We start from the raw sequence: 115,090 nt of genomic DNA on the forward strand, positions 1-115,090 counted from the left end.
CTTGCGGTCGATCGCCTTGGTCAGTTCGACACAAAGTTTGGCGAACTCGTCCCACGTGGTCGCGGCCCCCGGCGGATTGAGCCCGGCCTGCTTGAAGGCTTCCGTGTCATAGAACAATGCGAACGCGTTGAGCGACAGCGGCATGCCCGCCACCTTGCCGTCAACGGTTCCAAGCTCCAGCACACCCGGCGCGAGCTTGTCGGTGCGAATGGACTTGCCGAGGAAATCGTTGAGCGGAAGCGTGGTGTTACGGCGCGCATAGTCGGCAAATCGGCCAGGCTCGAGCTGGAAAATATCAGGGGCATTGCCGCCAACAAGCATCGTCGTCAGTTTCGACCAATAGTCGTTGCCGCCGACTTCGCCGTTGATCTTGACATCCGGATTGGCGGCTTCAAACAGCCGGGCGACGCCAAGGGTGCGCTCGGCGCGCGCAGGCGTGCCCCACCAGTAGAGCCGCATCGTGGCGCTGTCGGCAAATGCGGTCCGCAGCGGAAGCTGCGAAAATGCAGCCGCTCCGCCGAGCAGCAGGCCGTTGCGTAGAAGTTCGCGTCGATTGATCATGAATTCCTCCCTTTGGTTCCGTTTTTGCCTGAGCCTAGTCGGCAAGCCTGCGCCCTTCGGCGTCGAAGAGATGGCAATGTTCCGGCGCGATGCTGACGCTCAGCGTTTCGCCCGTGCCAAGCAGTGTCTGGCCTTCCATGGCGACGATGAGCGCCTGCTTGTCGGGCAGACGCCCATAGACGATGGTCTGGCCGCCGAGATGCTCGATATGGGTGATCGTCAATGTCCCCAGATGGATGCCGCCCGCGCTGTTGGCCCTGATATGCTCCGGGCGAACGCCAAGACTGAGGGTCGCCCCGATCTCGGCTCTCTCGACCAGCGGCACCGCGACATCGGCACCGGCAAGACCGATGACAACACCGTCGTCGCGGCGCCCCACCACGGAAACATCCAGGAAATTCATCTTGGGCGAACCGATGAAGCCGGCGACAAAGCGGTTGACCGGCCTGTTGTAGATTTCGAGCGGCGTTCCCTGCTGCTCGATCCGGCCGGCGCGTAGCACGACGATCCGGTCAGCCAGTGTCATGGCTTCGACCTGGTCATGGGTGACGTAGATCATCGTGGCGCCGATATCGGCGTGGAGCTTTGCAATCTCGACACGGGTCTGCACGCGAAGCTCGGCATCCAAGTTGGACAAGGGTTCGTCGAACAGGAAGATTTTCGGATCACGCACGATGGCGCGGCCGATGGCGACGCGTTGACGCTGGCCGCCCGACAGCTGCTTTGGCTTGCGTTCGAGCAGCTGCGTGATCTGCAGGATTTCGGCGGCCTTGCGCACCCGCTGATCGATCTCGGGCTTTGGCATGCGCATGGTTTCAAGGCCGAACGACATGTTCTTGTAGACACTCATATGCGGATAGAGGGCATAGGACTGAAAGACCATGGCGATGCCGCGCTCGGAGGCTGCCTTCTCATTCATCCTGGCGCCGCCAATCGCCAGCTCGCCGCCGGAGATGGGCTCCAGCCCGGCAATCATGCGCAAGAGCGTGGACTTGCCGCACCCCGACGGGCCGACGAAAACGACGAACTCGCCGCTGCCGATCTGGAGGTCGACGCCGCGGATGACCTCGACGGCACCGTAGCGCTTCTGGACTTGCTTCAAAGCGAGCGTCGTCATGGGGCTCCCCTTTCCTATTGCTTGTTCTGTGGTTTTTGTTCGCGGCACTACCGCTTCATGCCCGTCGTCGCGATGCCTTCGATCAGCAGCCGCTGGAACAGGAGGAAGAGGATGAAGATCGGCAATACGGTCAAAGTCGACATCGCAAGCAGAGCGCCCCAATCCGATTGCGCCGTGGCATCGACGAAGGTTCGAAGGCCAAGCTGGGCCGTGTATTTCTCGATGTCGTTCAGATAGATCAGCGGCGCGAAGAAATCGTCCCAGGTCCAGATGAAGGAGAAGACTGCGGCGGTCGCCAGGACAGGCGTCGAAAGCGGCAGGATCACCTTGAGGAAGATGCGCAACGGCCCGGCGCCGTCCATGATGGCCGCCTCGTCGAGTTCGCGCGGGATGCCGCGGAAGAACTGAACCATCAGGAAGATGAAGAAGGCATCGATGGCGAAGAACTTCGGCACGACAAGCGGCATGATCGTGTTGACCCAGCCGAACTTGAGAAACATCAGATATTGCGGGATCAGCACCGCATGCTGCGGCATCATCAGGGTTCCGAGCATGAGCGCGAACCAGAACCCGCGTCCCTTGAACTGCAGCCGCGTGAAGGCATAGGCGGCCATCGAGCACGATATCAGGTTGCCGATGACGACCAGGACCGAGATCAGCAGCGAGTTGAGGAACAGGTGGCCGAAGCTGACGCTCAGGCCATTCCAACCGCGTCGGTAGGCATCGAGCGTAAACTCCTGCGGTATTAGCGATGTCGTCGCGAAGATCTCGTTTTCTGGCTTGAAGGAGCTCGAGACCATCCACAGCAACGGATAGAGCATGATGAAGCTCACGGCGGTCAGGAGCGCGTAGACCAACGCCCGCTTCAGCGGCGAGGATTTGGCTCCGTCGGGCATGGCAGCTGCCTCGACGACGTTCGACGCGTAGACGGTATCAGTCATCGTAGTGCACCCAATATTTGGCCGACATGAAGGACAGCGTCGTGAAAATGGCGATGATGACCACCAGCACCCAGGCAAGGGCTGATGCGTATCCGAAACGGAAGTTGGTGAAGGCTTCCTGGTAGAGGTAGAGCGTGTAGAACAGCGTCGTATCGATCGGACCACCGCTGCCGTCGCTGACGACGAAAGCCGAGGTGAAAGCCTTGAACGCGTCGATCGTCAGGATCACCGCATTGAAAAAGATCACCGGCGTCAAAAGCGGCAGCGTGATCTTGAAGAACTGGCGGGAGCGGCTTGCCCCGTCGATGCTGGCAGCCTCATACATATCCTGCGGGATCTGGCGCAGACCGGCGAGAAAGATGATCATCGACGAGCCGAACTGCCAGGCCGCGAGCAGAACCAGGGTGTAGAGCGACGTGGACGGGTTCGAGATCCAGCTCGGGCCTTCGTAGCCGAAAAGCGCCGCCAGAACCTGGTTCAGCACCCCGTCGCCGGCAAACACCTGCCGCCAGAGCACCGCGATCGCAACGCTGCCGCCGACCAGCGACGGAAGATAGAAGATCGCCCGAAAGACCGTCAGGCCGCGCAGCCCCTTGTTCAGCGCCACGGCGATCGCCAACGCGAACATCAGCTTGAGAGGAACCGACAGGAGAACGAATGTGAAAGTCACCCGCATCGCCGTCCAGAAACGGGGGTCGTCGCTGGCAATCCGCACATAGTTCTCGGCGCCGACCCAGTTGGCCGGCCCCATCAGGCCGAAGTCGGTGAGCGAGAGATAGAACGACGAAACGGCCGGCCCCAAGGTCAGCACGACAAACCCCAGCAGCCAGGGCATCAGGAAGCCGTAGCCGCCCAACTGGCTGCGCAGTCGCACGCTCAGAGGCGGCCCTGCATTCGATGCGTCCGTAATGGACATTCCCTCACCCTCCCTTATCGGCGCCGTGGACGTCACGAAGGACGCCCAGACTAGACATAAGAATGAAACCGAAAACATTCTTCGTCAAGCGAAAGTTTCGCTATTGACGAAAATTGCGTAATGAGCAAAAAGATTTCCACACTCAGGAGCACTCACATGAAAATCGAAACCAGTAGCTACTTTGCAGCCTCCGTGCCGGCAGCCGCCACCTCTCATGTTGATCGCCACCAGGCAGCGCTCGTACGCAGCATCGAAAAATTGCGCACGACCATGCCGATCATCGGCATTCGCAACCCGAAGATCGGCTTGAGCGACAATAGCTGGGCCTATTGCAGCCCCTACGACTGGGTCGTGAGCTTTCATGCCGGCCAATTATGGCTTGCCTCGCAGCTAACAGGAGATCCGACATTCCTGAACGCAGCGCGCGCCCGCCGCTCGATCTTTCGGGGCATTCTGGCGCATCGCCGCGCTCAGGACCATGATCTTGGCTTCCAGTTCTCGCTCAGCTGCGTCGCCGAATGGCTGATGACCGGCGAGAAGGAGCCGCGCGCGCTCGCTCTTGAAGCCGCCAATCTGCTGCTCGGCCGGTACCGACCGGAGGGGCGCTATCTTCAGGCGTGGAACGCGCAACCGGCGCATGGCTCCATGCGCGCAGATTTCGCCAACGGGCGGATCATCGCCGATACGATGCAGAACCTCGCCCTCCTCTACTGGGCCTACGGCGAAACCGGACGCGCCGACTTTCGCGAGGCCGCCGACGGCCATGCCGACACCACATTGAAACATCTGGTGCGCGACGACGATACCAGCTTCCACACCTTCCTGTTCGACCCGAGCACCGGCGAGGCACTGCGCGGAGAAACCCACCAGGGCCATGCCGACGGATCATGCTGGTCACGCGGCCAGGCCTGGCTGATCCACGGTTTTGCGCAATGCGCGCGCGTCACCGGCAACAGGACCTATCTGGATGCGGCCCGCAGGCTCGCCGCCAAGGCCGAGCAGCTGATGGGCAGCGACCTCGTGCCCGTGTGGGACTATGACGTCCCCAACCCGAAGAACGCGCCGCGCGACAGTTCGGCCGGCGCCATCATGGCAGCCGGCATCTACATGCTCGCCGACCAGTGCGACGTCGACGAGGCTCAAGCCTGGCGCGGGTTTGCCGACCGCTTGATCGCTGGCTTGCTCGACACCTGCGACCTGACCGAAGATCCAACGGCACTCGGCCTTCTCGCCCATGGCGCGGCCCATGTCGGATCAGGCTATTCCGACACCATGCTTCCCTATGGAGACTACTATTTCATGGAGGCCTTGATGCGGTCGCTCGGGCATACACAATTCTTCTGGTAAGCAGACAAAATGCCAGTCGCTGCGACTCCCAAAAAGCGCAGGAATCTGATGGAGTGGGTTTCCAATGACCGATGATCAACTCGCCACACTGACACTGCGCGACATCGCCGATGCAGCCGGCGTTTCGGTCGCATCCGTGTCGAAGGTGCTGAACAATCGCGGCGGCGTCAGCGGTGAGAGCCGCAAGAAGATTTTGGCTCTTGCCGAAGAACTCGGCTACCTCGGGCGCAACGCCCGATCGCTTCACAAGGCTGGCATCGGAAGCACCGCGTTGATCGTGCCGGCCGAGTACTACTCCGGGTCGCAGTTCTACGAGGATGTGATCCGCGGCGCACTGGACGAGGCAGCGGCGCATTCGCTGAAAGTCGACGTGCAGCTGCTGACGCTCGACACCAAACAGAACACCGCGGAGATCGACGAATACCTGCGTGGCGCGGAGCCGAGCACAGTCATCGCGGTCGGCCTGGACGACCGGGCCGCGATCGACCGGCTCGCCGCAAGTGGTGTGCCGACCGTTCTGATAAACGGCATGGATCGTTCGATGCGCATGGACAGTGTTCTGCCCGACAACTGGTCGGCGGGCTGGCTAGCGACGCGCCGCCTGCTGGAGGCCGGGCACCGAGACATCATGCATGTGACGCTGCCACGGCGACTGTCCATGCAGCGTCGCCTTGAAGGATTTCGCCTGGCGCTGGAGGAAGCTGGAATTGTCTTCGATCCGGACAAGCACCTCATTGATCTCGGCAAGATGGGTTTCCTGGAAACCCAGGCGCAATTGGCCACGCGCCAAGCGCTCGAGAGCGGCAGGCTGGACAAGGCAACGGCGCTTTTCTGCAGCATGGACGTGGTGGCGCTCGGCGTCATGCAGGCGCTTCAGAGCCAGGGGCTTTCGGTGCCCGACGACTATTCGATCATCGGGCTCGACGACGTAGCGATTGCCATGCACAGCCGGCCGCCGCTGACGACGATCAGCATCGATCGCATCGAGCTCGGCCGGATCGGCGTTCAACTCCTGATGAAGCGAATAGCCAACGCCGAAGAAAGCATCACGCGCGTCAACATGGGCGTCAAACTGATCGAAAGGGCGACCGTCGGTCCGCCCAGGGAACGTCCCGCCCGCTGACGACGACGAAACCTACAGGCCTTCACCGACGCCTGCTCACCCCTTGCAGACGGCATGCCACCGCCGATGTCTGACTGACCGGGCTGCCACGGCGAACGCATTGCGCTGCCTTTTTTCCTTGGCTTAGCGAGGATAATCCATGAAGAAACCGAACGTCGTCGTCATCATGGCCGACCAGCTTCGCTACGATTTCATCGGCACATCCTACATGCCGCATCTGCAGGCGCTTCTGGCCGACAGTTGCCTTTTCCCGAACGCCTATTGCGCTTCCCCGCTCTGTGTTCCCTCGCGCGGCGCGTTTTTCACCGGGCGATATCCCAATTCGACCGGTTGTCTGATCAACCCCTGGGTCGAGGTGGACAAACAGCATGGCTTCATAGGTGACGACTTCGCCAACCTGTACGGACTGCTGTCTGCCGATTGGGACGGATGGCACGCGGGAAAGCAGCATCTGATGTACCAGCCACCGCTCGAGATGCGCGAAGGCACGGCGGTCAGGTGGCATGCACTTGAAGAGAATTACGGCGCGTTTCTCGATGCGAGGGGGCACCGTCCACCTGGAGGCCAACGCTTCCGCGGCATCGTTCCGGAACTGACTTCAGGCACCGTTACCTCGGTCGGAGACTATTCGACGCCGGCGACCGGCTGCTATGAGCCGGGGTTCGACAGCTTCTTCGACGGCTATATCCTGCAATCGTCGCTCGGCGCCATCGAGAACCGCGACAGATCGCGGCCACTTTTCCTGAGCGCCATGTTCCTGGCGCCGCATCCCCCCTTCGATGTGCCCGAGCCGTGGTATTCGTTGGCGCGAGAGGTCGAGCCGCCTGACAATGTCGGCCAATGGTTCTCCGGCCAAAGTCCGCTGCAGCTCTACAATCTACCCGGCTTCCTCGGCACCCGTTACAGCCGCGACGATTGGAAAGAGATTTGGCGCGTCTATGCCGGGCTGGTGGCTCTTCTCGACCATTGCATCGGAGCGATCGTTTCCAAGCTGAAGGCTGAAGGCATTTACGACGAAACACTGATCGTGTTTACGAGCGATCATGGCGAGATGCTCGGCTCGCATCGCCTCTGGCAGAAGATGTGCATGTACGAGGAGGCGATCCGCACACCTCTCCTGTTCAAGATGCCGGCGCCCATGGCCGGCATCGGGGTCTGCGACCAAGCGGTCAGTCACATCGACGTCTTGCCAACGATTTGCGACATCGTGAACGTCGAGAAACCCAAAGACCTTCCCGGCCGCTCCCTGATGCCGTCGATCAACGCCGGGACGCCTTGCGAGCATAAGGATATCTTTGTTCAGTTCGACGGCAATGGCGCCCTGGGCAACTTCTCGCGGTGTATCATCCACCAATCGCACAAGCTCATCGTCGACATCTTCAAGGACGAGGTCTTCTTTGAGCTTTACGCGCTGGCAAGCGACCCGCAGGAAACGACCAACCTGGTCGTGGAGCGCGAAGATCTGGCCGCATACTTGTTTTCCAAACTGACCGAGCACATGCGGCTAACAGGAGACCACATCGCGCTTGGCCCTGATGCGCTCCAGCAGTTCATACTGCGCAGGAAAGCCTTGGCCTTCCCTTAAGCTCCGGTCATTACCCGCCCTACGGCTACTGGTGGACAGCTTCGAGGCCGCCACAGCGAACAAGTCGTCGCTCTGAGGTTTACCGACATCTTCGCCGATCAAGCGCACCCGATCTCATCTTGGAGATCATGCCGGCGCTGTCCGCTGGCTGAAGGTCGACCTTCGAATATGAGCATTTCGAAGAATGATCCGGCAGCTCGCCCGGGCGGCCCAGTCGCACGTCTGCGTTAAACGGAGGCGCGGAAACGCTCTATCTCTTTATTTCCAGCCTAACGTTGGTGTGCCGCTCACCGCCCGAGTTATACTTTGCCCGCTCTGATCATGGAAAAATAGTCGTCGCCGCCAACCTGCCCGCCCTTCAGCGCGATCTGCAAGCCATCCACCGCACCGCCATGAGCGATGCAAAGCGGCGAGCCCGGCGTCTGCGGCAGGGGCATCTTTAGCGTCAGTGCCAAAATGCCCATCTGACCGAGCGCGTGGCTTGACGTATCGCCGCCGGCCACCACGGCGCGCGAGATCCCGGCGCGCTGGACAAGCGCCGACTGAATTTGGCCGAGCGCGCGGCCGAGGCGATGACGAGCGCCTGTCGATGAATCGAGTTCGCCGCCCCGATCGGCAGATGGACCAAGCGCCGTGTAAAGCACGACACTGTCGCCGCCTTCCAGCACCTTGAGGCCGGCTTCGATCGCCACGGCAATTGCAGCTCCGGCCTCGTCGCCGGAAAGTGCAAGAGGATCAAGCGTGACGCCGCCAAAACCGTTTGCGAGCGCATGGCGAATTTGCCGCTCCGTGGTGGGAGAAACGCTGCCGGACACGACCGCGATGCGATCCACCGGACCGGCCTCGGCAAAGACAGGTTTGTCGCCGATCAGACCCTCGTTCCGCCATGCGGGGATCAAGGCATATTCGACACCGGAGGATCCGCAAATGAAGCCGCTTCTGGGATGCAGCGCGTTCCAGACCAAGGCACCGGCGGCGGCCTGGGTCAACGCGTCGAGCACGTCGATGAGCAGGATGTCGGCGTCTTCAAGCGCCGACCGGCCCAGCAGCGCGACATTATCGATGAGTGCCGAAGAGAGCTTTGTCTGGCGCGCGAGATGCATCAGCAGATTGGACTCGTCCATCGGCGTGACCGGATGGCGCGACATGACCGGATGACGATCGATGCGGTAGTTGCGGCCTTGATAGGCGGCGAAGAGCTCTCCGAAGGCCGTATATCGGCGGATCTGGGGCGCGCCGACGATGAGTGGCACGGTCGCTTCGCCGAAGACCGTGCGGCCGATCTCGATCGCCCGGCCGATATTGCCGACATGCGGCGCGGAATCGAAGGTCGAGCAGACCTTATAGTGGCAGAGTTCGGCGTCGAGCGTCTTCAGCCAGCCGAAGGCTTCGCGAAGGTGCACGTCCATCCACTCAGGCGTTTCGCTGCGGCTCGTGCCGGCAAGGCCGAAGGCGCGCGCGCCGTCGAAGCGCGACAACAGGTCCGCGTCCGGCACTTTCAGGAAAAGCACCGTTTCGACACCGTTCGAGGCGAGCGCCTCCATGACGTCGGTTGAGCCGGTGAAGTCGTCGCCATAATAGCTGATCAGCGGTCGTGTCATGGCTCAGGCCGCCTTGCCATCGGCAAATTTCTCGATGGATTGCGCGAGTTCCGGATGATCCTGCGCGTAAGCGTCCAGCGGCACGCCCGCGACCGCCGCCTCCCATGCCTGCTTGACCGCCTTCACGCCCGCTCCCGGCCCGCCCGGATGGCTGACGATGCCGCCGCCGCAGAGGTAGAGAAGCGCTGTCGATCCACCGGTCGCCGCGATCGTATCGGGCGCCTGCCCGCCCCACTGGCCCGAGCAGACCACCGGCAGCGCCCTGTCGTCTTCCGAAAACAACGGCGTGCTGATGGCCTTGTAGGATTGTACGAAACTTTCGTCCGGCTCCCAGTATTTCACGCGGATGCCGTTGATCTGGAATTGGTCGATGCCGAGCAGGCGCCAGAACTGCTGCCAGACGGAAAACTCGAAGCCGAGGCCGGCATGGCGCGTGAGGATATCCCAACCATTGCGGTGGGCATGCAGCACGAGGCTAGAGCGCTTGCGCAGGAAGGCGAGACCACCAAAACCGATCGAATTGATGTTGACCACGGCGCAATTGCCGCCGGCCTCAAGGACCATATCGTGGTTGCGCATCATCTCGTCGGGGTCGGCGTGACTGATGCCGAAGGCGTACATGACCTTCTTGCCGGTCTTCTGCTCGTGGGCGAGGATTTTCGGCATGATCGCCGCGACACGATCCTTCAGCGGCGAATAGGCCGGGCTCATCAGCTTCTCGTCGTCCTTGATGAAATCGACGCCCGCCTCGATCAACTCGCCGACCATATCAGCTGTTTCATGCGGCCTGAGGCCGAGCGCCGGCTTGACGATGGTGCCGATGATCGGGCGATGCTTCACACCGGTCAACGCGAAGCTTCCCGCCACGCCGAACTGCGGCCCGAGATGGGCCGCCGCAAATTCCCGCGGCAGCTTCATATCGACGATACGGATACCTGTGAGCCCTTTGATGGAAAACACGCCGCCGATGGCGATGGTCATCAGCGCGGAGAGATCCGTGCCCACCGCGTCCATCGGGAAGTCGATGTCGACATCCGCACGGTTGAACTGTTTGGCGCCACCCGCTTCGTCAGAGAAGGAGGCCTGGTGCGTGGGCGGCAGCGGACGGACGGCGACGACGCGCGCCGCCACGCGCGCCTTCAGCTCTTCCGTCTCCCCCGGCAACGCCACGAAGGTGCCTGTCGACTGGTCGCTGGCGATCTTCGACGCCATCGCTTCTACAGATCCGGGCGTCTCTATCCGATAGGTCAGACGGATCACGTTCTCTCCTCCCGCATCCCGTGCGGCACGCTTGTTAACGGCTACAAACTGGTATAATGAGTATTTATGTTATTGCAAGCCGGCTGCGGCGAAACCTGTTGCAGCATGGGAACTTGATGCATAATCAAACCTGTCGAAACCAGGTGACTCATGAACGTTGTTTCCGAACCGATCGTCCGCAAGAAACTCTCCGATGAAGTGTTTTCGCGACTGAAGCTCATGATCGAGACCGGCGAGCTGAAGGCCGGCGACGACATGCCGTCCGAACGCGAACTGATGGAACGCTACGGCGTCGGGCGCCCGGCCATCCGCGAAGCGATGCAGGCGCTCGCCGGCAAGGGCCTCGTCGAGATTTCCCAAGGCGAGCGCGCCAAAGTTTTGCGCATAACCGCGGAATCCATCTTCCGGCAGGTCGATCTGCCGGCAAAGCTGATGCTTTCCGGCTCTTCGGACTCGCTGGAACACCTCAAGAGCGCCCGCATCTTCTTCGAGCGCGGCATGGTCCGCGAGGCGGCAGCCAAGGTAAGCCCGGCACAGATCGCCGAACTGCGCGGGCTGCTCGAAAAGCAGAAACAGAGTCTCGGCGATGCGGATGCCTTCATCGATGCCGACATGGAATTCCACCACGCGATCGCCCGGATTTCGGGCAACCCGATCTTTGCGGCCGTCAGCGGCGCGATGCTGGGATGGCTGAAGTCCTACCATACGGAAATGCTCATATGGACGGGCCGCGAGGACTTCACACTTGCAGAACACGCGGAAATCATCCGCGCGATCGAAAAGGGTGACGCCGATTTTGCCGAACAGGCGATGGTAAAACACCTGGAGCGCTCCCGCGCACTCTATGCCCTCAAGAGCCAGAAGTAGTATCAACGTAGGTTGGTATAACGCTCAGATGAAGATCTCGACGCAGCCATAGGCTGGTAGAGTGACGTGCTGTCCTGACGCCAGGACTTTCTCACCGCTCGCAATTTCCACGACCTTTCGCGGCGTAGCAGTGAGCAACACTGTCTGCGGCGCAGGCGTTATGTTTGCCAGAAGCAACCGCTCCCGGGACGCCAGCCCCAGCACCGCATCCGGCCGTGAGGTCTCGACCGCGACAACCTCTTCGCCTGCGAGTGCCCCGAGACGCGCCAGCACATGTGCAAGCGGCCGCAACTCGCCTTTCGCGGTCGTCTCCCCCTCACCGGCGACAAGCCCGAAAGGGCCTGCAAGCGTCGAAAGCGTCAGGACTTCCAGTCCTGCAGAGGCCACGGTTGCGGCATAGGCCAGCGCCCAGGCGGCGCCGAAACGTCCATTGTGCCGAGGGTCGACACTGGCCATCGGGATGCGGCCGCCGGCCGGATTGTCCTTCGTGGCATTGCCATAGGGATTCTGGCGCATGGCGATGGTGGAAGGGCCGATGCGATAGGGCTTGTCGCCATAGATTGCCCGCGTGGAACGCACGACATCGCAAAGGGCCTCGAAGGTCTGCATGACGGAAAGGTCATCAGCCGCATGCACGATCGGGTTGGTGCAATGGCTGACATAGTCTATCCGATCACCGGGCACGTGCTTGCGATTGAGCTCGGTGAAATAGCTCATCATGCCGCCGCCGAGCCGAACGCCGGGAAAGGCTGCCCGCGCCGCGGCATAGACATCCGCGAGCGGCGGGCACTGCGGCCACTGACTGCCGGGCGGCGTTGACTGACGGTCCACTGACGGGCAAACGAACAGCGTATCGAGCGCCAGACCAGCCTTTTCGATGAACGTGGCGAGTTCGGCCATTTCCTCGTCAAGCGGGCGCTTGCATGGCAGGGCAAGTTCCAGTGTCACCTTGAGGCCGGACCGCTCAGCGATATCCGCGTATCCTTCCAGCGCTGCGATCCCATGTCCGGCGCCAGGATCGAAATGGGCGATCAGATGGCGCGCGTCGATCGTTTTGAGGACGGCAAGCGAGGCGAGTTCGTCGGCGAAGCATTCCGGCCGCAAGCCGACGCCGAGCTCCGGAAAGCGAAGTGCCGTCGGCGCCAGCACAAGCGTGACCAGATCCGACGCCACCGCGAATGCCGCGCCCTCTTCCGCCCGGATGCCTACGGTAATCCGCTGGCCGAACGCTTCGCCCTTCGGCACGCGGTAGGGCCAGGGTAGCGCCAGTGGCCGCACATAGGTCTTATAGGATCCGTCGGTCCAGTTGCGCTGGTCCTCCATCTCGAAGACGTCGCCACCGAACTGCGTTGTTGCCTCGATGCCCGGCGCAACGCGATGCGTGATCGCCGCGATATCCTTGAAAGGTTGCCAGGGCTCAATCTGCTCCGGCCAATGCGCCTGCTCGATACTGCCATCGCCATGCCGGACTTCCACTGGCTGGCCCGCGACGCCGACGACCGGGTGCAGCACGGCGAAGCCGGCACGGGCCGTCTCGAAGTCAGCGTCGCTGATGCAGTCTGCGGAAAAGCTCACCGTCCGCTCGGATCCGGAAATCGCGACCGCGCAATCGAGATTGGCGCCCGAAGGCGCGGTGAAGCGGGCGCTGTAAGTGACGGAGAAACCCTGTTCTTTCTCTTCGACGGCAAGGGCACTGATCATGGCATTGCAGGTGCCCCAATCCCCGTCGCGCACCAGGAAGGCGATCGCGCGCAACACCTCATAGCCGCGGAACCGAAGGCTGCGAAGATTACCGTCCTGAAGCGCCACGCTCAAATCGCCGGCGATGAGCGTGTGGCTTTCGGGCTCACGCTCCCGGGTCCCGTAGAGCAGCAGCGCGTCTTTGTTCATCCCAGCAGATCCACAAGCGAAACGGTCTCGCCGCGCCTGGCGCTAAGATAGGCGGCTTCGACAAGGGCGAAGGTTTGCAGATTGTCGCGGCCGGAGGTGTCCGGTTCCTGCCGCGCGGCCAGCCGCTCGACCCAGTGCTTCTGGATCAGCGCCACGCTCTCCTGAATGTTGTGCCATGGCCGCGAGGCCCAGGGGAGCAGCTTCGGCGCGACGAGGCTTTCCGTCGTGCCCTCTGGCCCATGGACGGTGAGCTTGTAGTCCTTGCCGAGACGGAGCGTGCCCGTGCTGCCGTCGATCTCGACGAAGGTCTGCGGGAACGGTTCTTCCGGTAGCTTGCTCGCATAGCTGACATCGACGATCGAGGTGATGCCGTTGTCGTGGCCGAGCAGCATGGTCGCCACATCCTCACCGGCAATGTCAGGATTGATGCGCGCCGTGCGGGCAGTCATTCGGTGCGCATCACCGAAGAGAAAACGGGCGATGTCGAGCGAATGGATGCCGAGGTCCTCGATGATGAAGCGCTTGCCCTTGGCGAGATAGGGTTGGCCTGAAAAGACATCGAAGCCGGAACGGAAGGAGATGCGGCCCCAGAAGGGCGTGCCGATCGTGCCACGGTCCAAAACCGCCTTCACTGCGAGGATCGGCGTTTGCCAGCGGAAGTTCTCATGGATCATCAGCGGAATGCCAGCCCCGTCGGCAGCAACCACCATGGCCTTGGCATCCTCAAGGGTCGGCGCGAACGGCTTCTGGCAGATCGCTGGCACCTTATGGCTGGCGGCAAGCTCCACCAGTGCCCGATGGCTGCCGACCGTCGTGGCGATATCGACGAAATCGAAGCCGCCATCGGCAAACGTCGCCTCTGCCGACTGGTAGCGCCGCGCGACGCCGAACTGGTCGCCGACGATACGCAACCGCTCCGGATCGCGGTCGCAGATCGCCACGATCTCCACATTGGCAATATCCTGCCAGCCATGCATCTGGTTGACGGCGAAGAAACCGCAGCCGATCAGCGCGCCCTTGATCTTGGCCATGCTCAGCCTGCCTTTGCCATCTGCATCAGGGCCACGCGCTGCTGCAGGCGGCGCTGTGCCTGGTCCACCACCACGGCGACAATGATCACCAGGCCCTTGATCACCATCTGCCAGAACGAACTCACGCCCATCATCACCAACCCGTCCGACAGAACGCCGATCACGAAGGCGCCGATGATCGTTCCACCGATCGTGCCGCGCCCACCGGACATGGATGTACCACCGAGAACTGCCGCTGCAATAGCGTTGAGCTCGAGATTGGTGCCGGTCGCGGGATGCGAGGCCATCAGTTCCGAGGAGATGACGAGGCCGACGATCGCCGCGCAGAAACCGGAGAACATGTAGACGAACATCTTGACGCGGTTGACACGGATGCCCGACATGCGGGAGGCGCGCTCATTGCCGCCGACGGCGAAGATGTGCCGGCCGAGCGGCACGAAGCGGGCGAAGTAGGCCGCACCCAACGCCACGACGATGAGGATCCAGACGGAGACCGGAAGGCCGAGGATCGAGCCGGAGCCGAGATAGCTGAAGCCCTGGTTGCCGAGGTCTTCCCGCCCGTTGAGATTGGGCAGGGTCTGGCCATCGGAATAGAGCAGCGCCATGCCGCGTGCGACATAGAGTGTGCCGAGCGTCGCAATGAAGGGCGCAACGTTCAGCCGTGTGATCAGCAGACCGTTGACCGCACCGATGAGGATGCCGACTGCCATCACGATGATCGCGACCTCGACGATATTGAAATAGACCGTGTAGCCGAGCGGCAGCGCCACGCCGTACATGATCAACCCGCCCGCAATCATGCCGCAGAGCCCGACGATCGAGCCGACGGACAGGTCGATGCCACCGGTGATGATGACAAAGGTCATGCCGATGGCGAGAAAGGCGTTCTGCGTCGCGTGCTTCGACATCAGGATCATGTTCGCGGTCGACAGAAAATTCGGCGCGAAGATCGAGAAGAAGATGATCACCGCGAAGAGCGCGATGAACGTCCTCAGCTTCATGAGCGTGAGCAGGGCCGCCCCAGTGGAGAGGCTGTTGCCAGCGGCGGCAGTTTGCGTTGCTGTCGTCATCACGCATGCATCCTTTTGGTTTTATGTCCCTCTGCGGAGGCCGAGATGACCATCTCCTCAGTGGCATCCTTGCGGTCGACCACCGTAACCAGGCGGCCGTTGCTCATCACCGCGATGCGATCGGAAAGGGCCATGACCTCTTCCAGGTCGGAGGTGGAGAACAGGATGGCGAGCCCCTCGCCCGCCAGGCGCCGCATGGTGCGGAAAACGTCCGCCTTGGCGCCGACATCGATGCCGCGGCTCGGCTCGTCCATCAGCAGCACTTTCGGCCCGGTCATCAGCGCCTTGCCGATGACGACCTTCTGCTGATTGCCGCCCGACATCGAGGTGACGTCGAAGTCCGGGTTCTTCGCCTTGATCGAAAGATTGCGGATCGCGTCCAGGATCGCCTTCTTCTCAAGCTTGAGATCGATGTGGAAGCCACCCTTCAGGAACTGGCCGAGGCTTGCCATGGAAAGGTTGTCAGCAATCGACATGGACTGCACGAGGCCCTCGCGTTGGCGGTCTTCCGGGATCAGCGCCAGGCCCTCGCGGATGCGGCGGGTCGTGTCACGCCCCTTCAGCTCCTCGCCCTCGACGAAGATTTTCCCCGTATAGTGCTCGTGGCGGCCCATGATGCATTCGAAAAGCTCGGAGCGCCCAGCGCCCATGAGACCGTAGATCCCCAGGATCTCGCCCTTGCGAACGCCGATCGACACATGGTCAACGGCATAGCCGCCCTGCGCGCGCGGCAGGCAGATGTTTTCGATGCGAAAGACCTCTTCGCCCGGCTCGTGCTCGACCTGCTTGGCAAAATCCTTGGCATCCGATCCGATCATCGAGCGCACGATCCAGCGCGTATCGATGTCCTTGACCATGGCATGGCCAGTGATCTCGCCGTCCTTCAGCACCGTGATGTAGTCGCCGATGCGCATCAGCTCTTCCAGCCGGTGCGAGATGTAGACGATCGCAACACCGCGCGCTTTCAGGTCCGCAATCACGCGGAAGAGTACGTCGACTTCGGCGGCGCTGAGCGCCGAGGTGGGCTCGTCCATGATAAGGATGCGGGTGTCGAGCGATACGGCGCGAGCGATCTCGACGAGCTGTTGCTGGCCGATCGGCAGGTCTTCTGCAAGCGTTTCGGCGGAGATGCCTGCTTCCAGGCGATTGAGGAATTCGTTGGCTTTTTCCACCTGCGCCTTGTGGTCGATGCCGCGGGGGCCACGTGTGATCTCGCGGGTGGCAAAGATGTTCTCCGCAACCGAGAGATTGCCGAAGAGGTTCAGTTCCTGGAAGACGATACCGATGCCGTGGCGCACCGCGTCGGCGGGACTGTTCAGGTGGATGCGTTCGCCATCCATCCAGATCTCGCCGAGCGTCGGGCGCTCCACGCCGGCGATGATGCGCATCATCGTCGACTTGCCGGCACCATTTTCGCCGACGAGCACATTCACGGCACCGCGGCGAAGCTTCAGGTCCGCCTTCTTCAGCGCCACGATACCGGAATAGGCCTTGGTGATGTCCTTCAGTTCGAGAATGACGTCGCCGTCGTCGAGATTGGCCATCGTCAACCTCCCACGGTGATGGTGGCAGGCACGAATTGCGGCAACTGACCCTTGGCCGGCAACGGATAGGCGCCGGTCGCTTTGAGCGTCTTGCCGGTGAGCCCCTCGCGCGAAAGCTTTTCAAGCAAGGCGCGGTTCACGTGGGTGTTGAAGGCCTTTCCGTACTGCGCCCATTCGATCTGGTTCTTGAACTCGTTGAAGTTCACGAATTTCAGGCTGTCGCGCAACGCCGTGCCGCGGATGGCCGGGCCGATCGAGACGCGCACGTCCGCCTTCGTGTCGCCGTCCACGTCCACATCAACGTAGGCCGCGCGTGATTTCGTCTCCTCAGCGACGATCACGCCGTCGACCTTGGCGGCAAAGGTCCATGGCGCGTTGCCCTGCTTTTCCTTGTGGCCGTATTTTTCCGCCGCCGCGTCCAGATTGTTTGCGGCAAGAGCGGTGACATCCTTGAACGCGCCTGCACGCTCGACGAGATAGGGTACGACCTTCGCGTCCCAAATGTCGGCGACCAGCCTGTCGGGATTGAAGGCGCCTGCCGCCGCTTGCTTCTGTTCGTCCTCGGTCTTGACGAATTTGCAGCCGCTAAGCGCAAGCGCGCCGGCAAGCATGAGTGTACAGGCAGCCTGAAACCTCAGCATTCCCATTCTCCGTCATAAACAGCAAACGCGAGGCAGGGTTTTCCCCTGCCTCGCGCCATTGCGAGAGGATTATTCGGAGAGCGCGAAGGTTTCGAGCTTGCCGGCGTTGTCCGCTGTGATCAGCACGCAGTCCATCAGCTGCTTTTCTTCGGCCGGCGCCTTGCCGGTCGTGATGTACTCATGCGCCTGGGTGACGGCGAGCTGTGCCTGGGCATAGGCTGGCTGCATGACAGTTGCCTTGATGCCGCCCGCCTTGATCGAGTCGCGCACATCGTTCGACCCGTCGAAACCGACGACGATAACGTCCTTGCGACCGGCAGCCTGCAGAGCCGCGATCGCGCCCATTGCCATCGTGTCGTTGCCGGCGATCACGCCCTGGATGTCCGGATTGGCCTGAAGGATGGTCTCCATCTTGGAGTAGCCTTCGGTCTGGCTCCAGTTGGCCGACTGCTGGGCGACCATCTTCATGTCCGTATATTCGTCCATGACGTCGTGATAGCCCTTGGAGCGGATGCCGGCATTGAGGTCGGCTTCGCGGCCGAGCAGCTCGACATAGTTACCCTTCTCGCCCATCAGCTTGACGAACTCTTCGGCACCAAGCTGCGCGCCCTGGTAGTTGTTCGAGACGATCTGGGAAACAGCGACGCCCGTGGCGTTGATTTCACGGTCGATCAGGAAGGAGGGGATGCCCGCATCCTTGGCCTTCTTTACGGCGGCGATCGAGGCTTCCGAGCCGGCATTGTCGAGGATGATCGCCTTGGCGCCGCGGCCGATTGCCGTATCGATGAGTTGCGACTGCTTGTTGGCGTCGTCGTCATGAACGAGAACCAGTGTCTCGTAGCCGAGCTCCTTGGCCTTGGCTTCCGCGCCTACGGCTTCCGCCTTGAAGAACGGGTTGTCGTGGCTCGGCGTGATGATCGCGATGAGATCGGCAGCAAACGACGGCATGGCAACGCCAGCCGCCATGACGGCAGCAAAACCGAGTGTGATCAGTCTACGGGTAATGTTCATGTTTCTCCTCCCAGTTAGCCCCGGTCTCCTTCGGCCATCCCCCCATTGAAAATGGCCTCCCGGTGCGATTCTTTGCCGGCGCGTGGCGCCGTCAGCGCGGACCAAGCCCGCCGTAAATCAGGTGATGCGCTGGATGCTCGCGGCGATTTCCGCGGGCTCGAACACGCGCTTCCAGTCGTCCTTCATGAGCACGGGCTTTCCGAACTCGATCGCCTTGTTGCAGGCATCGGAGAAGACGCCCGGTGTCTCCTCGAAGATCACGGCGCCGAGCACGTTCATGTGGCCGAGCAGGAAGTCGCGGGCAGCCTCCTTGGCAACGCCGCGGCGCACGCATTCGTCCATTGCTTCGCGCATAACGACGAGCAGCGAAGCGCAGACCGTTTCGGACAGGCCCGGCTCCAGCAGCGCCATCTGCTCGACGGTGACGCGGTGCGAGCGCATGACCGGCGCCCAGATGACCTTGGCGATCTCTTCGCCGAGCGCATAGGCACTTTCCGGACCCTGCATCAGAGCGGAAACGATGTGCTGCTTGGCCGCGATGCCGCCAAAGAAATCGCGCTTGGCCGCTGGATCCGTCTCGTCATTGAAGATCGGCGGATGGCAGGGATGCGTGACGAAATAGGTAAGGTCCGCGCGCTCGGGCAAATGGCCGGCAAATGGGGCCGCGGCATCGAGCGCCACGACCATCATGCCCGGCTTCAGCCTGCCGGCAATGCCGGCCGCGACCTTGCCGATCGCAGTATCCGGAACCGCAAGAATGACGACATCGGCACCATCTAGGCCCTCATCGGCGGAAACGCAGGCGATGCCGAGATCCTTCGAAAGGCGCGCCTTGCCGGCGTCGCTCACTTCGACATGCCGGACATCGAAGCGCGAACCCTTCAGATTCTTGGCGAGCCGATAGCCCATTTTGCCACCGGCACCGAACAGCGCGATCGATGTCATCGAAGACCTCCCTAAATGCAAGTGACCGGAGCCAATCTCGTCCAGCCGAAACGTTCCTCCGCCGATCCCGGCGTAGGTCTATATTTCTCAACTGGTATAACATGTCAACAGGTATCATAAGATACATGTTATCGAGATCTGCGAAACCGCGCCGGCAATAGGACGGCTCGATTGCAAGCCGGGTAGAGGCATCTGCCTGCACAAGGCCTGCCCACAAGAGGAGCCGCATCACAGACGTTCGACTACCAAAGCACTGAAACCCTCTGGGCTGATCCGCAACTGCTCACCGAAGAACGCAGGCGTACTCGGCGGCCGTCACCTGGCGGAGCGTGGCTTGACCTGAAACAGCTGGGACAAGTCGCCATGAGGACGGACGCAACCAACGTGGCATCGGCCTTCGGCGACGCGGAGGTTATAGCAAAGGGGCTGGCGTTGGTGACATTGACAGGCTGGGCGCAAAAGGCGTCACCTTTTCGCTCTGTAACCGGCCAGCGCTATGATGGTATGGCCTCGTTCAGATTTCCGGTCGGCCTGTACCCGGCAATTCGCGGGCCGAGGAACGTCGGCTCTATGGACCGGTCCAGCGAGGGAGACGACGGAAGGGGCCGCGCTGTCGCGCAGCCCTCTTCTTCTTACTGCCCACCCCATGCTGCCGGATAGTCGGGCAGCTTTTCGCAGCCGCACATGGCATGATGTAGCGGCGGCATCTTGTCGTTGACGTACTGGTCGAGCGTCTCGGCTGTGATCGCCGGCTGCGGCATCACCCATTCCGGACCCGGGACCGGTTCACCCTTCAGCACGTTCACGGCCGCAATGATGGGCGTGCGCCACTGATAGGTCGGGTAGGTCGGCGCGATCGCCTTGAAGCCTTCGGCCTTCCATTTCATCAGAAAGTCCTGCTGGTCCTCCCCGGTGATAACAGGCAGGGGCAGACCGGAGTCTTCGAAAGCCTCCAGCGCTGCAACGGCGGTGGCGCCGGCATCCATCCAGACCGCGTCGATCGTGCCGCGCTGCAGATAGTCCTCGACGATCGACTTGGTCTTGGCGTTGTCGCCCTCGGTGAACTCCTCGCCGATGACGTTCAGCCCCTTTTCCTTGAAGATGTGCTTGGCGGCGGACGCACGGGTCTCCAGTACGTCGACGCCGGGCACGATGCGCAGCATCAGCACGTTGGCGCCGGCCGGCGCATTGGCCGCCACGAATTCGCCTGCCTGGATGCCGAAGCCATAACCGCCGACCGGGTGGATGAAAGTGACCGGGCATTTTGTGTTGACGCCGCGATCGAAGACGATGACGGGCAGCTTGGCACAGGCCTTCTCGACGGCCGGGGTCAGCGCCGCGGTCGTGTTCGGCGAGACGATCAGAGCCGAGCATTTGCCGCCATTGATCAGATCGTCGATGTCGGAGATCTGCTTGTCGTCGGAGCCTTCGGCATCGACATGGATGAGCTCCTTGATTTCCGGATGGAGCTTCACTTCAGCCTGCATGTTCGTCCAGCCGGTCACGCGCCAGGCATTGTTGACCCCGGCGTTCGAGAAGCAGATCGTGTAGGGACCATCCTTCTTGAACTTTGCGGTGTCGGCCATTTGGTCACCGTAATATTGCGCCCACGGCTCCCCACCCGGGCCGTTGGCCTTTGCCGTCAAGAGCTCGCGCTGCCTGGCGAACTCGGCAGGATCGTCGAAGTTCAGCTGTTGGGCCTGCGCGGTGCTGGCGATGAGGGCAGCCGAAAGGGTGGCGGTCAGCAGTCTTTTCATGTCTCACTCCCATTTGATCATGATTTTTCAGTTCCTCCCGACGGCCCTTCGGCCGACGAAACTCAGGTCCCACCGGCGCGGTTGCGCCGATAGGTGGCAAGCACGACGGCGACGATCAGGATCACGCCCTGCACGACATCGCGCACCGGTTTCGGCAAGCCAATGAAATTGAGCAGCGTGAAGATCGCAGTCAGCGTCAACGCGCCGGCGATCGACGCGGGCACCGAGCCACGCCCGCCGAGAAGCTGCGCACCACCGATGACGCAAGCCGTGATCGCCTGCAGCTCGTAGCCGACGCCGACATCTGTCGAGACGCCCGCAAAACCGCCGAGCAGAATGCCGGCCGTCACGGCGCTCAGCGACGACACGACGAAGGCGGTGATGCGAACCCGCTCGAGCGGGACGCCCGACATCTGCGCCGCCCGCGGATTGTCGCCGATCGCATGCAGCATGCGGCCGAGATTGGTGCGATGCATGAGCCAGAACAGGCATATGCCGACCGAAAGCAGCACCAGCAGCGCAACCGGCAGGAACTGAATGAGCGGAATGCCCTGGATATTGACGCGCCCGAAGAAGCGGAAAGTCTCGGGCAGGTAGCCGCGCGGCGATCCGCTCGACCACATGAAGGCTGCACCGTTCAGAGTAATCATCATGCCGAGTGTGGCAATCAGCGAGGGGACCCTCAGAAAGCTGACGACGAGACCGTTGATCACGCCGACAGCGAGCCCGACAGCGTACATGACAGGGATCACCCACCATGTCGCATCGGCATTGTTGTTGAGCAGCATCGATGAACCGACCACTGTCAGCGTGATCAGCGAGCCGACCGAGAGATCGAATCCACCAGAGACGATGACATAGATCTGGCCGGCGGCGAGGATCGCCAGCGGCGCGGCACGCTTCAGGAAATTCATGTATCCGGGGGGCTCGACGAAATTCGGGTTCGACAGCGTGATGGCGACGAGCAGGGCTGCAAGCACGAAGAAGACGGGATTGATCTTCGGGAAGCGGCCGCTTCTCGAGGTGCCGGGCGTCTCTGCAGAGCCGATGGTTTGCTGAATCATGCCACTATCCTCTTCGAACGCACGGCGTAGAAGGCGACGGCTGCGACAATGATGATGCCACGCATCACCTGCTTGGCGAAGGCGTCGACGCCGGCGAGATTAAAGATGGAGTCGATCAGCGAGAAGATGATGACGCCCGCGACGGTGCCCCAGATCCCGCCCTTGCCGCCGGAGAGGATCGTCCCGCCGATGACCACGACGGCGATCGATTCCAGGTCGTATGCACCCTCCGTGCCGATCCAGGGCGAACCGGACTTCAGGCGACTTGCGAGATAAAGGCCCGCCAGTGACGCACACAGGCTGCAGATGATATGGCTCGCCATCACCACGCGGCCCGTCTTGATGCCCGCTGCACGCGCGGTGTCGCGATTGCCGCCGACTGAGTAGATGTTGGACCCGAAGCGAGTGAACCGCAGCAGGACCCAGGCAGCAAGAACGACCAGCGCCAGCATGATGAGGCTGAATGGCAATCCCAGCACAGTGCCATAGGCGAAGAACTGGAACGCATCCGGGACCGAACCTGCGAACTTGCCGTGGAAGGAAGCAAGGCAACCCTGAATGATGAGCGCCATGCCCAGCGTCGCGATGAGCGGATTGACCTCCAGCCTGATAATCAGCAGCCCGTTCAACGTGCCGACCAGAACACCCATCAGCAGCACCGCGAGGACGGCAGGCACCATCATCGCCGGATCACCGTTCATGATCGCCGACGAGACCACCGCCGACGCGGAAATGAGATGCGCCACCGACAGGTCTATCGAGCCGACGAGAATGGCGAAGGTCTGGCCGACAGCGGTCATGCCGAGCGCGATGGAGCGGTTGAGGATGGAGATCGCCGCTTCCGGTGTCAGGAACCGCGTCAAACCAAGGCTGAGCGCGATAGCGATGTAGATCAGAAGCGCGGCAGCGAGCAGCAGGGCCGGCGAATAGCGCTCAATGCGCGAAGTGGGGCGTTTGGTGAAGATCGCCGTGTTCATGCCGCCACCGCCTCTTCGCCGGTTGCAGCGAGCATGACATCGGCTTCCGACACGCCGCGCTGGAACGCTGCCACCAGTTCGCCGGCGCGCATAACGAGGATGCCGTCGGCAGCACCGAGCACCTCCGGCAGGTCGGACGAAATCATCATGATCGCCGTACCCTTGCGGGCGAGATCGCGCATGAGGTGGTAGATGCCGGCCTTGGCATTGACGTCGATGCCGCGCGTCGGCTCGATGAAGATCAGCAAGCGTGGCGCCAGAGCCAGCCAGCGCGCGACAATTGCCTTCTGCTGGTTTCCGCCGGAGAGCGCCTTGATTTCCTGGGAAAAGCTGCCCGCGCGCACGTCGAGGTCCTGCAGCAGCCTATCCATCTCCTCAGTGGAGGCGAACGCGGTCGCATCAGCCTTGCCCGCGAGAGCCGACAGCGCCCTTGCCGTCAGCATGCCATTGTCCGTGACCGACTGCATGAGCACCAGCCCTTCGGCCTTGCGATCGCCCGGCAAAAGGCCGATGCCTGCGCGGATGGCGTCGCGCGGGTTGGTGAACCGCGCCGGCTTGCCGGCAAGCAGCACCTCGCCCCTGATGAAGGGCGAAAAGCCGAAAATCGCCTGGGCGAGCGCAACGCGCCCTGCCCCCTGCAATCCGGCAAAACCGACGATCTCGCCGGCGCGAAGTTCGAAGGAAATGTTCTTCAGCCGCTCGTTGCCGGCATTGCGCACGGAGAGCACGGCATCACCAATCTCCTGCGACGTCGCCGGCGCCGCATAGAAATCGCCGATATCGCGGCCGACCATGGCGCGTACGATCACATCGGGCTCCGGCACTTCGTCGAAGCTCGCGGCCGTTTCGCCGTCCTTCAGCACAGTCACCCGATCGGCAAGCCGCGTGATCTCGCGCATGCGGTGCGTGATATAGACGATCGCCACACCCCTCATCTTCAGCGTGTCAACGAGGCCGAACAGCACCTCGCATTCCGCCTCGTTCAGGGCGGCAGTCGGCTCGTCCATCACGATCACCCGTGCATCGAGCGACACCGCCTTGGCGATCTCGACCAGTTGCTGGCTTGCGACATCGAGGTCGGCGACAACCGTGTCGGGTTCGATCCGATGCGACGAGCCGAACAGCGAGAGCACGCGTCGCGCCTCCTGGTTCATCGCCCCGTGGTCGACGAGGCCGAACCGCGTCGGCGCGCGGCCGAGAAAGATGTTCTGCGCCACGGTGCGCTCGGGTAGTAGCGAGAATTCCTGGTAGATCACCGCGATGCCGGCGCGGATCGCATCGAGCGGATGAGTGAAATGTCGCTCCTCTCCGCCCACGACGACGGCGCCGCCATCCAGTCGGTAGACGCCGGAGAGGATCTTCATCAGCGTAGACTTGCCGGCGCCGTTCTCGCCGGCCAGTGCGTGGACCTCACCCGGATAGGCAACGAAGCTCACACCTTTCAGCGCTTTGACGCCGGGAAAATTCTTGGTGATGCCGCGCATCTCGATTGCGGGAGAAGGAATGGTCATGCTTGTGCCCATGTCTTGCGAATGAACGTCGCGCTTTCGGAAAAGAGCGTCTCGAAATCGGGAAACAGCGGCCGCCAGACGCGGGTTGCCGTCGCGATTGCTGGAAGTCCGGCGCCGAATGCTTCAAGGGTCAGCCAGCCGTCATAACCGATCTCCTTCAAGATCTTGAACATTGCGGCGAAGTCTATGTGTCCCCGTCCCGGGATGCCACGATCGTTCTCGGAGACGTGAAAGACGCCGATGTCGCTGCCGATCAGGCGAATGGCCGCCTCCGGCCGACGCTCTTCGACGTTGGCATGAAAGGTGTCGTACATGATCTTGAAGGCTGGATGCCCAACCCGGTCCACATAGGAGCGGGCCTGCTCCATGGTGTTCAGGTAATAGGTCTCGAAGCGATTGAGGGGCTCGAGGCTCAGATGCATACCGTTTGCCGCAGCCCGCTCCGCCAGTGCCCGATGTGCGTCGGCGCCGTATTTGAGCTCGTCCTCGCTGGCCCCGGCCCCGGTGAAGAACCCGATCGGTGCATGGAAGGGCCCACCCATACTTTCGGCCCCAAGGGCGATGGCGCAATCCAGGGCCCAGTCGAGATGGGCAAGGCCGCGCGCTCGTACGTCCGCGTCACAACTGACCGGGTTGGCGTCCGGCGTCGGAACGATCGACGTGGTCGATCGGCCGATGCCGAGCGTGTCGAGCTCCTTGCCCAGGCGCTCATAGTGGCTGACGGCACCTTTAAGGACCGGGAGCTCGACCCCGTCATAACCGAGGTCGCGCAGCCGTCCGATGCTGGCCAGGTGCCTGTCCTCGACGAAGTCAGTCAGACAGAGAAGGTTGATGCCCAGGTTCATGGCGCGCTCAGTGCAGCTTGATGCCGAGGTCGCGGCAGGTCGCGCGAATCCAAGACAGGGATTTCTCGATCATCGGGCCGGCGGCTCCCTCGCATTCCAGGCTGAGCACGCCGTCGTAGCCGTGATCGCGCAGTATCGCGAGGCAGGCCTTGATGTTGTCGGCATTGACACCATCGCCGAGCGCGCAATGGCTGACCGCGATGCCGGTCTGCCCGCCACGAACCGCAGCGGCGAGCGATTGCGAAACATCCTTGACGTGAACGTGGCTGACCTTGTCGACGAAGCGCGGCAGAAACTCCGTCGGCTCCTGACCGGCGATGAAGGTGTTGCCGGTGTCCATGTTCATGCGCAGCCATCGGGAATCGACGAAGGCAAGCATGCGCTCCATGAATTCGGAGCGCGTGGTGAAATGCCCGTGCGGCTCGATATTGACGATGATTTCGTGCGCTTCCGCGACCTCGATGATCTTCTCGTAGCTGCGCTTCATGAGCGCCATCGATTCTTCTTCGCTCAGCCCCGGCGGCATATGGAGCCCGTCGGTCGTGTCGACGCAAGGGCTGCCGGCCTGCGCGGCCCAGGCAATCGATTTCAGCACGTAAGGCACGCCGCGCAACGGGCCATCTTCGCCGGAAAGCGGATAGGCGGCATCGACCTGGGAGAAGCGCACGCCGTAGCGATCCATCTTCCGACGCAGTAGTGCGGGATCCTCGTAAAGCGCGACATGCGGCTGGTAGCCGAGACCATGAATCCAGCTCACCCCGTCTATCAGGCCACACTCGATGAAGTGCACATCGTTGTCGCTCGCCCACTGCAAGCATTTTTCGAACGACCAATAGGCCGAGTTGAACGCGTCCGTGTGGAAACCTATCCGCACCGGAAAATCCTCCCTGATTCTCCTCCATGCCGTTGAGTTTCAACGACAAATCACGAAGCGCCTCCGTTTGCCGCTTGATGATGACGCAGCATTGCGCAATAAAGGAGCGTCCGCGTTCGAAATAGAGGACTGGTAAATTTTGAACATCGGCGGGGGAGAGCGATGAGCAAAGTCAACAATGAGCGAGCCGTCGGCCGGCCGGCGGTTTTCCGTGAGCCGGGTGCCCTGCTCTATGCCGGGAACTGCCAGGACCTGATGAAGGCGTCTCTTGCCGGACAGGTCTCGCTCAACGCATGGACGCGACGCGGCTATCCGGGCATCGACCTCGGCCACGCCCTGCCGCAGGTCTGTTCCGTCGGCGGTTGGGATGCGACGAACCCGCAGGACTGGGGTCTGCGCGAACATTGCAACGAAGGCGTCAAGATCGCCTATCTCGCACGCGGCTCTCTCACCATTACGATGGACGGCCGCAAGACCACGCTCAGCGAAGGCCAGATGTTCGTCGTCCGGCCGTGGCAATTGCATGCGCTCGGCGACCCCAATATCGGCGCAAGCCATATCGTCTGGGTGCTGATGGACATGGGCGTGCGTCGCCCACATGAAACCTGGCTCTGGCCCGATTGGATCGGCTGGCCGGAACGGGATCGCAGGCGGCTGAGCGAGCTTCTGTCCAAGAACGAGCAGATCTCCTATCTCGCCTCGCGCGAAGTCGCGCGCACCTTCATGGATATTCACGAGGTGGTGGCGAGCCGTGACATCCATGGCGGCGAAGCGCGCCTGCGCCTGCTGATCTCGATGATGCTGCTCCAGTTCCGCCAAATGCTGGAAAGCCAGGCGCCGGTGCTGGATCTGGCACTCGCAAGTTCCAAGCGCACGGTCGAGATTTTCCTCAAGCGCTTGAGGCATGCCCTCGACGAAGACTGGACCCTGGAGAACATGGCTGTCGAATGCAATCTCTCGCGCACCCAGTTCACCCAGCATTGCCAGGTGCTGACCAACATGACGCCTGTGCGCTACTTGCAGATGTTGCGCCTGAACGCGGCGCGCCAACTGCTCGAAAGTGGCCAGCAGTCCGTCACCAACGTTGCTTATGACTGCGGCTTCTCCTCGAGCCAATATTTTGCCACCTGCTACAAGAAGCGCTTCGGCTTCTCGCCCATTGAGACGCCGCGACAGCAGACGATGATGACCAGCTGAGCTCCGTCAGGAGGGATCCCCCTACCGAACGAAGATCTGGTTGGCACAGGGGCGCCGGCGCTATGCGCAAAGAGAGCTTTGGAAGGACCGGCGTCTCGAGCGTTACGCGGACATGGCCAGGATGACCATCAGCGACGAATCAAACCGGTTGCGGGACGTTTTTTTCCTATCCGGTTGGTCCTCGTCTTCGGCTGCAATCACACCTGGCCCTGGATCCACGCCAGGAATTTGCGAACAGCCTTCCCGTTGCCGCGCCGATCCAGATGCACGAGTTTGGTCAGGTCGTAGCTTTGACTGCCTGCGAGCTGACGACAACGTCAAATTCCGCCTCGACGGCCTTGCGACGACGGCGGCCTATCGAAGCAATCGAGTGTCTGCACTACGTAGATCCTTATCAGGCCAGGATACTTCGGGTTGCCCGCTGGTCTGCAAAGGATTCAAGGTCAGTCGTGCAAGAGCCTGGCCCTGCGGTACTCGAACTCAAATCGAAGGAGGAGACGTTGGAAGACGCTGAAATTGAAAGACGTGCCAGACAGCTATGGGTTAGAGAGAACCCTAATCGACCATGGCTCCCGCTATCTCAAAGGGCCGAACTCGGACAGGACATGTCGGCTAGTGCGTCCGAGGAAGACAGGAAGCGCTATATTGAACGGGTTCGAAGTGGCGAGTAGGCTCAAGCCACTAAGCTTGTGCTTCCGGGAAAGACGACGACTGAAACAGCGACGCCGCCAGCCAACGGCGGCCGCTCAATAGAGGCGCATGCGTCGAAGTAAATATAAGCATCGGGCCCAACAAAAAAGGCCGGGGCGCGCTGGCTCCGACCTTTTTTCTTTGTCGCTTCCAAGACTAGTGCCAGTACATCCGTGGTCACGAGTCGAAAGCAGTGCGCGATTGCCGGCGTGGAGTTATCTCATGCTCGACAGATGCGCGTATACCAGTTTTATAGGACGACGGGTTTTCCGAAACAAGTTGTCCGTTTGGGCTATGACCTACGCCATATGCAGCCAAATAGGGATCAGATACTCATCCTCGACCACCAAAATGAGTGGCAGCAGACAACGAGGAAAAGCCCCATCCGCGACCCGGTGAACCCTAGAAAACAGGACGATTACCTTCCCTCGGCCGCAGGCCAATCGTTTGAAGGTTCATCAATAGTGGTCTTCGCTGTGTCGTCGTCTGCGGGGTCTGGATCGCGGATCCAGGCGCTGCGCAGACCATCGACATCCTCAAGGATGGCGGCGAAAACATCTTCCTGCTGAATGCCTGCCACGACGAACAGGTCTACCAACCCCTCAAGTCGCAGTCGAAGATCCTCGCGCCATGCCTGCGGATCTTCCTCAATCGCAATCGTCATGTTCGACCTTTCTTGCGGCTCGTCGGCCATTGAGAAAAAGCGCATTCTCTAATCGGTCGGGTATGCGGCCCTTGGCAATGTGACGCCGCCGGCCTCTAGCTCTGTTTCTTCTTCCGCCGCGGCAAGTCGGGCACTGGTTGCGTCCAAAATAGCCGTCAGAAATTCTACACGGCCCCATCCGACCAAGTGGGCTTCTTCGACAAGGAGCTGCACCGCGTAGTCAACCGCCTGGTCGAGTTCGACCTTCCGCTCGGATGTGCCTGGGGGCTGATTTGGAGGATCAATCATTGCATTCCTCAAACCGAAGATGGTGACGTCACAGAACGCCTGAAATATGAACCCCGTGTTCGGAAAATCGTTCCAAAACTTCTCAATCGAAAATCCGGCTTTTCGGGTGCTCCGCAGCCCTACGCAGACGACGCACCGCCATTGATAAGGGCCGGTCGGCCATTTGTGGAACCTCCCCACCCCATTGTCAGTTCCTCCTTCACACCAACAAGGAGAAACTCCATGGCAAAGAATGACCTTACAGCCGGCTTCACCGGCACACCCACCGAACCACCTACTGGCGTTCGCAAAGTAGCAAAGACAGCGGGAGATGTGGTGAAGCGCGAAACCAGTGCTGTGGCTGCTGCGGCCGCGGACCACCCACATACCGCAACGGGTTTGGTGCTTACGATCGGCGCCCTTGCCTTCGCGATCGGCTACATTATGGGGCGATCGTCGATCGAGGACACTAGGCAGGGCTATTGGCGGTAGGAGGCGCGCTGGCGCTTGGAACGCTTTAGTGGATAGCAGCGTCTGTTTGCCGCTGTCCGCCCGTCTCGGCGGGTTAAGCGCGGCACGCCATCGCACTCAGACGCCGAGTACCAATCGCGCTCGAATGGAACACTTTCCTTCCAATTAGGTTTCACCAGTTCATTTCAAAGGAGAAACGAAGATGGATCACACTAATCACGTCCGCCTCGCAGCCACAGAACTCACGCCCGCAGTCCTGGAAGGTGCGACAGTTTACGGAGCGGATGACCATAAGGTTGGCAAAGTTGATCATGTGCATGGAGCGGGCGCCGGCAGCAGCGTTATCATTGACGTCGGCGGCTTCCTCGGCATAGGCGCCAAGCCGGTCGCGGTTCCCCTTACCGATCTCGATTTCATGCGGGATGAGGACGGCGACGTCCACGCTATCACGACATGGACCAAGGATCAGCTTAAGGAGATGCCCGAGCATCGCCATTAGCCACTGTAGCCCGGCCTATGTGCCGGGCTTCCTCCGACTGTGGTCAAAAGCACCGCAGACGGCGAATATCTCCGATCTGATCACATTCGTTCAACGTGCGCACATTGGCGGACTCCCTCACGGAGCTACGGTAAGTCCGCTACGAAGATAGCCGGATGCAACGTATGTCGCCGACCGCCACAAAACTCACGCCTTGAGCGGCGATGAACCAGAGGTCTCGACAGCCAGCATGGTCGGCAGCTCCCAAATCGATGCGCGGCAGGCTCCGTTGCATGTTGCATTGCGAAATAAATGAGGTCATAAAAAAATCACTCACCACGGACCCGGTGAAACTCCGGGTGGCTCTTCTGGCCGCCGATCCGCCAGACCACGCAAAACCTGCATGCCAACTTCAGAACCGCTCGATCGAGCGCGTTCGCCATGCTTTGCGAGAACACATCAGATGCAATTTTCCTCCATCCGCCGGGATTGGTCCGCCGCCCCTATGCGCGAAATGCTCGCCGGGGCCGTCGCGACGTTCGCCTTGATCCCCGAGGTCATCGCCTTTTCTTTCGTCGCCGGCGTCGATCCTCAGGTCGGCCTATTCGCCTCCTTCATCATCGGCATTGTCATCGCTTTCACGGGCGGGCGTCCTGCCATGATTTCCGCTGCTGCAGGATCGGTCGCGCTCGTCGCAGCACCCCTCGTCCACGCGCATGGGCTGCCCTATCTCTTTGCCGCCGGATTGCTCGCGGGCATCTTCCAGATACTGTTTGGGCTCCTTCGGCTCGGCGTTCTCATGCGTTTCGTTTCGAAATCTGTCCGCACAGGCTTCGTGAACGCGCTTGCGATCCTGATCTTTGGAGCCCAGCTACCGCACATCATTGGCGGCGACTGGCTTGCCTACAGCATGCTGGCGGCAGGACTTGCGGTCATCTACCTTGCCCCAAGGGTCACCACGGCGATCCCATCGCCGTTGATCTGTATTTTGGTTCTGACCCTGGTATCGATCTCGTTACAACTCCCGGTGATGACCATTGCCGATCTCGGCAAGTTGCCTGACTCTCTTCCGATCTTTGGCTGGCCCACCGTTCCCCTGACACTGGAAACGCTGAGGATTATCGCAGGGCCGGCGCTCGCCATCGCCATGGTCGGCCTGCTTGAATCTATGATGACGGCCAGTGTGGTGAATGATCTGACGGGAACACCGAGTTCGAAGAACAGGGAGTGCACGGGACTCGGCATTGCAAATGCCGCGGCAAGCCTGTTCGGCGGGATCGCAGGCTGCGGCATGATCGGCCAGACCATCAGCAACGTGAAGTACGGCGGACGCGGCCGACTATCCACGCTGTTTGCGGGGGCCTTCCTGCTGGTGCTGATGGTCTTGCTGAAGCCATGGGTGTCTCAGGTTCCGGTCGCAGCACTGGTGGCCATCATGGTTATGGTATCGATCGACACGTTCGACTGGCGTTCACTGCGCAGTGTGATCGTTCACCCAAAGGTGTCGAGCGCGGTCATGATCGCGACCGTCCTCGTCACGGTGTCTACCTCGAACCTGGCACTCGGCGTGACAGTGGGCGTCCTTCTAAGCGGCGTCTTCTTCACGTTCAAAGTCGCCCGCCTCTTGCGGGTTGAAACCGCGGTCGACGCTGCTGCCGGACGTTTGACATATCGCGTGTCGGGCCAGGTGTTCTTCGCGTCGGCCGACATCTTCGTCGAGGCATTCGATATAGAAGAGGCAAGTGGCATGGCCGTTCTTATCGACGTATCACAGGCACACTTCTGGGACATCACCGCCGTCGATGCTCTGGATAAGGTGGTGGGACGTTACAAGGCGCATGGTATCGCCGTGGATATATTGGGCCTGAACGAGGCGAGTGCCACGTTGATCGGGAGCCTGAATGGAGCGATGAAGCTTAAAGAGGTCTGATCCAGATTATTTGATCCTCAACAAGAGCTGGCCATGAACGCCAAGGACCATGGCCCTCTTTGTTAAGGTTCTGTCGGCCAACAGCGGCCATCACAATCGTCACGCTTTTGTGGCCGAAGCCGACCTGGCGGCCGGCACCAGAACCAGTATCTCGGGCAAAAATCCGACCTCACTTGGGGGCACCCAAGCGGTCGAGCCAGTCTGTCACCCTTTCAATCGTCTGTCGTTCCTGCGGCGCCTGCATGGAGAAGCCCTCGACCAGGTTCACGGTCGGCGCGTGCGTTGCGAGGACCGACAGGCTATCGCCAAGCCCGTAACCGCCATGGGTGATGAGTGGCACAATGGTTTTGCCCGATAGGTCATGCGCGGAAAGAAACGACCGTATCACCGGAGGCGCCGTCATGCCCCAGATCGGAAAACCGAGGAAGATCGTGGCATAGCTGGCGACGTTGTCCACCGTCGCCCTCAAGGGCGGCTTATAGCCTTGGTCGCGTTCCGATTGCGCCTGCGCGACCGTCTCGAAATAGTCGTCGGGATACGGTTGTTCCGGCTCGATCTCGAATAGATCTGCGCCCAGGGCACGGCGGACCTGCCGGGCGACAACCCGCGTGTTTCCGCTGCGCGAAAACACCGCCACGAGCGGCTTCTTGCCCTGTTGGGCCACGGTGGCGGACGCGCTGCCCGCCGCAAGGGTGAGGAACAGCGGCGCCATGAGAAGGCCCCTCCGGGTCGGCTTGCCGAAATCAGTCACGACGGTTCACCTGCCTTTGATTAAAGCCCGGTCATCTTGAGCGATGCTTCGGGAAGACGCTCGCCACGGACCTCGATTTTGGAGACCTCGGCATCAATCTCGGCAAGATCATTAGGCGTCATTTCCAGATCGGCACTTTCAAGGTTTTCTTCCAACCGACGGAGCTTGGTGGTGCCGGGAATCGGGACGATCCAGGGCTTTTTCGCCAACAGCCAGGCGAGCGCGACTTGCGCCCGCGTAGCACCTTTGCGATCGGCCACTGCCTTGACCACGCTCACCAGCGCCATGTTCGCCTTGCGGGCTTCGGGTGTGAACCGCGGCACATGGTTGCGGAAGTCCGTCGGATCAAAGGCCGTGTGCTCGTCGATCTTGCCGGTGAGGAAACCGGCGCCGAGCGGGCTGAAGGGAACAAAGCCGATGCCAAGTTGCTCGAGCGCCGGCAGAAGTTCGGCCTCCGGTGCGCGCCAGAACAGCGAATATTCGCTCTGCACCGCGGTCACGGGCTGGACTGCATGGGCGCGGCGGATGGTCTGGACGCCGGCCTCCGAGAGACCGAAGTGCTTGACCTTGCCTTCGGCGATAAGCTGTTTGACGGCGCCGGCCACGTCTTCGATCGGCACGGCCGGATCGACACGGTGCTGATAGAAGAGGTCGATGCGATCCGTTTTCAGCCGCTTCAACGCGGCCTCCGCCACCGCCTTGACATGTTCGGGACGGCTGTTGGTGCCGCCACTGCGCGCGCCGGTCTCAAGGTCTATGTCGAAGCCGAACTTCGTGGCAATGACGACCTTGTCGCGGATCGGTCGAAGCGCCTCCCCCAGCAACTCCTCGTTGGTGAAAGGTCCATAGGCTTCTGCCGTGTCGAAAAGCGTCACGCCCAGGTCGTGCGCGTCGTGGATGAGCTGGATCATCTCACTCCTATCCCCAGCGCAGCCGTAGACGCCCGTCATACCCATGCAGCCGAGGCCTAGGGCCGACACTTCAAGATTTCCGAGATATCTGTGTTTCATTGTTTATCCCTTACTTCTTCTCAGGTGCCTCGACGGCCGAGTAGGCCAGAACGGCATCGGGCAAGCGCTGGCCGCGCACCTTTATGGCAGAGACTGCGGCATTGAGTTCTGTGGTCTCTTCGGCGCTGAAGCTGATCGACGTGGCGCCGATATTCTCAAGCAGGTGCGGCATCTGTGTCGTCCCAGGGATCGGTACGATCCACGGCTTTTGCGCCAACAGCCACGCAAGTGCAATTTGAGCCCGGGTCGCCTGCTTCCGGTCAGCCCAGTTATTCAACAATGTCACAAGCGCCAGGTTCGCCGGCAGGTTTTCCGGCGAGAAACGCGATTCGATCCCGCGGATGTCGCCCTGGGCAAAACGCGTCCGCGCGTCGATTGCACCCGTCAAGAAACCGACACCAAGCGGGCTCCATGGAACGAAACCGATGCCGAGTTCCTCGCAGACCGAAAGCACTTGATCTTCAGGCCCACGCCACAGCATCGAATACTCGCTCTGGACGGCCGACACGGGAAGTGCGGCGTGAGCGCGGCGCAATGTGTTAATCCCCATTTCGGAAAGGCCCCAATGCAGGACCTTGCCCTGGTCCATGAGGTCCTTGACTACATCAGCGACATCCTCGATCGGAACGTTCGGATCGACGCGGTGCTGGTAGAGAAGGTCGATGCGGTCCGTGCGCAGACGCTTGAGCATGCCGTCAACCACAATCTTGATGTGATCCGGACGACTGTTGAGGCCGGGACGGCGCTCGCCGGTTTGGAGGTCGATGTTCCATCCGAATTTCGAGGTGATCACGACGGTATCTCGGAACGGTTCGATGGCTTCGCCAAGAATCCGCTCGCACTCATGCGGGCCATAGGCCTCGGCGGTATCAAAAAAGGTGACGCCGCGCTCGTGGGCCGCACGGATGATGTTGATCATCTCCAGCCGGGACGGGATCGTCGTCTGATAGGTCCGGCCCATGTTCTGAACACCAAGGCCGACGCTTGAGACTTCCAGCGTTCCAAGCTTTCGCCGATCGCTCGACTGGACTGAGGCAGAACTGTCCGCGGTCCCTGCCTGTGCAAAGGCCGGCGAACTCGCACTGGCGAGCAGGGGAGCCACCGCAAGACTTCCCGCCGCGCCGAGGAAGCCTCGACGGCCGATTGTCGTTGTGTCCTCATTCGTCATGTCTTTCGTCCTTCCCTGTGATCGGTTTGCAGACCGTTACCCATCGACCGTCGTGTTTCGGGGCCGAGTGCGTTGCGAACGCAGCCGGAAGAAGCTGGAAGAGATCCGAGTGTCCGGCTGCCCGCACCATTGAGTTCCAAGGTAGCGCGTGACGCCGATGGCGATTAGATGCCATAATCCGCATGAACCTTTTAGATGAGCTAACAAATCCAGATGGAAAACTTCAACGATCTCGCCGCCTTTGCGGTTATCGCCAGGGAGAAAAGCTTCACGCGGGCTGCTGCAAAACTTGGCGTATCGCCGTCGGCACTCAGCCAGACCATGCGCAATCTCGAGGAGCGACTGGGTCTGCGGCTGCTGACCCGCACGACGCGCAGCGTCTCGTCGACGGAAGCCGGCGAGCGCCTGCTGCGAACGGTTGCGCCGCGCTTCGAAGAGATCGAAGCCGAATTGGTCGCTTTGGGTGAGCTTCGGGACAAGCCGGCCGGGACGGTTCGCCTCACGGCCGGTGAACATCCCGCGATCTCGATCCTTCAGCCCGCGCTCAAACGATTTCTCCCTGATTATCCGGACATCGCGGTGGAAATCATCGTCGACTACGGCCTCACCGATATCGTCGCCGAAGGCTATGATGCCGGGGTGCGCATGGGCGAGCAGGTCGCCAAGGATATGATTGCAGTGCGCATCGGCCCCAATATGCGCATGGCGGTCGTGGCGTCGCCAGCCTATTTCGAGCGGCATCCGCTTCCACAAACCCCGCAGGACCTGACCGCCCACACCTGCATCAACATCCGTCTCCCGACCTATGGCGGGCTATTCCCTTGGGGTCTGGAAAAGGACGGACGCGAGGTGAAAGTGCGTGGAGAGGGGCAACTCGTGTTCAATAGCCTGAGCATGCGATTGTCCTCAGCCTTGGACGGACTTGGCGTCGCCTATATGCCCGAAGACCAGGTACTCGCTCATGTTGCCGAGGGGCGGCTGGTGCGCGTTTTGGAGGATTGGTGCCCCTCCTTCCCCGGCTATCATCTGTATTATCCGAGCCGTCGGCAGCAATCGCCTGCTCTCGCATTGCTGGTGGACGTTCTGCGGTATCGCGGCAGCTGAACGGACTGCGCTTGATGCCTGGAGCCCACGTCACAATGTAGTGCGTCAGGCACATGCAGAGCCCGGCAATGGCGAGGCAGTGAACGAAGAAGCCCGCGACAGAGTAGCAAAGGTAAGTGGCCCGGTGCGGCGCACCAAGGCCTTTCCGGTGCACGATCCACCGTCGCTCGGCACTCAGCCGGCAAGGATTTGGTTGCCATCAAGGGCGATATCTCCGCTGCCAAGGCGGCGCAGTACCGCCTCGGCATGGATCTGGGCGAGCGCAACCTGCAATGCAGATGCGCTCGAGCATCACGCCGCCAGGTGTTCGAACAGCCGGGCGACGGCCTCCGCGCCCGGATCGACATGGCCCTCAAGTTGTCGCGCGTTGATATAAGCTGCGCGACCGGCATTGGCCTTGAGGAGCTTCGCCGTCAGGTTTGCTCCTTCCCGAGCCGCCAGGGCGGCCGAACGGACCCCGTCGCCGAGTGCGTCGAGAGCGGGGGAAAGCGCATCGACCATAGTTCGGTCGCCGAGACGCGCACCGCCGATTTCCTGCATCCGGGCAAGTCCTGCCTTCAGCGCATCGCGCATGGGAAGGCCGCTTGACGCAGCGTCGCCGGCTGCGGCGAAGAAGATCGCCAGCAGCACGCCCGACGATCCGCCCATCGTCTGGCTGAGTTCCTGGCCAATCGCCCGGTAGAGTTGGGTATGATCGGAGAGCGGCAGCCGGTCGATCGCATTGATCAGGGCGCGTGCGGCGCCAGCCAGTGTCGAGCCGGTATCGCCATCGCCCGACTTGGCATCCAGCGCATTCAGGTCTTCCTCGGCTGCAACCAGGATCCGGCAGCATTTGACAATGAACTCGCGTGTCTCCCTGTGTTCGGACGACAGCGGCGCAATTGGCGTCAAGCCGTCGGGCAGCATATTGACGATGACCGGTTTGACCGTTGACACGCCGGGCCATGCCGCCATGGAAACCGGTGCGCTCAGCGCCGCTATTTCCGCTTCGTCAGCTGGATAGACGGACACCGAAAAACCATGCATGTCGAGAGAGGTCATCATCGACGCGGGACCGACGATGTGCGAAATCCGCGCTCCAATCGAAGACGTAATCAGTTCGTGCGCTAGTACCGACATTTCCAGCGTTGAGGTGCCGCCGAGATTGTTGATGAGCGCCACATAGGATCTATCCTCCATGGCCGCTGCAAGTTTGCTTACGGCTGCTTCCATGGCCAGTCGAGCGTCGATGAAGTCGACTTGCTCGACACCGGCCTCCCCATGGATGCCAAGCCCAAGTTCGGCCATGTGGGCCGGAATGCGGTCCTCCTTTGGGGATCCAGGAACCGTACATGTATCGAGGGACATGCCGATGCTCTTCGATCCGGCGGCCACGCGCCGGGCGGCCGCCGTCACCGTTTCCAGATCCACACCGGCCTCGGCCAACGCTCCTGCGATCTTGTGAACGAAGAGAGTGCCTGCGACACCGCGTGCCTGCGGCAACTCGGGTAATGCCACGTCATCGCCGATGATGACCATGCTGACATTGAGGCCGAAGGCACGGGCGCGTTCGGCGGCGAGACCGAAGTTCAGTCGGTCGCCGGTATAATTCTTGACGATCAGCAGGCAGCCGGCTGGACCGGTGACCGCGAGAATGCCGGCAAGAACGGCGTCGACACTGGGTGAGGCAAAGACGTCGCCGCAGACGGCAGCGGTCAACATGCCCGCCCCGACGAAGCCCGCATGCGCAGGCTCGTGCCCTGCCCCGCCGCCGGAGACCAGCGCCACCTTGGACTTGTCCCAATCATTGCGCAGAACCACTCGAATATGAGGGTAGCCGTCGAGCCGTGCCAGCGAGCCGCCGCTTATCGCCAGCAGGCCGTCGATCGCCTCGGTGACGACGTCTTCCCTCTTGTTGATGAATTGTGCCATGTGATCCTTCCTCTAAGCTAAGCGCATGCCGGCCGCGTCGAAATAGAGCGGCTTGTCCGGCTGAATTTTCACGGTGTCGCCACTTTTCAGCCTGGTGTGGGCGTCGGTGACGGTGATGAGGTCGTTTTTCTTGAAGGACAGATGAAGACGGGTCTGGTCACCAAGATGCTCGACCCGCCGGACCAATGCCTCCTGGCCGCTGCCCTGTGTAATGTGCTCGGGCCGCAAGCCGATGTGCGCCGCTCTGGATGGTGCGCCGGGAAAAGTGTCGGCGGGAATAATGTTGATGCGGGGCTGGCCGAGCTTTGTTGCCGCATAGATGCTCACCGGATGCTCGTAGACTTCACGCGGGGCGCCGAACTGCACCAGCCGGCCTTCGTGAAGCACGCCGATATGCGTTGCCATTGTCATTGCCTCGATCTGATCGTGGGTGACATAAAGCAGCGTGGCGCCGGACTTGGCCTGGATATTCTTCAGCTCGACGCGCAAATCGGCCCTGAGCTTGGCGTCGAGCGAGCTCAAAGGCTCGTCCATGAGATAGATCTGCGGCGTGCGAACGAGCGCGCGGCCAATGGAGACACGCTGCATTTCGCCGCCCGAGAGCGCCGTCGCCATGTTGTCGAGTTTGTGGGAGATCTGCAGAACCTCGGCGATCGCATTGACCTTGCGGTCAATCGCGTCGCGTGGCGTCTTCAATAGCGGCGATTTCAACGGGAATTCAAGGTTCTGCCGCACCGTCAGATGCGGATAGAGCGAATACTGCTGAAACACCATGGCGACGTTGCGCTGCGCCGGTGAATGTCCCTCGACTGAGTGGCCGCCGAAATAGATATTGCCGCTATCGGGGCGATCGAGACCGGACACCATGCGCAGCGTCGTGGTTTTTCCGGCACCCGTCGGCCCGAGGAGAACGACGAAGGAACCGTTCGGTATCGTCAGCGACACGTTGTCGAGCGCTGTATGATTGCCAAACTTCTTCGTCACGTTTTCAAGAACGACGTCAGCCATGGCGCAACACTCCCTCATTGGCTTCGGACAGAAGCGCCTGCCCTTTCACGCCCTCAAATATCGTCAGGGTGGCGGGATCGAACTCAAGACCGATGACTTCCCCGGATCTGACAGCCTGCCTCGAGGACGCACGCGCCTTGACCTCGCCGTTCGGCGTCGCCAGCGTAATGATCTGCGTGGTGCCGAGATATTCCGTGGCAAGCACTCTGCCGCGATACTCAGAGGAATCGGAAAAGCGGATGTGCTCGGGCCTCACCCCAATTGTCAGCTTGCCCTTGGCCCCTTGCCGCGATGACGGAACATCGACCTTCTTCCCCGAAAGCTCGACGACAGTGCCGCCGGCATCGATCATGCCGTCAAAATCGAAGAAGTTCATGGCCGGAGAACCGATGAATTTTGCCACGAATTTGGTTGCCGGCCAGTCATAGATTTCCTGCGGTTTGCCGAACTGCTCAACGACGCCGTGGTTCATCACCACGATCTTGTCGCCCATCTGCATGGCTTCCAGCTGGTCGTGGGTGACGTAGACAGTGGTCGCACCGATCCGGTCGTGAAGTGCACGCAGTTCCTCGGCCATATGCTCGCGGAACTCCGCATCGAGCGCGCCAAGAGGCTCGTCCATGAAAAACGCCTTTGGGCGGCGCACGATAGCACGGCCGAGGGCGACACGCTGGCGGTCGCCGCCCGACAATCCGCCGACCGGGCGGTCAAGGATCGTCTCGATCTTGAGGATGCGCGCCACATCTTCCACGCGTGCCTTGACCTCGGCCCGCGGCATGCCCTGGCTCAGCAGAGGGTAGGAAATGTTCTTGCGTACATTCATATGCGGATAGAGGGCGAACATCTGGAAGACGAAGGCGATGTCGCGCTGGCTTGCCGGCTTCATGCCGACTTCTTCGCCATCGATGAAGATTTCACCGCTGGTCGGCAGTTCCAGACCGGCCATCATTCGCAACGTTGTCGTCTTGCCGCAACCCGATGGTCCCAGCAGCATGAAGAATTCGCCGTCCTCCACTGTGAACGAGGAGGACTCGACGGCAGTGAATGCTCCGAACTCCTTGCGCACATTCTGAATTCTGATCTGTGCCATGGGTTACTCCGGAAAATGGCTGACGATGATGAACATGACAGTGCCCACCAGGGTCACGATGAACGAGTAGGAAAACATCGACAGTGCGAACGGCTGCATCAGCATGAACACCCCGAGCGCGATGAGGATCGAAGCGACCATCTCCCATGCGCCGCGCCGGAACCCGCGCAACCCCTTGATAAATTCGGTCATTTGCGAACAGCTCCGAATGTGATGCCACGCAACAGGTGTTTGCGAAGGACAATCGTGAAAATCATGACGGGAACGAGAAACAACGTTGCACCCGCAGCCACGGCCGGCCAGTCCTGGCCGCCGACGCCGATGATCGTGGGAATGAAGGGTGGTGCCGTCTGGGCTGTGCCGGAGGTCAAAAGAACGGCGAAGGCATATTCGTTCCAGGCGAAGATCAGGCAGAAGATCGCTGTCGAGGCAATGCCGGTCATGGCTTGCGGAAGGACGACCTTGTAAAAGGCCTGAAAGCGGGTGTAGCCATCGATCAGCGCCGCTTCCTCGTATTCGATCGGGATTTCGTCGATAAAGCCCTTGAGCAGCCAGACCGCCAGCGACAGGTTGACCGCCGTGTAGAGCAGGATCATGCCGAGATGGGTATCGTTGAGGCCAAGCGAGCGGAACATCAGGAAGATCGGGATCGCCACGGCAATCGGTGGCATCATGCGCGTCGACAGGATGAAGAACAGCAGGTCATCCTTGAGCGGTACCTTGAAGCGGGAGAAGGCGTAGGCGGCGGCAGTGCCCAAGACAATGCACAGCACGGTCGAACCGAAGCCGATGATGATCGAATTCCAGAACCGTTCCATGAAGCGCGACGGGCCGGCGATGATAAAGCCATCCTTGCGCACGATGCGGTCGTACCAGGTCGTCGGTTCCCCAAGGGCTTTGACGTCCTCCTCCGTTGCCCGCGTGCGGGTGGTGAAGAGGTTCACATATCCTTCGAGGGTTGGCGAAAAGAACGTTTTGGGCGGATAGGCGATGGCATCGGAGGGCGACTTGAAGCTTGTTCCGATGATCCACAGGAGCGGCAGGATCGTGATCAGGGCGTAAAGGACCACAAGCGTTCCCGCGAACAATTTCTGGCGACCCGAAGGTTCTGTTACGGAATAGCTGCTCATCTCTGTTTCACCTTGTTCAGGGCTTTGACGTAGATCGATGCGAGACCGAAGACCGTCACGAAGAGGATGACCGCGTAGGCGGAGGCATAGCCCGTGCGCCATTTTTCGAAGGCTTCGCGTTTCAGGTTGATGGACGTCAGCTCAGTGGTCGACCCGGGACCGCCGCCGGTCAGCTGCACCACGAGGTCGAACATCTTGAAGTTTTCAATGCCGCGGAAGAGGATCGCCAGCATCAGAAACGGCAGGACCAGAGGAATTGTGATCGTCCAGAACTGCCGCCATTTGCTGGCCCGGTCGCATTCCGCCGCTTCATAGATGCTGCCAGGGATGGACCGAAGCCCCGCCAGGCAAATCAGCATGACGAAAGGCGTCCACATCCAGGTATCGACGATTACGATGGCCCATGGTGCCAGCGGCACGTCGCCGATCATCGAAAAGGCGGACGGGTCGGCTCCGGTCAAGAACCCCACGGCGTAATTGAACAGGCCGATCTGCGGCTGGTAGAGAAATGTCCAGAAGTTGCCGACAACCGCCGGGCTCAACATCATCGGCAGCACGATGATCGTCGTCCACATGTCGTTGCCGCGAAATTTCTTGTTGATCAGATAGGCCAGCGCGAAGCCAATCAGAACCTGGAGGACGATCGTCCAGATCAGGAAATGGGCCGTTGCCTGCATCGTCAGCCAGACGTCCGAGTCTGTCAGGATATTGATGTAGTTCTTGAGGCCGACGAAACTGACCTCGGCATTCGGCCGATTGACCCGAAAATTGGTAAAACTCAGCCGGATTGTCCATATCAACGGAAAGATGTTGACGGCGAGCAACAGGAAGATCGACGGTGCCACGAAAAGCCAGGCAATGGCCCGATCCGAGAGCCCTTGGATGCGTTTGGCAACGACTGGTGGCGTTGCGCGTGCCGCCCGTTCGATCGATGAATCGAGCATAGTAGTCCCCTAATTCATAAGCAGATTGGTTCGCAGGACCGGCTAAAGAGCGCCGGTCCTGCACAGACATCTGAAGCCGCGAGGAGGTACGCGGTCAGCGTCTAGTATTTGCCTTCGTCGTCGAAGATCTCGGTCCAATCGGCAGCCAGGCCGTCAAGCGCTTCCTTGGCCGTGCCCTGACCGGCGACGACGTAGTTGTGGAAGCGTTTTTGCGAGGCCTGTAGGAGCGAGGCGTAGGACGGTTCCGCCCAGAAGTCCTTCACGATTGCCATGGAATCCAGAAAGGTCTGCGCGTAAGGCTGGCTCGTGGCAAAGCCGGGGTCTTCAACGACCGCGCGCAATGCGGAATAGCCCCCCAGCTGCCACCATTTGGCCTGGATATCGGGCTGAGCGAACCATTTGATATATTCAAGGGCAGCATCTTGCTTGTCTGATGCTGCGACCACGGAGATGCCCTGGCCGCCCAACTGCGCGAACTGCACGCCGTCGGGGCCGGCCGGATTCGCGAAATAACCAGACTTGTCGCCACCGACTTTGGGATCGGCATGGATGCCGGGCCAGGTGAAGGCGAAGTTCATTTGCAGGGCAACCTGGCCGGACTTGTAAGCATCGATGTTCTCGGACATGTAGGCGTCGGACGATCCGGGAGGAGCGCAGCAATTGTAAAGCTCCTTGTAGAATTCCAGACCTTTCACGGACTTGTCTGAATTGACATACCCTTCGAGCTCATAGGGCTTGTCCGGATTCTGATATTCGAAGCCGAAGCTGTAGAGCACGTCCATCGCGCCCATTGTGATGCCCTCGGATCCGCGCTCGGTATAGATCGCGGCGCCGTAAACCTTGTTGCCGTCGATCTCGCGATTCTGGAAAAACGCGGCGATATCTTTGAGTTCTGCGAACGTCTTCGGCACGGCAAGATCGCGGCCGTATTTCTGCTTGAATTCCGCCTGCAGTTCAGGGCGAGAGAACCAATCCTTGCGATAGCTCCAGCCAACGACGTCACCGAAGGCAGGCAGCGCCCAGTAGTTCGGCGAACCCTTCGGCCACTCGGCATAACCTGTAACGGTCGCCGGGATGAAATCGCTCATCTTGATGCCTTCCTTGCCAAAGAAGTCATTGAGCTTGACGTATTGGCCGTTTTCCGCCGCGCCGCCGATCCACTGGCTATCGCCGATCATCAGGTCGCAGAGCTTGCCGCCGGAATTCAGCTCATTGAGCATACGGTCGGCGAAGTTCGGCCACGGCACGAATTCGAAACTCATCTTGTGGCCGGACTTGGCCTCGAAGTCCTTGCTGAGCGCAACAAGCGCATTGGCCGGATCCCAGGAAGCCCAGCACAGCGTCAAATCCTCGGCCTGCGCCGGCGCGGTTGCGCCCAGCGTCAAAAATGCGGTTGCAACACCGGCGCCAAACGCCGACTTCAAATATGAAACTGTCATGGAAATCTCCTCCAGCGTGACACTCCGACCTCCATCGGTCCGTGCCTCGCGCTCTCAACGAGTTGCGACAGACTCGAAGATTCGCCCTCCTTGGAGCGACCCTCCCCTCCAGCGTCGGCGCACTCCTCTGGCCGCTGCTGTTGTCAATCATATAACTGAGGTGCGCACCTCAGTGCAAGGTTTTTTTGAGGTGCGCACCTCAATTTCTTGCTTTTTCGCTTGTGCTGTTGGAAAAGAGGCGGTGGGCGGCAACAGGAGGATGGTGAAAAAAGATGATGCGACCGACGGCGAAAGACCTGGCGGAAGCAGCCGGATTGAGTTTGGCGACAGTCGATCGCGTTTTGAACGACCGGCCGAATGTCAGTGCTGGAGCCGTACGAAAAGTGAACGAAGCCATTGAACGAATTGGTTTTTTTCGCAATCCGGCGGCTGTTGTCCTGGCTCGCAACAAGCTCTACCGCTTTCGCTTCGTTCTCCCAAGCAAAGGCGATCAATATCTTCTGGAGCTGCTGCAACGTGTTCGGGAGGCAAGTCAAACGCTCAAATCCGAGTTGACGGAAATAACCGTCGATCAAATTCCAACGGACGATCCGCATCAGCTTTCACGGCATCTGGCCTCGATCGAACACGAAGAGGTGGATGGCGTCGCCGTCATGGCGCCTGAGTCACCACAGGTGCGCGACGCGCTCAGCCGGCTGATGCTGCGCGGCATTCATCTGGTCCAGTTTTTGTCCGGACAGGAAAAGTTGGAAACTGCAGACTTTGTTGGCGTTGACAACTTCGCAGCCGGTGCAACAGCGGGCAAGATCATTGGCCGGTTCCTCGGCCGGCAAGTCGGCAAGATCATGATCGTCGCGGAAACCATGGTGGCGCGCGACAGTATCGAGCGCCGCCGCGGCTTTGACAGCATCATCAATCAGCAGTTCCCTCACCTGACGAACCTGCCGTCGCTCGAGACCTATGGGGATGAACGGCGGGCGGCGGCGATTATACGGCAAGTCATGGAACATAATCCGGATATCAGGGCCGCTTATGTCATGAGCCCGGAAAGCCGCGTGCCTGTTACGGCGATCAGGCAGCGTATGGACGCGCAAAAGATCGTCATCGTTGTCCACGAACGCACGCCCTTCAGCGAAGAAGCTCTCCGCAACGACCAGATCGATACCATTATTGCACAGGACCCCGGGCACGCGGTGCGCAGCGCCATCCGCATCATGCGCGCTCGCACCGATGAGCGCGAGCCGATCGCGTCGCAGGAAAAGATCCGTATTGAGGTCTTACTCAAGGAGAATTTGTGATCGAGGGATGCGAGGGTGCCACTCTCTTGTGGCGTCGAACATCGCAACGCGACAGGTAGCATCCGCCTATCTGAAGACGATCGCCGAACAAGGATTGCTTCAAGAAATAGAGGTCGGCCGCGAAAATCTCAATGTTAAGCCGGCCTTGCTTTCGCTCCTGTCGAAATGCCCAGCTGATCTTTGCCCGGACCGGACGCAGGGAGCAGTCGCCCGGCGACAAAGGTCGCCAATCGACGCCAAGAACTGGGCTGGACGACGCTTCCTGGTGAGTTTCTGCTTGAAACCCGTGGGCCGGGCTTGGTCCCTAGCCGCGCTGAACCGCTAGGAAAACAGCTATAATCAAGAGCAGGAACAGCCCGGCTGCGGCCGCCGCTATGCCCAGGACAGCGAACCATGTCTGCGCGCTAAGAAGGCTTGGTCGCTGGCCGTCAGCCTTCTTCGTGCCGAGAAACGCCAAAGTTCCGAGGAGAACCGGCGTGCCTCCTCCAACGACCATCGCCATTGCGCCTTCCGGAGCAGTGGTTTGCCAGATCATTCCGAACAGGTAAATGCCGGCAATCGTCCCAACGATGAGGGCGCCAAAAATCAGAAGAATGCGCATTGCGACCCTTTCGACGACCAGACTTTGAAAGAGTCTACGCGAAAAAGATTTGGAGCGGCACTGTCGGTGTGGACCGCGATTTTCGCGGCGCTTCTGCTGGTCATATTGTCCAGCTTTGCACCGCAGCAGATTGACACCCGTGTCAGGATCAAGACAGGATCCTCTATCTCTTCAAAGGCCCACTTGCGCGGCGAGAGTCTGCCCGCGCATAACGCTTCAGGGTTGACCGGGCATTCGAAGTTGACGTCAATGGTGGCCACGGGTGACGAAGGTGCCGGAACGAATTCACTGGTTTGAGATACCCAAAGACACCTGGTACGCGGCAATTTTTGCACTGAGAGACCAAGGATGGTCTCTCGATATGGGTGGCGGTCTCGACCATTCATGGGCGGTGCTTGAACGAGACGGCATTCGCATAGAGATGGAATACGATATCTGGAGCGAGGGAGAGATGGTCGTAGCCGCCGGTGACCTAGTGAAATTGAGAGCCAATTTTCCAACGACAGTACTTGTGGAATTGGGATTGATTTGAGGGAGGCGCGGAAGGAGCCGTGGCCCAAGGAGCTCGCCTCCTCATTCGTTGGCTAGCGCACCTTGCGCCCTGTGGTGGCTCGCCCGGAACAGGGTTCGGGTATAGTCGTGCTGCATATCGCCGGAGCGCAATTGCGCGCGGGTCAGCGTTTCGACCGGGCGGGCGTTCTGCATCACCATCAGCCGGTCGCACATGTAGGAGATGACCGCAAGGTCGTGGCTGACGATCACGAAAGTCAGGTTCAGCTCCCGGCGGAGCCGGTTCAGGAGGTTGAGGATTTCGGCCTGGACCGAAACGTCGAGCGCCGAGGTCGGTTCGTCGAGCAGGAGCAAGCGGGGGGAGAGCGACAGAGCGCGGGCGATCGCCACGCGCTGCCGCTGGCCGCCGGACAGCTCGTGCGGGAAGCGGAAACGGTGCGCAGCCGTCAGGCCGATCATTTCCAGGAGCTCGACTGTGCGGGCGTCGACGTCCGACATGCGGTTGATCCACATCGGCTCGGCGATCGCCCGGCCGATTGTGTAGCGGGGATGGAGTGAGGCGTAGGGATCCTGGAACACCATCTGCGCCACGTGCACCAGATCTCGCCGTCGCCCCTTGCGCGGGTCGATGCCCCCTATGCGGATATCGCCGGTCCAGCGGGGCGTAAGGCCCATGAGGGTGCGCAGCACGGTCGACTTGCCCGATCCGCTTTCGCCGACGAGGCCGAAGCTCTCGCCGGCTGCCACCGACAGGCTGAGGTCTTGGACGGCCACCGCGCTGCCGAAATGGACGCTGAGATTGTCGATCCGGATCATGCACGCACCTCGTTCCAGCTTGCGTCCCGCTCCAGGGTTGGCAACGGCGTCAGCGGCCCGTCGATGGCCGGCAGGCAGGCGATAAGCCCCCGCGTATAAGGATGCTTCGCTTCGTGCATCCGTCGCGCATCCAATGTTTCGACGACCTGACCGGCATACATGACCAGCACCCGGTCGCAGAAGCGCGAGACGAGGTTGAGGTCGTGACTGATGAAGATCAACCCCATCCCGCGGCGTTGGACAAGCTCCTCCATGATCTCCAGCACCTGGGCCTGCACCGTCACATCGAGGGCGGACGTGGGCTCGTCGGCGATCAGCAGCTCCGGTTCGCGCACCACCATCATCGCGATCATCACGCGTTGGCCCATGCCGCCGGAAAGCTCGTGCGGGTAGAGATCGAACACCCGCTCCGGCGCACGGATGTGCACGGCTTCCAGCACCTCCAGCACCTTCCTGCGTATCGCCGCGCGGGGCAGCGAACGATCGCCGAGCCGGATGGCTTCCGCGATCTGCTTGCCGACGCGCATGACCGGATTGAGCGAGAATTTCGGGTCCTGCAGGATCATTCCCATGCGACTGCCGCGCAAGTGACGGCGCAGCCGCGGCGTGGCCGCCAGGAGATCGATGCCGGCAAAGGACATGGCCTCGGCCGACACCCGCGCATGGCCGGGTAGCACGCCCATCAACGCCCGACTGGAAAGGCTCTTACCGGAACCGCTTTCGCCGACGATGCCGAGCTTCTCCCGGCCGACACTGAATGACACGCCCTTGACCGCTTCGATGATCCCCCCACCCTCGCCGACAAAACCGACGCGCAGGTTTTCTACGTTCACAAGTGTCTCGCTCATGCGCGCCTCCTGAGGTGTGGATCAAGCAGGTCGCGCATGGCGTCCCCCAGAAGATTGAACCCGAGGCTGACGACGAAGATCGCAAAGCCGGGCATTGTCGCCACCCACCACTGGTCGAAGATGAACTTGCGACCGGTCGAGATCATCGCGCCCCATTCCGGTAGCGGCGGCTGCGCGCCAAGACCGATGAAGCCGAGCCCCGCCGCCGTCAGGATGATGCCGGCCATGTCCAGAGTCATGCGTACGATGACCGACGAAAGGCACATGGGAATGACGTGGCAGAAGACGATGCGGAATTCGGACCCTCCGGCAAGCCGCACGGCATTGACATAATCACTGTCGCGCACGACGAGCGCTTCCGCCCGCGCCAGCCGCGCATAGGGCGGCCAGGCGGTGAGCGTGATCGCGAGCGCCGCATTGACGATGCCGGGGCCGAGCGCGGCGACGAAGGCGAGCGCCAACAGCAGCTTGGGAACCGCCAGGAACACATCGGTTATGCGCATGAAGACCGCATCGACCCAGCCGCCGGACGTTCCCGCCACCGCGCCGATGACGAGGCCGATGGGGACCGATGTGGCGACGACCAGCCCGACGATCAGAAGGGTCAGGCGCGCACCAAAAAGGACGCGGGAGAAGATGTCGCGCCCCAGCTCGTCCGTGCCGAGCCAGTTCTCGCCGCTTGGCGGCGAGAGACGCCGCACGAGATCGGGCAGGTAGGGATCGTGCGAGGCGAGGAGCGGAGCGAAGACGGCGCTCAGCACCAGCACACCGAGGATGGCGAGGCCGAGCATGCCGAGCGGATTGCCCGCAAAGCGACGGGCGAACTGCCAGAATTCGCCGACGCGGGCCCGCCGCAGTTGGCGCCGGCTGTCGGCAAGGGCGAGGTTCGTTGCGGTCATGGTGGCCTCCTACCGGCGACGAAGGTTGGAGCGCGGATCGAGCATCTGGTACAGCACGTCCGAGATCATGTTGAGCAGGATGAAGACGGTGCCGACAAGCACCGTGCCGCCGAGAACGGCGTTGACATCAGCCCGGAAGAGCGACGAGGCGATGTAGTTGCCGATGCCCGGCCAGGCGAAGACCGTCTCGACGAGCACCGAACCCTCGAGAAGGCCGCCATAGGAGAGCGCGATGACCGTCACGAGCGGGATCGCGGCATTGCGCAGCGCATGGAGCATGACGGTCCGATACTCCGTCGCCCCCTTGAGACGGGCCGTCAGCACATATTCCCGCGATAACTGGTCGAGCATCATGGAACGCGTCATGCGCGAGATATAAGCGAGGCTGTAATAGCCGAGCAGCACGGCCGGCAGCACGATATGGCTCCACGCATTGGCGAAGACCTCCCATTCGCCGGCAATCAGCGAGTCGATCAGCAACGAGCCCGTAACCGGCTTGACGATCCCCTGGAAGAAGATGTCGATCTGCCCTGGTCCCGACACCCAGTCGAGCCTGGAATAGAAGACGAAGAGGCCGACCAGCCCGAGCCAGAAGATCGGCACGGAATAGCCGATAAGGCCGACGAAGCGTATGAGATAGTCCGGCCATCGGTCATGCCAGTAGGCGGCGGCGACCCCCACGGGTACGCCGACCAGCGTGCCGATCAGCAAACCGAGCGTCGCCAGCTCCAGCGTTGCCGGGAAGAAGCCGGCAAGGTCAGACAGCACGGGCCGATTGGTGACGAACGACGTACCGAAATCGCCTTGCGCGAGCTTGCTGGCATAGACAAGGAATTGCTGCCAGAGGGGCTTGTCCAGCCCCATTTCGAGGAAGACGCGCTGGTAGACTTCCTCGCTCGCCTTCTGGCCGACCACCGAGAGGACCGGATCGATCGGCACCATGCGGCCGATGCAGAAGGTGAGCGCCACGAGGCCGAGCAGGGTGATGCCCACGGTCACGAACAGGAAGAGTATCCGGCCGGTGAAGCCGAGAACCCGGTTGAAGAGAACTGCCGGCACGACCCACTCCGGTTTGATTGTTTGCGATCGACGCTCGGCCGCGAACCGGGACCGAATCCCATTCGCGGCCGAGTCCTGTTCGGACGTTTACTTGCTCACGTTCCAGTAGCGGTCGTCGGAAAAGGTCTGCCCCAGGACGAGGCCCTTGACCGAGCTGCGCACCCCGACCTTGCGGACTTGCTGGAACATGTAGAGGAAGGGCGAAGTGTCGGTATGGGCCTTCTGCATGACCTGATACATGGCCTGCCGCTTCTCCGTATCCTGCTCGCGAACAGCCGCCATCGCATCTTGCGACAGTTTTCCGGCATCCCAGCCGAAACGGTCGGCGAGACCGGTGGAGCCATCCGGCGCGTCCTTCTTGTTGACGGCGAAAGCCTTGGCGTTGGAATGCGGGTCGGGATAGTCAGGTCCCCATAGGCCGAACCAGATGTCGAGGCTTGCCGAGCGGTAGCGCTCCAGCCATTGCTGGCCATCGACCACCTCCAGATTGAGCTTGACGCCGGCCTGCGCCATGGTCGCCTGGATGGCCTGTGCGAAGTCCGTGTAGGGCGGCGTGTTCCAGACGACGGAATCCAGCGTGAACTCGCCGGAAACGCCGGCCTCGCCGAGCAGCTTCTTGGCCTTCTCGATGTCCGGCTTGTAGGGGTTGTAGTCGATCGCACCGAGGAATCCCTTCGGCACCAGCGTCTGGTGCACCTCCATCGTGCCGCGTGAGATCGTGTCGACGATACCCTGATAGTCGACGAGATACTTCAGTGCCTCGACGACCTTGGGTTTGGCCAGATACTCGTTCCGCACATTCAGGCCCATGTAGTAGATCGTGCCCGAACGGCCGTCGACGAAGCCGACATCCGCATTGTCCTCCAGCGCGCCGAAATCATCGGGGCCGAGCTTGTTGGCGATGTCGATGTCACCCTTTTCGAGCAGCAGGCGCTGGGCCGCGCTTTCCGGAATGTGCTGGAGGAAGATGCGCTCCAGCCCACCGGTTTCGCCGGCATAGTTCGGGTTGCGGGTCAGTAGGATCGATTGCTTCGGCTCCCAGCGCGTCAGCACATAGGGGCCAGAGCCGGCGGAATTTTCGGCCTTCAGCCATGCATTGCCGAAGTCGCCGCTGACCTCGTGCTCCTGCACAAGCTTGGAATCGACGATGCCGCCCACATAGGAAGACAGGCAGTAGTAGAGGAACGAGGGTGCATAGGTGTCGCCGATCTCGATGACCAGCGTCATGTCGTCGGTCGCCTTGATGCGTTCGTTGGCGTTTTCCGGCGTGAAGCCGAACTGGGTAAGGATGAAAGCTGAGCGCGACTTCATCTGGACCACGCGGCGCAGCGAATATTCCGCATCCTTCGCCGTCACCGGATTGCCGGAGGCGAACTTCAGCCCCGGGCGCATCTTGAACGTATAGGTCTTGCCGTCGGGCGAGGCCGTCCACGTTGCGGCGAGCACGCCGATGATCTTGCTGGAATCGTCGGGCGCGACGCTCACCAGCGGCTGATAAATCTGGTTCGCGGCGAGAACGCCGCCGAGTTCCGATACTTCACCAGGATCGAGCGTGATGATGTCGTCGATGGTGTCGGCCACGACGAGCGTGTTCTTCGGCGTTTCGGCCAGCGCATGAGTCGTCGCCAGCGCCAGCGCCACCATCGCTCCGCTTACCAGTCTTTGTACGCGCATGTTTCCTCCTTCAGCCGGCCAGGATTTCACCTGGTGCCGTCTGCTCCCGTGTTATTGTTCTGGAATTGCATTCCCGCGCAGCTGCACGGGCCTTGATCGTCCCACCTTGCGGGCTGGCCCTGTCACGAGGCATGAACCGGCAAGGCGGCGTTCACCGGATCGGGCGACCTCCACCTCCCGCTCCGGTACTTTAGTCACGCTAAAGTTTATGATGGTCGGTTGTCAATCGCCTTCGTGAGAATTTCGTCTGAAACAATCTCGAAACGACCACCTACAGCGCCGCGCGTCTTATTAGAGGCGCAAAGGTCGCTGTAGCACTTTGAATTGCCGCATGTTTTTAAATCGAACAGGATTTCAGGAAACATGCAGTAAGGGCCAGTCACCGCTCCGGTATGATCCGCGTCGTTCCGACCCATAGTTCCCTCGCCTCGCCGGGACCGACATTGCAGGCGCGATGCGGCAGCGAGGCGGGAAAGTGCAGCGTGTCCCCCGCCGTCAGTCGGTATTGCCTGTCACCGATCTCGTAGAGCATCTCGCCCTCGATCAGATACAGGAAATCCTCACCTTCGTGACGCGTCAACTCGGAGACATAGCCGGGTGGCATGTGCGTGATGCAGCTGTTGAGCCGAGCATCGGGAAAGCCGCGCTGCAACAGTTGATATACCCGCTCCTCCGCCTCGATGCTGTAACCGTGCCGTTCGCTGGCATGCGAGACCATGGAATAGGTGGGATGTGGTACCTGCTGCAGAAAGGCCTCCACGCTGGCGCCGAGGGCAGAGGCAAGGTTGTAGAGCGAAATCAGCGACGGCGTCGAAAGACCGCGCTCGATCTGGCTGATGAAGCCCTCGCTGAGCCCAACCTCAAACGCGACCTGTCGCATCGTCTTGCCGATCTCCTTGCGCCTTTGCCGAAGCGCGCGGCCAAGTGAAACGGCGGGCGGAAATTGTGGAGAAATGAGGAACTGCCCGTCGCCCTTCTGCCGCGTCACCCGTTCGTCGAAGCTCATATCGTCTTTCCGCTTTGTCCTGATTTGAGGAAAAACTTTAGCTTCACTAAAGTCACCTGCGCAAGCCAAAACGACATGTGGCCGCATTCGACAATCATTCACGCGGGATTTCGCGCAGGTTTCATGCCAACAAGACAGGCGCCTGGGCTAACAGCCGATCACTCCCCGCGACCCATGCGCGCGCGCCGTAACAGCCTTTGCTCAGCGGCTTTGGGCGGTGGAACGGTCCCAACACGCGCTCTCGTTCAGTCTACTGAATGCCTGTTCATCGCAAGATTTGATATTTTTTTATCGTCCATATTGACCAATGTTGGATTACTAACATACTCTCACCCGAACAAGCCCGACTACCACCAAAAACAATCGACGCTGGGAGGCGCGGAAATGGGAACAGCAACAAGACTACCGCTCGTTGCGGCAACTTTATATCTAGGCGCTTCGGTCTTGGCCGTTCATCCGGCGTCGGCTTCCGAACTCATCAGGATCGTATCCCCGTACAAGACCACGACGCTCGACCCGTTGCGCTCTGCCGCGGCGGGCAACATCGAGACATACGGCCAACTCTATGCGCGCCTTGTGCAGCGCAACACCGCAAACGGCGAACTTGAAGCAGGACTGGCTGAAAGCTGGGATATTTCGGAGGATGGCCGCACTTATACATTTCGCTTGCGGGACGCAAAGTTCTCGAATGGCACAACCATCACGGCCGATGACGTCGTGTTCAGTCTGTCGCGCATCCACGATGACAAGCAGTCAGCCTATCCCGCCCCGCTCGGTGCAGTGGTGACCATCACGGCATCTGACCCCAAGACGGTGGTGATTAGACTGAAGTCTGCGTTCGCACCATTCCTGGGCAATCTCGAAATTTGGAACATGGGGATTGTTTCCAAGGCTGACGTCGAGGCTCAGGGCGCGGAGAAGGCTTTCAGCAGCGCGCCAGTGACATCGGGCCCGTACGCCGTCAAGGAATGGAAGCCGAATGATAAGCTCGTGCTGCAACCCAATGAGCACTATTGGCGCAGCGGCTATCCAAAATCGGACGCGATCGTCGAACTGAAAGAAGTTGCCTCTCCTGAGACGCGAGCGGCGATGTTGAAGGCCGGCGAGGCTGAAGTGGTGCGCGCAGTACCGTGGGCGCAGATTGATGACCTGAAGGCAACGGACAGCATTGATATGCGGCTCGAACCTTCGACCACGATCTATATGACGTTGATGAACCACAAGCGCGAGCCGTTTTCAAACATGAAGGCAAGGCAGGCCGCAGCCTATGCGATTGACAACAAAGCAATGGCAAAAGCGATCACGCGGGGTTACGCAGAACCCGCCAACACGACCCTGCCAGGCAGTATCGATTTCCACGACAAGGACAACCCTGGCATCCCCTTTGATTCTGCGAAGGCAAAGCAGTTACTGATTGAGTCTGGAATGTCCGGACACGAGGTGAAGATCCTCGCCACATCGGGCGCGACCGAGCAGCAGATGGCGTTGCTGTTGCAGGCACAGTGGCAGGCCATCGGACTGAAGCCAGTCATTGTAAACGTTGACTCCGGCGCTTGGTGGGATGCAACCGCCAAGGGCGACTACGATGCGGCGGCAAACTGGTGGTATAACGAGACGCCCGATCCCGATCTGGCTGTTCGCTGGGCAGTCTGCGGCACTTGCGGCTCCAACTCCTACAACACCTTCTACGCCAACCCGAAGGTCGACGAGTTGGTTGCGCAGGGCACCATGGAGACCGATCTCCAGAAGCGAGCGGAGATCTATAAGGAGATCCAGAGGATCACGACCGAAGAGGTGTCTCAGATTCCTCTGTTCTATGCGCCGAACGCGGTCGCCTACTCGAAGAACCTCGAAGGCATCAAGCTTACCCCCTCCCTCCAGTGGACCCTCGAAGATACGACGGTCGCCAAGTAGATGAGATCAGGCGGGGCGGCGGCGCTTTGGTGTGCTGCCCTTCCCTCTCACCGGAGGAACCAGATTGAACTTTCTGTCACTCATATCGCGGCGCATGCTGCAGTTGCTTGCCGTGATGGTCGGGATCAGCATCGTCACCTTCCTGCTGCTGCACCTCGCGCCCGGCGATCCCGCCCGTCTCCTTGCAGGCGACCGTGCGAGCCCCGAAACGATCGCGGCCATTCGTTCGCACTATGGTTTGGATCAGCCACTCTGGCGGCAGTACCTGACCTACACCATCAATCTACTTGGAGGTGACATCGGTCAATCATTGCGATTCCAGCGGCCGGTAAGCGAACTCATTTTGCAGTTCATGTGGCCAACCTTGTTCCTTACGGGTTACGTCGTGACACTGGCCGTTCCGCCAACAATTGCGTTGGCGATCGCCAGCGCCCGCGAACCAGGAGGTGCCGCCGACCAGACCATTCGGATCATCGGCATCATCGGCCTCACCATTCCGGTTTTCTGGCTGGGTATCATGATGTCGCGCTTCTTCGGTGTTTCGTTGGGATGGTTTCCTGTTTCAGGCTACGGCGAGACCTTTGCCGAGCATCTGCACCATTTGTTTCTGCCTGCGATGTCGACGGCGATCTGGCTTGTTCCGGTGCTGACCCAGAGTCTCCGCGCTGCGCTGATCGAAAAGACCACGGCCGACTTCGTAACCGCGGCGCGTGCTCAAGGTGCAAGCGAGCGGGAGATCTTCTGGAAAACCATCCTGCCCAACGCCGTTCTTCCGACGCTCAACCTTCTGGGCGTTATGGTCGCCTTCATGATCGGCGGAGCCATCATCGTTGAAACGGTCTACGCTATACCTGGCCTCGGCTCGCTGATGGTCGGCGCACTCCTCGGCCGTGACTACTATGTGGTGCAAGGGCTCACGCTCGTTTTTGCCTTCTCCACCGTATTCATGACGCTAGCCGTCGATCTTGTTTCGGCTTTGATCGATCCCCGAATCCGGCTCTGAGGTACCACAATGTTGAAATCACCTGCTTTATCAGGGATCGTTGCATTCACAACGCAGCTCTCACCGATGATGGTGCTGGCGATCGCCATTCTTGGCGGCTGGTTGTTCATCGCCTTGGCCGCTCCCCTGATCGCGCCATACGACCCGGACACGATCGACATCGCCAGTATGCTGACAGCGCCCAGTGCAGATCATTGGTTTGGAACCGATCAGGTAGGTCGCGACGTTTTCTCCCGTGTCATTTACGCAGCGCGCGTGGACCTGTTTCTTTGTGTCATCGGCGTCCTGCCTCCGCTTGTAATCGGCACCATCGTCGGGCTCTTCAGCGGTTACTTCGGAGGCATGGTCGATAGCGTCTTCATGCGGGTCTATGACCTTACGGTCGCCTTTCCATTTTTTGTCTTGGTTCTGGCTATCGTCGGCGTGATCGGACCGGGCCTCGTCAATTTTATCATCGCACTGACGATCGTCGGCTGGGTCAGCTACGCGCGTCTTGTCAGAGCTGAAGTCCTGACGGTTCGCGAAAGCGAATTCGTCCGCGCCGCCGAATGCCTCGGCTACCCGAGACGAGCGGTCCTTTTCCAACACGTTCTGCCGAACGCAATCGGGCCAGTCATTGCCTATGCCGTGAGCGACGCCGTACTTGTCATGCTGGCCGGGGCGAGCTTTGGCTATCTCGGCATGGGCGCTCAGCCGCCGCTCGCAGAATGGGGCGTCATCATTGCCGACGGACAGGCGTTCATCCAGCAAGCATGGTGGATCTGCCTCTTCCCAGGTCTCGCGGCAATTTCACTCGGACTGGGCTTCGCCTTTCTCGGAGACGGTCTCGGTCAATGGCAGCGTCGAGAGGTGGCCGCATGAGCATGGCAAGCAAGCTCTCACCATTGATGGAGGTTGAAAACCTGTCGATCTCCTTCGGATCCCTCGAGACTGTGAAAGGAGTGTCGTTTAGTGTCAATGCTGGCGAAATCCTCGGCATCGTCGGGGAAAGCGGGTCTGGGAAGTCCCTCACGTGCCGCGCGCTCATGGGCATTCTTCCCAGAACAGCAACAACAATGGGCGCTGTCCGGTTGGAGGGGCGAAGCCTCCTCGAACTTGGCGAGCCTGACTGGTGCTCGATCCGCGGCCGCGAACTCGGTATGATCTTCCAGAACCCCGCTTCACATCTCGACCCGCTCCGTCGCATCGGCAAGCAAGTCGCAGCACCGATGGTGCGGCATCTGGGAATATCGAAGCGCGAAGGAGAGCGGCGGACAATCCAACTGCTTGAGGATGTTGGCATCCAAGATGCGCACGCGCGATCGCGTTCTTATCCGCACGAATTCTCCGGCGGAATGAAACAGCGGGCCATGATCGCCGCTGCAATCGGCTGTGGACCGAAGCTACTGATCGCCGACGAGCCGACCACAGCACTAGACGTTACTGTCCAGGCGCGCATCCTTAAGCTTCTGCGCGATCTGAACCGAAATCGCGGCTTGTCGATCATCCTGATTTCTCATGATCTGGCCGCAATCGCCAGCACCTGCTCGCGCGTGATCGTCATGCGCAACGGAGAAATTGTTGAACAGGGCCCGACTGAGGAGATCATTAACCGCCCCAAAAGCAGCTACACACAGCTCCTGATCGCGTCGCAGCCAAACGGCTGGAGCAACACCGGTGATCCAGCGCCTGCATCGCGGTCCATCCCCCTGATCAGCGTTGACAAGCTTTCCGTGTCGTTCGTGCCGCGAGGCAATCTCCTAACCGGTTCGGCATCCAAACGAATCCCATTCCTTGCCCTGAACGAAGTCGATCTTCAGGTCAGCGCCGGAGAAACGGTGGGCATCGTCGGCGAAAGCGGATCGGGCAAGAGCACGCTCGCGCGGGCGATTGTACGGCAGAACAAGCCGAGCAATGGCGCGATCAGTTTCGATGGCAGCGATGTGCATGAGTTGAGCGGCGCGGAGCTCATGCGTTTCCAACGGCGCGTGCAAATGGTTTTCCAGAATCCGTACGACTCCCTCAACCCCCGAATGAGTGTCCGGGACGCCGTCGCCGAGCCGATATGGAGGCACGGCCTGTCAGACCGACGCTCGGCTCTAATGCGCGCAGACGACCTTCTGGAGATGGTCGAGCTGCCGAGGGCGTTGCGAGAGCGTCGCCCCCGACAGCTATCTGGCGGCCAATGCCAGCGTGTCGGCTTGGCCAGGGCACTCTCGCTAGAGCCAGAATTGTTGATCGCAGACGAAATCACGTCCGCTTTGGACGTGACAACACAGGCACAAATCCTGGAACTCCTGGGCAGACTTCAGCGCGAGCGGCAACTCGCATTGCTCTACATTTCCCACGATCTCGGCGTCGTCAACAGCATTTGCCAACGGGTCTATGTCTTTAAGGGAGGCAGGATCGTTGAGAGCGGCCCGACACAACAGGTCCTGAACAAGCCACAAGATAGCTACACCCGCGAGCTTGTCGGTTCAGTCACCCACCTAAAGCCCCATGCAAGACAAGGAATGTGCCATGCGCCTCGATGAGTACGTCACCTACGATGGCGTCGGCCTTGCGCAACTCTTGGCAAAGGGTGACGTAAGCCCGAGAGATTTGGGGCGGTGCATTACGAGCTCGGTGGCGGCAGTGAACTCAAAGATCAATGCCGTCATAGAACTGTACTCCGACGCCTTGGATTGCCTTCCGGAGAAGCCGGGCCCGGGCCCGTTCTACGGGATCCCGACACTGACAAAGGACTTTCCGGTCGAGGCGGGGCGCCCTGCCGAGTTCGGCAGTCGGCTTGCTGAGGGAAACCGGGCGACGCAGGACGCCGTTTATTGGGAACGACTTAGAAATGCGGGCCTGGTCAATGTCGGCCGTACGACCAGCTCGGAGTTCGGCGTGGCCGCAACGACAGAAACGCTGCTCTACGGCAACACCTCTAATCCATGGGATCCCAAGCGCGGCGTCGCGGGGTCAAGCGGCGGTGCGGCCGCGGCAGTTGCAGCGGGCATTGTGCCATTCGCGCAGGGCAGCGACGGTGGCGGATCGATCCGCAATCCCGCCTCCTTCTGTGGACTGATCGGGCTCAAACCCTCACGCGGGCGCATTACCGGATCTCCACGCGCCAACGCTCCGCTTCTGGGACTCGCCACGGCATTCATGTTGACAAGATCAATTCGCGACACGGCCCTCCTGCTGGATCTATCCAATGGCCCTGACGCTGGGGATGGATACGAGATTTGCAGGCCGACCAGCAGCTATAGCGAGACAATTCAGCGTCCGCCGAAGGGCTTGCGCATCGCACTCTGCACAGACTCCTGGTCGGGGTTCCAATGTGATCCCGAAGTCGTGAACGCTGTAAGAATGACGGCGGGACTGTTAGCTGCCCTTGGTCATCACGTCGTGGAAGCGCGGCCAGAATTCGACTACGCCGCGTTTCTCCATGCACAGAAAATCATCTGGGCAGCCGATAGCGCTTCGGGATTGTCGAAAATTGCAGAACACATGCAAAGGAAGCTCGGCCCTGAAACTGTTGGCACCACTGTCCTGGCCTTGCATCGCTACGGAACGACGCTTAGCGGCGCGGAACTGATCGGTGCGCTTGCCACTTATGACGATGTGACGCGCCAAATCGGCCGCTTCTTCAATCAATACGATCTCCTCTTGACGCCGACCAGCGCCATTCTGCCGGAGATCGTGGGGACATTTGACCCCGCGCGGCCGGAAATCGATGCGGACGATGTCTTCGCCGACCTCGAACCGAAGGAAACGTTTACAGCTCTTTTCAATGGCACTGGTCAGCCAGCAATCTCGCTTCCGACGGGAACATCCTCAGGCGGAATCCCTATCGGCAGCCAGCTGGTGGCCCGGTTCGGGCGCGAGGACTTGCTGCTTGCTGTCGGACGCCAGCTCGAAGAAGGTCTGGATCGTAACAACGGCATATGGGGGCAAGGATTTCCCCCTGTCTTTGCAGGTAGCATGCGGGAGTGATGACAGTGACATTTGCCAATGACGAAAGCTCGAACGAGGCTGGTGCGGAGAAGATCGACATTGAAGCGATCCTCCGCGCGCGCATGAACGAATTCTCTCCCTCGGAGCAGAGCCTCGCTGTCTACATGCTCGATAATGTTCAATTGTTGCCCTTTGAGACGGGCAGCACCATCGCGCGCGCAGTAGGCGTGAGCGAGATGACGGTGACGCGTTTCGTACGATCTCTTGGCTTTGAAAATCTTCGCGATCTGAAGAACCGGATGCGCAGCTCTGTTGTAGAGAGAGACGGAGAAGTCGATGACTACATGGCGCGTTTCCAGGTCCGCAACAGCCGACAACAGGAACTCCAAGAGAGCTTGAAACTCGAGCTGGACGCGATCGTGAAGGCGTATGGGCTGACTGCGACTGAACAATGGGATGAGGCCGCAACGCTTCTTGCCAAGACCCGCCACGTCTATGTCGTCGGATTCCAGGCGTCCAAAGGTTTGGCGATGGATTTCTCGAGCCGTCTGCTATGGGCGCGCCCAAACGTTCTCTTCGCCGACAACGCTACAGGCACCTTTGGCGAAGTCCTCTCAAGCGACCCCAAACAGAGCGTGGTTGTACTGGTTGATACTGCGGCCTATGCCGCCCGAGGGATCAAGTTGGCTGACAAGCTCAAGGCATTCGGAATTCCACTCATCATTGTGACCGACCGCTACAGTCATTGGGGCTTCACCTACACGCCGCTTGTCTTTGAGGGGCACACACACGTGAAAACCTTCTGGGACTCGACGGCGAGCCTTGGAGTGATCCTCAACCTCATGATCGACTCTGTGGCGGTGAAGCTCGGCCCCAAGGCGAAGCGCAATTTTGCGACAATGAGCGAGATGGGTCAGTTGTTCGGCGAGTTCGTCGGCGGATCGTACCTAAGGCGAAAAGACTAGTATTATCAAGGAAATGCGAAAGAAGTACTGATGACATCGAGCTCTACGCTAACCTTCCGTGATCCCAACAAACCCGGCGCACCCCTTGTCCCGCGGGCGGAGTGGGATCGCGCGCCGTGGAATCGCTGGACCTTCCAGAACGTGCGTTCGATCGTGCCCACAGCACAGGTCTGGCGAGGTCAGGGTGGACCAACGGAAATGCTCAGTGCGCATCAGGATATTGATCGCGTTGAGTTCGAGCTGGACGGGACCCGCCGGACGGTCGCTAACTTCATGCAAGCGCAGTATACCGACGCGTTTCTCGTTCTGCACCGCGGGAAAGTGGTCGCGGAGAGATATCTCAGCGGCATGACCGCCAGGACGCCGCACCTCTCGCAATCGGTGGCCAAATCCATTGTCGGCACCGTGGCAGGCATTCTTATCGAACGCGGTGAAATCGATCCGGCCGCTCCACTCACCCAGTATCTCCCCGAACTCGAAACCACAGCGTACCGGGGTGCTACCGTTCAGCATGTGCTGGATATGACCAGTGGCGTGGTATTCGACGAAACCTACACTGCCCACGATTCCCACATGGCGCAGTTGGATGTCGCAAGCGGTTGGAAAGACGGACATCAGCCAGACTGGCCGAAGAACGTTTGGGAATTGATCCTCACGCTAAAGGAGGCCGAATGCCCGCACGGGGCTTCGTTCCGCTATCGCTCTATCGAAACAGACGCACTCGCCTTCGTTCTTCAGCGGGTAAGCGGTCTGATGCTATCTGAGCTCGTAAGCCGCGAATTGTGGTCGCGTATGGGGGCTGAGGAAGATGCCTATTTCACTGTGGATCCCGCAGGCTATGCGCTTGGTGACGGCGGTTTCAATGCCACGCTGCGTGACTACGGACGCTTCGCATTGTTGCACCTCGGGCAAGGCAACATTGGTGGTCGGCAGGTTGTTCCCTCAAGATGGATCGAAGAAACTCGCCACGGAAAATCGTACCCACTTGGAGACAACTATTGCCAGACCTTACCGCGCGGCAGTTATCATAACCAGTTTTGGATCGAGGACCAGAAAAGACGCGCCTATATGGCACGCGGCGTGTTCGGTCAGTTGATCTATATCGACCCGGAAGGCGACTTCGCCGCTGTGATCCTCTCAAGTTGGCCACAGTTCCTCAGCACGGATCGGACGCGGACGGCACTAAGTGCGATACATGCCATCCGTGATGCCTTGAATTAAGTGCTCTCGGACGAGGGCAGCCCCGGCCGCATGGTAAGCGTTCTGATGGCCTTGGTCATCGTGCCCTTCGCGACGGCAAGCACGACTGTAGCGGCGGCTTCTTGCGCCGATTGTGTGCAACTCCACGATCGGCATCTTCATCACATTGCCAGCAGTCTCCCCTCGGCCGACGACGTCATTCGTCCATCAATCACGAGGCTGACATCCACGATCGACCCGTCTGCTTTGCGGTAGGGCGGATTACAAACTTGGCTGCCACAGGGGTGGCATCGCTTTTTTTGAGCCACTGCGCCTTGAAGCGCATTTGAGCGAAACGCATTATTGTTGGTGGGAGCGATCGCGTCTCGAGGAGTGGTGCAAATGTCTTCCGTCGAGTCCCTTGCGGCGAGATTATTGTCGGCGACATTGATGTTCGATCGGGCGTCTTTGGCGGCACTCGAGGCTTTGGCTGCCGAATCCGACAGGCGGATATTGCGACGTGGGGAGGCTCTGGTTCGCGAAGGTGAGCCATCGGATCGGTTCTTTATCGTGCTATCGGGCCGCTTTACGGTGCACAAGGAAGACTATGCTGGCGCGGTCGCCGAGATCGGCCAGGGCGAGCTCGTCGGTGAGGTCGGTTTTTTTGCAGGGCTGCCCCGCATGGCGACCGTGCTGGCTGCCCGCGATTCGATCGTCCTTGAAATCCGCGGCAGCCAGTTCGAGAAGGCGGCCAAAGCTTTGCCAAGCCTGCGGCAGGCGGTCACCACGTTTCTCGCGCGCCGGTTCGCCATGCAGTCTCCGAATTCGTCGCGCCCAAAGGAACCTGCCAAGATCCGAACGCTTGCGATCATTCCAGCTGGCGGAAGTCGCATTTCACCAGTTTTCATCCGTCACCTGCGAGCGGCGTTCGCGGCGGGAATGCGCGCTGAGTTCCTTGCCCGGCCTGACATTGAAGCGCGGTTCGCCGGTCGTCCGATCGACGATCAGTCGGTTCTCAACTGGTTGAACGAACTCGAGGCCAAGACCGAGATCATCGTCTATGTCGCCGATGAAGAGCCCAGTGAATGGACACGGGTCTGCATTCGCCAGGCGGATAGCGTCCTGCTGCTCGCCGACGCGTCCTGCTCGCCCCGCCTGAACCGGTCCGAGGAATTGGCGCTATCGGTTCATTCACCCTCGACCGCGCGGCTCATCCTCATTCACGACAAACGCTCGGCAACGGTTTCTGGTACGGCGAAATGGCTAAACGAGCGTCCTCATGTTGGCCATCATCACCATGTTGCACTGGGGGACGGGTCTGACATCCAACGCCTGGTTCGATTCTTTTCCGGCAAGGCAAGGGGCTTCGTAGCGGCGGGGGGCGGGTCCCTCGGCTGTACGCATCTTGGTGTTTGCGAGGCCTTCGTCGAGGCGGGCGCTTGCTTCGACTATCTCGGTGGGACAAGTTCCGGAGCGGCAATGATGGCCGGTTTCGCCAGAGGGCTGAATGCCGATGAGATAGACCAAGGCACGCACAACATATTCATCAAGGGCAGAGCGTTTCGCCGTCCCACCCTGCCGCATTTCGCTCTCCTGGATCACAAGGTGTTCGATCAGGCCCTTCAGGCCGAGTACGGCGACGTTCTGATTGAGGATCTGTGGCTTCCGTTCTTTGCGCTTTCGACCAATCTCAGCACTCGTCAGCCTCATGTTCATCGCCGCGGAAAGCTCTGGCAGGCGGTTCGCGCGTCAGGCTCGATCCCCGGTGTCCTGCCGCCATTCTTTACGGGTGACGGCGATATGCTCGTGGATGGCGCGATCATGAACAATCTGCCGCTCGAACAGATGAAGGAACTCAAGACCGGGCCCAATGTCGTCGCGAGCTTGGAGTCAGGTGGTCCACAGAAATACCACATCGACTATGACCGCATCCCCGGAGCTTCCGAGTTGGCGCTCGCCTGGCTAAACCCTTTCGGTCGCGCCAGCTTGCCAAAGGTGCCCAGCATGATTCAGGTGATTGCTGCGAGCATGCTGGCACACCGGCCGCAGGACATTGCCATTGGCCCAGAGGATGTCTTGGTTTGTCCGCCGGGTTCGAGCGCGGTGAGCTTCATGGATTGGAGCCGGCATTCCGAATTGTTTGCCGGGGCCCACGATTGGGCCATCCGATGGATCGACGAACGCCTGCGCCAGAACGACCCGGCACTCCACGCGGTGCTGGGCACCTCAGCTCAGAAGGGCCCGATCCAAGTCCGTGGCGACAGCATGGACAAGTCCACCACGTAGCGCGATCCGCCACGTTGCGCCACCAGCGAGCAGTCACTTCATGGCAGATTGAGGTACGCCCGACTCTCGACCCACGGCCGAGCACGAGGAATAGGAGTACGTATGCGATCCGCTACGGCAGCACGGTTGCGCCGACTGTCGCCGAGCTTGAAAGCCGCATTTGGGAGCGCTCGTGTGAAACCCGCAGAATGCGAATCCGATTCGCGTTCACGTTGCACGCGAACACAGGCTGGAATAAAGTCTAGGAATAGATCCGGCCTTGTTTCGGTAGGTTCGTTCCATAGAAGTCGCGAAGAGATTGTCGTTTGAGCTTATATAGTAAAGACATGGCATGCGTGGGCGTCTGCTTCGGGACGCCTGAAGCCCCGTGCCTGACCACCGTACCAATCCGCGCCGCGAGCTTTTCCGTGACCAGCATTTGCCGGGAGCTTTGGGCGGGTGACGCAAACGACGTTCGACTTCCGGCCTGCGAGTCCTACTTTCTCATGCTCTATCTAGAGGACGCCGAACACGCAGACATCCGGTCAGACGGCTCCTGCGCTCCGGTTCGCCGCTTTGGGCGTGGCACGATCTGCATCGTCGATCTCGGGGACGGGGCGGCCATTCGCCTCAACAGTCGACTGCGCTCGCTGGCCTTCGTGCTACCCAAGGCCCTGTTCGGCGAGACGGCGGAGCTATCGCCGGACACCGGACCACGCCGCCTGGTGTGCCGTCGTGGCGAACCGGATTCGGTGCTCTGCAATCTCGGTACGGCGCTGCTGGCATTTTTCGCCGGTAGCGGAAAAGCGCCTTCACCGGCGCCTCTGGGGCCTGTAGCAGTCGCTATCTGCGCCCACCTCCTGCACCGGTATGGCGAGCCGATTGAGGCGAGCGGTGGAAAGGCGGCAAGAGTGTTCCTGCGGGAAGATCTCGGCACCCCGCTGTTGCCAATCGCCACACGGATCGACAGGGCCAAGGCGTACCTCGCCAATCATACCCTCTCGCTGGAGGACATTGCCTGCGCGTGCGGATTCGGCAGCCTTGAACATTTCGCAAAGGCATTTGTCGGCGAAACGGGCGTTACGCCTTCGGTCTGGCGGCGGGGGTGCCTCCATTAGTCCAATTGCTTGAACGAAGAACTTGGCCAGTCTTTCGTTCGCCTGTTAGTTGGGAGTCGTACGATAGGGAGGCCGCCCCGGAAAGCACCCAGGAGCCGAACGCCATTCGCCGATCGATCGTCGGCGCATCCACAATCTCCATCATACGGAGATCCGATCGCGAAGGCTTGGCACCGTGCCCGGCCAACGCGCGCGATAAGGCTCGCGACCTGCTCGTCTCCTCACCGCTGCCAATCGCCGAGATTGCAATGGCGTGTGGCTTTGCCGACCAAAGCCACTTCACGCGCGCCTTCTCGCGTGTGGTCGGCACCACGCCGGAATGCCGGCAGCGCCATCAGCGTTGAGCGCAATCACCGTTATGTGAACGATGTATCCCTGCCGTCCGCCGAGTTTCCCTTCGTTGCGGGTAAACGGGAGAATCTTCAAAAAGCAGACATTCCGGACAAGAACCTGCAGCGGGATAGAAGCAATATCGGGGAACCACTTCCGCAACCGGCAATTACTCGGGGAGAAGCCGATGATCCTGACAGTCACGCCGCCGTCATGCCCGACTGGTCACCGGTCAGGACCTTCGGTGGCTATGCCGCCTGGGGCGGTCCGGAAGGCGCCGGCGCCTGGACATCACGCCTGCCGATCGCCGATCTCAAGGGCTTCTTCGGCGCGCTCGGCTGCGCCTGCAGGGCCGTTCAGCGACAGAGGAACGCACGGCATCGTTAGTTAAACTCCCGCAAAGGATCAAAGAATGAAAAACATGGCCGGACCTGCCGCAATAGCGGCAGTCTCAATCTTGATCTGTTCATCTGTCGCTCTCGGCGATGACCGTGCCCCAGCAACGGGCAAGGCCCGCCCCTCTTGGGCGAAGGTCGTTGTGAACCATCCGACGCCGAAGCGTGGCGCCTATTACAAGGGGATATCCTCGACCGCGTTCGCAGCTTCGAATGGCAGCAGATCCGATGAGGGTGGTGGCACTCGCCCCACGTTAAGATGATGACCGCCAGAGAAGGAGGGTTGGCTGCCCATGAGTTTGCGTGGCTTACTGCAGCGTCGCCACGAAGGCAGGCACATACTGTTGCCAAACCAGGTCGGCGCGCTGATGCGAAGCCGCCCCTGATCCGCCTTGTGGGCGTCGATCACGTCATTGCGCGCCGTTTCGAGCGCCGGCATGGCGGGCTGGACCTGTGCGGCGAAGATCGCCCCGTCCGTCGTCAGCGACACCTGCCGCGTCGTGCGCACGAAAAGCTGGATGCCGAGATCGTCTTCCAGAGTGGAAATGGCCCGTGTGATCGCGGCGGGCGCCAAGTTGAGCTCCCGCGCTACCTGGGCAAAATTTCGTTTTTCGGCGGCAAGCAGGAAGATGCGCAGGGCCTTCTAGTCGTTCATCTTGATTATTTCCAAAAACGCAATTCATTCGCAATTTTTATTGCAATTACTCGACGCAATCAACGGGACTACACCTATTCTCACCAAACAAGTTTACCGCAGAAACCGGCGAAGGCGGCGGCAGACGCCCTGCTTCCCACCAACTCAAAGAGGAGATAACCCATGTCCAGCAAACTCGAAGTCCTGACCCCGCAAAACAGCCAGCTCATCTTCATCGACCAGCAGCCGCAGATGGCTTTCGGCGTGCAGTCGATCGACCGCCAGGTGCTGAAGAACAATGTCGTGGGCCTCGCCAAGGCCGCCAAGGTCTTCGATATTCCGACGACGATCACCACCGTCGAGACCGAATCCTTCTCCGGCCACACCTATCCCGAACTGCTCGCCGTCTTCCCGGAAAACGACNAAGGTCTTCGATATTCCGACGACGATCACCACCGTCGAGACCGAATCCTTCTCCGGCCACACCTATCCCGAACTGCTCGCCGTCTTCCCGGAAAACGACATCCTCGAGCGCACTTCGATGAACTCCTGGGACGATCAGAACGTCCGCGATGCGCTGGCGAAGAATGCTGCGAACGGCCGCAAGAAGATTGTCGTGTCAGGTCTGTGGACCGAAGTCTGCAACACGACCTTCGCACTCTCGGCTCTCCGCGATGTTTCGGACTACGAAATCTACATGGTTGCCGATGCTTCCGGCGGCACTTCGGCCGACGCACACAAATACGCAATGGACCGCATGGTTCAAGCCGGCGTCATTCCGGTGACCTGGCAGCAGGTCCTCCTTGAGTGGCAGCGCGACTGGGCGCGGAAGGAAACCTATGACGCNAAGAATGCTGCGAACGGCCGCAAGAAGATTGTCGTGTCAGGTCTGTGGACCGAAGTCTGCAACACGACCTTCGCACTCTCGGCTCTCCGCGATGTTCCGGACTACGAAATCTACATGGTTGCCGACGCTTCCGGCGGCACTTCGGCCGACGCACACAAATACGCAATGGACCGCATGGTTCAAGCCGGCGTCATTCCGGTGACCTGGCAGCAGGTCCTCCTTGAGTGGCAGCGCGACTGGGCGCGGAAGGAAACCTATGACGCGGTTACCACACTGGTGAAGGAGCATTCCGGCGCCTACGGAATGGGCATCGATTATGCCTACACCATGGTCCACAAGGCCGCTGAACGCGTCACCCACGGCAAGCGGATTGGCCCGAACCCCGCAAAATAATCATCACCGGTCGCCTCCCTGGTTTGTCGTCGAGACGCACCAGGGAGGTGGAGGCCCTGACCACAGGGTTCGATTTCACTTTCGAGCACACGTTGGAGCACCGGACCGGTATTAAGGAGAAAGCACGCAGCACCTGAATAGCGTCGTTAAATCGCCTCACCCGGCCGTCGTCGGAGGACAAGCGTGGATCGCTTGCTGCGCCCGCTTTGCAAGAAGGGCCGGAATCAGTCTCAACCAATAGGGGTCACCGCAGACAATGCTGAATATACTTCGCGGGAAAAGCAATTCACTGGTACTGGCATTCGTCTCCGGATTCGCGGACGCGCTCTTCTTCATTCATTTGGGCGGCCTTTTCGTTGGACTGGTCACCGGCAATGTCGTGCTCCTCGGGCTGGGGCTGGTCGGTCACGAAAAAGGTGGTTTGCGTGGTCTTCAGATCATGTCATTCCCTCTCTTCATGGTGGGCGCGGGTTTGGCGGCGATCATGGTCACCTCGATCAAGCCTCTCGAACGCGCGACGTTCTGGACGCTCATGGTCGCCGCAGCCGCGTCCGCGATGTCCGCTCTTCTTGCAATCTTCGATGCCGGGCCGGTATCCGCCTGTGCACTTCTCGCCGTCGTCGCGATGGGGATGTTGACGGCCATCGAGCGTCTCGACACCAGGCTCGGCCCGCCGTTCTCGCTGATGACAGGCAACATCGCCGGGCTCGCCACCGCCGCTGCTCGTCGCCTCATCGGCTACACCGAGAAGCCGGAAGAGTGGGGGCAATCATTGACGTCGATCATCCTGGTGCTTGGCTTTGTGCTAGGGTGCGCCGCCGGCGCGTTTGCGCAAGTCACGGTTGGCGTTGCCGGCATGCTCTTGCCAGCCTCTTTGTTGCTCCTGATCGGCCTTTTCTATTCGCCTCAGAGCGCACAGAAGTCGAGCTAAGCGGATGGTCGCTGTCATTTTGTCGCCCGAAGGTGCGATCGCTGCGGCTCGACGGAGACCGCACGACCGCTCGTCGGGCAGACGTCTGGACCTACCCCCTATGCGAATGAGTGGCCTCACCATGTCGCTACTCTGTTGGATCTCTCAACGATGTCATCGACCGCGGTTGAAGGAATGACCTTCCGCAGACCCCTTGACGCACTTAGACATCCAAATCCGTTTGTGCGTAATTGAGGAAGTACCCCGTAAATACCGTCGCCCCCACGTAAGCAAACACGTCGGCTAGTTGCTCATCGCTCCAGCCGGCGAATTGAGCGGCCTTCCAGGTGACGTCGGCGACGTTTCCCGAATTGGCAGCCGCTTCCCTGGCCAGGCCGGCGAGCACATCGATTTTGACGTCGTTTGTCGAGGTGCCCGTTTTTAAGGCACCGACCTGCTCTTCGGTCCAGCCATTCATCTGGGCGAGCCGACTGGCGATACGGGTCATGTAGGCGTTGCCGACCCCGGCCGCAGCCGCGAGGGTGAGGGCCGCACCCACCTTCGGGTCGAAGGTAGTGTGCTCGGCAAGCACGGCGCGCAGGGACGTGTACGCTGTCAGGACCGTGGCACGCACGCCGATCTCGGCGATGTGCTTTTCGACCTCGTACTTGCTGTCGAAGTGCGGGACGCCCGTCTGTCGATTGGCAGAGCCGACCGAGTTGAAGACGAGGTGTACGCCTGCGGCCTTGGATGCGTCCGCGGCGGAGTTGCCCTGCCGCGTCTCGGCTTGCGGACCTCCTTCGAATGGCGTCGTCATCACGAAGAGAGAGGTCGCTCCTTCGAGCGCCTTGGTGAGCGTGGCCGTGGCTTCGAGTGAGGCGCGGAAGAGTGTGGCGCCAGCGTTTGCGAGCTTCCTTGCCTTCGCGGAGTCGGTATTGCGCGTGACGGCGCGAACCTCGTGGCCGCGCTCCAGCAGGTTCTTCGCGACAGCGCCGCCTTGTTGGCCTGTGGCTCCCGTGACGACGACAGCAAGCTTCCGACTGATGACCAATCCCCTTTCACTGGACCAGATTGGGCCGCCGCCGGTTGGGCCGAGCGGCGACCCAACGCGTTCAGCCGACTGAAGCCAGTGCGGATGTGGCCTGACGCCCTGTCTGCAGCGTGTGGCTCCACCAGGAAAAGTCATCCAACAGAACGCCCGCCGCCTGTTCGAGATGCGGAAAATCCGCGAAATCCTTGCCCTGCTGCCAGATGCCAAGGAACTCGGCCATGCCGATGTTCACGGACTTGGGGATCGGCGCCATCTGAAGTTCGACGGCAACCATGCGCAGTTGCTCGATGGCGCGTGCGGCCCCGACGCCGCCATACCCGACGAAGGCGGCCGGCTTGCGGTTGAATTGCTGGAAGGCATAGTCCAGCGCGTTCTTCAGCACTGCGCTGTATCCGTGATTGTATTCCGGCGTGACGAAGACGAACCCGTCCAACGCGGCCAGCTTCGCCGCCCAACGCTCTGCGACGTGATCCTTCGGCTGCATCCAGGCCGGCGATGCCGGCTCATCGAAGAATGGCATCGGGTAGTCGCGCAGGTCGACAATTTCGACGCTGAGATCGCTGCGCCGAGCGGCAATCTTGTGAAACCATGCGGCCGCCCGCTCGCTGAAGCGGCCCTCTCGCGTCGAGCCGACGACGATGCCGATATGTGGGTTCTTGGACATGTGGGTGCTTCCTTTCAGGCTTGTCGAACAATCGGGACTGCGTGCAATTCCCGCTGTCCCTAAAATGCTCGCCGCATATTTAATTGACTAGGCGGGGCTATTGGATTTAACTCCCCCATTTTTAGAAGGAATATCGATGCTCGACCTGAACGACATCGGCCTGTTCGTGCAGGTTGTTCGCTTTGGCAGTTTCGCGGAGGCCGGACGTCGTTTGGGGATCCCCGCCAATACGGTCAGCCGGCGCATTCAGGAATTGGAAGAGCAGCTCGGCGCCCGGCTCATGCAGCGATCCACCCGGAAGCTGAAACTCACCGATGCCGGACATGAACTCTACGATAATAGCGCTGCGGCCGTGGACGGACTGCAACAAGCGGGAGAGGATCTGATTGCCGGCGCGCGGGTGCCCAGGGAGCTGATACGTGTGGCGATGCCCGCCGACTTCTTCGACTTCTACAAAATGGAATGGATAGCCGAATTCCTGGCCTCGCACCCACAAGTGCGTATCGAGTTCGTGTTAAGCGACGCCACGGCTGACCTTATCGAAGAAGGCATCGATGTCGCCTTCCGAGGGAACGCAACCCGTGGTCCGAACTATGTTGTGCGCAAGATCCAAACCCGCTCGTTCGGACTTGTCGCCAGCCCCTCCTACCTTGCCGCGCGCGGGACGCCTGCCACATTGCAGGAGCTGACCCGTCATGACTGTCTGTTTATGCCACAGGCCCGGGACTATGCGACCTGGCGCCTTCAAGGTCCCGACGGACCCGAGGAGGAGGTGACCGTCACCGGCCGCGTGATGGCGAATACCGCACAGGCGATCCGAAAGGCGGCTATAGCAGGCCTCGGCATCGCGTTGACACCAATCCTGGGCACAGCCGATTTCGCGGCTGGCCGACTGGTGCCGGTGTTGCCCCAATACATGCGCCGCAATCTCGGCATGAGCGTCGTCTACCCCAACCGGGCTCACTTGCCACTGGCGGTTTCTGCTTTCATCGACTCCGTCGTCGGCAAGATACGTGCCGAATTGTTGAGCGCAGAAGGATCGCAGCAATTCGCGCCAATTGCCGATCCAACTTCAGAAGGGCCGGACCCACGGCTCTGATATAGCATCGGTAGGTCGGCAATAGACGTCAAAATGCCCCGGTTTTCCGGGCCTTTGTCAGTGTTCCGCTTCGTACGCGCTCCTGCAGGACTCCAGGAACGCTCGTCGGGTCCTTTCAGCCGCGAAGCCTCGTCCGCCTCAGGAAATCGCCCCAAGCACCTCGTGGGTTATGGCCCACAATGCCTGCCGCGCATTCGGGTCGTCGGCGGGCGAGACAGGCTCCAGCGGCGTTGCATCCTTCACCGAGAAATATCCGCCCGTAGCGGTCCCGAACTCAGCATCCATGGCGAGACGAACGATGATGCCCGCGCCTCGACGGGGATCGCCAATCTTCAGCCTCGTCAGGATCCGTTCGAGCATTGGCGCAAAGCTCAGCTCGCGCCCCAGACCAGTGACATTAAAACCTGGGTCCAGGCAGTTCACTGCCACGCCGGTTCCTTCCAGCTGCCGCGAAAGTTCGAGGGATAACATGATGTGAAGCAGTTTCGTCCGTCCGTAGATCCGTGAGGAGCCTAGCCGGGAAAACCGCGTGGGCGCGAACATATCGCCCGTCAGTTCGATCTTTCCGTGATGGCGGGACGCTTCCGATGCCGTGGTCACAATGCGCGAGGGTGCAGACCGGATCAGCGTCTCGCGCAGGGTGCTCGTGAGCAGCCAGGGTGCGAGATAATTGACCGCCATCATCTCGTCGTAGCCGTCGACCGTGGTGCGCGGCGCGAAGGCGTGAATGCCGGCATTGTTGATCAGCACATCGATCTTGTCATGTTCCCTCGCGATCGTCTGGCCGACTGCGGAGACTGTCTCCAATCGCGTCAAGTCCGCATAATGAATGTCGATCTGCGCCTGCGGCGCGACCGTCCTGATTGCATTACCGGTGGCTTCCGCATTGACCTCGGAGCGTGCAATCAGCACCAAATGCGCACCACGACTGGCCAGCTCGATCGCCGCCAGACGCCCGATTCCGCTCGTAGCGCCGGTCATGACGACGATGGGCGCGGAAATCTCGGACATGGACACCTCATAGATATAGTGGATATATATCCATCATATCGATAACGCCAAGGAATGGAAAGGGGAGCGACTGCATGGCGTCCCTCACCGAAGACGAAACAAATGAGACGCCCCTGCTGTGGCTATCGCTCGGCGAACAGCTCAATGCACTGCTGAGCGCGTCCCGCGCGGTTGCGACTGAAATGGCCGCCAGCTTCGACGCCGATTTGCAACCGGCCGCCTACCACATCATCCAGTGGCTTCACGCGTACGGGCCGGCTCAGGCGAGCCATGTTGCAGATGGTTTGGCTATGGACCGTAGCGCGACTAGCCGCCTGGTGCGACAGCTAAAGCAAGCCGGAATCGTCGAGTCTCGTCCCGATCCGGCCGATAAGCGTGGCGTAATACTGTCCCTGACAGACCAGGGCGTCACCAAGATACGCGCAGCGATCAAGTACAAGGGCGAGGTTTTTCGCCGTCGTCTCGACGGCTGGAGCGAGGCGGATCTACGCCTCTTTACGGCCCTGCTTCGTCGCTTCAACTCCGGCAAAGCAAACTAGGACCAGCCCCCGAAGGGCACAGACATGGTGGTCGGCCTTTGTGGAACGGTCATTTGGGAACGTCAGCCGGCCTTGTAGCACGCACCGTGTCGGTGATGGACAATCTCGTCATCCGGCCATGGGCGTGTCGGCCGCTGCAATAGACAGATGGCCTCCTTTCGAGGAGGCCATCCTGCACACGATCCGGAGGGATTAGGTTCGGGATCGCTTTTGCGCGTGCACTAATATAATGGCGAAAGCGCAGGATTGTTCCCATCCAACGATCGGCTCGCGAGGGCTTCTCGCCTACCGGCGTCAAACCCTCTGCCGACTTCTTCATGGCGGTCGAAATTTCGCGCAACGACCAATTGATATTATTGTTCCGCCTCTAGTTACCTACAAGGTAAAGCCCCGGAGGAACTACATGATACGGTATGTGCTTTTGCTGAACCTGGTCGCATCTCCAGCTTTCGCCCAGTCAGGGGATCTGGAAGCGATATGCGCCACGGTCGCAAAAAACTTCCTTCTGACCGATGTGTTGCATCTTGGAATTGTTCAGTCCTTCCCGGAACTGAAGCCGCCGGGCGTGCGGCTGACCTATTCGACGCGTGCCAACGTGGCAAAATCGGAAATGTCGGACACGTTTGAATGTGAATTCAGTAACGCGAAGCCGCCCTTTTCATTGGTCCGGTTTTGCCAATCGAACACCTGCTATTCGCCCCAGGAGGAGGACGCTGCGCGAAAAAGGCGGTTCGATGAGATGCGTATCCTTTTGGAGCGATCACAAAAATAGCCCGGCCCCCGGACGTCTGCGAAGAGAGACCGTTCCAAACTGATCCAATGCATCATCAGATGGCATGTGGCGTTTGCTGATGCTGAACGAGTTTCCAGTCGTTCTCGCAAGCATGATAGGTCGACGTACAATAGGCGTGATAAGCCTCCGTTTCGCGCCTATTCGCTAACGCACGATAGGCCAAGACCATGACGTCGTCCGACGGCTGCGCAAAACACTTTTCCGTCATCCTGATCCAATCCCAACGCGGCGACTGTCGAATGCTTTCGATGATTTCGGACCCTTGAAGAATGCCGAGAGGCGCCACGAAAACCATAATGCAGCCGGGGTGCACAAGATCCCTGTAGGCACTCTCGCCTTCACACCAGAGACGCTCTTCCATTGTCCAGGCGTCATTGTCGATCATAACCACCTCCTGAGTGCAATGAGCAGCAAAATACTGCCTGCCCGATTTCGGTTCCCTTGCATGCCCGCCCAGTGCTTCGCTTAAGAAACTTCAGAACGCTCAGACGAAACTTCCTTGAAGATTAGGGTTTGCTGATGTGACAGTGAAAAGAGTTTCGCAATGGCCCTGATCGCGCCCGATGGTGGCAGACTTCATGGATGTAGCGCAGACGCAGCCGCGCTCCTGGCTTCTATACGCTGGCTGAGGAGATTGCCGTAACCGAGCGCGTGATCGTCCGCATTGGTTGCCCGCTGGATCTACCCGAAGCCAAGGGATGCCAGTCGTGCACCACAATGCCGGCGATTTTCCCTTGGGACATGGATCGGCGGCCCGCATTTGTTCGTTTGGCTCAAAGGGCTTGGGATTTTCAACGTGATCTCCTTCAACGGTCATCTCGGGCCAAAGCCGCTTCACAATTTCGTCGATCACACTTGGGTTTATCAAATCCTCGGCAATCATGATCAAAGCCGTCGCCAGTGCACCGAGACCAAAAGATGCACCGAAAGCGTAGATCTGCAACCCGAACGCAAGCGGATCAAGACTTTGGCCGTGCCCGAGGGCGACCGGAGCGATTTTTACGATCAGAGCAGCGCTGCCCCAAGCAAAAACCCCACGCTCACGTTCAAAATAACGAACCGGATCGGCGTCGGCATAATGAACCTCATGGACCTCGCGACCCATCCTAACCTCAAAATCGACTATCGGTCGATCGCTCAAAAGAAATCGATCACGAATGTGGCAACGAATGAGCGGAACAAACGACAGGAGCGACCGTTCGCAGACCGGCGACATTCAGGTCTGACTTCCGGTTCCCAATGGCGACAAAAGACTGCGTCGTGTCTCTTGCAGACGCCGCCCGCGGAGATCCTTCCGTGACCAATACAACCGTCTTTAGTCACGTCCGTGGCGGTCCCGGAACCTTCAGTCTTGTCAATCGGTTCTTCTCATTGAACCTGGAGTACTGGACATGTCCAAGCCCACCCAAGAGGGTCGACCCTAGAGCACAGCCAATCCGCCGTCCCGACAACAAGGAAGCGCCATCGGAGCCCGACGACCGCAAACATCCCGCGCGAGATATAAGAGAGATGCCAGCGCCGAACCCAAACGGTGACCCTGCAGACGGGAGTTAGCCCCGTCCACCGCTGCACATGATGGTGATGTGAGAATCTCTTAATTTCGCCAGGCACCGTCACCCGCTATCGGCCGGAGCTTAATTCAAGATGGATTTCAAAGGGGCAAGGTCACGGACGCTAGATGTTTATGCGCGCGAGGGATATCTGGAGCAGCCCGGTGCGAGGTCAGCAAGTTCGGAACAATTCGCCAGCGCCCGCGTTTTATGGACACCCCATGACAGCTGGCAGTCCCCCCGCAACAGCTGTCGTTCTCTCGGCCCCTCCCGCAGGGGCCTTTTCTTTGCGGGCGTCAATTGCCCGCTTGAACATCCATTCGCGGCACCTAATTTAACCTGTCTTTCTTCATCCACTTGCATGTGAAGGAGGAACCCATGTTCATTGCGGAAATGCCATGGTCTGTGCCGCTCTTGGTAAAGTTTCAGAACGGCACGCATCACGTCTTCTCGTCCGTCTATGAGGCTCTTGATTTCCTGGAAAATGAGTGGCCGCTTCGTCGAGGACAGCGCTACGAGCGCGCGGTCAGGACTTGCCGCGGTGCACTTCAGCGGGCGACACCAGTCGCCGTCGCGCGCGAAGCGTTCATCGCAGCCTGTCTTGAAGCCGGTTTGCCGGCCACAGCGGCATTTGAACAGGTGAAGGTGCCCGGAGGCAGTAATCCTCAAAGGGCCGCCTAAGGTTACACTGGCGATCACGGATCGACCTCCGGCGATCCACGCAAACCGGGGCCCTGCTTCTGCCGGGACCGCTTCGGAACGAAGGCTGCATCCGATCGTTATCCCTGCGAAGAAAAGGACAGGGCGATGATCGAAACTTGGAACGAATGCGTCATCATCCAGCTTCCCGACCTCGACGGCGTGCAGATGGTTTGGACGCCCGCGCGGGCAGCTACTTTGCTTAACGACAGCTGGCCGGTAGACTATGGTGTCGCCTTCACCGACGCCCTCAACAAGTGCACGGACGCAATGCTTGGTACCTACCCTTGGGAACAAGCCCGCGAGGCGTTTGTGGAGGCAATTGCCGAGGCTAAGATTACAAAACTGCACTGACATCACGCTGTCGCCCCGCGCTCGCACCGCGATCGACCATGTCCCACATATGTCCGCAGGTTCAATTGGAATGCGGGGCCCGATGCGACCAGCCCTGGCGGCCGAGGCGTTGGCGAGGCGTCGAAAGCGGCCGCCCGCAGGGAACTTGTCTGCCCGTCCCGGCGTTATTTGGCCGGAGGTACGATCATGTCCAAACATATTAACGATCAAAAGCTGAATTCACAGCCCCACCAACCTGTGTTCGACGTCGTGGAGCATTGTATCCGCCACAGCATAAGCAGCAAGGATCAGGGCAAGCTCCTTTCCCTGTTGGGCAAGTTCGCGAGCAGGCATGAGCTCGAAACCAACGCCCCGCCCAAACGACCGCGCTTCCGTTAACCCAACTGCTGTGCAGATCGTCTGGCTACAGCGCCGCTCGTCTAATAAAACGGCAAAGTTCGCTGTAGCACTTTGAATTCCTGCATGTTTTTATCGTTGGATTTAGGGAAACAGGCAGTAGTGTGAAAAGTGGTCCGCGACGCCTCCCCTCGAACCTTATGCGAGAAAAGGGAGGGCTTGGCGTCGACCGGCGCGGCCGCACGCGACCGAGTGACGATTGCAAACCTTGGCTTCATCACCGCGCCGTCGACAACATGCCGGCTTGCACCGGACTTTGACCCAAGGACTATGCTACTCAGGATCGTCAACGATTCTGAGTGTATGTGAGATGAGCTCCAAGACCCGCGGCTACCTCTTCGCCTTTCTGGCGATCTGCATTTTCGCCGCCCAGGACGCCATCACCAAGTACCTTGGTGATCGTTACCCGGCGCTTTTCATAACCATGATACGGTTCTGGGCGTTTGCGCTCTTCGTATTCTGTTTCGCCGCATCGTCACCGGGCGGATATCGCCGCGCCGTTCAGACGCGTCATCCTTGGTTACAGATCGCACGCGGACTTTTGCTCGTCGCGGAAATCGTCATCATCGTCTTTTCCTACGTTCATGCCGGGCTCGCGATGAGCCAGTCGATCTTCCAGGCAACGCCGCTGATCGTCACGGTCCTGTCAATTCCGCTGCTGGGAGAGACGGTAGGATGGCGGCGCGGGACCGCGGTACTGGTTGGGCTGATTGGCGTTTTGGTGATCATAAATCCCGTAGATGTTCACTTCGACATGTCGCTTCTTCTGCCGCTTGCAGCATCCGTGCTGTTTGCGCTCTACAGCATCGCCACCCGCGCGGTCAGCCATGAGGATTCGGCAGTCACAAGCCTTTTTTATGCCGGGGTCGTCGGAGCTCTGGCGATTTCGCTCATTGGCCCCTTCTATTGGACCGAAGTCCAGACTTTCGACTGGCTTGCGCTGGCAGCGCTTTGCGTCTGCGGTACGCTCAGTCACTACTTCCTGATCAGGGCGTATGGGCTGCTGCCTGCCGCCGAAGTTCAGCCTGTCACCTATTTTCAGCTGGTTCTCAATGTCATTGTAGCTGTGATGTTGTTCGACGAGAATTTAACGCACAACATGATCGCAGGCGCTCTCATCGTCGTCGGCGCGGGCCTTTTCACCATCTGGCGAGAACATCAATTGACGAAGCGGTCGTAGGCAGGATTGTGGACGCCATCCGCGTCCAAAGGCCAGTGCCTCGCGGCGGGTGACTTCGACGTTGGTATGTTTTCATTCGAGTTATACCTTTTTCCAAGAAAGGCATAACAACGAGAGGAGCGGAGCAAGAGAGACAATCGGCGGCGGCAAAAGTCCCTGTGCCGCGACGTCGCAAAACGTCCAACCGCGATGGCGGGAACACAATCACATAACCGCTGTGATTGATCCGATGTCTCAGCCCATCCTACCCGCCTTGGCCGCGCTCATCCATTCTCGAACCTCCAGAACAGCGGCCGGGTGGCGCGGCTTGCGAGGCGAGACCAGATAGAAGTCCGCTCCAACGCGCAATTCTGGCGTGAACGGGCGGACAAGACGACGGGAACCCAGATCGTCCGTCACGAAGAACAGGCTGGCGAGAGCGAGGCCCTGCCCGGCCGCCGCTGCCTCGATCGCGAGCGAGGTTTGGTTGAACCGGATGTTCTTGCCCGAGGTGGCGACCCCTGCGGGAAAGGCAACATCCAGAAACTGGGGCCAGAAATCATGGGCATCATGTAGCAACGCATAATGCCTGAGATTTTCAGGCTGTGTTGGCGGTCCAAGCTTCTCGATCAACAGAGGGCTTGCGACAGCAACGATCACGTTTTCGTACAGGAGGTCGGCGATCAGACCCGGTCCGAATGGCGGACGCCCGTAGCGCACCGCCAAGTCCACCGCGTCGGTTTGGAAATTGGAGATCCGGTCGGTCGCCAGAATGCGCAGGCCGATGTCGGGATGCATCTCCGTGAAGTCCGGCAACCGTGGGATCAGCCAGCGTGACGCGAAGGTTGGCGTCACGCTGATGGTCAGATGGCGTGGTTCGGGTTTCAGGGCTTCCGTCGCATCGGAAATCAGTTCGAAGGCGCGGCTGATATTGCCCACATAGCTGCGCCCAACGTCGGTGAGCGCAAGCGTCCGCGTATGGCGCTCGAATAGCTTCAGGCCGAGGGAGGTTTCCAAACCGCGCACCTGCTGCGCGACTGCACCCTGCGTCACTCCCAACTCTTCAGCGGCGAGGCGGAAGTTCAGATGTCGCGATGCGGCCTCGAAGGCACGCAATGCGTTCAGCGGCGGAAGTCGCCGATTACCGTCAGCCATGCGATAGTTTTTCTACTGGATGATAAGTGTTGTTCTGGTTCGTGAGCCTAGACGAAAGATGCTATCACTGTGGGTAATTAACGCAAATCCCGATGAAGGAAACGAATATGTCAGCAGAAAAAGTGGCGATCGTCGTGGCGGGTGGTTCTGGTATGGGTGCGGCCTCGGCCCGGCGTCTGGCCGCTGACGGGTTCAAGGTGGCCATCCTGTCATCCTCGGGCAAGGGAGAGGCGCTGGCGCAGGAACTCGGCGGATTTGGCCTCACCGGATCGAACCAATCCAACGACGACCTGAAGCGCCTAGTGGATGGTACGGTGGACCGTTGGGGCCGGATCGACGTGCTGGTGAACAGCGCAGGGCATGGGCCGAGGAAGCCGATCCTTGAGATTACGGATGAGGACTGGCACACCGGAATCGACGTTTACTTCCTGAATGCCGTGCGACCGACACGGCTGGTAACGCCCATAATGCAAGGCCAGAAATCCGGCTCGATCATAAACATCTCCACCGCATGGGCATTCGAACCAAGCGCCATGTTTCCGACCTCGGCGGTGGCGCGCGCGGGCCTTGCCTCCTTCACAAAGGTGTTTGCCGACGCCTATGCGGCCGAGAATATCCGCATGAACAATATCCTGCCCGGCTGGATCGACAGCCTTCCGGCCACCGAGGAACGGCGCGAGGGCGTGCCTATGAAGAGGTATGGCACCAGCGACGAAATCGCCGCAACGGTGGCATTTCTTGCCTCCGATGGTGCGGCCTACATCACGGGCCAGAACATTCGTGTTGACGGCGGCATCACGCGCTCCGTGTGATCGCTGCTGTCGGATCGTCATGTGAGAAGGTTGGGGTCAACGATTGTTGGGTGGGATCCCGATTTCCTCCATCCAGGCCTGAGAGACCGGTATCCTACCTCAATGGCCGGCTCAGTCTGCGTGCCCTGCGGGCTCACTCATTGGGGCGCTACCCTTCTGGGCACCCCAATGAGTGAGCCATGCCATTAAGCTCTGACACGCAAAACGGCCGCGAAGGACCGCTTTGCAGCGCAAGGCGCAGCAGGCGGCACGCTCCGGCTGCTTCTCCGTGAGGCAGGCCGACACATTTCAGGAGAACTCATGTTTGACCACGTCAAATTCGGAGTGAGCGACTATGCAGCGAGCAAAGCGTTCTTCCTGAGCGCACTCGAACCGCTCGGTGTAGCTGTCGTCGCGGAGGGACCGCCGACATACGGTGTCGAGCTTAGCCCAAAGGGTAAGGCTTCACTGTGCCTGTACCAAACCGAGGAGAAGCCGGCGCATCTTCATTTGGCGTTCACGGCCGACAATCGCCAGCAAGTCGAAGCTTTCTATCGCGCGGCTCTGCAGGCCGGTGGCAAAGACAACGGTGCGCCCGGTCTGCGCCCGCACTACCACGCGAACTACTATGCAGCTTTCGTCATTGGCCCCGACGGGCACAATATCGAAGTGGTTTGCCACGAACCGGGGGCCTAACCCCTCCATCGCGGCGACGTCCACAAGCGACCGGCCGCCACCGCTCATGCCAAGCGTTGACCGTCTGCTTCCAGACCCAAAAACCGAGACCGGATCAACGCCTTGGCTGAGTTCCGCGTCGGACATCACGCTCGACAAAGAGCCTCCAGCGCTGCCCGATGGATTTTTTCGTTCGCCGCCATCAGCACCGCATCATATCGGCGCGCGTCCGCTAGTGGTCTGCCTTCCCAATCCGTCACAATGCCGCCGGCGCCGAGCACGATCGGGATCTGCGGCAAAATATCGTAGTCGAAGACATTGCTTTCGAGGAGGAGATCGATGCCGCCTAGGGCCAGGAGGCCGGCAGCGTAGCAGTCGTGCGAAAACCGGGTGAAGTGGACCTTTGCGGCCAACACGGCGAATTGGCTGTGCCGCTCGCGGTCGAACTGTTCCAGAGCAGAGGTGTAGAGAATCGCCTGATCGATAGCCGCTCGATCGCTGGTGCGGATCGGGTCACCGTTGAGGGTCGCCGGCGTGCCGGATAGGCCAAGCCAGCGTTCGCCCGTGATCGGCTGATTGATCATGCCGAGTACGGGTTCACCGCGATAAAGAAGGGCGATCTGCGTGCCGAAGGCGAGCGAGCCGGAGACGAAGGATTTCGTGCCATCGATGGGATCAAGCACCCAGATCCATTCGGCATCCGTCCGGCAGGCGCCGAACTCCTCTCCCCTGATGCCGTGATCGGGGAAATGGACCTCGATCAGTTGCCGCATCGCTGCTTCCGCATCGCGGTCGGCGATGGTTACGGGACTGGCATCGGCCTTGGCGTCGATGGCAAGGCGCTGGCGGAAATACGGGCGGATGACATCGGCGGCAGCGTCCGCCATGGCGTGGGCGAGCGCCAGAAAGGCCGGCGGGCAGGTCTGTGCAGGCGTCATGCTTGGTTCCTTTCGGCTTCGGTCGCGATCTCGCGCAACAGGGTTCTGACCGTCTCGACCTGTCTTTGGGCGGCGGCGGCCTCCTGCCGCAGACGCGCCGTCAGGTTGCCTGGCCCTATATCGGTGAAGCTCGCCGGGCGGGCGGCAATGAACGGGTCCGGCTCATCCGAAGGCAACCGCAGGGCGGGCGCGAAATACCCTTCTTCCTCCTCCAGCCCGAAGGCCAGAACCTGCGGTCGGTCTTCGCCCAGAAGCAGCAATTCCACAAACATCGCCGCCATCGGCAGATGCCCTTCGCCGGACAGGCAGGCAAGATGAGCCCAGCCGCCACGATCCGGTTGGACGAGGCAATCCTTCACATGCACTTCGGCAATGTAGGGCGCCTGCAGCGCCAGCGCCGGCAGCGGCAATTCGTAGGCGTTGATCATGTTGCCGAAATCGAACAGCAGGCCGAGGCGCGGGTTGTCGACGGCCCGCAGGATACGGATCAGCTCCCCGGATGTCAGGTCCTCGTGCTGTTCGAGCGTGTAGCGCAGCCGTGCCTGCGGATCGAAGTCGACAAGGCGCCGCAGGTCTGCGATCGTCCACTCGACGATCTCCGAAATGCGACCCTCGTAGCGCGGATAGCAGCGCAGCGAGGTGGCGCCGGCGGCAAGCGCGATGCGCACGGCATCCGAAAGCCCGGCCGCTTCCGTCGTGCTGGTCTCGACATGCAGTTCCAGCCCGTGGCGCCCGACAGCCCCCGCAAAGGCTTGCAGAGCCGCGTCCGGCATCCGGCTCAGGCTTGCCTCTTCGCCGTCCTCAATATGGATCTTGATGCCGCAAAGCTGCTGCGCATGGGCGAATTCGATGAGATGCAGCGGCGTCATGCCGCCGAAGCGCATGTTGAGATGAAAGGCATAGGCATGCGCAAACAGCGGGGCGCTCCTCGCCCGCGCGGCAAGTCGGCCGCGGCTTTCAGCGGCAAGGGCTGCAATTCTCGCCCGCCAGTCCGGGCGCGGCATGGCGTTCCATGGCATATCCGTCACGGTGCCGGTTCCTCCGCAAGATAATCGTGTTGGTTGAAGGGCGATCCGCCGCCGTCAGGCGGCCAGCACCAGCAGGTCGCGATCCGAAACGCTGACCTCGACTGGCGCGCCGATCGCCGGCGGCGGCCTGTCGGGCTGGTTGAACGTATCGAGCGAGAGGAGCTGGCCGGCAACCGCGACGCGGACGCGGATCACCGAACCGAGGAAATGCACCTCGGCGATATGGCCGGAGAGAACGACATTGCCGTCCTCCTTGCGCCCCAACGCCACCGTTTCCGGCCTGAGCGCCAGGCTGATGCGGTCGCCGGAACGCCCCGCCAGCGTCCGGTTCAGCGCCACCCGCACGTCGCCCAGCCGGATCCGGCCGGCAGCGGCGTCCGTGAGCTCGGCGTCGATGAGGTTCAGCGTGCCGACGAACTCGGCCACGAAGCGCGTTGTCGGCCGGTTGTAGATCTCGAACGGGGTTCCGACCTGGTCGGCCACGCCCTGATGCATGACCACGACGCGATCCGACATGGAGAGCGCCTCTTCCTGGTCGTGCGTGACGAAGATGGTGGTGATGCCGAGGTCGCGCTGGATGCGGCGGATCTCTTCGCGCAAGCTGACGCGGATTTTCGCGTCGAGCGCCGAGAGGGGCTCGTCGAGAAGCAACACCTGCGGGCGCACGGCAAGCGCTCGGCCCAGCGCCACGCGCTGCTGCTGGCCGCCGGACAGCTGGAAGGGATAGCGGCCGCCCAGCTGCGGCAGGCCAATCAGCTCAAGCATCTCGGCGACCCGGGTGCGGATCGCGGCCTTGCCCTCGCCCGCCACCTTGAGGCCGAAGCCGATATTGTCGGCCACCGTCAGGTTGGGGAACAACGCGTAGGCCTGGAACACCATGCCGATGTTGCGCCGGTTGGCGGCAATGCGGGTCACGTCCCGCCCGTCGATGCGGATCGAACCGGAAGTCGGCGTTTCGAACCCCGCCACCATGCGCAGCACCGTGGTCTTGCCGCAGCCGGAAGGACCGAGGAAGGAGACGAACTCGCCTTTTTCGATGCCAAGATTGAAATCCTTGACGACGCGCGTCGCGCCGAAGGATTTTTCCAGATGATGAATGTCGAGAAAGGCCATGGTCAGCGCCTCACGGTGGAGAATTTGGAAAAGCGGGTGAAAAGCTGCATCAATCCCATGCAGGCCCAGGTGATGGCGAAGGCGACCACGGCGAGTGCCGAGGGCTCGTATGCCCGGTTGCCGCCCATCCACACCATGTAGGGACCGAAGGAATTGACGTTGAGGAGTGCTGCGAAGACGTATTCGCCGATGACGATGGCGAAGGTCAGGAATGCCCCCGACATGACCGAGACGAAGACGTTCGGCAGGATGACGGCGGCGAGGATGCGCGCCCAGCCGGCCCCGAGGCTTTGCGCCGCCTCGGTGAGGCTCGCGATGTCGATGGTGCGAAGGCCGGTGTCCACCGAGCGGTACATATATGGCAGCGACAGCGTCGCGTAGCCGAACAGCAGCAGGATGTTCGTGCCCCACCAGCTTCCCGTCAGCGGCAGGATCGAGGAAGTGTTGTAGATGCGGATATAGCCGAAGACGATGACGATCGGCGGAATGACCAGCGGCAGCAGCGTGATGAATTCCACAACCGGGCGCAGGCCCGGTAGGCGCAGCCTGACGAAATAGGCCGTCGGCACGACGATCAGGATGCCGAGCACGATGGTCAGGAGCGCCAGTACGACCGAATAGCCGAAGGTCTGCTGGAACTGCGGATCGGCCAGCACGACACGGTAGGCCTCGAAACTGTATTCGCCGCGCGTCATGCGCATCGAGAAATCGAACATGCCGAGGAGCGGCAGCAGGAAATAGAGCCCGCCGAGAGCGACGGCGAGCCAGGACCAGAGGCGTTTTCCCGTCATTTTACCCACCGTTCGGCGCGCATGCGCAGGAGGATGTAGATGCCGTTGGCGATGCCGGTCAAAACGATCATGGCAAAGGCGATGGCATAACCGAGGTGCGGATCGTTGAGCACGTCGCCGCGGATCTGGGCGAAGAGCACGATGGGCGCGATGGAGAGCGACGAGCCGGTGAGCGCGATGGCAGTTGCAACGGCGCCGAAGGCATTGGCGAAGAGCAGGGCCAGCGTGCCGAGCAGCGACGGCCACAGCACCGGCAGCGCCACCAGGCGCCAATACTGGAAACCGCTCGCGCCCAGGCTTTCGGCCGCCTCGCGCCATTCGCGCCGCAACCCGTCCAGCGCCGGCGTGATGATCAGCACCATCAGCGGGATCTGGAAATAGAGATAGGTGAGTGCCAGGCCGAGGAACGAGACGATGTTGAAGCCGGAGCCGTAGAGGTTGATGCCGAACCAGTTGCGCAGCAGCATCGTCACGAAACCGAGGCGACCGAGTGTGGCGATGAAGGCAAAGGCGAGCGGCACGCCGGCGAAATTCGAAGCGACGCCGGAAAAGGTGAGTATCCCGTTGCGCAGCGGGCGCGGCAGGTCGCCGAGCGAGATGGCGGCGGCGATAAGGAAACCGATCACGCAGCCGAGCACCGCCGTCAGCAGGCTGAGTTCGATGGAGATCCAGAAGGCTCCCCGGATCGACGGCGAGAAGAGCTTGCCGATGTTTTCCAGCGTTGCCTGCCCGTCCGAATTGCGGAACGCGCCGACGACGATGTTGAACGTCGGCAGGATCAGGAAAAGCAGAGCGAAGATGAAGAAGGGGGCAACCCCGAACCAATTGCGAACCTGCCGCGGCCTGAGGGCGGCCGGCAGGGATGCGGCGCTTGTCGTCATCGGATTTTTCCCTGAGGGTGGAGCCGCGGGAGGCTCCGCGGCAAGCGGAGCCTCTGTAGCAAACGCGAACCCTATTTCACGTTGGCGCCGACGACCTTGTCCCAGCCTTCGACGATGGCGGTCTTGTTGGCGGAGAGCTCCTCGACGCTCGGGAAGATGGCCTTCTCATAGGCTTCCGCCGGCGGCAGCTTGTCCAGAAGCGCCTGGGGGAACTTGCCGGCCTTCAGCATGGCGTTGAAGCGCGCCGGGTGGCAGTAGCCCTTAAGCCAGCCGATCTGGCCCTCGTCGGAATAGAGATACTCCATCCAGAGCTTGGCGGCGTTGGGATGCGGCGCATAGGCCGAGATCGCCTGCACATAGACACCGGCCACCACGCCGCTTGCCGGAACGACCACGTCCATTGGCGGGTTGCCCTTCAGGCCGTCGCGCCAGGCGAGCAGGTTGTAATCCCAGGCCGCGACGATCGGGGTCTGGCCTTGCGCGATGGTGCCGGCCTTTCCGAGTACCGGCACGAAGTTGCCAGCTTTGTTCAGCTCCGCGAAGAGTTCCAGCCCCTTGGCGCCGGAATCGGCACCGGGCTTCGCACCGCGCGAAACGCCCGCCGACATCAGCGCGAGGATCGCCTGCGCCGAGGAGCGCGGATCGCCCGTCAGCGCCACGGCGCCGGAGTATTCGGACTTGGCGAGATCCGACCAGTCGGCCGGCGCGGTTGCAAGCAGGTCCTTGTTCACGCCGAAGGCCATGACGCCGTAGTAGTCGCCGTACCAATAGCCCTTTTCGTCCTTGATGTTGGCCGGGATCTCGTCCCAGGTCGCCACCATGTAGGGCTGAAGCAGGCCCTCTTCTGCTGCGGCCGGCGCGAAGGCGAGGCCGAGGTCGACGACATCGGGCGCCTGCGAACCGGTATTGCCCTTGTTGGCCCGGATCGCTTCCAACTCATCGGCTGTGCCGGCGTCGGGGTTCAGTTCGTTGACGGTGATGCCCGGATACTTGGCTTTGAAGCCGGTAATGACTTCGCCGTAATTGCACCAGTCATGTGGCAGCGCGATCACCGTCAGCATGCCTTCCTTGGTGGCGGCATCCACGAGGTCCTGCGGGGCTTCCGCACGGGCAAGCCCCGGTAGCGCGACCGCAAGAGCAAGCGTGGAGACGAACGCGCGGCTCGCGGCGCGGGATACGTAGCGTTTCATGGAGTCCTCCTGTTGACCGTCTGCGACGGTTCGTGGGCGATGGCTGCGTGCTGTCCTTGCATCCGGTCGTCGGCTCGCCGCCCGTCCGGTTCCCCTTGCACCTGTCTGCGTCCTCGGGAGCTGCATCGGTGCGTTTTTATGTAAGGGCAGGATGTAACAATTGGACAACAATCAAACGTCCATTATGGTGCATTTGACTGTACCAATTTTCGGAGGCACGCCTTGGCCAAACAGTTCGAAGGCCCGATCCTGCCCTTCCTTCGCCTCGACGCTGCAAGCGCCCTGCCGAAATTCCGCCAGGTGCAGGACCAATTGCGCATGGCGATCCTGCGCGGGCACCTGCGCGCGGGGACGCGCCTGCCGGCAAGCCGCATCCTTGCCGAGGAACTGGACCTGTCGCGCCAGACCCTGGTGCGGGTGCTGGAGAACCTGAGGGCGGAGGGATATCTGGAAGCACGGCAGGGCGCTGGCACCTTCGTCTCGGCGGCCCTGCCGCGCCAACTGACGAAACCGCGCCTCACACCTGTCCGTAGCGACGCGCCGGATATCGCAGCGCCCCGGCTGTCGCGGATCGGCGAACTGTCGCGCGAGGTGTCGGCCGAAATCGGCCAGATGGAGCATAAGCCCTTCCTGCCCAACCAACCGGCGCTCGACCGCTTTCCCTTCGCCGTTTGGCGCAAGTGCTGGAATGCGGTGACGCGCAGCGGCAAGGCGGTGGCCATGGGCTATGGCGATATCGCCGGCGAGCTGGTGCTGCGCCAGAGGATCGCCGAATATCTGGCGCTTCACCGGCGCGACCCTTGCGATCCGGAACAGATCGTCATCACCCCTGGCGGGCATGCCGCCTTCACGCTCGCTGCGCTCGCGCTGGCCGATCCCGGCGACGGCATCTGGTTCGAGGATCCCGGCCCGGTGACCACCAGCAACCTGTTCCGAACGCTCGGGCTGCGCCTCTGCCCTGCCGATATCGACGCCGACGGCATGGACGTCGCGGGCGCCATGACGCGCCATCCCGACGCGCGTCTCGCCTTCGTCATGCCGTCGCGTCACCACCCGCTCGGGGTGACGCTGTCGCTGCCGCGCCGGCTCACGCTCCTGGAATGGGCACGAACGAACGACAGCTGGATCATCGAGGACGATTATGACAGCGAATTCCGCTACGACGGTGCACCACTCCCCTCCATGCGGTCCATCGACAGCCATGACCGGGTCATCTATGCGGGCAGTTTCAGCAAGGCGCTCTATCCCGGCATTCGTGTCGGATATCTGGTGCTGCCGCCGCAGCTCGTCGGCTCCTTCCGCAGCCTCTCGGGACTGATCCACCGCAGCGTCCCGGTGGAAACCCAGCTCGCCCTTGCCGAATTCATCGGGGGCGGCCACTTTGCCAGCCACCTGCGCCGCATGCGCGGCCTCTATGCGGAGCGCCGCGCGGCGTTCGTGGAGGCGGGACGGGCGACGCTCGCCGGCCTTGCGCGCATCGACTGCTCCGACAGTGGGCTCAACGCGCTTGCCTGGTTGGAAAACGGCCGCAACGACCGGACCGTGCACGCCGCCGTCCGCGATGCCGGGCTGCAATGTTACCCACTGTCCGACTATACGATCGCAACACCCCGGCCGGGCGCCCTCATCCTCGGCTATGCGGGCGTTCCGACAGACCGCATGAAGCCTCACCTTCTTCGCCTCGCCGAGGCGATCGCCCGCACATGACGGCGCAACGGGCGACCATGCGGCTCAGGAACGCCTCGATGGCGATAGCCCAGTCCTGCGGCTCCTCGGTGTCGTCGCAATCCCGTCGGGCGATTATATAGCCTATGCCGCGCAACATCGCCGCCACCGAGCTCAGTGCCGGACGGCGCGCACGGGCGTACCGCTGCGCTGGGTCACCCCGACTCCGGGCGCAATACCCACGTCCGCATTGGAGGCGGCGAGCATCGGATTGCCGCGCACGATGTCGGAGGCGCGCTCGGCCAGCATGATCGTCGGCGCGTTGAGATTGGCGTTCGGCTCCGTGGGGAAGACGGAACTGTCAATGACCCGCAGTCCCGCGATGCCGCGCACCTTCAGGTCGCTGTCGACCACCGCCATGGCATCCTCGCCCATGCGGCAGGAGCCGCAGGGGTGATAGGTGCTTTCCATCGTCTCGCGCACCCAGGCGTCGATCTCGTCATTGCTGCGCACATTGGTGCCGGGAGCGATCTCCTCGCCACGGAAGCGGTCGAAGGCCGGCTGGGCGATGATTTCGCGCGTCAGTCGCAGGCAGCGGCGGAAGCCTTCGCGGTCCTCCTCGCGGTCGAGATAATTGAAGAGGATGTCCGGCTGCTCGTGCGCCTCCGGCGAACGCAGACGGACATGGCCCCGGCTCTTCGGCTTGTTCGGCCCGGTGAGCACCATGAAGCCGTGGCCCTCGAGCGGCTTCTTGCCGTCGTAGCGCATGGCGGCGGGCAGGAAATGAAACTGGATGTCCGGCCATTCGAGCGCGACATCGGAACGGATGAAACCGCCGCTCTCGAAATGGTTGGAGACTGAAAGTCCCTTCTTGAACAGCAGCCATTCCGCACCGATCAGGGCACGGCTGAGAAGGCCCATCTTGCCGTTGAGCGTGATCGGCTCCTTGCAGGCATATTGGATATAGACCTCGGAATGGTCCTGCAGGTTCTCACCGACGCCCGGCAGATCGTGCAGCACCGCGACACCCGCCTTTCGCAGTACCGCCGCCGGGCCGATGCCAGAGCGTTGCAACAGGTGCGGAGAGCCGATCGGACCGGAGGAGATCAGCACCTCGCGGCTGGCCTTCGCCACGACGCGCGTGCCGCCAAACTCATATTCGACACCGACGGCGCGTTTCCCCTCAAGGATCACACGCCGCGTCATGGCGTGGGTTATGACCGTGAGGTTCGGCCGGCTCATCGCCGGCTTCAGATAAGCGTTGGCCGTCGACCAGCGCACGCCGTCCTTCACCGTCATATGCATCGGCCCGAAGCCTTCCTGCATATGGCCGTTCGGGTCGGCGGTGGCGATGTAGCCGGCCTCGCGGCCGGCATCGACGAAGGCGCGGTAAAGCGGGTTCTGCATGCGGTTGCCGGCGTTGGTGGCGAGCGGACCGGAAGCGCCGCGATAGGCGTCGCCCCCGTCCTGCCAGCTTTCGGCACGCTGGAAATAGGGCAGGCAATTGGCATAGCGCCAGCCGCGCGCGCCCCGCTCCTCCCACTCGTCGAAGTCGCGGGCGTGGCCGCGCATGTAAACGAGCCCGTTGATCGAGGAAGAACCGCCGATGACTTTCCCGCGCGGGCAGTGTACCCGGCGACCGTCGAGGCCGGGTTCCGGCAGAGTCATGTATTTCCAGTTGTACTTCGTGCCATTCATCGGGATGGAGAGCGCCGTCGGCATCTGGATGAAAATCGACTTGTCGCTGCCGCCGTATTCCAGCACGAGGACTTTCGTGGCCGGGTCTTCCGAGAGCCGGTTGGCGAGCACGCAGCCAGCCGAACCGGCACCGATGATGATGTAGTCGTATGTGTCGGTCATGACGGTTTTCCCAAGGTTACGGATACTGGCCCCAGCCGCGCCCGCGGGCGAAGAGCCGGGTCAGGACGTAGTGGACCGCACCTGCCGCGACACAGGCGGGTATGGAGGCGGTCAGGTACTTGAAGGCCGGCAGGCTCGCGAGCGTCTGCGGATTGAAGATGACGACGTAGACGATGCAGCCGACGGCAAGGGCGAGGAGCCCGATGGGATTGAAGCCTCCCCAGAAGCGGTAGGGACCGTTTTGCTGGGGGCCATGCAGGCTGCGCATGTCGAGCTTCTGGCCGCGCAGGAAGAAATAATCGACGATGCCGATGCCGGCGAGCGCAGAATTGAGCGCCGAGGTCCAGACGAGGAAAATGAAGAAGCCGTCGTACATCTGCGGATAGAACACCACCAGGCCGAGCGGGATGAGGCAGAACAGGAAGAGGACCGTGCCCCAGGGAATGCGGCGCACAGACGCCGTGCCGACCTGGCGCAGCCCGACGATGGAGGTGTAGAGGATGTTCGCCATCGAGGTCATGTTGGCGAAGGCGACGAAGAGCAGGGCAATGATGCCGATGACCGGACCGGCGATCTTGGTCATCCAGATCGTCGGATCGCTTTCGCCGAGTGAGACGGCCGCAAGCAGACCGACGATTTCGCCAAGGGCAGCCGCCCCGAAGATGCCGAGGATGTTCGGCCAGAAGGCGGTCCGTTCGTTCTTGGTGAGGCGCGCCAGGTTGCCGATATAGGGCCACCAGGAGAAGCCGGCGGCCAGATTGACCTCCACCGCGACGATGAAGTTCAGCGTATTGTCCTCGAAGGGCGGATCGAGCGCCGGCAGCGCCAGAAGCTCGCTGAAAGACCGCTGACTGAGGATGAGGTAGAGCATCACGCCCATCAGGATCACCAGGGCCGGTGACACGACCATGTTGAAGAACTTGATCGAGGTTGGGCCCTTGGCGACGATGAACCAGGTGACGAGGATGGCGCCGATTGCGGCAATGACCATCTTGACGCCAGTCGGGTTGGCCGCCTCACCGGCGCTGAGGGCCATCAGGCCGTCGATCGAGCGGCCGAACATCATGGCGAGCACCGCCAGCCAGCCCATGGTGAGCAGCACCACGGCCAGAACGTAGACAACACGGCTACCGTTGTAGCCGAACTGGCTGCGCAGCGCGATGAACTGTTCGACACCGTAGCGCCCGGACATGCAGGTGGTAGCGAGCGACGTCAGCACCACGCCAACGATGTTGCCGATGACGATCGCGGCGATACCTTCCTTCGGCCCGACGAACAGGCCAATCGCGCCGCCAATGAGGAAGGCCCAAGTGGCGATGGCAAGCGCCGAATTGGCATAGGTGAATTCCCAGAAGCCCCAGAGCCTCTCGGAGGGCAGGAGCGGCGCATCACCGCGCTCGGCAGCGGCGCTGTGGCGGGCGGCGTCCTCGCGTTCGATTTCTGCGGCCGAGAGACCGCCACGGGCGACATGATCGGTCATCTCAGGCCCCCCAGATCCAGAAGGCGGCGACGAGCACGACCGTCAACACGGTCATGCCGGTATAGTCGAGCGCAGTCATCGTGCCCTCGAAGCGGTGCCCCGCCTCGATATCCTCATAGATGCGGGCGCGGCGCGCCAGCTCGGTTTGCCAGGCGGTATCGTTGTCTTCCATTGTCGTTCCCCTTGTCGCGTCGCGCCTTCTGGCGTCTTTCCGCGAGAAATGCGGCTCCATCAGCCGCCGATCCTTGGAACCGGCCGCCCATGGGCGACGGCCGGGCGATGGGTCAGGGCCTCATGGCAGCGTGATCCAGACAGCCTTCGTTTCCATCAGGTAATCCAGCTGCTCCGGCCCCAGATCCTTGCCGAAGCCCGATGCCTTGAAGCCGCCGAACGGCATGGAGGGATCGATGGTGCTGTGGGCGTTGACGTAGATCGAGCCGGCGTTAAGGCGCGGAATAAGCCCATGCACACGGGACAAGTCGTTCGAGTAGATGGCGGCGGCGAGGCCGAAAGCGGAGTCGTTCGCCAGCGCGACCGCGTCGTCCAGTTCGTCGAAGGCATCGGTCACAAGCACCGGGCCAAAAATCTCCTCCCGCACGATGCTCATCTCGGGTTTGCAGCGGGCGAAGATGGCGGGCTCGATGAAATGGCCGGGCCGATCGGGGCTGCCGCCCCCATGGATCAGTTCGGCGCCTTCGCGGCGGCCGGCCTCGATATACGCAGAAACGACCTTCTTCCGCTGCGCCGACACCAGGGGGCCGATATAGCAGTCGCGGTCCAGTCCGGGCGCGACCTTCAGCGTGCGGGTGACGGCGACCAATTCGTCGAGGAAGGCGTCATGGACCGAGCGCTGGACATAGACGCGCGTGCCGGCGTCGCAGACCTGTCCGGAGTTGAAGAATACGCCGTTGACCACCGCGCGGGCCGCACTTGCCAGATCCGCATCGTCGAGCACCAGGACGGGGGATTTGCCGCCCAGTTCCAGCGTCACATGCTTGAGATGCCCGACGGCCGTGCGCCCGACCTCCTGGCCGACCGGCGTCGAGCCGGTGAACGTGACCTTGTCGATGCCGGGGTGGGCCGACATGGCCGCGCCGATCACGCTGCCCCGGCCCGTTACAATGTTGACCACACCGTCCGGAATGCCGGCTTCCTGCACCAGTTCGCCGAAGCGCAGGGTCGCAAGCGAGGTCAGCTCGGCCGGCTTGACGATAGTGGTGCAGCCGACTGCAAGGGCAGCTGCAAGCTTCCAGGCCATGGTCTGGAGCGGGAAATTCCACGGCACGATGGCCGCGACGACGCCCAGGGGCTCCTTGCGGGTATAGGCCAGGTAATTGCCCGGCAGGGACGGCTCGACCGTGCGCCCATGCAACTTGGAGGCCCAGCCGGCGAAATATCGGAAGGTATCGATCGTGCCCTGAACGTCGACCTCTCTGGCGAATGTCACCGACTTGCCCATGTCGATGGCTTCGATCTCCGCCAGTTCGTCGGCGTGCGCTTCGATCAGGTCTGCGAGGCGGTGGATCAGGCGCTCGCGTTCGAGCGGCTTGAGGCGGCGCCAGGCGCCCCCATCGAACTGGCGGCGCGCGGCCTTGACGGCGCGGTCGAGATCCTCGGTCGTGCCTGACGGCACCCGGGTTACCAGGCCGCTCGTGGAAGGTTCGAAAACGTCGAAGGTTGCACCGTTGCCGCTGTCGACCCAGGCTCCGTCGATGAACATCTTCTGGGGCTTCGCCAGAAACCGCCGGGTCGCGTCGCTGACGCCGTATTGATCCAGATAATTGCGGACGTTTTCGTCCATGTCGTGTCCTCCTCGTAGGCCTGGGCCTCACGTTCCCCGTGCATGCATGACGCGACCGATGAGGTTCATGAGCACCTGCGCGGCCAAAGTGGATGTTGAACCGGAATGGTCGTAGTCCGGTGCGACCTCGACGAGATCGATGCCGACGACCGTGCCGCGCTTGACAAGCGCGGCGAGAATTTCCAGCACTTCGTAGTAGATGAATCCGCCATGCGACGGCGTGCCGGTGCCCGGCGCGATCGACGGATCGAAGCCGTCGATGTCGATGGTGACGTAGTAGCGTGCGCCGGCCGGCACCCGTTCGGCCACCGCTTGCGTGCCGAGTGCCCGGATCTGGCGCACCGAAAGGATGTCGGAGCCCATCTTGCGGGCATCCTCGTAGCCTTCCCTGGCAGTGGAGGAGACATTGCGGATGCCGAACTGCGACAGACCGCTGACATAGGGCTTTTCGGCGGCGCGGCGCATCGGGTTGCCGTGGCCGTAGCGCACGCCATGGCGCTCGTCGACGAAATCGAGATGGGCGTCGATCTGGACGATGTGGATCGGGCCGTTCTTTTCGCAGTCCTCGGCAAAGGCATTGATACAGGGGATGTTGACGGAATGGTCGCCGCCCAGCACCACCGGCAGCGCGCCGGCGGTGAGGATCTTGCGCACGCCGAATTCAATATTGGCGTGGCTCTTCATCGTGTCGGTGTGGACGATGTCAGCATCGCCGATATCGACGATCGAGACCTCACCGCTCGGCAGGTAGGTGACGTCGTCCTCGTGATCGTAGGCGCCGCCGTGGCCGAAGGAAAACAGCGTCGAAGCTTCGCGGATCGAGCGTGGACCGAAGCGGGTGCCCGCCCGCCACTGCGTGCCGCAGTCGAACGGCGCGCCGAGGATCGCCACATCGGCGTCGATGGCGTCCCAGTCCGGCTGATAGGGATATTTGCCGAACGTGCAGATGCCGACGAACGGCAGATTCAAACGTCCGGTTTCGTAGGAATTGCTGGCCATGTCACCCCTCCATAGGTGGAAGGAGTGTGCCGGAGGCAGATACATTTAAAAGCATCTATGATTGCATGTTCACTTGTGCATTAATCAATAAATGATCAACAAGGTCCGCCACCGCGTCCTCCATCTCTCGCTCGGCGATGCCGAGCTTCGGCTCCTGCGGGTCTTCGCTTCGGTCGTGCAGCACGGCGGTTTTTCCGCCGCGCAATCAGCGCTGGGCATGACGCAGGCGACGATCTCCACCCATATGCGCCATCTGGAAGAACGTCTCGGCCTGCGCCTGTGCAGCCGTGGACGCGGCGGCTTCCTGCTCACCGACGAGGGGCGGCTCGTCTACGAGGCGGCCCTCGAACTCTTCGGCTCGCTGGAAAAATTCCAGGGCCGTATCGGCGAGGCGCAGGGAGAGCTTACCGGCAGCCTCAGCTTCGGCACCGTGGACGCCATGATCACCAACCGCAACCTCGACCTCCAGGGCGCGCTCGCCGCCTTTCATGCCAAGGCGCCGCGGGTGCACCTGGAAATCGACGTCGCCGCGCCGCAGGTACTGCATCAGGGCCTGCTGAACGGCACCTACCAGATCGTGCTCATGCCGTCCGTCGGCAGCGTCACGCCGCATTTCCGCAGCCAGCCGGCGTTTTCCGAGATGCAGAAGCTCTACTGCGCCGAGGGGCATCCGCTCTTCGCGACACCCGATGGCGACCTAACCGACGCCGTTCTGGAGACACAATCCTTCGCCGGGCGCACCTACATGCTGAACGAGACGATCTGCGGCGTGAACTTCACCTGGGCGGCCGCGACCCCGCATATGGAAGGGACCCTGCTGCTGCTCCTATCCGGCGCCTATATCGGCTTCCTGCCCGACCACTACGCAGACGAATGGGTGCGCGATGGCCGCCTGCGGCTGCTCGCCCCCGAGCGCATGAGCTTCGAAGACCTCTTCCACATCGCCTACCCGCGCAACAAACCCTCCCGGGCAGCCGAGACCATGGCGCAGGCGATTACCGAAAGCGTGCGTAAGCCGAGCTGACACCGATGACGTTCTGGGAAATGGCGGATCTGGATTGAGCGATTGTCGGACAAAAAAAAGCCCCGCCTGATGGCGGGGCAGGCGCGCGTCCTGATCAGGGGGACGCGAGGGAATGGCAACTTCTAAAGTCGCAGAAAGCGCCGCCGACCACGCTTCGTCGGCGAGCAGCCCTCGCGCTTCACGCGACCGATGCCTCGGGCTGAAGGAGCGCCGATCGCTTGCCTCGATGAAGATCCCGCGCAAAAATGCAGGCGGCGCTGTGGCCCGGCGAAAGGCCATGGGACGGCGGTATAGCCTTGGCACAGTCGTCCACCGCCAGGGGGCAGCGCGTTCGGAACCGGCAGCCGGACGGTGGGTTTGTCGGACTGGGGACTTCGCCAATCATCAACGGCCCCTTGCGGAGCTTCTCGACACGCGGATCCACCTCCGGTGCTGACGCCAGCAGCATCTGCGAATAGGGGTGGCCCGGATGGTCGTAAAGTTCCTGGGACGGACCATGCTCGACGATCTTGCCGAGATACATCACATAGACCCGCGAAGCCGCCTGCCGCACCAGTGCAAGATCATGGGCGATGAACAGGCATGCCACGCCCAGATCCTTCTGCAGGCGCAGGAACAGGTTCATCACCTGCGCACGAATGGAAAGATCAAGTGCGCTCACCGGCTCGTCGCAGATCAGCACTCGCGGGTTGACGGCGAGCGATCTGGCGATTGCCACGCGCTGGCGCTGACCACCCGAGAGCTCGCGCGTGTGACGGTCCCTGACCGCGGACGCCAGACCGACCTGATCCAGAAGCTCCTTCGTGCGACGATCCCGCTCCTCGGGCGATCTGGTGCCGGCGATGACAAGCGCTTCATCGATGGCCTCCCCCACCGTCTGGCGATCGTTCAAGGACGAATAGGGATCCTGGAAGACGTATTGCAGCGCCCTACGGCTATCGCGCAGGGCCGCGCCTGAAAGGCCGCTGAGGTCGACGCCGTCGAGCAACACCCGTCCGCTGCTCGCCTTCTCGAGGCCGACGATGGTGCGCCCGAGCGTCGACTTGCCACAGCCGGATTCACCGACCAGCCCGACGATCTCACCGGGATAGAGTTCGATCGAGACATCGTCGACGGCATGGACAAATTTGCCCCGCTGAACGCTCTTGAAGCGCGTCTGGAGATTTTCGACTTTAAGAACCGGTGCGTGTGTCATGCGGCAGCCTTTCCTTGATTGACGACGGGGCAAGCCACGAGAACCGCACCGTCGTCCGACCGGACCAAAGGGGGGCGGCTATTGCTGCATGCGGGGACGGCAAGCTCGCAACGCGGCGCAAGGGCGCAGCCCTTGATCGGCGCGCCGAGCGTCGGCGGAATGCCGGGGAGCCCTCGAAACTCCGACCCAATTGGATCCTCCCGCCTCGGTATCGCGTTGATCAGCCCCCTGGTGTAGGGGTGACGCGGGCTGACGAGGACCTTGTCCACCGGACCGCATTCGGCGGCACGCGCCGCGTACATGACGACGATGTTGTCGGCGGCACCCGCGACCACCCCCATGTCGTGCGTGATCAGCACCATCGCCATGTTGAGACGACGCTGCACGTCCTTCAGCAGCCGCAAGATCTGCGCCTGAACCGTCACGTCGAGCGCAGTCGTCGGCTCGTCGGCGATCAGCAGCTTCGGCTCGCCCGCAAGGGCAATGGCGATGACGATGCGCTGCCGCAACCCGCCCGAAAGCTCGTGCGGGTATTGCCGGAGCCGGGCCACGGGATCGGAGATCCCGACAAGCTTGACGAGCTCGAGGGCACGTGCCTCGGCAGCCCTCGGCGTCATGTCGAGATGCAATTCGGCCATCTCGGCAATCTGCCGCCCGATCCGGCGCACCGGGTTAAGCGCGCTCATCGGATCCTGGAAAATGAAGCCGACGGACTTGCCGCGCAGCTTCTGGATTTCAGGCTCAGGCAAGCCGATCAGTTCGCGCCCCTCTAGCTTGACAGAGCCGGAGATCATCGTCGACACGCCCGTCGGCATCAGGCCGAGCGGTGCGAAGTTCATCACCGTCTTTCCGCTGCCGCTTTCGCCGACGATGGCGAGACATTCGCCCTGCCGGACCGAATAGCTGACACCGTCGACGGGGCGCACCGCCGATTTCGCGGTTAGGAGGTCGACCGTCAGATTGCTGACGTTCAGGAGCGGCTCGTCACGCATCGGAATTCTCCTTGCCCCAGCTTGCGACCTCAAGCCGACGCGCTGCGAGCATGCGCCGAGTGAGCGGTTTTGGAATGCGGTTGAGAGCGATGGACTCCCCGAGGGTGTTGAAGCCGATGACGGCGGCCGTGAGGGCAAGCCCCGGCAGCAGAACCTGACGCGGGTCGGATTCGAGATAGGGCAACGCGTCGACGAGCATCTGGCCCCATTCCGGCGTTGGCGGTTGAATGCCGAGGCCAAGGAAGCTCAGCGTCGCAACCGCCAGAGCGGCAGTGCCGGCGTCTGCCGTCGCATAGACCATCACCGAACCGATCGTACCGGGGAGGAGATGGCCGAAATAGATGCGCCAGGGACTGGCTCCCAGCACCCGCAGCGCCTCGATATGAGGTTTACTCATGATGCTGACTGCCACGGCGCGGCTGATACGCCCACTCATGGGCCACCAGGCAAGTGCCAGCGCCAGCACCATCGTCCAGTATCCGGGACCGACGATCCCGATCACGGCCAGCGAGATGATCAGGCTCGGTACGGACAGGCCCACATCAACGATGCGCATCAGGAGGTCGTCCACCCAGCCCCGGTGGTAACCAGCGATCGTTCCGAGCACGATACCGATGGTCATGGCGATACCGAGAACCGAGCCGACGCTCACCAGCGACGTGTTCGCAGCGATAATCAGACGGCTAAACGTATCACGACCGAGGTGATCGGTTCCGAGCCAGTGTGCGGCCGTTGGCCCGAGACCGGCCTCCAGCAGGTTTTGGGCGCTCGAGTCCTGGGGCGCCAGCCAGGGCGCGAAAGTACCCAGAGCAACGAATAGGCCGATGGTAATCAAGGCCGCCCGCGGCATCTTGTTCAATCGGGCCAGGATAGGATTGAGCATGTTCATGATCAGCTCCATTGGCGGCGAATGCGCGGATCGGTCAAAAGAACCGCTAGATCGACGATCAGATTCACCACGATAAAGAAGGTCAGGAAGATGAGCAGGCATGCCTGCACCACCATGAAGTCGCGAAAGCGGACGCCGGCGAGGAAGTAATCCCCAAGACCCTGCCAGGCGAAAAGCGGTTCGACGATGATCGCAGTGGCCGTCATCAGCCCGACCTGGGTGCCGAGCGCGTTGATGAAGAGGGGCGTGATGTTGGGCAACGCCTCGCGGAGCAATATGGCTGTGCGACCAAGGCCCTTGCTCTTGGCGGTCAGAACGAAGGGACTCGTCATCGCTTCCTCCAGCCCTACCCGCACGACGCGGCTGAGGACGGCGGCCGGCAGAACGGCGACGGTGAGCCATGGCAGGATCCAGCTTTTGGGGCCGTTGAAACCGAACGACGGTAGAAGCTGGAAGGTGACGGAAAAGCCATAGATCATCAGCGCCCCGACGAAGAACGTCGGCGTCGATGCGCCGAGGAGCGCCAGACCGCGCGATACGCGGTCCGGCAGTTTGTAGGGCCAGAAGGCCCCGAGGAAACCCAAAGCCAGGCTGATGAGGGCGGCGATCACAGCCGAGCCTGCAATCAGGAGCCCGGTCACGAGCATCCGGTTCGCCAGGTCTGCGCTGACGTCCTGTCCTGTTCTGTAGGAAATGCCGAAGTCGCCGCGAACAGCATCGCCAAGCCAATCCACGTAGCGCATCAGCAGTGGCTTGTGCAGTCCTATCTCTTCGGCGACCTGTTCGACATAGCCCGGTGTAGCGACCGCCCCGCGAAGCTCCGCGATCAGAACCGCAACATTGCCGGGTGCCGACACCACGAGTGTGAAGCAAACCAGGGACGCCATGAACAGAAGGACCAGGGAATGCTTCAGCCGCTTGCTGATGAAGTGGATCAAGGTACCCTCCTCCTACTCGGCCAGCAGAATGTTTTCGTAGGGCATGTCGTATTCGGTGACCGGGCTGCTGAAGCCATGGAGCCGCTTGGAATGCGCCCAGATGCTCGGCACGTAGACCAGCGGCGCAATCGCGTCGTTGTCCCGTAGCCAGTCATAGACCTTCTGAATGGTCGGCTGGATCTGATCGCCGGTCGCGGCCATCGCCGCATTGATCAACGGATCGAGGTTGACCGGATCGGTGACCAGCTTGCCCTCGACGTCGTTGTGGAAGGTCGACAGGCACAGTCCGACGATCGAGCCGAACGGATCGTAAGGTGCGCCATAGGTCAGGAAGAAGCCGAGATCGTACTTCTGTTCGAGCATGTCCGTGTGCTTGGAGGCATGGTCAACCGAGCGGATGACGAGGTCGATACCGATCTCCTTCATCTCGGACTGGATGACCTCGGCAATCACACGTGATCCCGGCACGGCGTCCGGGCTGACGACCAATTCGAGCGTCAGCGGCTTGCCGTTCTTGGATCGGATGGGGCTTCCCGTCCAGCCGGCCTTTTCGAGCAGCGCCGATGCGGCCGCAGCATTTCGGACAGGTGCATCACTTTGCGTTCCGGCATAAGGCAAGGCGCCCGAGAACATGTTGCCGGCGGGCTTGGCGTAGCCATGGTAAAGCACCTTGGAAATCGCGGCGCGATCGATGCCGATGCTGACGGCCTTGCGCACTTGCGGATCCTTGAGCGCCTCAGCACGGTCGGGATTATAGGCCATCACCAGCGTGACGTTGCCCGGATCGACGACGACGTTGAAACCGGCCGCCTCAAGCTGCTTGCCCTCTTCCGGGGTCAAGGGCGCGATCCAGAACCCGCCGATCAGGTCGAGTTCCTCGGCACGCAATGCCGCAACCCGCGAACGGGCATCAGGGATAACCTTGGCTTCAAGGCGTTCATAGGACGGCAATTCGCCCCAGTAGCCTTCGTGATGCTCGAAGACGCTCTGGGTGTCGTCCGCGCTGATCTGACGCCACGGCCCGGTACCCACAGGCTCCTTGAACTTGCCGTCGGCACCTACGGATTTAGGCGATAGGAAGCGCGTCGGCCGCGTGTAGGAAAGTTCCTGCATGAGCGCGAGCACCGGCTCCTTGAAATGCAGGGTGACGTGGTAATCGTCGACCACGTCGAGCGACTGGAAGTGCTTTGAGCAATTCATCCAGCTGAACTGGTCGATGCCCATCCAGCGCTCGAGATTCCATTTGCACGCGGCAGCGTCGAACTTGGTGCCGTCCTGGAATGTCACGCCCTCGCGCAACGTCAGATGCAGCGTCTTGCCGCCGTCTTCGATCTTCCAGTCGGTTGCCAGGCAAGGTTCGATCTGACCGCCCTTGCCGTATTTCACGAGCGGCTCGAACATGAGGTCCTGAATGGCCCAGATCGCGTAGTGACTCTGCGGATCGAGATTGCCGGCAGGCTTGGCGATGGCAACCCTGAGCGTGCCGGCGGCACCTTGCGCATAAACGATTTTCGACAAAGCGCCCTGCGCCATGGCCAAACCGATAGCGCCGGCCGCCCCTTGCAGGAACGTACGTCTATTTACTGACATGAGTTTTTTCTCCTCCTTGGCGCGCCCTGCGCCCGCCTAGACACCGCGGCCTCCACGCCGTTTTGTATAGACAAATTGACTGTCTCATGTATACAATCCTGCGTCAAGATCGCATTTTAGATTGTCGACATTTTAGCCGACAAAGCGGTACGCGGGCGAGAATTGGGATGAGAATGCGCTGGCACAACCGACGTTATCGTCGCGTTTCGCCCACGACGAAACGCTGTTGGCGCGAATCCTGGCAGCTGCGACGCCATTCCACCTCAACAATATCGGCAGAATTGTATACAATGCGAGTGGAGTTGAATGCTGACGAGACCATCGGCTTCCGGAAGGAGGAGGCCGCACAAAAAGGTGCGCTGATCGGCGTGTCCCGCCCGATAGGCAGGCCCAAGATAAATGCGCGGGCCGAGTTCGGTCGCCGCAATCGTTCATGTGTGGTTTTGGATCGAATCTCGACAACGGCGGCCTGCGTATGCGGCCGCCGTTGGTGTCATCAAGCGTATCGCAGCCGTTGCAGGAATGGGAGCGCTCGCAACGGCGGGTCGGCCTCAGGCTTTGCCGATACAGCCGAACACCAGACGCCCCTGGTGGAAGGTGGCGGTGCGCGCCGGCACGCGAGCCACCGCCTCCGCGGAGCAACTCGCACCGACAAGCGTGAAGGCGGCGTCATCGCCGGCATTTGGCCAGGCGCGCTTGCCTTCATCATCCAACGGCAAAACGCCGCCGGTGGCGATGGCCATGGCCCGTGACAAGTGGAACTCATCCGACCCGCGATAAAGCTGCGCGTAGAAATAGGCCTTTTCCAGCATGTCGCCGCTGCCGAACGGCGACCAGTGATCGATGACGCTATCCGTTCCGGTCATCACGAACACGCCCGCCTTGCTCAATTGTGGCAATGGCATCATCAGAGCACCAAGCGGGACCGTCGAGGCGATCGTCATCTGATTTTCCGCCAGGCGGGAGGCAGTCTCCTCCAATGCTTCAGGAGCCAGTGTAGTCAGGGCAAAGGCATGGCTGATGGTTACCTTGCCGCGCAGCGCGGGATTCTTCTCCGTGGTCTCGATCATGTAGTTGATCGCCGCCATCCCCGCCGGACTGGTTTCATGCAGGTGGATGTCCACCCCTTTGCCGGTATCGAGGGCAATCTGGAACATGGCGTCGAGTGACTTCTCCATCGCCCCATCGACGTTGGTCGGATCCAACCCACCGACATAGTGCACGCCCATCTGCATCGCTTCGCGCATCAAGCCGTCGACCTTGGAATGCAACAAACCGTGTTGTGGGAAGGCGACAATCTCGCAGACGAAGTCATCGCGATGATTTTCCAGCGCGCGCTGCAGGTGTTCAAGGCTTTTCAGGCCACTGACCGGATCGATGTTGCAATGGCTCCGCGCGACGGTGCTCCCCTTGGATTGAAGCAGCGCGATCAGGCCCTCGGCTCGCTGCTGCGAGGTGGGCAATAATTGGGGGATCAGCTTTTCTTCCAGCGCAATCATGTCCATGATGGTCTTGCCTTGGCGCGGCCGCGGCGCCTGCCAGGGACCACCGTAAAAGGTCTTGTCCAAATGGATGTGCATATCGCGCATGGCCGGCAGCATCAGTTGGCCATGCGCCTGATAGCGCGCGACACCGCTGGGCAGCGTTGCGTTCGCGGGATGAAGCGCGGCGATCTTGCCGTCCTTGATCTCGACGGTGTACAGCGCGGTGCGGGTGCCGATGACGGTGTCGCCGTCATATTCGAAACCTTCTTCCAGCCGCACGTCAGCCAGCAGGTAGTGACGATCCGTCAGCATGTTTGCTCCAATCTCGGCAACAGGTTCGGCCGTATTCGCAGATACCTCGTGAGCCAGTCCGCCAGTCAGCCCGACGACCGCGCAAGCGGTGGTCAGCTTCCCCGTTTGGCCGAGAAATGCCCGGCGGCTTTGCGACAGTGTCTGTTCCAACATCGTTCCCTCATCATGGGTTTGGAGTTTGCGTAATGATGACAATTCGATTTGCACGGACAGCCTGTAGCTGTCGCATCTTGCCGAGCTACGGGACAAGATGTGCTACGGTTGCAGACTGCAAAACGTTGCCGTTTCGGCCGAATTGATCACTTCTTGGGAAATGGGCGTGTGAACCATCCGTTGATCAATGATGGGGTGGCAAGCCGATACGAGATCACCGGACTTGTCGCGGGGATAAGCGTAGGCGCCAGCCTTCGAGGTCCGAAAGCCACCGCTCACCAATGCCTCGGCGAGCTTGACGGCTGCCGCCACGCCGTCGATGACGGGGACCCCCGTTTCGCGCGATAGCCAATTGCACAATTCTGCCATGCCGGCGCACCCAAGGACGATGGCATCGACACCATCCTCGCGTATCGCAGCGCGCGCCTCATTGAGGAGTTTCGCGCGCGCGATTGCCGGGTCGGTTTCGAGTGCTAGTACCGGCAGGTCGACCGAACGCACACGGCGGCAGCGCGAGGCAGCGCCGTAGTGCGCGACAAGATCCTCAATCACCGGCACCGACCTCGGCAGCGTGGTGATCACTGTGAAGCGGGTCGCTACGGTTACTGCGACCTGCACCGCCGCCTGGCAGATACCGATGACGGGACCGGAGGCGACCTCGCGCGCAGCGGCAAGGCCGGGATCATCAAAGCAAGCTATCACGTGCGCCGATACGCCCCGCTTCTCGGCGGCACGGATCGCCGCCAGCATCGCAGGCACGGCCATCGCCTCGTCCGCGTAGCCTTCGATCGAGGCGGGCGTGTCCGTTGCGGTCTCCGCCTCAATGACTGTGCCCTCCGATCGTGCTGCCTCGGCCGCACGCGCGATTTGGTCGGTCATTGAGGCTGTCGAATTCGGATTGATGACGTGTATGCGGATCATCGGGTGGCTCTCTCCGGCCTGGGGTTCACTTGTGCAAACTCGAAGCGCAGTAGCTCTTCCGGCTTTTTAAGTTCGAACTGGCGATCTGAAGTGATGTAGTTGTCGGCATGTAGCCTGGCGATCGGCTGGTAGGTTTCGGGATTCGCATAGCGCCCTTCGGCATCAAGGCACCGGTCCTGGATATGCATGTGCACGACTTTGCCGATGACGAGCACGCGCTTGTGATAGTCGAGGATGCGGTCGACCTTGCATTCGAAGCTGCAGGGACTTTCGGCGATGCGGGCGACGTCGATCTGGTCACACGGCACCGGTGTCAGACCGGCGAAATCCAGTTCATCCACTTCTGAGGCGAAGTTGACACCGCAGACGATCATCGCCTCGGCGAGCGCCATGTCGACCATGTTGACAACGAACTCGCCGGTTCGGCGGATGTTCGAGACAGTGTCCTTCTCATCGCCATTGCCGCGGTTCTGGATGCCGAGCACAACCAAAGGCGGCTCGTGGGCAAACACGTTGAAGAAGCTCATTGGCGCCGCATTGTTGTGTCCGGCCGGCGACCGGGTTCCAACAAGCGCGATGGGGCGCGGACCAATGAAATTGGTCAGCAATCGATAACGATCGGGAGGGGGTAGCGTGGTGAAATCGATATTCATGTCCGGTTCTCCTCCATGACCGTTCAACCGCTTATCACTGCGCCGACGCACGGCGCGTCGACCGGCTGGGACGTCCCAGCGTGCAGTCGCAGGCACGGCAAACACCCACGCACAGGAGAACCTCGCCAAGCTTCCGCACGGAAACCGGTGTATCTGGCACGTTGCGCTCCCGGCGTCGGCGAATACCATCTTTGATTTATATCGCATCCATTTTTGTGTCAATATTGCATCCAATTAATGCATACAATATTATCAATCAATCTCAGGCGTGCCTGCGCCACATTGCCGGCGCGAACCGCTGGCACAAAGGAATGTTTGGGAAGACGTTTTAACTAATGCGCTGCCGCGAAAAAGGTCGCAACGATGTTGCCAATCACCGACTGTAGGTTTCGTTAAATCGTATTCGATGTAAAAACATGCAGCAATTCAGAGTGCTACAGCGACCTTTGCGCGTCTAACAAGACGCGCGGCGCTGTAGGTGCGTTGCTCGACGCGAGGGTATAAGCGAGAGTGGCATACGACGCGCGCCGAAATCTGCTCACCTTCCGCCCAATCTGCTGGCGGCAAGTTGTATACTATAGATGCCGAATATTGTATTATGTTATGGGTGCAGCCGTCAAAGCGCTACAGCGACCTTTGCGCGTCCAATAAGACGCGCGGCGCTGTAGGAGTCCTGACTTTCGTCCGCGCGTGGAAAACGGGCATTGACGTCCAGCAGGGAGCGCCAGTGATCACGCTGGTCACAAGGCGGCAAAACGGTCTAAAGGCCCTCTTCTTTTGCGTAGGCAGCCAGGAGATCCGGCAAGTCGTTTTCCGAGTTGCTTTTCAGCAGAGCGCGCGTTGTGATGGCCCCGATGTGATGGTCCATCAATTTGCACGCCTTTTCGCGATCGTTCCGTGCAAGTGCGGCAATCAACTCGCGGTGCTCCGACACGGCGCAATCGGACGAATGAGGGCGACCATAGAGCGACAAAATCATGGACGAGCGCGAGACGAGCTCGGTAACGTATCGCGATAGGATGGCGTTCTCCGTCAGCTGTGCGAGCAGGACGTGAAACTCACCGGCGAGTTGGATCGAGGCCGACGGATTGTCGAGCCTTGCCTTGTCTTCGGCGTCGACGTGCGCTTCAAGCTCCTTGATCTTCGGGGCCGTCAGACTGCCGATCAGGCTATCGACGACCAACGTCTCCAACGCTCGGCGCACGGCAAAGATATTATGCCCTTCCTCCAGACTGGGGTGGCTGACGCATGCTCCCTTGTTCGGCCGCAATTCGATCAGACCCTCACCGTTCAGTCGCGCCAGAGCCTGCCGCACGATCGTGCGGCTGACGCCCAGCCGCTCACCGATCGAATCCTCGGGAAGTTTCGTGCCCGCAGCGAATGCTTGGTCGAGGATGGCACGCTTCAAGATACGATAGACCGCATCTGACTTGGGGACCGCCGATCTTGCATTGCTGTCGCTGGGTTTGGGAGTCATGATTTTCCTCGAAAATAGCCAAAGCGTGCGATTGATACCGATTGCCAAGCGTTGGATCGCAAACAACTATCACCACGCAAGCCGAACCGTAAAGCCGCGGTCGGCGGCCCGCTGAACCGGCAGGTTAGGCCGTTGCATAGTGACGGCTCGACCGATCGCGGCCCGCCACTGCGAACACCAAATTCCCGACTTTTCGCCTTTCATCGAAAAAGCTTCATTCGATGGCCGGCAAATCGCCAGCCAATTCGCCGCCATTCACAACCACGCGGCCGCGCCGGATGACGGTGCGCCTATGCGGCGTCAGGGCAACGGCTTCCGCCAACGTGCGCGCGGGCACCAGCACCAGGTCGCCGAAGCAGCCTTCAGAGAGACCGTAACCGCCGAGACCGATACCTTCAGCACCACCGAAAGTGCAGATGCGGGCGGATTCTTCGAGATCAACATCGTTGGTCATACCGTTGCGTTGCGCCAGGTACTTCGCGCGCTCCAGCATGTCACCATTTCCAAACGGCTCCCAGGTCCCCTGAATGCCGTCAGAACCGGAGGCAACCGTGAGACCGCATTGGCGCATCAGTCGCAATGGCAATGCCGGGGCAGAGGGACTGCCGACGGTCATCACCGCGATGCGTTCTGCAGCGAGCTGGCCGATTAACGCGTTTTGCCGTGGGGCGTCGAGCGTCCCGAGGCAATAGGCGTGGCTCACCATCACCTGCCCCTGCAGCGACAAGGCGCGGGTCCGTTCGACGATGAGTTCAAGACAATAGGCACCGAGGTCGCCCGGTTCATGCAGATGAATGTCGACAGGTTTTCCGTGACGATCCGCGAGCGCGAAGATTGCATCGAGATGACGCACCGGATCGCGCTCGATCGTGGCGGGGTCGATGCCGCCGACGATATCGGCGCCGGCCTTCAAGGCCGCATCCATCAACTCAAGCGTCCCCTCGCGCGGCAGCATGCCGCTTTGCGGGAAAGCCACAATCTGTACATCGACCAGATCGCGCATTGCCTCGCGTGTTTCCAGCACGCCTTCGACATTGGCGATGCCGATCTCGGTGTCGACATCAACGTGGCTGCGAATGCTCAAAACGCCATGGGCGAGCGTCTGAAGGATCTGACGGGCCGATTGCCGGCGGGCGTTGATGCCAAGCTCGCGCTTGGCATTGCGGTCGGCCAGGATTCGGTCGTTGCGGGTCGGACCGACCCGGTTCTCGAACCAGTCCATGCCGACAAGTGTCTTGTCGAGATGCGTATGTGCCTCGACAAGCCCTGGCAAGGCGACATGTCCGGTCGCGTCGATCTCGGCCACCGGACGGGGACAATCTGCCGCAACAAACCGACCGTCTCGGATGAGAAGGTCCTTAACAGGCCCACCGAAGGGGCGGGCATTACGGATAAGAAGGTCTGCAGTCATTGTAGATCCTCAATTGTCCAAGCGCCTTACGTGCGATCACTAAGTCCGGCCCGCGCCATCGCCAGCCGAAAAGCGCGCAGGGCACGGTCGAGGATCGCGTCTTCGTCCTGGCCGACGAGGCGTCGCCCGCGCATCAGAACACGCCCGCCGACGATGGTGGTGTCTACGTCCGCCCCATTGGCGAAGCGAGCAAGGCGCTGCACCGGATCGTGCGGTGGCCAGAGATGGGGCTGACGCATATTCACAAGGACGATATCGGCGCGCTTGCCGGTTTCAAGCGAGCCGAGTTCATCATCCATCATCAGGGCGCGCGCGCCGTCGATCGTCGCCATCTCCAGCAGCCGCAGCGGCGGCAGCACGGTATCATCTGAGAAATGGCGCGCGTGGTAGCGATGGGCCTGGAACATGTTGCGGAACATGTCGAAGGACCGATCGGGCGCCGCGGCATCGGTGCCGAGCGAAACCACTATGCCGTCCTCCATCAGCTCCGGTGCCGGGCAGCGGCCATAGACCGACATCAGCGCACTCGGATTGTGCGCAACCTTGGCACCGGTCCGCTTCAGGACCGCCCGGTCGGCCTCGGTCAGGTCTATGCAATGGGCAAGGAGCGACCGCTCGTCAAAGAGACCAAGTCGCGCATCGTTGGCGGCGATGGATCCGTCGCGATGACCGTCCTGCACCAGAAGGCTTCGCCTCTCACGCGCGCGGTCGCGGACCTTGCATGCAATCCTGTATACCGTTTCCCCGCGCAGTTCCTGCTCATCGAAAACCGGTAGCGAAAACACGACCTGCAACCGGTCGTCGCGTCCAGCCCAGGCATCGACCAACTCGGTGGCCACGTCTATCTGCCGGTCTGGGGAGACGACGATGTCGTTGTGGGACGTCGGCGTATACTGGCGATACACGTGATTTTGCCCGGACCGGTTCGGCCCCACGGCCAGAACCTCACGCACTCCCATGGCGGCAACCGAAGCGAGATGCGCCTCCGCCGCCTCCGGTGCCTCGGTGCGCATGATATCCGGGCCGCCGCCGAACAGCAGCGCCGCAGTCGTCGTGCCGCACTTGATCCTCTCTGCCGCCGACAGCGCCGCTTCCGCTGCCCAGAACTCAGGGTCGGTCGCAGTCGCGTAAATGCGGCCGGTCACGTCCATCCAGTCCTCGGCTGCACTGCCCAACCCTTTGGTCAGCATATGTCCGGCATGAGCGTGTGTGTCGATCAGCCCAGGCATCGCGACCATGCCGGCAGCCTCGATGCGCTCGGCCTGCCATTCTCCGGCAAAGCTTCCCTCGCCGATGGCGCCGATGCGCCCGTTCTCGACCAGAACATGGCCGCGCTCAAGAACGCGACGGTCCGCGTCCATGGTAACGATCGTGGCGTTTTCAATCAGCAGTGCACTCGTCATCGGAAGTTCCCTTTCCGGCTGTCGGGCCTGGCGTTCTTTTTTGAGAAGCGTCGCCAAAACCACTTTTGCCATCTTGATATTGTTTGCATCAGATGTACACTATTACTGGGAACATTCGTATCCAATAACACAGATAATATGTATACGCTAAACGGGAGAAACCAGTGAAAACCTCTTTGAAGACCCTCTTGGCGGGTCTCGCCCTTGTGGCGCCGCTTTCCGCCCCCGCCCTCGCCGAGACACTGCGCTGGGCTTCATCCGGCGATGTCATTTCCTACGACCCCAACGCACAGGTCGACAGCTTTACCCAAAGCGTGCACCATATGGTTTTCGACCCTCTGGTGCGCCGTAACAAGGACCTGAAGCTCGAGCCGGCGCTCGCCACCTCCTGGGAGGTCATCGAGCCGAGCCGCTGGCGCTTCAAGCTGCGCCAGGGCGTGAAATTCCATGAGGGCCAGCCCTTCAACGCCGACGACGTCGTGGCGACCATCCAGCGCCAGATCGACCCCGGCGCGCGCAACCGCGAGAACCTTTCAACCGTCGTCGGCGTCGAGAAGGTCGATGAATACACTGTCGACCTCATCCTGCGCGGACCCTATCCGCTGCTCCTCAACGACCTTGCCGCCATCTACATCATGAGCAAGCCCTGGATGGAGGAGCACGACGCGCTCAAGCCGGGCAATGCTTCGACCGGAGTCGTCACCTATGCCAACAACCATGCCAACGGCACGGGTGCCTTCAAGCTGAAGACCTACGAACCGGATTCGCGCTCGGTCTTCGAAGTGAACAAGGACTGGTGGGATAAGCCGCAGCACAATCTGGACGAGGTCGAGTTCCGTCCGATCGCCTCCGACGCGACCCGCGTCGCGGCGCTGCTATCGGGTGAAGTCGACATGATTGCGCCCGTTCCGTTGCAGGACGTCGACCGCATCGCCGCCACCGATGGGCTGAAGGTCGTCGAGAACCCGTCGCTGCGCACCATATTCTTCATTTTCAGCTACCGGCCGGAACTTCATGCGACCCCCGGCAAGCCCAATCCGCTGCTCGATGTGCGGGTGCGCCAGGCCCTGTGGCACGCGATCGATACCAACACGATCCAGAAGCGCCTGATGCGCGGCAAGTCGCGTACGGCCGGGATGCTCGTCGCACCGGCGGTGACCGGCTACGACGAAACCATCGACGTGCCGCTTCCCTATGATGTCGACAAGGCCAAGGCGCTGCTGGCCGAGGCCGGTTATCCGGATGGTTTCAAAACGGGGCTCGCCTGCCCCAATGACCGCTACATCGCCGACGAGCAGATCTGCCTTGCGGTCGCCTCCATGTGGGCGCAGATCGGCGTCCAGGCCAATGTGAGTGTCGAGAGCAAGACGACCTATTTCCCGCGTACGGACAAGGGTGAGTTCGACGTCTATCTTCTCGGCTGGGCTTCGCTGCCGCCGATGGACGGCTTCAGCCCGTTGCAAGCGCTGCTGGCGAGCAATGACGGCACCTTCGGCGGCAGCAACGCCGATGGGCTCTCCAATCCCGAGATCGACAAGCTGGCCTATGCCGCAGCCGTTGAACTCGACGAAACCAAACGCGTCGAGATGCTGAAGCAAGCCTTCCGCATCACCCATGATCAGGTATTCTACCTGCCGCTGCACCAGCAGCCGGTCGCCTGGGCGATGAGCAGCAAGCTCGACATGCCGCAGTTCCCGGACGAGTACGTGCGTCCGTGGTTCGCACAGATGAAGAAGTAGTCGGGATTCTCCCAAGGCGCAGTCCCGGCAAGCGAAGCCTGCCGGGACTGCGCTCAAACCGGGTCAACCCTTCCGCGTCGCTGGCGGCGCGGAGGACGCGGGAGCGCAACAGCCCGGTTTTCGCCCCTTCGGGCAAGATCGCTCCCTCAAGGACTATCCGATGATCAGACTCTTTTCAGTCAGGTTGCTTCAGGCCATCCTCGTGATGGTCGCAGTGACTGCCATTGCCTTCGTCATGTTCCGCTTCGTCGGCGATCCCGTCGCCTCGATGGTGCGCGAAGGCGCAACCCAGGCAGAAAAGGACGCGGTCCGTGTCGCTCTCGGCCTCGACAGGCCGGTCGTGGTGCAGTTCGTCGATTTCGTCGGCCATGTGCTGACCGGCGATCTCGGCACGAGCTACCGCTACCAGCAGCCTGTGACCAGCCTGTTGCTCAGCCGTCTTCCGGCCACGCTGGAACTGGTTGTCGTCGCCACCGTGCTGGCCCTGTCGCTCGGCATTCCGCTCGGAGTGCTCTGCGCGCTAAAACCGCGTTCCCTTCTCTCCCGGCTGACCCAGTCTGCGACACTGGTCGGCATTTCGATGCCCACCTTCGTCACCGGCCTGCTGCTGATCCTGGTTTTCGCAGTGAACCTGCGCTGGTTGCCGTCCTCCGGACGCGGAGACCTCGTCGATATCGGTTTTTGGGAGACCGGCTTCCTCACCCTTTCGGGCCTGAAGTCGCTGATCCTGCCGTCGATCACGCTGGCGCTGTTCCAGCTCACGCTGATCATGCGGCTGGTGCGCTCGGAGATGATCGACGTGCTGTCGTCGGACTATATCCGCTTCGCCTTCGCCCGTGGCCTGCCGCGCACCTATATCTACGGGCGGCTCGCTCTACGCAACGCGCTGATGCCGGTCGTCACCGTTACGGGCCTGCAGATCGGCCAGCTCATCGCCTTCGCCATCGTCACCGAGACAGTGTTCCAGTGGCCGGGCATGGGCCTGCTCTTCACGAATGCCGTCGGCTATCCCGACGTGCCGGTGTTGGCTGCCTACCTTCTGTTCGTCGGCTTCCTGTTCGTCATGATCAACATGATCGTCGACATTCTCTACACCTTCATCGATCCGCGCCTGAGGACACGATAATGGCTACGCAATCCCTGATGCGCCGGCTTCCGCCGGTTTCCGTGATGATCGCCAGCCTGGTGCTCTTCATCATGCTGACCCTCGTCATCTTCGCCCCGCTGATCGCGCCGATGGATCCTCGCGACGTCTCATCCTATTCGCTGATCGACATGGAAATCCCCCCGGCGTTCATGGAGGGTGGTGATCCCCGCTTCCTGCTCGGCACCGACAACCAGGGCCGCGACCTCGTCTCGGTCATCCTGTTCGGGCTCAGGATCTCCGTCGTCATCGGCGTCGGCGCGGTGGTCTTCGCGGCCCTGGTCGGCGTCGTGCTCGGTCTCGTCGCCGGCTTCTTCGGCGGCGTGATCGATGGCATCGTTATGCGCATTGCCGATGTCTTTGTCAGTTTCCCCACCATCCTCGTCGCGCTGCTCATCAGCGGCATCGCCCGTGCGCAGCTCAGCGCCGAAACGATGCTTGCCTGGGCGCCGCTGGTGTTGATCTTCTCCATTGCCGTCAACGAATGGGTGCAATATGCCCGAACCGTGCGCGCCTCGACCATGGTGGAAGTCGCGCGCGACTACGTGCGCGCCGCCAAGGTCATCGGCCTGCCATCCGGCCGCATCATGGGCCGCCACATTCTACCAAACATCATGAGTTCGGTGATGGTCATCGCCACCATCAACCTTGCGGGCGCGATCCTGACGGAGGCGACGCTCTCCTTCCTCGGCGCCGGCATGCCGCCGACCTATCCCTCGCTCGGTACGTTGATCCGCATCGGCAATCAGTTCCTGTTCTCCGGCCTCTGGTGGATTGCGGTGATGCCGGCGACTGTACTGGTCGTCCTTGTGCTGGCCGTCAACGTGATCGGCGACTATTTGCGCGACCACTTCAACCCGAAACTGATGGTTCGCTGAGATGACCGAAACCACGCTCCCCGTCCTCGACATTCGCAATCTCTGCGTCGAGTATCCGCTGGCCAACGGCAACACGCTTAAGGCCGTCAAGAACACCGATCTCATGATCCGCCCCGGGGAAATCCACGCCCTCGTCGGTGAATCCGGCGCCGGCAAGACCACTGTCGGCAATGCGCTGATGGGTCTCCTGCAGGCCCCTGGCAGAATCGCATCCGGCTCCATCGTCATCGCCGGCAAGCAGATCGACCTACGCACCGGCCGCACCGAAGGCATTGTGCCCGGACGCGATGTCGGCGCGATCTTCCAGGATCCGATGACGAGCCTCAACCCGCTCTTCACGGTGGAAAGCCAGCTCTGCGAAGGCATGCTCACCCATCTGAAGCTTACGTCCAAGGAGGCGAAGGCCCGCGCGCTGGAACTGATGAAGGCCGTCGGTATTCCGGAGCCCGAACGCCGGCTCAGCAGCTATCCGCACCAGCTTTCCGGCGGACAGCGCCAGCGCGTGGTCATCGCCACCGCACTCGCCTGCAATCCGCAGCTTATCGTCGCCGACGAGCCGACGACCGCGCTCGACGTCTCGGTGCAGGCCCAGATCCTCAAGCTCATCCGCAATCTTGCGGACGAGCGCGGCGTCGGCATTCTGCTCGTCACGCACAATATGGGTGTCGTCGCCGAGATCGCCGACCGCGTCACCATCATGCAGAACGGCGCGGTGGTAGAGAGTGGGTCGACGCGCGAGGTGCTGACCGCGCCGAAGGCGCCCTATGCCCGCACGCTGATCGCCGCCGTGCCGCCGATCGAAACACGCCTTGAGCGTCTACCGGTACCGAGTGAGGAAACGCAGGTGTCGCTCGACGCCCGCGCCACCGTGCGCCGCAAGAGTGCAAAGAGCGAAGCGGGCAGCCGCGACGACGTGGTACTTTCCGTGCGCGACCTTGCGGTGGAGTATGGCAGCCGCTCGTTGATCCCCGGCCGCAAGGCGTCGGTATTCAAGGCGGTCAAGGGCGTCTCGTTCGACGTCCGGCGCGGCGAGATTTTCGGCCTCGTCGGCGAATCCGGCTGCGGCAAGACCACCGTCGCCAACTCCATAGCCGGCCTCGTCACCCAGAGTTCGGGCACCATCGATTTTCAGGGAACGGCGCTCGGCGCCCGACGTGAAAAATCGGTGCGCCAGTCCCTGCAGATGGTGTTCCAGGACCCCTATTCGGCACTCAACCCGCGCCTGCGTATCAACTCCGCGATTGCGGAGCCCATCCTGTTCTACAAGCTCGCCTCCAATGCGCAGGAAGCCCGGCAGGACGCCACGACGCTGCTCGAAGCTGTCGGCCTTCCAGCCGACGCCGGGTCGCGCTTCTCGCACGCTTTCTCCGGCGGTCAGCGCCAGCGGATCGCCATTGCGCGCGCTCTCGGGCCGCGCCCTTCGCTGCTCATCTGCGACGAGCCGACCTCCGCGCTCGACGTCTCGGTGCAGGCGCAGCTCCTCAACCTCCTGAAAGATCTGCGCGACCTCGCCGGCCTCTCCATGCTGTTCATCAGCCACGACCTCGCGGTGATCCGTCAGATGTGCGACCGCGTGGCCGTCATGAAGTCAGGGCAGATAGTCGAGCTTGCCGATACCGAAACGCTCTTCACCGCGCCGCAACACGAATATACCCGTGAGCTTCTTCGCCTTGCCCCGTCACTTGAGCGCATCCTGGGCGCGAACTCGCCTCGGCCTGGCCGTGGATGGCAAAACGGATGAGAATCTCCCCTTGCCGGCACGCCGTTCTCGATGCCGCCCAGCTTGAAGCCGATCTCATGATCGACTGGTCAGGTTTGCGCGATACGCTGGAAACGCCGCGCGTCTTCCGCGTCACAGCCGAGATACGGATTTGATTGAATGAATCCCGTGCACGGCGTGGCTTTGCTGCTGTGCCGAAGTTATTGCACGTCACGAACGAATTGGTGCACCACCGCGCGCATGCCTTTTCGGGTCACCGCAATAAAAAGAAGACGTAAAGGAAACACCCGATCATGTCGAAATCAACCCAGCCCGCGACGGGCCGGCAATGGATGCTGCTCATCCTCGTCTTGCTGGTTGCTGTCAATTTGCGGCCGTTTCTCACCGCACCGGGGCCCGTGCTGTCCGAGATCGTCGCCGAAACCGGAATGGGATATGGCAGTCTGGCCTTGCTGACGCTGCTGCCGATGATGCTGATGGGCGTCGGCGCCTTCGTGTCGCCCTCGCTGCAGGCCAGGATCGGCACGCGCCGCGGTATTCTCATCGCCCTGCTTGTGCTAGGCGCCGGCTCCCTGCTGCGGCTCGTCGCGCCCGGCGGCGCAGCGTTGGTGACAACCGCCGCCCTTTGTGGCGCCGGCGCCGCCTTCATCCAGGCGGCCTTTCCCGGCATCATCAAGGCGGAATTTCCCCAAAGCATCCCGGTTGTCACTGGACTCTATTCCGCGTTCCTGATGGGTGGCGGGGCCTTAGGCGCGCGGCTGACGCCACTTCTCGTCAATCACGGTTACGGCTGGCGCCCAGCGCTGGCCTGGCTCGCGGCGCCCGCACTTGTCGCTCTCTGCGCCGCATGTTTCATCCTGTCGGACTCGCGCAGCGACCGTCCAGACAAAGCGCTCACCGGCAGATTGCTCCGCCGGCCTCGTACATGGACGCTTATCGTCGCCTTCGGGTTGGTCAACGCCGGTTACTCCTCCGCCGTCGCCTGGCTGGCCTCCTATTACCAATCTCTTGGCTGGAGCAGCGGCGACAGCGGCAATCTCGTGGCATTGATGGCAATCTGTCAGGCAGCGGCGGCCCTCGCCCTGCCGGTTCTTGCCCGCCGCAGCATCGACCGGCGAGCGTTCCTCCGCATGACGCTGGCGATGCAGGCAGTCGGCTTTGCCGGTCTCG

General features: G+C 61.2%; 105 protein-coding genes, 5 pseudogenes and 1 other annotated feature (2 of these 111 only partly in view). Of the genes and pseudogenes, 44 read left to right on the top strand and 66 right to left on the bottom strand.

Annotated features, from left to right (window positions below; all coding sequences use genetic code 11):
* The 4 genes in view from ASD02_RS22570 to ASD02_RS22585 are tightly spaced (at most 47 nt apart) and all read right to left on the bottom strand, a layout consistent with a single transcriptional unit that may run on beyond the window.
* Positions 1-561 carry the 5' portion of a sugar ABC transporter substrate-binding protein gene (locus ASD02_RS22570; protein WP_057220054.1) on the bottom strand. Its footprint begins 726 nt before the window's first position, so the window shows 561 of its 1,287 coding nt (coding positions 1-561); it begins with the start codon at positions 559-561; its stop codon lies beyond the left edge, outside the window.
* 34 nt (positions 562-595) lie between these two features.
* A complete protein-coding gene (gene ugpC, locus ASD02_RS22575; RefSeq protein ID WP_057207189.1) occupies positions 596-1,678 on the bottom strand; it encodes a sn-glycerol-3-phosphate ABC transporter ATP-binding protein UgpC in 1,083 nt (360 codons plus the stop codon).
* A gap of 47 nt (positions 1,679-1,725) precedes the next feature.
* The gene (locus ASD02_RS22580) at positions 1,726-2,574 is read right to left on the bottom strand and encodes a carbohydrate ABC transporter permease (protein ID WP_057207328.1); all 849 of its coding nucleotides are present in this window, start codon (positions 2,572-2,574) and stop codon (positions 1,726-1,728) included.
* A gap of 37 nt (positions 2,575-2,611) precedes the next feature.
* Complete coding sequence (locus tag ASD02_RS22585; RefSeq protein ID WP_225906239.1) at positions 2,612-3,454, bottom strand: sugar ABC transporter permease; 843 nt, start codon at positions 3,452-3,454, stop codon at positions 2,612-2,614.
* Between the two features lie 237 nt (positions 3,455-3,691).
* On the opposite strand from ASD02_RS22585, the gene ASD02_RS22590 reads away from it, so the two are divergent.
* The 3 genes from ASD02_RS22590 to ASD02_RS22600 all read left to right on the top strand — a co-directional run bounded on the left by ASD02_RS22590 (position 3,692) and on the right by ASD02_RS22600 (position 7,590).
* Entirely contained in the window at positions 3,692-4,882 is a 1,191-nt protein-coding gene (locus ASD02_RS22590) for a glycoside hydrolase family 88 protein (RefSeq protein WP_057207188.1), read from the top strand.
* A gap of 64 nt (positions 4,883-4,946) precedes the next feature.
* Entirely contained in the window at positions 4,947-6,005 is a 1,059-nt protein-coding gene (locus ASD02_RS22595) for a LacI family DNA-binding transcriptional regulator (protein ID WP_057220055.1), read from the top strand.
* A 139-nt stretch (positions 6,006-6,144) separates the two neighbouring features.
* Positions 6,145-7,590 carry a sulfatase-like hydrolase/transferase gene (locus ASD02_RS22600; protein WP_057220056.1) on the top strand — a complete coding sequence of 482 codons (1,446 nt, stop codon included), beginning with the start codon at positions 6,145-6,147 and terminating at the stop codon, positions 7,588-7,590.
* Between the two features lie 299 nt (positions 7,591-7,889).
* Here ASD02_RS22600 and ASD02_RS22605 read toward each other — a convergent pair whose 3' ends face one another.
* Positions 7,890-9,191 carry a four-carbon acid sugar kinase family protein gene (locus ASD02_RS22605; RefSeq protein ID WP_057216967.1) on the bottom strand — a complete coding sequence of 434 codons (1,302 nt, stop codon included), beginning with the start codon at positions 9,189-9,191 and terminating at the stop codon, positions 7,890-7,892.
* Positions 9,192-9,194: 3 nt separating this feature from the next.
* Positions 9,195-10,451, bottom strand: a complete 1,257-nt coding sequence (gene oiaX, locus ASD02_RS22610) for a 3-oxo-isoapionate-4-phosphate decarboxylase OiaX (RefSeq protein ID WP_057216965.1) — start codon at positions 10,449-10,451, stop codon at positions 9,195-9,197.
* Between the two features lie 150 nt (positions 10,452-10,601).
* Here oiaX and ASD02_RS22615 point away from each other — a divergent pair, with 150 nt between their 5' ends.
* Complete coding sequence (locus tag ASD02_RS22615; RefSeq protein ID WP_057220057.1) at positions 10,602-11,318, top strand: transcriptional regulator NanR; 717 nt, start codon at positions 10,602-10,604, stop codon at positions 11,316-11,318.
* A 24-nt stretch (positions 11,319-11,342) separates the two neighbouring features.
* On the opposite strand, the gene ASD02_RS22620 is transcribed toward ASD02_RS22615, so the two are convergent.
* The 13 genes from ASD02_RS22620 to ASD02_RS22680 all read right to left on the bottom strand — a co-directional run bounded on the left by ASD02_RS22620 (position 11,343) and on the right by ASD02_RS22680 (position 26,478).
* Positions 11,343-13,208 carry a hypothetical protein gene (locus tag ASD02_RS22620; protein WP_063978357.1) on the bottom strand — a complete coding sequence of 622 codons (1,866 nt, stop codon included), beginning with the start codon at positions 13,206-13,208 and terminating at the stop codon, positions 11,343-11,345.
* Entirely contained in the window at positions 13,205-14,239 is a 1,035-nt protein-coding gene (locus ASD02_RS22625) for a Gfo/Idh/MocA family oxidoreductase (RefSeq protein WP_057220058.1), read from the bottom strand. The genes ASD02_RS22620 and ASD02_RS22625 overlap by 4 nt, the downstream gene beginning before the upstream one ends.
* A gap of 2 nt (positions 14,240-14,241) precedes the next feature.
* Positions 14,242-15,309 (bottom strand): ABC transporter permease, encoded by a 1,068-nt coding sequence (locus ASD02_RS22630; protein ID WP_057220059.1) that lies wholly within the window; start codon positions 15,307-15,309, stop codon positions 14,242-14,244.
* Complete coding sequence (locus ASD02_RS22635) at positions 15,309-16,853, bottom strand: sugar ABC transporter ATP-binding protein (RefSeq protein ID WP_057220060.1); 1,545 nt, start codon at positions 16,851-16,853, stop codon at positions 15,309-15,311. Before ASD02_RS22635 ends, ASD02_RS22630 begins: the two co-directional genes overlap by 1 nt.
* Before the next feature lie 2 nt (positions 16,854-16,855).
* Complete coding sequence (locus ASD02_RS22640; protein ID WP_057220061.1) at positions 16,856-17,494, bottom strand: DUF2291 family protein; 639 nt, start codon at positions 17,492-17,494, stop codon at positions 16,856-16,858.
* A 69-nt stretch (positions 17,495-17,563) separates the two neighbouring features.
* Positions 17,564-18,505 carry a D-ribose ABC transporter substrate-binding protein gene (locus tag ASD02_RS22645; RefSeq protein ID WP_057220062.1) on the bottom strand — a complete coding sequence of 314 codons (942 nt, stop codon included), beginning with the start codon at positions 18,503-18,505 and terminating at the stop codon, positions 17,564-17,566.
* A 117-nt stretch (positions 18,506-18,622) separates the two neighbouring features.
* A complete protein-coding gene (locus tag ASD02_RS22650) occupies positions 18,623-19,450 on the bottom strand; it encodes a phosphogluconate dehydrogenase C-terminal domain-containing protein (protein ID WP_057220063.1) in 828 nt (275 codons plus the stop codon).
* Between the two features lie 632 nt (positions 19,451-20,082).
* Entirely contained in the window at positions 20,083-21,207 is a 1,125-nt protein-coding gene (locus ASD02_RS22655; RefSeq protein ID WP_057207178.1) for an ABC transporter substrate-binding protein, read from the bottom strand.
* 62 nt (positions 21,208-21,269) lie between these two features.
* Positions 21,270-22,271 carry an ABC transporter permease gene (locus tag ASD02_RS22660; protein ID WP_057207177.1) on the bottom strand — a complete coding sequence of 334 codons (1,002 nt, stop codon included), beginning with the start codon at positions 22,269-22,271 and terminating at the stop codon, positions 21,270-21,272.
* Positions 22,268-23,248, bottom strand: coding sequence for an ABC transporter permease (locus ASD02_RS22665; protein ID WP_057207176.1), 981 nt, complete (start codon positions 23,246-23,248; stop codon positions 22,268-22,270). The genes ASD02_RS22660 and ASD02_RS22665 overlap by 4 nt, the downstream gene beginning before the upstream one ends.
* Entirely contained in the window at positions 23,245-24,759 is a 1,515-nt protein-coding gene (locus ASD02_RS22670) for a sugar ABC transporter ATP-binding protein (RefSeq protein ID WP_057220085.1), read from the bottom strand. Before ASD02_RS22670 ends, ASD02_RS22665 begins: the two co-directional genes overlap by 4 nt.
* Positions 24,756-25,604, bottom strand: a complete 849-nt coding sequence (locus ASD02_RS22675; protein ID WP_057220064.1) for a sugar phosphate isomerase/epimerase family protein — start codon at positions 25,602-25,604, stop codon at positions 24,756-24,758. Before ASD02_RS22675 ends, ASD02_RS22670 begins: the two co-directional genes overlap by 4 nt.
* Positions 25,605-25,611: 7 nt before the next feature.
* Positions 25,612-26,478: a sugar phosphate isomerase/epimerase gene (locus ASD02_RS22680; protein ID WP_057220065.1), complete on the bottom strand. Its 867-nt coding sequence runs from the start codon at positions 26,476-26,478 to the stop codon at positions 25,612-25,614.
* A gap of 162 nt (positions 26,479-26,640) precedes the next feature.
* On the opposite strand from ASD02_RS22680, the gene ASD02_RS22685 reads away from it, so the two are divergent.
* On the top strand, positions 26,641-27,675 hold the full coding sequence (locus ASD02_RS22685; protein ID WP_057207174.1) for an AraC family transcriptional regulator: 1,035 nt from the start codon (positions 26,641-26,643) through the stop codon (positions 27,673-27,675).
* 1,108 nt (positions 27,676-28,783) lie between these two features.
* Here the strand turns inward: ASD02_RS22685 and ASD02_RS22690 are convergent.
* A complete protein-coding gene (locus tag ASD02_RS22690) occupies positions 28,784-29,029 on the bottom strand; it encodes a hypothetical protein (RefSeq protein WP_057207325.1) in 246 nt (81 codons plus the stop codon).
* Between the two features lie 510 nt (positions 29,030-29,539).
* Between ASD02_RS22690 and ASD02_RS22700 the strand changes: the two genes are divergently transcribed.
* The 3 genes from ASD02_RS22700 (at position 29,540) to ASD02_RS22710 (ending at position 32,175) form a co-directional block, all read left to right on the top strand.
* Positions 29,540-29,788, top strand: a complete 249-nt coding sequence (locus ASD02_RS22700; RefSeq protein WP_057207172.1) for a hypothetical protein — start codon at positions 29,540-29,542, stop codon at positions 29,786-29,788.
* 181 nt (positions 29,789-29,969) lie between these two features.
* Positions 29,970-30,266 (top strand): PRC-barrel domain-containing protein, encoded by a 297-nt coding sequence (locus ASD02_RS37300; RefSeq protein WP_082523550.1) that lies wholly within the window; start codon positions 29,970-29,972, stop codon positions 30,264-30,266.
* A 316-nt stretch (positions 30,267-30,582) separates the two neighbouring features.
* Positions 30,583-30,638, top strand: a sequence feature (sul1 is cis-regulatory element that is thought to sense ions involved in sulfur or methionine metabolism; They are found in Alphaproteobacteria).
* 70 nt (positions 30,639-30,708) lie between these two features.
* The gene (locus tag ASD02_RS22710) at positions 30,709-32,175 is read left to right on the top strand and encodes a SulP family inorganic anion transporter (protein ID WP_057220066.1); all 1,467 of its coding nucleotides are present in this window, start codon (positions 30,709-30,711) and stop codon (positions 32,173-32,175) included.
* Between the two features lie 169 nt (positions 32,176-32,344).
* On the opposite strand, the gene ASD02_RS22715 is transcribed toward ASD02_RS22710, so the two are convergent.
* From ASD02_RS22715 to ASD02_RS22725, 3 genes are read right to left on the bottom strand one after another with little or no spacing between them, the layout of a single operon-like run.
* Complete coding sequence (locus ASD02_RS22715; protein WP_025430278.1) at positions 32,345-32,887, bottom strand: flavodoxin; 543 nt, start codon at positions 32,885-32,887, stop codon at positions 32,345-32,347.
* A 59-nt stretch (positions 32,888-32,946) separates the two neighbouring features.
* Entirely contained in the window at positions 32,947-33,936 is a 990-nt protein-coding gene (locus tag ASD02_RS22720; RefSeq protein ID WP_057220067.1) for an aldo/keto reductase, read from the bottom strand.
* Between the two features lie 10 nt (positions 33,937-33,946).
* On the bottom strand, positions 33,947-35,104 hold the full coding sequence (locus ASD02_RS22725; RefSeq protein WP_057220068.1) for an aldo/keto reductase: 1,158 nt from the start codon (positions 35,102-35,104) through the stop codon (positions 33,947-33,949).
* Between the two features lie 213 nt (positions 35,105-35,317).
* Here ASD02_RS22725 and ASD02_RS22730 point away from each other — a divergent pair, with 213 nt between their 5' ends.
* A complete protein-coding gene (locus ASD02_RS22730) occupies positions 35,318-36,208 on the top strand; it encodes a LysR family transcriptional regulator (RefSeq protein WP_025430281.1) in 891 nt (296 codons plus the stop codon).
* A gap of 291 nt (positions 36,209-36,499) precedes the next feature.
* On the opposite strand, the gene ASD02_RS22735 is transcribed toward ASD02_RS22730, so the two are convergent.
* From ASD02_RS22735 to ASD02_RS22765, 7 genes are all read right to left on the bottom strand, one after another.
* Positions 36,500-38,119, bottom strand: coding sequence for a dihydroxyacetone kinase subunit DhaK (locus ASD02_RS22735; RefSeq protein WP_057220069.1), 1,620 nt, complete (start codon positions 38,117-38,119; stop codon positions 36,500-36,502).
* Positions 38,120-38,131: 12 nt separating this feature from the next.
* Positions 38,132-39,127 (bottom strand): ABC transporter ATP-binding protein, encoded by a 996-nt coding sequence (locus ASD02_RS22740; protein WP_057220070.1) that lies wholly within the window; start codon positions 39,125-39,127, stop codon positions 38,132-38,134.
* The gene (locus ASD02_RS22745; RefSeq protein ID WP_057216945.1) at positions 39,120-40,217 is read right to left on the bottom strand and encodes an ABC transporter ATP-binding protein; all 1,098 of its coding nucleotides are present in this window, start codon (positions 40,215-40,217) and stop codon (positions 39,120-39,122) included. Before ASD02_RS22745 ends, ASD02_RS22740 begins: the two co-directional genes overlap by 8 nt.
* 3 nt (positions 40,218-40,220) lie before the next feature.
* On the bottom strand, positions 40,221-40,409 hold the full coding sequence (locus ASD02_RS22750) for a hypothetical protein (RefSeq protein ID WP_025430285.1): 189 nt from the start codon (positions 40,407-40,409) through the stop codon (positions 40,221-40,223).
* Complete coding sequence (locus tag ASD02_RS22755; RefSeq protein ID WP_025430286.1) at positions 40,406-41,347, bottom strand: carbohydrate ABC transporter permease; 942 nt, start codon at positions 41,345-41,347, stop codon at positions 40,406-40,408. Before ASD02_RS22755 ends, ASD02_RS22750 begins: the two co-directional genes overlap by 4 nt.
* Positions 41,344-42,291, bottom strand: coding sequence for a sugar ABC transporter permease (locus tag ASD02_RS22760; RefSeq protein WP_025430287.1), 948 nt, complete (start codon positions 42,289-42,291; stop codon positions 41,344-41,346). Before ASD02_RS22760 ends, ASD02_RS22755 begins: the two co-directional genes overlap by 4 nt.
* 101 nt (positions 42,292-42,392) lie before the next feature.
* The gene (locus tag ASD02_RS22765) at positions 42,393-43,730 is read right to left on the bottom strand and encodes an extracellular solute-binding protein (protein ID WP_057220071.1); all 1,338 of its coding nucleotides are present in this window, start codon (positions 43,728-43,730) and stop codon (positions 42,393-42,395) included.
* A 275-nt stretch (positions 43,731-44,005) separates the two neighbouring features.
* Between ASD02_RS22765 and ASD02_RS22770 the strand changes: the two genes are divergently transcribed.
* Positions 44,006-45,028 (top strand): LacI family DNA-binding transcriptional regulator, encoded by a 1,023-nt coding sequence (locus tag ASD02_RS22770; RefSeq protein WP_057220086.1) that lies wholly within the window; start codon positions 44,006-44,008, stop codon positions 45,026-45,028.
* Positions 45,029-45,035: 7 nt separating this feature from the next.
* On the top strand, positions 45,036-45,353 hold the full coding sequence (locus tag ASD02_RS40620) for a hypothetical protein (protein WP_347376836.1): 318 nt from the start codon (positions 45,036-45,038) through the stop codon (positions 45,351-45,353).
* On the opposite strand, the gene ASD02_RS22775 is transcribed toward ASD02_RS40620, so the two are convergent.
* On the bottom strand, positions 45,333-45,530 hold the full coding sequence (locus tag ASD02_RS22775) for a hypothetical protein (RefSeq protein ID WP_156408447.1): 198 nt from the start codon (positions 45,528-45,530) through the stop codon (positions 45,333-45,335). The genes ASD02_RS40620 and ASD02_RS22775 overlap by 21 nt on opposite strands.
* A 21-nt stretch (positions 45,531-45,551) precedes the next feature.
* Between ASD02_RS22775 and ASD02_RS38450 the strand changes: the two genes are divergently transcribed.
* Positions 45,552-45,926 carry a hypothetical protein gene (locus tag ASD02_RS38450; protein WP_156408448.1) on the top strand — a complete coding sequence of 125 codons (375 nt, stop codon included), beginning with the start codon at positions 45,552-45,554 and terminating at the stop codon, positions 45,924-45,926.
* A gap of 276 nt (positions 45,927-46,202) precedes the next feature.
* Here ASD02_RS38450 and ASD02_RS22780 read toward each other — a convergent pair whose 3' ends face one another.
* From ASD02_RS22780 to ASD02_RS22805, 6 genes are all read right to left on the bottom strand, one after another.
* On the bottom strand, positions 46,203-46,955 hold the full coding sequence (locus tag ASD02_RS22780) for an ABC transporter ATP-binding protein (RefSeq protein ID WP_057207163.1): 753 nt from the start codon (positions 46,953-46,955) through the stop codon (positions 46,203-46,205).
* Complete coding sequence (locus ASD02_RS22785; RefSeq protein WP_057216941.1) at positions 46,952-47,803, bottom strand: ABC transporter ATP-binding protein; 852 nt, start codon at positions 47,801-47,803, stop codon at positions 46,952-46,954. The genes ASD02_RS22780 and ASD02_RS22785 overlap by 4 nt, the downstream gene beginning before the upstream one ends.
* Positions 47,800-48,702 carry an ABC transporter permease gene (locus ASD02_RS22790; RefSeq protein WP_057207161.1) on the bottom strand — a complete coding sequence of 301 codons (903 nt, stop codon included), beginning with the start codon at positions 48,700-48,702 and terminating at the stop codon, positions 47,800-47,802. Before ASD02_RS22790 ends, ASD02_RS22785 begins: the two co-directional genes overlap by 4 nt.
* Before the next feature lie 9 nt (positions 48,703-48,711).
* Positions 48,712-49,761, bottom strand: coding sequence for an ABC transporter permease (locus tag ASD02_RS22795; RefSeq protein ID WP_057220072.1), 1,050 nt, complete (start codon positions 49,759-49,761; stop codon positions 48,712-48,714).
* An 87-nt stretch (positions 49,762-49,848) separates the two neighbouring features.
* Entirely contained in the window at positions 49,849-51,435 is a 1,587-nt protein-coding gene (locus tag ASD02_RS22800) for an ABC transporter substrate-binding protein (protein WP_057220073.1), read from the bottom strand.
* Positions 51,436-51,814: 379 nt separating this feature from the next.
* On the bottom strand, positions 51,815-52,441 hold the full coding sequence (locus ASD02_RS22805; RefSeq protein WP_057216935.1) for a cupin domain-containing protein: 627 nt from the start codon (positions 52,439-52,441) through the stop codon (positions 51,815-51,817).
* Between the two features lie 384 nt (positions 52,442-52,825).
* Between ASD02_RS22805 and ASD02_RS22810 the strand changes: the two genes are divergently transcribed.
* The 11 genes and pseudogenes from ASD02_RS22810 to ASD02_RS39035 all read left to right on the top strand — a co-directional run bounded on the left by ASD02_RS22810 (position 52,826) and on the right by ASD02_RS39035 (position 65,523).
* Positions 52,826-54,355: an ABC transporter substrate-binding protein gene (locus ASD02_RS22810; protein ID WP_057220074.1), complete on the top strand. Its 1,530-nt coding sequence runs from the start codon at positions 52,826-52,828 to the stop codon at positions 54,353-54,355.
* Positions 54,356-54,419: 64 nt separating this feature from the next.
* Positions 54,420-55,358: an ABC transporter permease gene (locus ASD02_RS22815; RefSeq protein WP_113567386.1), complete on the top strand. Its 939-nt coding sequence runs from the start codon at positions 54,420-54,422 to the stop codon at positions 55,356-55,358.
* Between the two features lie 9 nt (positions 55,359-55,367).
* Positions 55,368-56,219 carry an ABC transporter permease gene (locus tag ASD02_RS22820; RefSeq protein ID WP_082555597.1) on the top strand — a complete coding sequence of 284 codons (852 nt, stop codon included), beginning with the start codon at positions 55,368-55,370 and terminating at the stop codon, positions 56,217-56,219.
* Positions 56,216-57,871: an ABC transporter ATP-binding protein gene (locus ASD02_RS22825; RefSeq protein WP_107026992.1), complete on the top strand. Its 1,656-nt coding sequence runs from the start codon at positions 56,216-56,218 to the stop codon at positions 57,869-57,871. Before ASD02_RS22820 ends, ASD02_RS22825 begins: the two co-directional genes overlap by 4 nt.
* A complete protein-coding gene (locus ASD02_RS22830) occupies positions 57,858-59,318 on the top strand; it encodes an amidase (RefSeq protein ID WP_057207156.1) in 1,461 nt (486 codons plus the stop codon). The genes ASD02_RS22825 and ASD02_RS22830 overlap by 14 nt, the downstream gene beginning before the upstream one ends.
* A 5-nt stretch (positions 59,319-59,323) precedes the next feature.
* Complete coding sequence (locus tag ASD02_RS22835) at positions 59,324-60,244, top strand: MurR/RpiR family transcriptional regulator (RefSeq protein WP_239637612.1); 921 nt, start codon at positions 59,324-59,326, stop codon at positions 60,242-60,244.
* Positions 60,245-60,274: 30 nt separating this feature from the next.
* Positions 60,275-61,465: a serine hydrolase gene (locus ASD02_RS22840; RefSeq protein WP_057216928.1), complete on the top strand. Its 1,191-nt coding sequence runs from the start codon at positions 60,275-60,277 to the stop codon at positions 61,463-61,465.
* A 360-nt stretch (positions 61,466-61,825) separates the two neighbouring features.
* Positions 61,826-63,709 (top strand): patatin-like phospholipase family protein, encoded by a 1,884-nt coding sequence (locus ASD02_RS22845; RefSeq protein ID WP_082555598.1) that lies wholly within the window; start codon positions 61,826-61,828, stop codon positions 63,707-63,709.
* A 485-nt stretch (positions 63,710-64,194) separates the two neighbouring features.
* Complete coding sequence (locus tag ASD02_RS22850; protein ID WP_244494264.1) at positions 64,195-64,806, top strand: helix-turn-helix domain-containing protein; 612 nt, start codon at positions 64,195-64,197, stop codon at positions 64,804-64,806.
* A gap of 194 nt (positions 64,807-65,000) precedes the next feature.
* A pseudogene (locus ASD02_RS39905) lies at positions 65,001-65,150 on the top strand (helix-turn-helix domain-containing protein); the annotation flags it as partial.
* A gap of 16 nt (positions 65,151-65,166) precedes the next feature.
* A complete protein-coding gene (locus tag ASD02_RS39035; protein ID WP_162250534.1) occupies positions 65,167-65,523 on the top strand; it encodes a hypothetical protein in 357 nt (118 codons plus the stop codon).
* Positions 65,524-65,877: 354 nt separating this feature from the next.
* Here ASD02_RS39035 and ASD02_RS22855 read toward each other — a convergent pair.
* Positions 65,878-66,168 (bottom strand): annotated as a pseudogene (locus ASD02_RS22855) (LysR family transcriptional regulator); the annotation flags it as partial.
* A 180-nt stretch (positions 66,169-66,348) separates the two neighbouring features.
* Between ASD02_RS22855 and ASD02_RS39415 the strand changes: the two are divergent.
* The 4 genes and pseudogenes from ASD02_RS39415 to ASD02_RS22870 all read left to right on the top strand — a co-directional run.
* A pseudogene (locus ASD02_RS39415) lies at positions 66,349-66,588 on the top strand (hydrolase); the annotation flags it as partial.
* A gap of 1 nt (position 66,589) precedes the next feature.
* Positions 66,590-66,736, top strand: a pseudogene (locus ASD02_RS39910) (hydrolase); the annotation flags it as partial.
* A gap of 276 nt (positions 66,737-67,012) precedes the next feature.
* Positions 67,013-67,405, top strand: a pseudogene (locus ASD02_RS37315) (isochorismatase family protein); the annotation flags it as partial.
* 256 nt (positions 67,406-67,661) lie between these two features.
* Positions 67,662-68,336: a YoaK family protein gene (locus ASD02_RS22870; protein ID WP_057221068.1), complete on the top strand. Its 675-nt coding sequence runs from the start codon at positions 67,662-67,664 to the stop codon at positions 68,334-68,336.
* Between the two features lie 202 nt (positions 68,337-68,538).
* Here ASD02_RS22870 and ASD02_RS22875 read toward each other — a convergent pair whose 3' ends face one another.
* Both ASD02_RS22875 and ASD02_RS22880 read right to left on the bottom strand, forming a co-directional pair.
* Positions 68,539-69,366 carry an NmrA family NAD(P)-binding protein gene (locus ASD02_RS22875; RefSeq protein ID WP_057216924.1) on the bottom strand — a complete coding sequence of 276 codons (828 nt, stop codon included), beginning with the start codon at positions 69,364-69,366 and terminating at the stop codon, positions 68,539-68,541.
* A gap of 61 nt (positions 69,367-69,427) precedes the next feature.
* Entirely contained in the window at positions 69,428-70,030 is a 603-nt protein-coding gene (locus tag ASD02_RS22880) for an NAD(P)H-dependent oxidoreductase (protein ID WP_025430311.1), read from the bottom strand.
* A gap of 136 nt (positions 70,031-70,166) precedes the next feature.
* On the opposite strand from ASD02_RS22880, the gene ASD02_RS22885 reads away from it, so the two are divergent.
* Positions 70,167-71,129, top strand: coding sequence for a LysR family transcriptional regulator (locus ASD02_RS22885; protein WP_057221069.1), 963 nt, complete (start codon positions 70,167-70,169; stop codon positions 71,127-71,129).
* Between the two features lie 138 nt (positions 71,130-71,267).
* Here ASD02_RS22885 and ASD02_RS22890 read toward each other — a convergent pair whose 3' ends face one another.
* Positions 71,268-72,140: an SDR family NAD(P)-dependent oxidoreductase gene (locus ASD02_RS22890; RefSeq protein ID WP_057221070.1), complete on the bottom strand. Its 873-nt coding sequence runs from the start codon at positions 72,138-72,140 to the stop codon at positions 71,268-71,270.
* Positions 72,141-72,214: 74 nt separating this feature from the next.
* Here ASD02_RS22890 and ASD02_RS22895 point away from each other — a divergent pair, with 74 nt between their 5' ends.
* Both ASD02_RS22895 and ASD02_RS22900 read left to right on the top strand, forming a co-directional pair.
* Positions 72,215-72,679 carry a MarR family winged helix-turn-helix transcriptional regulator gene (locus tag ASD02_RS22895; protein WP_057216920.1) on the top strand — a complete coding sequence of 155 codons (465 nt, stop codon included), beginning with the start codon at positions 72,215-72,217 and terminating at the stop codon, positions 72,677-72,679.
* A gap of 403 nt (positions 72,680-73,082) precedes the next feature.
* Entirely contained in the window at positions 73,083-73,451 is a 369-nt protein-coding gene (locus ASD02_RS22900; protein WP_057207146.1) for a hypothetical protein, read from the top strand.
* A gap of 55 nt (positions 73,452-73,506) precedes the next feature.
* On the opposite strand, the gene ASD02_RS22905 is transcribed toward ASD02_RS22900, so the two are convergent.
* Positions 73,507-73,857: a hypothetical protein gene (locus tag ASD02_RS22905; protein ID WP_057216916.1), complete on the bottom strand. Its 351-nt coding sequence runs from the start codon at positions 73,855-73,857 to the stop codon at positions 73,507-73,509.
* A gap of 99 nt (positions 73,858-73,956) precedes the next feature.
* Positions 73,957-74,577 carry a hypothetical protein gene (locus tag ASD02_RS38460; protein ID WP_156408449.1) on the bottom strand — a complete coding sequence of 207 codons (621 nt, stop codon included), beginning with the start codon at positions 74,575-74,577 and terminating at the stop codon, positions 73,957-73,959.
* Between the two features lie 823 nt (positions 74,578-75,400).
* Between ASD02_RS38460 and ASD02_RS22915 the strand changes: the two genes are divergently transcribed.
* The 4 genes from ASD02_RS22915 to ASD02_RS22930 all read left to right on the top strand — a co-directional run bounded on the left by ASD02_RS22915 (position 75,401) and on the right by ASD02_RS22930 (position 77,651).
* On the top strand, positions 75,401-75,703 hold the full coding sequence (locus ASD02_RS22915) for a DUF982 domain-containing protein (RefSeq protein WP_057207143.1): 303 nt from the start codon (positions 75,401-75,403) through the stop codon (positions 75,701-75,703).
* 126 nt (positions 75,704-75,829) lie between these two features.
* Positions 75,830-76,075: a DUF982 domain-containing protein gene (locus tag ASD02_RS22920; protein WP_025430319.1), complete on the top strand. Its 246-nt coding sequence runs from the start codon at positions 75,830-75,832 to the stop codon at positions 76,073-76,075.
* 186 nt (positions 76,076-76,261) lie between these two features.
* A complete protein-coding gene (locus ASD02_RS22925; RefSeq protein ID WP_057216906.1) occupies positions 76,262-76,453 on the top strand; it encodes a hypothetical protein in 192 nt (63 codons plus the stop codon).
* A gap of 328 nt (positions 76,454-76,781) precedes the next feature.
* Positions 76,782-77,651 (top strand): DMT family transporter, encoded by an 870-nt coding sequence (locus ASD02_RS22930; RefSeq protein ID WP_057221071.1) that lies wholly within the window; start codon positions 76,782-76,784, stop codon positions 77,649-77,651.
* Positions 77,652-77,885: 234 nt separating this feature from the next.
* Here ASD02_RS22930 and gcvA read toward each other — a convergent pair whose 3' ends face one another.
* Positions 77,886-78,785, bottom strand: a complete 900-nt coding sequence (gene gcvA, locus ASD02_RS22935) for a transcriptional regulator GcvA (RefSeq protein WP_057207141.1) — start codon at positions 78,783-78,785, stop codon at positions 77,886-77,888.
* A gap of 107 nt (positions 78,786-78,892) precedes the next feature.
* Here gcvA and ASD02_RS22940 point away from each other — a divergent pair, with 107 nt between their 5' ends.
* A complete protein-coding gene (locus ASD02_RS22940) occupies positions 78,893-79,597 on the top strand; it encodes an SDR family oxidoreductase (RefSeq protein ID WP_057207323.1) in 705 nt (234 codons plus the stop codon).
* A 300-nt stretch (positions 79,598-79,897) separates the two neighbouring features.
* A complete protein-coding gene (locus tag ASD02_RS22945) occupies positions 79,898-80,272 on the top strand; it encodes a VOC family protein (RefSeq protein WP_057207140.1) in 375 nt (124 codons plus the stop codon).
* A 125-nt stretch (positions 80,273-80,397) separates the two neighbouring features.
* Here the strand turns inward: ASD02_RS22945 and ASD02_RS22950 are convergent, their stop codons facing one another.
* The 6 genes from ASD02_RS22950 to ASD02_RS22975 all read right to left on the bottom strand — a co-directional run bounded on the left by ASD02_RS22950 (position 80,398) and on the right by ASD02_RS22975 (position 86,192).
* The gene (locus ASD02_RS22950; protein WP_057221072.1) at positions 80,398-81,189 is read right to left on the bottom strand and encodes an inositol monophosphatase family protein; all 792 of its coding nucleotides are present in this window, start codon (positions 81,187-81,189) and stop codon (positions 80,398-80,400) included.
* Positions 81,186-82,208, bottom strand: a complete 1,023-nt coding sequence (locus tag ASD02_RS22955; RefSeq protein WP_082523543.1) for a TIM barrel protein — start codon at positions 82,206-82,208, stop codon at positions 81,186-81,188. The genes ASD02_RS22950 and ASD02_RS22955 overlap by 4 nt, the downstream gene beginning before the upstream one ends.
* Before the next feature lie 63 nt (positions 82,209-82,271).
* On the bottom strand, positions 82,272-83,330 hold the full coding sequence (locus ASD02_RS22960) for an ABC transporter ATP-binding protein (protein WP_057221073.1): 1,059 nt from the start codon (positions 83,328-83,330) through the stop codon (positions 82,272-82,274).
* Between the two features lie 2 nt (positions 83,331-83,332).
* Positions 83,333-84,121 (bottom strand): ABC transporter permease subunit, encoded by a 789-nt coding sequence (locus ASD02_RS22965; protein ID WP_025430328.1) that lies wholly within the window; start codon positions 84,119-84,121, stop codon positions 83,333-83,335.
* Complete coding sequence (locus tag ASD02_RS22970) at positions 84,118-85,002, bottom strand: ABC transporter permease subunit (protein WP_057221074.1); 885 nt, start codon at positions 85,000-85,002, stop codon at positions 84,118-84,120. Before ASD02_RS22970 ends, ASD02_RS22965 begins: the two co-directional genes overlap by 4 nt.
* 71 nt (positions 85,003-85,073) lie before the next feature.
* Entirely contained in the window at positions 85,074-86,192 is a 1,119-nt protein-coding gene (locus ASD02_RS22975) for an ABC transporter substrate-binding protein (protein WP_057221075.1), read from the bottom strand.
* A gap of 222 nt (positions 86,193-86,414) precedes the next feature.
* On the opposite strand from ASD02_RS22975, the gene ASD02_RS22980 reads away from it, so the two are divergent.
* Positions 86,415-87,899 carry a PLP-dependent aminotransferase family protein gene (locus tag ASD02_RS22980; protein WP_057221076.1) on the top strand — a complete coding sequence of 495 codons (1,485 nt, stop codon included), beginning with the start codon at positions 86,415-86,417 and terminating at the stop codon, positions 87,897-87,899.
* Positions 87,900-88,031: 132 nt separating this feature from the next.
* Here ASD02_RS22980 and betA read toward each other — a convergent pair whose 3' ends face one another.
* The 5 genes from betA to speB form a co-directional block, all read right to left on the bottom strand.
* On the bottom strand, positions 88,032-89,717 hold the full coding sequence (gene betA / locus ASD02_RS22985; protein ID WP_057221077.1) for a choline dehydrogenase: 1,686 nt from the start codon (positions 89,715-89,717) through the stop codon (positions 88,032-88,034).
* 16 nt (positions 89,718-89,733) lie between these two features.
* Positions 89,734-91,197, bottom strand: coding sequence for a cytosine permease (locus ASD02_RS22990; protein ID WP_082555601.1), 1,464 nt, complete (start codon positions 91,195-91,197; stop codon positions 89,734-89,736).
* A 1-nt stretch (position 91,198) separates the two neighbouring features.
* Positions 91,199-91,369: a hypothetical protein gene (locus ASD02_RS39255; RefSeq protein ID WP_156408451.1), complete on the bottom strand. Its 171-nt coding sequence runs from the start codon at positions 91,367-91,369 to the stop codon at positions 91,199-91,201.
* Between the two features lie 120 nt (positions 91,370-91,489).
* Positions 91,490-92,917 (bottom strand): aldehyde dehydrogenase family protein, encoded by a 1,428-nt coding sequence (locus ASD02_RS22995; protein WP_244494265.1) that lies wholly within the window; start codon positions 92,915-92,917, stop codon positions 91,490-91,492.
* A gap of 108 nt (positions 92,918-93,025) precedes the next feature.
* Complete coding sequence (gene speB, locus ASD02_RS23000; RefSeq protein WP_057221079.1) at positions 93,026-93,997, bottom strand: agmatinase; 972 nt, start codon at positions 93,995-93,997, stop codon at positions 93,026-93,028.
* Between the two features lie 91 nt (positions 93,998-94,088).
* Between speB and ASD02_RS23005 the strand changes: the two genes are divergently transcribed.
* The gene (locus tag ASD02_RS23005) at positions 94,089-95,021 is read left to right on the top strand and encodes a LysR family transcriptional regulator (protein ID WP_025430336.1); all 933 of its coding nucleotides are present in this window, start codon (positions 94,089-94,091) and stop codon (positions 95,019-95,021) included.
* Positions 95,022-95,199: 178 nt separating this feature from the next.
* Here ASD02_RS23005 and ASD02_RS23010 read toward each other — a convergent pair whose 3' ends face one another.
* From ASD02_RS23010 to ASD02_RS23060, 11 genes are all read right to left on the bottom strand, one after another.
* The gene (locus tag ASD02_RS23010) at positions 95,200-96,216 is read right to left on the bottom strand and encodes an ABC transporter ATP-binding protein (protein ID WP_025430337.1); all 1,017 of its coding nucleotides are present in this window, start codon (positions 96,214-96,216) and stop codon (positions 95,200-95,202) included.
* Entirely contained in the window at positions 96,213-97,208 is a 996-nt protein-coding gene (locus ASD02_RS23015; protein ID WP_057221080.1) for an ABC transporter ATP-binding protein, read from the bottom strand. Before ASD02_RS23015 ends, ASD02_RS23010 begins: the two co-directional genes overlap by 4 nt.
* A complete protein-coding gene (locus ASD02_RS23020) occupies positions 97,201-98,109 on the bottom strand; it encodes an ABC transporter permease (protein WP_025430339.1) in 909 nt (302 codons plus the stop codon). Before ASD02_RS23020 ends, ASD02_RS23015 begins: the two co-directional genes overlap by 8 nt.
* The gene (locus ASD02_RS23025) at positions 98,100-99,035 is read right to left on the bottom strand and encodes an ABC transporter permease (protein ID WP_025430340.1); all 936 of its coding nucleotides are present in this window, start codon (positions 99,033-99,035) and stop codon (positions 98,100-98,102) included. Before ASD02_RS23025 ends, ASD02_RS23020 begins: the two co-directional genes overlap by 10 nt.
* Positions 99,036-99,047: 12 nt before the next feature.
* A complete protein-coding gene (locus tag ASD02_RS23030; protein WP_057221081.1) occupies positions 99,048-100,625 on the bottom strand; it encodes a nickel ABC transporter substrate-binding protein in 1,578 nt (525 codons plus the stop codon).
* A 551-nt stretch (positions 100,626-101,176) separates the two neighbouring features.
* A complete protein-coding gene (locus ASD02_RS23035) occupies positions 101,177-102,574 on the bottom strand; it encodes an amidohydrolase family protein (RefSeq protein WP_244494266.1) in 1,398 nt (465 codons plus the stop codon).
* A gap of 102 nt (positions 102,575-102,676) precedes the next feature.
* Entirely contained in the window at positions 102,677-103,492 is an 816-nt protein-coding gene (locus ASD02_RS23040; RefSeq protein WP_082555617.1) for an aspartate/glutamate racemase family protein, read from the bottom strand.
* Entirely contained in the window at positions 103,492-104,148 is a 657-nt protein-coding gene (locus tag ASD02_RS23045) for a flavin reductase family protein (protein WP_057221082.1), read from the bottom strand. Before ASD02_RS23045 ends, ASD02_RS23040 begins: the two co-directional genes overlap by 1 nt.
* A 760-nt stretch (positions 104,149-104,908) precedes the next feature.
* On the bottom strand, positions 104,909-105,625 hold the full coding sequence (locus ASD02_RS23050; protein ID WP_025430345.1) for a GntR family transcriptional regulator: 717 nt from the start codon (positions 105,623-105,625) through the stop codon (positions 104,909-104,911).
* 214 nt (positions 105,626-105,839) lie between these two features.
* On the bottom strand, positions 105,840-107,036 hold the full coding sequence (locus ASD02_RS23055; protein WP_057221083.1) for an amidohydrolase: 1,197 nt from the start codon (positions 107,034-107,036) through the stop codon (positions 105,840-105,842).
* A 26-nt stretch (positions 107,037-107,062) separates the two neighbouring features.
* On the bottom strand, positions 107,063-108,439 hold the full coding sequence (locus ASD02_RS23060) for an amidohydrolase family protein (protein WP_057221259.1): 1,377 nt from the start codon (positions 108,437-108,439) through the stop codon (positions 107,063-107,065).
* 164 nt (positions 108,440-108,603) lie between these two features.
* Here ASD02_RS23060 and ASD02_RS23065 point away from each other — a divergent pair, with 164 nt between their 5' ends.
* The 6 genes from ASD02_RS23065 to ASD02_RS23085 form a co-directional block, all read left to right on the top strand.
* A complete protein-coding gene (locus ASD02_RS23065; protein ID WP_057221084.1) occupies positions 108,604-110,178 on the top strand; it encodes an ABC transporter substrate-binding protein in 1,575 nt (524 codons plus the stop codon).
* 160 nt (positions 110,179-110,338) lie between these two features.
* Positions 110,339-111,304, top strand: a complete 966-nt coding sequence (locus tag ASD02_RS23070) for an ABC transporter permease (RefSeq protein ID WP_057221085.1) — start codon at positions 110,339-110,341, stop codon at positions 111,302-111,304.
* Positions 111,304-112,200, top strand: coding sequence for an ABC transporter permease (locus ASD02_RS23075; protein ID WP_057221086.1), 897 nt, complete (start codon positions 111,304-111,306; stop codon positions 112,198-112,200). The genes ASD02_RS23070 and ASD02_RS23075 overlap by 1 nt, the downstream gene beginning before the upstream one ends.
* Position 112,201: 1 nt before the next feature.
* Positions 112,202-113,941: an ABC transporter ATP-binding protein gene (locus ASD02_RS23080; protein WP_057221087.1), complete on the top strand. Its 1,740-nt coding sequence runs from the start codon at positions 112,202-112,204 to the stop codon at positions 113,939-113,941.
* Positions 113,938-114,075: a hypothetical protein gene (locus tag ASD02_RS38470; protein ID WP_156408056.1), complete on the top strand. Its 138-nt coding sequence runs from the start codon at positions 113,938-113,940 to the stop codon at positions 114,073-114,075. Before ASD02_RS23080 ends, ASD02_RS38470 begins: the two co-directional genes overlap by 4 nt.
* A gap of 138 nt (positions 114,076-114,213) precedes the next feature.
* Positions 114,214-115,090 carry the 5' portion of a cyanate transporter gene (locus ASD02_RS23085; RefSeq protein ID WP_057221088.1) on the top strand. Its footprint extends 320 nt past the window's final position, so the window shows 877 of its 1,197 coding nt (coding positions 1-877); it begins with the start codon at positions 114,214-114,216; its stop codon lies off the right edge, out of view.

The sequence above is a fragment of the Ensifer sp. Root1252 genome (assembly GCF_001425885.1).
GTDB lineage: Bacteria > Pseudomonadota > Alphaproteobacteria > Rhizobiales > Rhizobiaceae > Ensifer > Ensifer canadensis.

Bases quoted from the DNA above. Each gene is read 5' to 3' on its own strand.
- ugpC (WP_057207189.1), bottom strand. From the start codon at position 1,678: ATGACGACGCTCGCTTTGAAGCAAGTCCAGAAGCGCTACGGTGCCGTC.
- ASD02_RS22580 (WP_057207328.1), bottom strand. From the start codon at position 2,574: ATGCCCGACGGAGCCAAATCCTCGCCGCTGAAGCGGGCGTTGGTCTAC.
- ASD02_RS22585 (WP_225906239.1), bottom strand. From the start codon at position 3,454: ATGCCCTGGCTGCTGGGGTTTGTCGTGCTGACCTTGGGGCCGGCCGTT.
- ASD02_RS22590 (WP_057207188.1), top strand. From the start codon at position 3,692: ATGAAAATCGAAACCAGTAGCTACTTTGCAGCCTCCGTGCCGGCAGCC.
- ASD02_RS22595 (WP_057220055.1), top strand. From the start codon at position 4,947: ATGACCGATGATCAACTCGCCACACTGACACTGCGCGACATCGCCGAT.
- ASD02_RS22600 (WP_057220056.1), top strand. From the start codon at position 6,145: ATGAAGAAACCGAACGTCGTCGTCATCATGGCCGACCAGCTTCGCTAC.
- ASD02_RS22605 (WP_057216967.1), bottom strand. From the start codon at position 9,191: ATGACACGACCGCTGATCAGCTATTATGGCGACGACTTCACCGGCTCA.
- ASD02_RS22615 (WP_057220057.1), top strand. From the start codon at position 10,602: ATGAACGTTGTTTCCGAACCGATCGTCCGCAAGAAACTCTCCGATGAA.
- ASD02_RS22620 (WP_063978357.1), bottom strand. From the start codon at position 13,208: ATGAACAAAGACGCGCTGCTGCTCTACGGGACCCGGGAGCGTGAGCCC.
- ASD02_RS22625 (WP_057220058.1), bottom strand. From the start codon at position 14,239: ATGGCCAAGATCAAGGGCGCGCTGATCGGCTGCGGTTTCTTCGCCGTC.
- ASD02_RS22630 (WP_057220059.1), bottom strand. From the start codon at position 15,309: ATGACGACAGCAACGCAAACTGCCGCCGCTGGCAACAGCCTCTCCACT.
- ASD02_RS22635 (WP_057220060.1), bottom strand. From the start codon at position 16,853: ATGGCCAATCTCGACGACGGCGACGTCATTCTCGAACTGAAGGACATC.
- ASD02_RS22640 (WP_057220061.1), bottom strand. From the start codon at position 17,494: ATGCTGAGGTTTCAGGCTGCCTGTACACTCATGCTTGCCGGCGCGCTT.
- ASD02_RS22645 (WP_057220062.1), bottom strand. From the start codon at position 18,505: ATGAACATTACCCGTAGACTGATCACACTCGGTTTTGCTGCCGTCATG.
- ASD02_RS22650 (WP_057220063.1), bottom strand. From the start codon at position 19,450: ATGACATCGATCGCGCTGTTCGGTGCCGGTGGCAAAATGGGCTATCGG.
- ASD02_RS22655 (WP_057207178.1), bottom strand. From the start codon at position 21,207: ATGAAAAGACTGCTGACCGCCACCCTTTCGGCTGCCCTCATCGCCAGC.
- ASD02_RS22660 (WP_057207177.1), bottom strand. From the start codon at position 22,271: ATGATTCAGCAAACCATCGGCTCTGCAGAGACGCCCGGCACCTCGAGA.
- ASD02_RS22665 (WP_057207176.1), bottom strand. From the start codon at position 23,248: ATGAACACGGCGATCTTCACCAAACGCCCCACTTCGCGCATTGAGCGC.
- ASD02_RS22670 (WP_057220085.1), bottom strand. From the start codon at position 24,759: ATGACCATTCCTTCTCCCGCAATCGAGATGCGCGGCATCACCAAGAAT.
- ASD02_RS22675 (WP_057220064.1), bottom strand. From the start codon at position 25,604: ATGAACCTGGGCATCAACCTTCTCTGTCTGACTGACTTCGTCGAGGAC.
- ASD02_RS22685 (WP_057207174.1), top strand. From the start codon at position 26,641: ATGAGCAAAGTCAACAATGAGCGAGCCGTCGGCCGGCCGGCGGTTTTC.
- ASD02_RS22690 (WP_057207325.1), bottom strand. From the start codon at position 29,029: ATGACGATTGCGATTGAGGAAGATCCGCAGGCATGGCGCGAGGATCTT.
- ASD02_RS22700 (WP_057207172.1), top strand. From the start codon at position 29,540: ATGGCAAAGAATGACCTTACAGCCGGCTTCACCGGCACACCCACCGAA.
- ASD02_RS37300 (WP_082523550.1), top strand. From the start codon at position 29,970: ATGGATCACACTAATCACGTCCGCCTCGCAGCCACAGAACTCACGCCC.
- ASD02_RS22710 (WP_057220066.1), top strand. From the start codon at position 30,709: ATGCAATTTTCCTCCATCCGCCGGGATTGGTCCGCCGCCCCTATGCGC.
- ASD02_RS22715 (WP_025430278.1), bottom strand. From the start codon at position 32,887: ATGGCGCCGCTGTTCCTCACCCTTGCGGCGGGCAGCGCGTCCGCCACC.
- ASD02_RS22720 (WP_057220067.1), bottom strand. From the start codon at position 33,936: ATGAAACACAGATATCTCGGAAATCTTGAAGTGTCGGCCCTAGGCCTC.
- ASD02_RS22725 (WP_057220068.1), bottom strand. From the start codon at position 35,104: ATGACGAATGAGGACACAACGACAATCGGCCGTCGAGGCTTCCTCGGC.
- ASD02_RS22730 (WP_025430281.1), top strand. From the start codon at position 35,318: ATGGAAAACTTCAACGATCTCGCCGCCTTTGCGGTTATCGCCAGGGAG.
- ASD02_RS22735 (WP_057220069.1), bottom strand. From the start codon at position 38,119: ATGGCACAATTCATCAACAAGAGGGAAGACGTCGTCACCGAGGCGATC.
- ASD02_RS22740 (WP_057220070.1), bottom strand. From the start codon at position 39,127: ATGGCTGACGTCGTTCTTGAAAACGTGACGAAGAAGTTTGGCAATCAT.
- ASD02_RS22745 (WP_057216945.1), bottom strand. From the start codon at position 40,217: ATGGCACAGATCAGAATTCAGAATGTGCGCAAGGAGTTCGGAGCATTC.
- ASD02_RS22750 (WP_025430285.1), bottom strand. From the start codon at position 40,409: ATGACCGAATTTATCAAGGGGTTGCGCGGGTTCCGGCGCGGCGCATGG.
- ASD02_RS22755 (WP_025430286.1), bottom strand. From the start codon at position 41,347: ATGAGCAGCTATTCCGTAACAGAACCTTCGGGTCGCCAGAAATTGTTC.
- ASD02_RS22760 (WP_025430287.1), bottom strand. From the start codon at position 42,291: ATGCTCGATTCATCGATCGAACGGGCGGCACGCGCAACGCCACCAGTC.
- ASD02_RS22765 (WP_057220071.1), bottom strand. From the start codon at position 43,730: ATGACAGTTTCATATTTGAAGTCGGCGTTTGGCGCCGGTGTTGCAACC.
- ASD02_RS22770 (WP_057220086.1), top strand. From the start codon at position 44,006: ATGCGACCGACGGCGAAAGACCTGGCGGAAGCAGCCGGATTGAGTTTG.
- ASD02_RS40620 (WP_347376836.1), top strand. From the start codon at position 45,036: ATGCGAGGGTGCCACTCTCTTGTGGCGTCGAACATCGCAACGCGACAG.
- ASD02_RS22775 (WP_156408447.1), bottom strand. From the start codon at position 45,530: ATGGCGATGGTCGTTGGAGGAGGCACGCCGGTTCTCCTCGGAACTTTG.
- ASD02_RS22780 (WP_057207163.1), bottom strand. From the start codon at position 46,955: ATGATCCGGATCGACAATCTCAGCGTCCATTTCGGCAGCGCGGTGGCC.
- ASD02_RS22785 (WP_057216941.1), bottom strand. From the start codon at position 47,803: ATGAGCGAGACACTTGTGAACGTAGAAAACCTGCGCGTCGGTTTTGTC.
- ASD02_RS22790 (WP_057207161.1), bottom strand. From the start codon at position 48,702: ATGACCGCAACGAACCTCGCCCTTGCCGACAGCCGGCGCCAACTGCGG.
- ASD02_RS22800 (WP_057220073.1), bottom strand. From the start codon at position 51,435: ATGCGCGTACAAAGACTGGTAAGCGGAGCGATGGTGGCGCTGGCGCTG.
- ASD02_RS22805 (WP_057216935.1), bottom strand. From the start codon at position 52,441: ATGAGCTTCGACGAACGGGTGACGCGGCAGAAGGGCGACGGGCAGTTC.
- ASD02_RS22810 (WP_057220074.1), top strand. From the start codon at position 52,826: ATGGGAACAGCAACAAGACTACCGCTCGTTGCGGCAACTTTATATCTA.
- ASD02_RS22820 (WP_082555597.1), top strand. From the start codon at position 55,368: ATGTTGAAATCACCTGCTTTATCAGGGATCGTTGCATTCACAACGCAG.
- ASD02_RS22825 (WP_107026992.1), top strand. From the start codon at position 56,216: ATGAGCATGGCAAGCAAGCTCTCACCATTGATGGAGGTTGAAAACCTG.
- ASD02_RS22830 (WP_057207156.1), top strand. From the start codon at position 57,858: ATGCGCCTCGATGAGTACGTCACCTACGATGGCGTCGGCCTTGCGCAA.
- ASD02_RS22840 (WP_057216928.1), top strand. From the start codon at position 60,275: ATGACATCGAGCTCTACGCTAACCTTCCGTGATCCCAACAAACCCGGC.
- ASD02_RS22845 (WP_082555598.1), top strand. From the start codon at position 61,826: ATGTCTTCCGTCGAGTCCCTTGCGGCGAGATTATTGTCGGCGACATTG.
- ASD02_RS22850 (WP_244494264.1), top strand. From the start codon at position 64,195: ATGCTCTATCTAGAGGACGCCGAACACGCAGACATCCGGTCAGACGGC.
- ASD02_RS22870 (WP_057221068.1), top strand. From the start codon at position 67,662: ATGCTGAATATACTTCGCGGGAAAAGCAATTCACTGGTACTGGCATTC.
- ASD02_RS22880 (WP_025430311.1), bottom strand. From the start codon at position 70,030: ATGTCCAAGAACCCACATATCGGCATCGTCGTCGGCTCGACGCGAGAG.
- ASD02_RS22885 (WP_057221069.1), top strand. From the start codon at position 70,167: ATGCTCGACCTGAACGACATCGGCCTGTTCGTGCAGGTTGTTCGCTTT.
- ASD02_RS22890 (WP_057221070.1), bottom strand. From the start codon at position 72,140: ATGTCCGAGATTTCCGCGCCCATCGTCGTCATGACCGGCGCTACGAGC.
- ASD02_RS22895 (WP_057216920.1), top strand. From the start codon at position 72,215: ATGGCGTCCCTCACCGAAGACGAAACAAATGAGACGCCCCTGCTGTGG.
- ASD02_RS22900 (WP_057207146.1), top strand. From the start codon at position 73,083: ATGATACGGTATGTGCTTTTGCTGAACCTGGTCGCATCTCCAGCTTTC.
- ASD02_RS22905 (WP_057216916.1), bottom strand. From the start codon at position 73,857: ATGATCGACAATGACGCCTGGACAATGGAAGAGCGTCTCTGGTGTGAA.
- ASD02_RS38460 (WP_156408449.1), bottom strand. From the start codon at position 74,577: ATGGGTCGCGAGGTCCATGAGGTTCATTATGCCGACGCCGATCCGGTT.
- ASD02_RS22915 (WP_057207143.1), top strand. From the start codon at position 75,401: ATGTTCATTGCGGAAATGCCATGGTCTGTGCCGCTCTTGGTAAAGTTT.
- ASD02_RS22920 (WP_025430319.1), top strand. From the start codon at position 75,830: ATGATCGAAACTTGGAACGAATGCGTCATCATCCAGCTTCCCGACCTC.
- ASD02_RS22925 (WP_057216906.1), top strand. From the start codon at position 76,262: ATGTCCAAACATATTAACGATCAAAAGCTGAATTCACAGCCCCACCAA.
- ASD02_RS22930 (WP_057221071.1), top strand. From the start codon at position 76,782: ATGAGCTCCAAGACCCGCGGCTACCTCTTCGCCTTTCTGGCGATCTGC.
- gcvA (WP_057207141.1), bottom strand. From the start codon at position 78,785: ATGGCTGACGGTAATCGGCGACTTCCGCCGCTGAACGCATTGCGTGCC.
- ASD02_RS22940 (WP_057207323.1), top strand. From the start codon at position 78,893: ATGTCAGCAGAAAAAGTGGCGATCGTCGTGGCGGGTGGTTCTGGTATG.
- ASD02_RS22945 (WP_057207140.1), top strand. From the start codon at position 79,898: ATGTTTGACCACGTCAAATTCGGAGTGAGCGACTATGCAGCGAGCAAA.
- ASD02_RS22950 (WP_057221072.1), bottom strand. From the start codon at position 81,189: ATGACGCCTGCACAGACCTGCCCGCCGGCCTTTCTGGCGCTCGCCCAC.
- ASD02_RS22955 (WP_082523543.1), bottom strand. From the start codon at position 82,208: ATGCCATGGAACGCCATGCCGCGCCCGGACTGGCGGGCGAGAATTGCA.
- ASD02_RS22960 (WP_057221073.1), bottom strand. From the start codon at position 83,330: ATGGCCTTTCTCGACATTCATCATCTGGAAAAATCCTTCGGCGCGACG.
- ASD02_RS22965 (WP_025430328.1), bottom strand. From the start codon at position 84,121: ATGACGGGAAAACGCCTCTGGTCCTGGCTCGCCGTCGCTCTCGGCGGG.
- ASD02_RS22970 (WP_057221074.1), bottom strand. From the start codon at position 85,002: ATGACGACAAGCGCCGCATCCCTGCCGGCCGCCCTCAGGCCGCGGCAG.
- ASD02_RS22975 (WP_057221075.1), bottom strand. From the start codon at position 86,192: ATGAAACGCTACGTATCCCGCGCCGCGAGCCGCGCGTTCGTCTCCACG.
- betA (WP_057221077.1), bottom strand. From the start codon at position 89,717: ATGACCGACACATACGACTACATCATCATCGGTGCCGGTTCGGCTGGC.
- ASD02_RS22990 (WP_082555601.1), bottom strand. From the start codon at position 91,197: ATGACCGATCATGTCGCCCGTGGCGGTCTCTCGGCCGCAGAAATCGAA.
- ASD02_RS39255 (WP_156408451.1), bottom strand. From the start codon at position 91,369: ATGGAAGACAACGATACCGCCTGGCAAACCGAGCTGGCGCGCCGCGCC.
- ASD02_RS22995 (WP_244494265.1), bottom strand. From the start codon at position 92,917: ATGTTCATCGACGGAGCCTGGGTCGACAGCGGCAACGGTGCAACCTTC.
- speB (WP_057221079.1), bottom strand. From the start codon at position 93,997: ATGGCCAGCAATTCCTACGAAACCGGACGTTTGAATCTGCCGTTCGTC.
- ASD02_RS23005 (WP_025430336.1), top strand. From the start codon at position 94,089: ATGATCAACAAGGTCCGCCACCGCGTCCTCCATCTCTCGCTCGGCGAT.
- ASD02_RS23010 (WP_025430337.1), bottom strand. From the start codon at position 96,216: ATGACACACGCACCGGTTCTTAAAGTCGAAAATCTCCAGACGCGCTTC.
- ASD02_RS23015 (WP_057221080.1), bottom strand. From the start codon at position 97,208: ATGCGTGACGAGCCGCTCCTGAACGTCAGCAATCTGACGGTCGACCTC.
- ASD02_RS23020 (WP_025430339.1), bottom strand. From the start codon at position 98,109: ATGGAGCTGATCATGAACATGCTCAATCCTATCCTGGCCCGATTGAAC.
- ASD02_RS23030 (WP_057221081.1), bottom strand. From the start codon at position 100,625: ATGTCAGTAAATAGACGTACGTTCCTGCAAGGGGCGGCCGGCGCTATC.
- ASD02_RS23035 (WP_244494266.1), bottom strand. From the start codon at position 102,574: ATGTTGGAACAGACACTGTCGCAAAGCCGCCGGGCATTTCTCGGCCAA.
- ASD02_RS23045 (WP_057221082.1), bottom strand. From the start codon at position 104,148: ATGAATATCGATTTCACCACGCTACCCCCTCCCGATCGTTATCGATTG.
- ASD02_RS23050 (WP_025430345.1), bottom strand. From the start codon at position 105,625: ATGACTCCCAAACCCAGCGACAGCAATGCAAGATCGGCGGTCCCCAAG.
- ASD02_RS23055 (WP_057221083.1), bottom strand. From the start codon at position 107,036: ATGACTGCAGACCTTCTTATCCGTAATGCCCGCCCCTTCGGTGGGCCT.
- ASD02_RS23060 (WP_057221259.1), bottom strand. From the start codon at position 108,439: ATGACGAGTGCACTGCTGATTGAAAACGCCACGATCGTTACCATGGAC.
- ASD02_RS23070 (WP_057221085.1), top strand. From the start codon at position 110,339: ATGATCAGACTCTTTTCAGTCAGGTTGCTTCAGGCCATCCTCGTGATG.
- ASD02_RS23075 (WP_057221086.1), top strand. From the start codon at position 111,304: ATGGCTACGCAATCCCTGATGCGCCGGCTTCCGCCGGTTTCCGTGATG.
- ASD02_RS23080 (WP_057221087.1), top strand. From the start codon at position 112,202: ATGACCGAAACCACGCTCCCCGTCCTCGACATTCGCAATCTCTGCGTC.
- ASD02_RS38470 (WP_156408056.1), top strand. From the start codon at position 113,938: ATGAGAATCTCCCCTTGCCGGCACGCCGTTCTCGATGCCGCCCAGCTT.